Origin of the sequence: Bacillus aerolatus (genome assembly GCF_009183655.1) — a bacterium.
Lineage (GTDB): Bacteria > Bacillota > Bacilli > Bacillales > Domibacillaceae > Pseudobacillus > Pseudobacillus aerolatus.
Window position 1 is genome coordinate 230,685 of record NZ_WEIO01000005.1, and the last position, 81,127, is coordinate 311,811.

Here is an 81,127-nt window from a genome sequence, read left to right on the forward strand (position 1 = left end):
TAAACTGTGATAAAAATGGAATGGATGCCATAATACCTGCCGCTGGAACAAAAATATGACCAACTGTATGAAGACCGCCCATAAATTCTTTTCCAAGCCCCTCTTCCGGATTACGGATCGCCGCAAATGCCCCCAGTACCGCGCAAGCCATAATAATATAGACAACAATATTGCCAATCATGCTCATGAGAATCTCCCCTTTTTAGCAAAATTAGTAAAAACAAAAAAGCACAGACTCCTCCCGGTGGTGTTATACCAACGTTAAGCGCCTGTGCTTAATAACTGATTCACTTGTCTTTGTTATATTTAGCAATCACTTTAGCAGCTGTCTGATCCATTGACAGCTGATGTTTCATGCTGAACTTTCTGATTTTCTGATAGGCTTCTTCTTCTGAAATGGACTGCTTGTCCATTAGCAGCCCTTTCGCTTTTTCAACGAGCTTTCTTTTTTCCACCTTTTCATTCGCTTCTGCTACCGCTTCCTGCATCGCTTTCATTTTAGCGGCCTGGCTCAAGGCCACTTCAACAGCCGGCAGTAAATTCGTCTCTGATACAGGTTTCACTAAGTAACCGACGACATTAGCCTGCTTCGATTTCTCTACAAACTCTTTCTGGCTGTAGGCTGTCACTAAAATAATGGGAGTATCGATTTTACTGGAAATAATTTTGCCTGCCTTCAGCCCGTCCAGCTTCGGCATTTTAATATCCATGATGATTAGGTCCGGCTGCAGTGAAAAAGCAAGTTCAACTGCTTTTTCCCCGTCGCTCGCTTCTCCGACCACATCATATCCGTTATCTTGTAAAATGGAGGAGATATCTAAACGGATCAGCGATTCATCTTCCACCAATAAAATCCGTTTACTCACGTTCTTTCACCCTTCCTTCCCCAATGAAAATGATACGATAACGGTCGTTCCTTCAACAGAAGAGCCGATATAGTACTCTCCTGATAAATCATGTTCGATTAAATTTTTCACAATGTCCAGACCAAGTGACCGCTTCGCTGTTTTTCCCATGCCAGTGCCATCGTCCGCCACCGATAAAGTCACTTCATCGCCCCGACTTTCAAACTGCACGCTAATCGTTCCCGAAGAACGGTGGTGAAATGCATGTTTAATAGCGTTTTGTACAAGTTCATTCACAATGAGCGCAATGGAAACCGCTTTTTTCGAATCGACAAACATGCTTTCTCCTTCGCACTTTAGCTCTAGCGTCGCATGTTCGCTGCCGTGGTTTTGAATGAGCATAGCGGCAATTTTATTGGATAAACTAACAATGTCTACTTGATCATTATCACCGTCATCGCCTGATAATATAATTTCATAAACAGAAGCAATGCTCAATACCCGGTTTAAACTGTCTGTTAAATAGCCTTTGCTTTCTTCCGATACACCTTTGCGGATTTGCAGCCGCAGAAGACTGGCGACTGTCTGCAAGTTATTTTTTACCCGGTGGTGGATTTCCCGGATCATCACTGACTTTACGACCAGCTCCCTTTCTTTCATACGTAAATCCGTTACATCACGAATGAGAATGAGCATGCCGGTCACATGATCGTTTTTGTAAATAACCACTTTTTTTACTTCCAAGAAAAAGCCGGCCACTTGAACTTCTTCGATAACAAGGTCTTTTTTCGACTGAATAACCGGCTCAATAAATGGCAGCACATGAGCCGCTGGCCGCCCTTCACAATCTTCAAAGTTGAATACTTCCGTTATAAAGCTTTTTGCGGACGGATTGGCATATACAATCCGCAGTGAAGAATCAATGAGAATGAAATGCTCTTTCATAATATCCGACAAAGCCGGCCGATCATGATCAGTAAAGAAAAACAATTCCCACAACATCTCTGTAGCTGGAGAAAGCGATTTCATTTTTTGCGATACTTTTGACTCTGAATCTTGTTCTTCCTTAATCAGCATGCCAATTACTTCGCCATGATCATTCTTAATCGGCGCCACGCTTTGCTTCACGAAGATTCCTCGTTGGGTCACCGCTTTATTAAACAGCACGCTTTTCCCTGTTCGCTGGGAGAGAAACACACTCGGTTCAAATTGTTCATAGACAACTGTTCCTACATAAGGCTCGTGATACAATGTTCCTCCTGAAGACGGCGATGCTTCCGCCACCACAATTGCATTCGTGGAACCTTTCATCTGGCAGTCCACAAACACATTCGCTCCCGACAAATCCGCAATCAGCTGAAGCTGCCGCGACACTTCTTCAATCCTAGCGATCTCTCGCTCATCTAATGACGTAAACTCCCGGCACAACCGGCCTGCTTGATCACAATTTAACAATTAAACAACCCTCAATCAAAATCAACTTTATAATAATCCACAGTATAATTTAAAAGCAGAATAAGTGTCAATCACCTCAACAAAAAAGAACCCTAACCTTTGAAGCTCTTTTCTTTAACACTTTAAAGTACCGGGGGTCAGTCCCCCGCTGCGTTAATGCGTTAAACTAAAAAATCTGTCTGCTGAAGCCAGCAAACTGGCTTCAGCAGACAGATTTGTTTTTACCGCTATATTCAATGAATCACGTTTGGCGGTATTCCTCCGCGCAGGCCGGCGATGAGGTTTTCGGCTGCGAGCCGGGCCATTTTTATTCTTGTTTCGGATGTGGCTGAGCCGACATGCGGCAGGGTCACGACATTTTTCATGGAGAGCAGCGGGTTGTCCGGCTCAACAGGCTCTTGGGCAAAAACGTCAAGGCCTGCGGCTAGGATCTCTTTGTTTTCGAGCGCTTCAATTAAAGCCGCTTCGTCAATCACTTTTCCACGCGAAGCATTAATAAAAATACCCGTCTTTTTCATAAGGGCAAATTCACGTTTGCCGATCATTTTTTCCGTCTCAGGATTGAGCGGCGTCATTAAGCATACGTAGTCGGACCCGGCAAGCAGCTCTTCCAGCGTGCAGTATGTAGCTCCGTACAACTTCTCCGCTTCTTCATTCCGCGTGCGGTTATGATAAAGAATAGGCATCCCAAAACCGAGATTTGCCCGTTTGGCCACGGCCGTTCCTACGCCGCCCATGCCGATAATGCCAAGCACTTTATGGTGAACGTCCACTCCAAATTGTTCTTCCGGAAGAACTGTCGCCCATTGTCCCGCTTTTACGAATTGATCCAGCTCCGGAATACGGCGAGCAGTGGCGAGAATCAATCCAAGAATCGTATCTGCTACCGTTTCATTTAACACACCCGGTGTATTAGTAGCTACAATCCCCCGCTCTTTCAATAAAGGTATGTCAAAATTGTCATATCCAACCGAAGCATTGCTTACTACCTCAAGCTGCGGAGCATGGTCGAGCAACTCCCGATCCACCGCCAGCCCCGAACCGAGCAGCCCTCGCGCCTCCTTTAACTCATCTAAAAAATCTCTGTAATTCTCTGCATTCAAACCTTCAAAATACACAACCTCACACGTTTCCCTAAGAAAATCCAGCACACCTGCATTCATCTTTTTATACACAACCACCTTCGGCTTCATTCTCCTCATCCCCTTTTTGCTTTGTCGCTTTAAAGTGATGGGGGACTGACCCCCATCACTTTAAAGCACTAAACTACTTTCATTCTAGTTAATTTTCTGGAGTTCGTCCAGGAAGGCTGGCTGGAGGGCACATAAGTGGGACGAGAGAAACATGAGGCTTGGGTTCTGCTTGCCAATTTTTCAATATTTCAAAAAATATTTACGCAGGGCGTCCCCTGTACTATACTGAAACATAACAATGAGTAGAAAGAGTGTGTATCTTGAGGAATATACAAATGTCTGTAAGAGAAAAGAGCATCGTATTTATTGGCTTTATGGGTGTCGGAAAAACAACAATTGGCTCACTTGTCGCTCAAAAGCTGTATCGGACATTCATCGATATTGATGAAGAAATTGAAAAAGAATATCAAATGTCTATTAGTGAAATTTTTGCAGCACACGGTGAACAAGCGTTTCGAGAAATTGAAAAAGAAATGATTCGTTCGTTTTGTGAGCAGCGGCTGAAAATTATTTCCCTCGGAGGAGGCGCATTTATGCAGCCGGAAGTGCGCGAGATTTGTTTAGCCAACTGCATCGTCTTTTACTTGGATATGTCGTGGGAGCAGTGGAAAGAAAGGCTGAACATTTTGATCGACAGCCGTCCTGTTCTTCAAGGGAAAGACCTGGATGAAATTGAAGAGCTTTTTTATAAAAGGCAAGGCGCTTACGCAGTGAACCACTCAACATTGGCTGTTGATTCAAAAACCGCTAACGAAGCAGCCGATTATATTGTCGATTCGTTAAAACTTGCGTGGGATTTATATGAATAATCCAGCAGGAGAGGGCACTAACCTCTTATGAAAAAAAGCCGCAGGTTTACCCGCGGCTTTTTCCCCTATATATATCAAAGATTTATCATATTCATTACTCAGTAGTTAACCTTATTTACTCATCAATATTACGGAATTTAAAGAACGATCATTTTAGATTCTGTCATGTCCTCAATAGCAAAACGTGGACCTTCACGGCCAATACCGCTGTCCTTCACGCCGCCATAAGGCCAATGATCCAGTCTACCGTCACTCGTTACTCCATATTCAAATGTTTTTTGAAGATAGCGGACAGGCGCTCTTTTTCTTCGTCTTGAACGATGTAGTAGTAAACACCGTTGATTTTTTGGCCGGTGCCTTTAATTTGTTCTTGCCTAATGTTTTTTCGGGCAGCGGCGTAGTTTTTCTGGATATCTTTCATTTCATCGAGGGAGAGGTTTGTCTGTACGTTTTTCTCCATCGCCCCTAAGATGTCATCATATTTCCAAATGGATTGGACACTTGCTCCTTTTTCTAAAATACCTTGAATGACTTGCCGCTGGCGTGTCTGCCTGCCGAAGTCGCCTTGTGGATCTTCATATCTCATGCGCGAATATTTCAACGCTTCCTCGCCATTCAAATGGATCGTTCCTTTTGCAAAGTCCGCTCCTTCGTAGGAAAAGGCAAACGTGCTATTGACAGAAATTCCGCCGACTGCATCTACGATATCTTTGAATCCGTCCATATTCATTTCCACGTAATAATCGACGGGCACATCTAAAAACTCTTCCACCGTTTTCGCAGCCATATCCACGCCGCCAAACGCGTACGCATGGTTAATTTTATCTTTTTTTCCCCTGCCGACAATTTCTACACGCGTATCGCGCGGAATGCTCAACATCTCTGCAGAACCTTCCTGCCCATTCACAGACATCAAGATCATTGTGTCAGACCGCCCTTTATCGCCTTCCCGCTCATCCACACCTAACAGGAGCACAGTGAATGGCTCCTTGTCTTGCAGCGATACCGCTTCCGGGCGCTTTTCAGATTTTTCAAGCGCTGACTCGTTCAGCATACCTTCAAGTGCCTTGTTTAACGAAGAATACACATTAAATGCAAAAACCGCTGCAATTGCCAAAAGCAATAAAATAATGGTTAAAGTAATTTTCTTTTTACTCTTTTTCTTTCTCGTTCTTCTGCTTCGTTCCATTCTTGTATCTCCTTTAAAAACTGCCTTTTCTGTTAAACAACCCACTGAACATTATTTTTTATCTTCATTTCTTTGACCGCTCGCCGTCGGTACAAATCTGAAGAAACTTACCTTCATTGAAGCAATAACCGATTTCCATTTTAATGTGAAAGGTGAGATCGATTACTGACGGGAAATTTTCCTTATACTCCATTTCCCCTCCTCCTAATATACCATTTCATCATCTTATTAGCGATCATGTCGTTTTATTTTAAAGAAATTCGCGTCGACCGTTATTCAAATAACATATGGCGACATCCATTATTTATTACCTTCGAAGAGCTCTTTTGCACAAGTGTACTTTCCCACTATTATTCATAATTAATAAAACATTTACAATTTCTTAAACATATTTTCCTAGTAAAAATTAACCATAGTTGTTATGGTGTAAGAAATAGCATTTAAAGGGGGATCTTATTATGGAAATTATTGAAAACTATAAAATCACAGCGAACACTATGGCACTCACAGAAGAATACCACCAAAACTATAACTCGATTATTTACGATAGAAACGGAGTGTATGGCACGAAACAAACCGTACGTTCTCTGCTGGATAAAGCTTGCATGGATAGAATCTCCACATACGATGGCAGAATCACAGCAGTGCGCAAACTTTTCCCGTACCGCAAGAAAACCCCACTGGTCATTTGCCTTCACGAACGCATCAGTGCTTTCCCAACCACTTCACCGGATGCGTACGGCTGCAGCTGGATTTTTCCGCAGCATATTCACATGGGTGTTATGAAAGACGGAAAGCCCGTTGCCTTTTTTAAAAACGGCACCGAGCTGCCACTCACTTGCTCACTCCACGTCTTTAATAGACAACGGGAACGCACCGCCAACTGCCTGAACTACTTTCAAAGTAATTTAGAGTCAATTGCCCTGCCACTTACCTAACAGTCGCAGTGGGGAACTTCCATTCAGAAAACCTATTAAAAAAGCCGCCCGCTGATTTTCACTAATCAGCGGGCAGCTGCTTTATTGCTTTAAAGAAGCGAGGGTCAGTCCCCATCGCTTTACAGCGATGAAGGACTGGCTCCTGCTTGTTATCATCATCAATTTTATATTTTAAATTGGTTGACAGATTGTTGGAGCTCTTGGCTAAGATTGGTCAGGTGTTCGGCGGATTGTGCGACGGATTGGATGGCGCGCAATTGTTCCGTTGTTGAGGCATTGACTTCTTCACATGCCGCCGCTGTTTCTTCAGAGGTTGCAGCCATCGTTTGGATCGTTTTCGCCACTTCTTCTTTATGACCGGCCACTTTTTGAATTTCGCTGTAAACAGAATCAATGGATTGCTGCATATCTTTCATTAATAATGACAGTTCGCCAAATGTGATATCTGTATCATGCACGACCATTTCTTGATGCTGGAAAGTTTCTCTTGTTTCCAGCATTTGTCTCGATACTTGCCGGGATTGTGTCTGCAATTCTTCCATAGTTACTTTTACTTCCTCTGTTGAACGAGCGGATTGCTCGGCCAGTTTACGGACTTCTTCTGCTACTACTGCAAATCCTTTTCCTTGCTCGCCTGCCCGTGCTGCTTCGATGCTAGCATTCAGAGCCAGCAAGTTCGTTTGAGCGGAAACTTCCGTAATTGTTCCCATCACCTGGCCAATCGCTTTTACTTTCTTATCTAACTGGCCAATAACTTCTGCCATTGATTGCAAATTGTCCTTCCAGCCGTCAAACGAGTTTCTTAACTGCTGCATTTGCTCACGACCGTTTGCATTCATTTGATCAGCCTGGTTTGCGATTTCAGTCATGACGCTGGACTTTTCATTGATGAGGCTAATTTGGCTGCCAAGACGCTCTGAATTTTCATTGACTTGTTCTGCATCTTCAGCAGACTTCGCTGCACCCATAGCGATTTCGTTAACAGCTGTAGCCATTTGTTCGCTCACCGCATCTGTTTCTTCAGCCGCTGCACTTAAGCTTTCTGCCGATTGGCGCACGTTTGATACGGAGGAATTAACGACGGAAATAATACCGCCCATGTTCTCCACCATGGCGTTAAAGTTATTAGACAGCTGGCCAATTTCATCTTTAGATGTCACCTTTGAGCGGACAGTCAAGTCTCCTTTAGCAACTTTATCCATTGCTTTTCTCAGCTTCTGAATAGGGCCGATGATTTGATTCAGCATAAAGAATAAAATAATGAAAGCAATGATTACTGTCGCAAGCGCAAGCCATCTCAACAAATTTTGTAATTGTTTGGCGATACTGCTCAGTTCTTTTTCAGGATAGACTGCTCCTATCTTCCATTCTAAACTAGGCAGCGTGTTATAAATATTTACTCGCTTCTCTCCGTCCAATTCATAGCGGACAACGCCCTCTTCTTTACCTTCTTTATACATCTCTTCAACAAAAGGATACTTCATTAAATCTTTCCCCTGTTCACTTGGGTGAACAACTGCGACCCCTTCAGGATCAATGATAAAAGGGTAACCTTTATAGCCTAATTTACTTTGAGAGATTTGTTCAGAAATAGACGCAAGGCTGATATCCACTCCAATGACACCTGCGATTTTCCCGTCTTTTACAATTGCTTTCGAAGCGGAAACTATATAAGCACCAGTGAATGCATCTACATATGGAGTTGTCCAATGAACCTTAGTTGTATCTTTTAACGCCATTTTGTAAAAGCTTCTCGACGTTGGATCATATCCAGCTTCTAATTCAACAAACGGTACTACTTTCATTTGCTTTGTCGGAAAACCAAAGTAAACAGAAGAAGCTTCTTTATACTGTTTAGTAAAAGAAGTAAATTCACCTTCTAGATTTTTCAAAATAAGCTGGGTTCTTTTCGTATCTTTTTCAGAATAATAATCGGCATAATCCATCACAACTTTAGAATTAGCCATTTGATATAAACTTCTTTCATACTGTCCAAGAAAATATTGAATGCTATTGCTCATTTCATCAATGAGCGCTTCGCTTTGACCTACGACACTTTCTTCTGTTTTTTTCGTAATTTGCATACCAACGATGACGAGCATAATCGCAATCGCCACAATAAAAATAATCATTACCGTACTAATAATTTTCATTTTGATCGACTTAAACAACTCAAGCACCCACTCTTTCTAAAATAGTCATCCCTTATACTTCGACACATTTTTTCATTTATTTAGTATATTCATATAAAAACAATAAAAAGTTCGCCCTTTCAAATCTTTCAACTTTCATATTTAGCAAATTACTTCGATAGCATGCTTTATCACTTTAAAGGAATGGGGGTCAGTCCCCCATCGCTTTACAGCGGTAAACTGCAAGTGGGTTCTAACGACAGACTGCCCTTGTTTTGTTACGATTTATTTATTAGCATAAGAAGGAAGATTAAAAAAGGAAGTGTTCTAAATGATCAATGTATTATTTGTTTGTCTCGGAAATATTTGCCGTTCCCCGATGGCAGAAGCACTTTTTAGGGACCTCGTCAAAAAAGAAGGCTTGGACGGTCAAATTACTGTCGATTCCGCAGGCACCGGTGACTGGCACATCGGCTCTCCACCTCATGAAGGAACGTTGAAAGTTTTAAAAGAGTATAAAATAAATGCAGAAGGTCTTGTCGGCAGGCAGCTGGCCAAAAAAGATTTTGAAGCATTCGACTATATCGTCGGCATGGATGAAAGCAATATCCAAAACATTTACAATATCCTCGGCCAGCCAGCACACCCGAAAATCATCCGTCTACTCGATTTGACAGACAAGCAAAAAGACGTACCTGATCCTTACTACACCGGCGACTTTCAAGAAACATACGACCTGCTTAGCGAAGGCTGCCAAGTATTACTGGAGAAAATTAAAGAAGAACAATTATAAACAAAGCAAAAAGCCAGAAACCCGCTATCAAGGTTTCTGGCTTTTCTTTATTACTTTAACGTGATGGGGGTCAGTCCCCCACCGCTTTACAGTGGCAAAGACCCTGACCCCTTTAGCTGCTAATCCTTTTATCTGCCTGGTTTTAAGTTTATTAATACGTTAGTGACGAAGGTAAGTATGCCGAGAACAGTCAATGTGGCTCCCGTTGCAATAGCAGGCGTATAGGAGTCATTTTCGGTAGTGATTAGAAGGTATAAGGAAATCATCATAATAGGGAGTCCGATGTTGTGGAGCCAAAAGTGTGCTTTTGCCATTCCATTGGAAGCGAGAATAGGAAACAAATGATATAACATTCCTGCGAGCATTAGTGCAGTCCAGCCTAGAAGATTGATGTGCACATGCACTCCGGTCAATTCGTAAGAATGAACGATGGACATATAATAGCCAAGCAATACACCAACAGCAAAGTAAACGGCAGAAATCTTAATCAATTTAATAGCCATTTTTACCCCTTCTTTCTGCTGAAAAGTGATAAATAATAACTGACTTCTTTTCCTCCTTCCTCACTTAAATTTATGTTCAAAATCATCATAAATACCTAATGATTATTAATAATTTATTGATTAAAAAGGACTAGCTGCCTCACTTAACTAGAGGCATTTTGTCTTTTCACAAAAACAGCCTTTCTTTCATTTCATTCGAAAAGTGACAGGCCGCAAACATATGCTAAACTATGTAAGTGAATGGATAGAATGGATGAAAGGAAGCTGGGTAGTGAAAAAATTAACATTTGTCATTCCGATTATGATCCTTGTAGGCGCCCTGTCTTTATGGATGCTTAACAAAGATTACTCAGAAATTGACCTTCAAATAAGATGGCTTATTACTGCTGGTGCCGTCGTTTTATCAGGCGTGATCTCCTTCTTCTTACTAGGCAGCGACGGAGAAAACATGGATTCTCCGCCATCCCCGTATAACAATAGAAAGAAGAAGTAATTGGCTGTAGAACTCTTAGTCTCCCGGCAAAATGGACAAATTTATTCCGCAAAAAAGAGAGCCGAACATATCACATTTGGCTCTCTTTTTTTGTTTGCCTTTCACATCGAAACAATAATAGCAATATAATTCTTCTCCATCATTCCCCGCCAAGTCTATTTTGACGGTACGACCTACACCAAAAACCATTATTTTACGTAAACATTATTTATGTTCAACAAAAAAGAGAGCCAGTAAGACTCTCTGTACGATCACACTTTAACCCATCACCGCGCCGGAGGTCTGACCCCGTTATCAAACTTTACAATGCCACCATCATCTTTATTCACGTCCAGCGTCAGCGCTGCTTTGCCGTCTGGAGTAGTTATCTTATTTTTAGCTTCTTCACATTCCTGTTCTTCTTTTTTGATGCCTTGGTCCAGTCGGACAATCATGCGGTCAATTGAAGCGAGCCCGTCCCAGTTTCCGTTTTTAAGAAGCCGTTCGGCAAGTGCTTTTTTTCTTCCGATACTTAGTTCAGAAAATGAAGCTAGCGGCAGCTGTTCAAGGCGGCTTATCAGCTCCGCACTCCCTTTTACTTCTAACAGGCTTTTCACACTCTCCTCTAAAGTGGCGGATTGTTCTTTTACTCGCTCCACATTCGCTTGATTACCGAAGCGTTCAAGGACGCCTGTAATGACGTGTTCACGACCTGTTTTACCTAAATTGATGAAGACATCCCCGGCTTCCCTAATCGCTTTCTCCATTAATTTCTGATGACGAGACAGTTCTACTGGGGCTTGCATGCCTGATGGCAATGACTGCTCTAATGAGTCAATTTTTTCCACAAGCTCATTTTTCATCGGACAAGTCTGGACGGATGCAATCAGCCTTCGCAGATAATCCGCTTCTTCTTTCGTATCCACCGATGAAATAGCTTCTTTCGCTTCGTACAAACGGCGAAGCCAGTCAATTCGGATTATGACTTCTTCCTTTTCTTCAAGAGCCATTTTAAAGCTGCCGGCAGCCTGATGGATAAAAGCTAATTCTTGATTGTTCGTCTTCACAGAAGACTCGAGCGCGCTGAGCCTCTCATTTAATTTTCGATACAATATCTGCTCGTCGATGTTTTCCTCAAACGTGAAATAAATGTTTTCAGTAGAAACAGGAGATTCTTTGAATGCTTCTGCTTCACTAGACGGCAAAGATGAAAAATCAATCATGTCATATCCTCCCGGTGTCACGTCTTTTCCTTATTATATGGCAAAGAAATAGAGAAAAAAAGAAGAACCAACCCAATGGTTAGTTCTTCCTCTGCTGAACACACTTAGTATGTTCGGTGAATGCTGCAGCTCTTAGCGAGTGGCAGCGATTGCTTTATCAACGTCTGCTTTGATGGCAGAAAGTGAATCGTAATCAACGGAATTACCTTTTTCGTCGACAGGGAAAGCATTTAAAAATGCCTCAGCTGTCTGAATTTGCTCAGCAGCAGATAAGCTGTCATACGCTTTATACTTCAACCCTTCAAGGGCAGCATCTGCAGTAGTGATGTTAGCAGCATCATTAACAGCAGTGATCAGAGCTTGTCTTTTTGCAATAGCCCCTTCATTGCCTACTAAAGCTGTCTTTAAATCTGCAATAGTATCATATTCCTGATCTGCAGCTAGAATAAGCTCAGCTACTTCCAACCGGCCCAATGATCCAAGATTAATGAATTCATCGTTAGCAGTCGCAAGTGCAAAGTCAAGCAAAGCAGCACGTGCGTCGGATGCAGTAGTAGCAGCTTCAACTGCTTCTTTCGCATTAACGGCAGATACTAATTTTCTTACCTCAGCAACAGTTGTTGAATCTTGAGGATTAGCAGCATCTTTGAAAGCGGCTAGATCAGCATTGTATGCATTGCTATTTGCATCAACTACGTTAGAGAAGTTTAATTGCTTCTCTTTTAATGCTTTAAGAAGAGAGGCCGCATCACTTGCATTGTCAATAGCTGTGAGCGCTGTTGTTGGTTTGTTTACACCATCAAGGATTGCTGCAACCTCAGCAGCAGTAGTAGGCTTACTAGTCGCTTCAGAAATTTTAGTAACATACTCTTCTAAAAGTGCTGAATTGATAGAATCTGCGTTAAAACCTTTAGAAGCAAATGAAGAACGATTAGCCAGCGTATTTAACAATGTTTGAAGTTGTGCAGTAGTTGTATCTTTAGTAACTTTTGCAAATGCAGCTACAGCATCAGCTTCAGCAGCCTTATTAGCTGTATCGATAATAGCTTGAATATCGCTGCGTTGGTTTTTATCATCAGCAGCTGCCGCTTTAATCGCTTCTCTGTAGCGGTTTAATTCAGCATCGTTTACTGTTTTTAGATCAAATACATCAAGTTCAGGTTTTGTAATTCCTTCCAAAGAAGCCTTTTCGTACTTTTCAGCCAACTTTGTTTCAAGGTTATCAAGAGCTGTTAATGCTGTCTTAAGTGTACCGTTTGTAGTCGCTTTGTTCACAGCAATAAGTGCATCTTGAAGTGCTAAGCCGTCAAGTGCATATTCTTTAACAGATAACTTACCTTCTTCTCCATCAGCAATATAAGATTGAACCAACGCTCTAGCGTCAGCAATCACTTGGCTGTCTAGGGATTTGTTTGCTGCTGAAACTTTTTCAGTAACTTTAGTTGTGTTGATTGTATCAATAGCTTTTTGGAGCTCGTCAACTTTCACACCATTTGAGTTACTAGCAGTTAATCCTAGAAGTGTAACACCATCTGTTCCACCGATTACTGCTCCAGTATAATCAACAATCCATTCAGGGTTTACACGCTTAAAATTATCTTGAAGAGCTTTCAGAAGCTGCACTTGGTTCCCCGCATCCGCAACTGCTTTCACAACAGCAGCTTCATCAACCGCTTCACTAGCTTCTTTGTTTACCTTATCAATAGCTTGTTGAATATCAGCCAGATTTTTCACTGCAGGATCTGCACTTTTAATTGCAGCAGCGTAGTCTTTAAGTGAGTTTTCATCTACATTTTTGATGCCTGCATCTTTTAAAACTTTAAGTAAATTGACTTCATTTAATGGAGAAGCCTTAACAGCTTTGTCAATTGCAGCAAATTGCTCAAGTGCTGTAAAGTTGTATTCTACGCCGTCAACCGTCCACACACCTGTTAAATCCTTAGCGTCAACTGCAGTAACAAATTTAAATGTTGAAGAGGTTTCACCTTCTGAAAGATCCATCTCTTTAACTTTCACAATATTACCCTTGCTATCTTTAACTTCAACAGTCGCTCCTAATACATCTTCTTTAAGAGCATCAAACGTTACTTCAACACCTGTTTCGTTAATCGTACTTACCTTTGAAACTTTAAGGGCAGAAACTTCGTCTTTCAATGTTTCCGATCTATGAAGGAAGATCGCCAGTTCACCACGTGTGATCGAGTCAGCTGTACCGAAGCGGTTGTTTAGTTTACCTGTTGTGATTTTATTGTCAACAAGTGCCGCCACTGCTTCTTTATAACGATCAGATACATCTGAGAATTTCACGTTAGCTGTATCGCCTTCGATTTTATAAGCTTTCGCAAGCATAAGTGCTGCTTCACCACGTGTGATAGAAGCTTCCGCACCGAATGATGTAGCTGTTTTCCCGTTTACGATGCCTTGCTCTTTAAGAGCGTCCACATAAAGTTTCGCACGAGCTGGAACATCTGTGAAACCGGAACTTTTTGCATCAGCAATTTGCTTTTCAGTTAAAACAGCTTTCGCAAGCATCACTGCTACGTCTACACGCTTGATCTCTTTCGCTGTGCCGAATTGTGTTGGGGTTAAACCATTTGTTATTTTATGGTCTACTAAGTAGTCCACTGCTTCTTTATAACGATCAGATACATCTGTAAAAGATGATGCCGTATTTGTTGGTGCAGCCATTGCTGGAGTTACAGCTGTTGCTACTAACGTAGCTGTTGCAGCTGTCGCAACGAATTTACGATAAGATTTCGCTTGAAAAGCCATGTATACATTCCTCCAATTTCATATAATACTTTTACATCTTCCCATAATTGCTAGATTCTACACAAATATCTAAAGTCTTGTATCCTTTATATTAAACAAGTAAAATATTCCATTTTGCAGTACTATATTCCCTTTTTTATCTACATCTCTAGCATTATTTACTAGTAATACTAATATATAACTTCCCTGATAAAGTAATTTTTCAGTGATTAACATAGTATTTCCTCATTTATCTAATCCTTCAAAAACCTCCAAAAAAAAAAAAAAAAAAAAAAAAAATAAACTTTTTTAACAATAAAAAACAGAGAATCCACAAAAACGACTCTCTGTCGCTTTAACGTACCGGGGGTCAGTCCCTCGTCGCTTTAAAGCGATGAGGGACTGACCCCAAATTTCTTTAAATTAGTGAACTTATGAGCATCCCGGAAGCAGCTTCGTAGATTTCGTCAAATTGAGTGATGGGGAGCGGGTTTTGACCTTGGCCGAGTTCGATTGTAAAGCCGGGTCTGCGGAACTCTTGAATAAACCAATCTTTGTAGCCCGAATGGCTGTCCACATATCGGACAGCTTCATATCCACTCACTCGGGCAAACTGGTTGGCAAGCGTTTCTGATTCCGGCGGCTCAAGCCCTTCATATCCCCAGTAAAATTCTTCTCCTTGTGTATGCAGCGCAAGAAGCCGCGCAAATGATTCTTGCCTCACTAAGTTAGCCATCGCTTTTGACTCCGGTTCGGACAGCGGGGCATCACCTGGAAAGTCGCGCGAAGCCGGCGCTTTCGGCTTTCGTTTTGCTTCAAACTCCCAGTTGGCTGGAAACTGTTTGTTTAAATCGACTCCACGAATGTTCGCTTTCCAGCCAGAAAAATCAGTGCTGCCTTTATTAATCGCAATAACTTCTTCTTTTACACTAGCCGGCGGGCCATTTAAAACTAAATTGACTCCATCAGGGTCGACCATCGGGACGGCCGATAACTGTGTGCGCCCATATAAGGGAAGTGTCGTCACTCCTTTTATCGCAAAATAATTCGTCAAAGAAAGCAAATATTCATTTAAAAAGCGCATCAAAATAGGTGTCGTGATCCATTCATTAGCATGAAACGAAGCGTTCACTTGCACCTTGCGATTGCTTTTCCCGATCCGCAAATCATACAGCGGCAAACCGAGTACACTTTTTCCCGCTTCCCTTCTTCTCATAAACGGATAAACAGCCAGCAGCCTGTTCATGTCGTTAGTCATTCGCTGAAAATCATACGGCTGTTTACCGTTGACAATAAGCCATGTCACTCTTGTGGGAATTCGTACCTTTTGCCCAATTTGGAGCTGATTAGGGTTCACATTCGGATTGAGTAAAAGCAGTGCATCCACACTTAAACGCCGGGCTGATGCCAGCTTCCAAAACGAATCTCCTTTCTGAATCATCCGCGTTGTCACTGTAAAACCAGGAATTTGAATGGCCTGCCCCTGATCCAGCACGTTCGGATTGATCTCCGGATTCGAATCAACAATCAGCACAAGCGGAATATCAAACAACTGGCTATAATACCAGAGCGTATCCCCTCTTCGCACATGAATCTCCATAATTACCTCACACCCTCCCAAAAAAGCCTTTTTCCTCATCATATGTACACCACTTGGGAGCTATGACTTGCTTTATCGCTTTAAAGTGCTGGGGGTCAGGCCCCCGCTGCTTTAAAGCAGCAGAGGACTGACCCTTACTATTTCGCTTATCAAAGCAAATGCCAGCGGGATGAGGGCATAGGCAAATGTGATCGCGGTAGAGTGAAACATGGCGTTTGTGATTTTTCCCATCAAAAAAAGAGAGCCTCAATCATAGACTCTCTGTACTATATTGCCCTCAAAAAAGCTCTGCAACGGGTTCACCTGCAGAGCGTTAAAAATACTCATTCTGAAGAAGGACAGTCGTTTAAACAAAAGTTGCGCGGATGAATATGAGTAGATTTGCGGCAAAAATGGTTAGTCAGCGTCCAGTTGGAATAGGGATTGTCCAGGAAAATAAGCGAATGTTTTCGACTACGGCGAGAGAGATCAAATGGTCTTTGGGATCGTAAAAAAGCATTTGGTTTCGGTTTTCGCAACACTTATTCACACCTCATTTTTTTCAATCATTCCATCCCTATACATTCGATATAAAAAGTCAATTTCCTCCCACAGCTTTACTTTAGTGCATTAACGTAACGGGGGTCAGTCCCCCGTCGCTTTAAAGCGATAAAGAAAGACCTTCGATTATGAAGGTCTTTTAGGTGCATCGTATGTTAAGCAGATAATTTACGTTTATATCTACATACTATTTAATTAACAATCATCTCAATTAGTCAACTGCCACAACAGCAGGCTGTAACACGAACTTTTCAATGACGTGCCCTACACCATCCTCATTGTTAGAGAGCGAGATATAGTCAGCTCTTTCTTTTAATTCATCCACTCCGTTGCCCATTGCAACGCCTAAGCCGGCTGTCGTGATGAGGTCCAAGTCATTGTAGTTGTCGCCAATACCGATGATTTCCGATCGGTCGATGCCGAGCTTTTGCGCTAAATGCAGCAAGGCGATCCCTTTGTCGGCCTCCGGATGCGTCACTTCAAGGTAAGTCGGTTTCGATTTCGCAATATTCGCCCGCTCACCGAATAATTCACGCAGTTCGTTCTGCAAATCATCAATATAATTAGGCGCATCAATAAAGAGCGCTTTCGTAAACCCCCGCTCAGCAAGCTTGGCAAGATCGGGCTCCACCGTATAAGGAACTTTAACCGCATCAGCGTACCGACGGATAATGTCATTGTCCGAAGCTGCATAGAGAATGTCGTCTTGATACACTTGCAAGTGCATATTTTTCTCGTTAGCAATTTCAATTAACTTGTGGGCAATCTTCGGCGGAACAGGGCGCTCATACATCACTTCTTTTTCTTCCACATCCTGAATAAGCGCACCTTGATAAGTAATGAGCGGTACATTTAAACCGAGCTGCTGGGCAAACTGCTTTGCGGAACGAAACATACGGCCAGTCGCAACCGTTACGACCGTGCCGCGCTCTACCGCTTTTTGAATGGCCTCGACCGTTCGTGGTGAAACGATTAATTCATCATTAAGCAATGTACCATCAAGGTCGATCGCTATCATTTTGTACATAGGGTATCTCCCCTTATTGATATGTAATAAGATATTTAAAAAACAGGGCAGCAATCATCAAATACTCCCCTTGCTCTATCTCTTTTAAACGCAAACCTTCAATAACAATTACATCATTAGCAAACAATGTTTTGTGCGTCGGATACCGTTATTGGTGAATATTCGGAAAGGCCGCATGTTTGCGGCCTTTTCTGTTTTTGTCTATATAACTATTAATTTAACACCTTTTGCGTCCACTCTGTATGGAAACTGCCTTCCTTATCTATACGCTGATAAGTGTGGGCACCAAAGTAATCACGTTGCGCTTGTAAAAGATTAGCCGGCAGCGTTTCTGTCCGATAGCTGTCATAGTAAGCTAAAGCACTTGAGAATGCCGGTACCGGAATCCCCTGCCCAATAGCTATACTTAAGACTTCACGCAAAGCCGATTGATAGCTTTCTACAATTTCTTTAAAATACTCATCTAACAACAAGTTTGCCAATTTAGGATCACGGTCATAAGCATCCTTAATCTTTTGCAGGAATTGCGCACGGATAATACAGCCGCCGCGGAAAATCATCGCGATATCACCATAATTAAGATCCCAGTTATATTCTTCAGATGCCGCACGCATTTGGGCAAAGCCTTGTGCGTACGAACAAATCTTACTCATATATAAAGCTTTGCGTACAGCCTCAATGACAGCCTCTTTATTACTGCCAAGATCTTTTCTTTCCGGCCCTTTTAACAATTTGCTTGCTTTTACACGTTCTTCTTTCATAGCAGAGATAAAACGGGCAAAGACAGATTCAGTAATAATCGGAAGTGGGACACCTAAATCTAAAGCACTTTGGCTCGTCCATTTACCTGTACCTTTTTGACCTGCTGTATCTAAAATGACATCTACAAGAGGCTTCCCTGTATCCTCGTCTACTTTTGTAAAAATATCTGCAGTAATTTCAATTAAATAACTGTCTAATTCACCTTTGTTCCACTCCGAGAATACTTCATGAAGTTCTTGCGCCTGTAAGCCGAGTACATGCTTCATGATAAAATAAGCTTCCGAAATGAGCTGCATATCGCCGTATTCAATGCCATTATGAACCATTTTTACGTAATGACCGGCACCGTTAGGCCCAATATACGTACAACAAGCATCCCCTTCTACTTTTGCTGAAATCGCCTCTAAAATCGGTTCGATCAGCTCAAACGCTTCTTTTTGACCACCCGGCATAATGGAAGGACCTTTTAATGCTCCTTCTTCTCCTCCAGAAACACCCGTCCCGATAAAGTGAATACCTGTTGATTCTAATTCTTTGTTGCGTCTGATCGTGTCTTGGAAAAAAGTGTTGCCGCCATCGATAAGAATATCTCCCTTTTCAAGATAGGGTTTCAACGAATCAATCGTTGCGTCTGTTGGTGCACCGGCTTTCACCATTAATAAAATTTTGCGCGGCTTTTCTAATGACTGCACAAACTCCTCAATGGTGTTCGTACCAATAAACTTTTTCCCTGCAGCTTCTGTCTTTAAGAATTCTGTTGTTTTTTCAGGTGAACGATTGTACACAGCCACCGAGTAGCCCCGGCTTTCAATATTCAAAGCAAGGTTTTTTCCCATTACTGCTAAACCGATAACACCGACTTGTTGTTTTGTCATAAATGATCGCCCCTAAATAGATTGTAATTAGCTAACTGGATAAGCACTGCTCAAGTTTATTTTTTTCTTTTTCGAAGCCCGGCTTGCCTAATAGTGCAAACATGTTCTTCTTGTATGCCTCAACACCTGGCTGATCAAATGGATTGACGCCGAGCAAGTAGCCGCTCACGGCACAAGCCTTTTCGAAAAAGTAAACTAGCTCTCCAAAGTTATATTCGTTCATTTCATCTAATTCGACAAGCAAGTTAGGTACTCCTCCATCTACATGAGCCAATAATGCACCTTGAAAAGCTTTTTTGTTGACTTCATCCATCGTCTTGCCGGCTAGAAAATTCAGTCCATCAATATTGTCCGGATCTGCTTGAATCGTCAGATCAATCGCAGGTTTCTTCACTTGCAACACAGTTTCGAGCAAATGACGGCGGCCTTCCTGCACATACTGGCCCATGGAATGCAAGTCAGTCGGAAAATTAACCGATGCCGGAAAAAGACCTTTATGATCTTTCCCTTCACTTTCTCCAAATAACTGCTTCCACCATTCAGCTACATACTGTAAAGACGGTTCATAAGTAACGAGCAGCTCAATGTCTTTCCCTTTTTGATGAAGAGTATTGCGGACAGCAGCGTATTGATAACATTCATTCGTTGAAAGGTCCGAATTATTATAAGTATAGTACGCCGCCGCTGCTCCTTCCATTAATTCATCAATATTTATTCCAGCAGTTGCAATAGGCAAGAGACCAACTGCGGTGAGTACAGAATATCTTCCGCCAACGTCATCCGGAATCACAAAAGTTTCATACCCTTCTTCATCAGCAAGCTGTTTCAAAGCGCCTTTTGCTTGGTCAGTCGTTGCGTAAATACGTTTTCTTGCTTCCTCTTTTCCATACTTTTTCTCCAAATAGTCACGGAAAATACGGAATGCTATAGCTGGCTCCGTTGTTGTTCCAGATTTAGAGATCACATTCACAGAGATATCTTTATCCTCTAAAAGCTCGAATAAATGAGTAATATACGCAGCACTCAGATTCTGGCCGACAAAATAAACTTTCGTCGTATCGCTCATTTCGTTATGGAAACTATGAGACAATGCTTCAATCGTTGCTCTTGCCCCTAAATAAGATCCGCCGGTGCCTATCACTATAAGAGCATCTGATTGATCTTGGATTCTCTTGGCCGCTTGCTTAATTCGCAAAAATTCATCTCGATCATAGTTGATTGGCAAATCAACCCAACCGAGAAAGTCAGATCCAGGACCTTTTTTTTCATGAAGCCTATTATGAGCTACATTGACAAAGTCACTTACATGATCCAAGTCACTTTTTTTCATAAATGATAACGCGTTAGAGTAATCAAAAGAAATTGCCATACAGTACTTCCCCTCTCTATTCAAAATTAATATTATTTTTCTCCGTATCGGAGGACTAGTTCTTGCCTACCACCACTTAAACCCGTCTTCCTGCAATAATTGATCAGAAGCTTCCGGCCCCATGGAACCTGAAATATATGAATGCAGGGGAAGAGTATTCGCTTCGAATGCCTCTAAAACTGCTTGCACCCATTTCCAGGATAATTCAACTTCTTTCCAATGGGCAAAAAACGTAGGGTCCCCGCGCAAAGCATCGAAAATTAATCGTTCGTATGCTTCCGGCACTTCTTTGTCACTAGCTGAAAAGCTTAATATGACGGGTTCGGTTTCGCCATGGTTTAATGGATTTTTAAGATTTAATTGTAATGAAACAGATTCATTCGGACTGATCTCGATGGTTAAAAGGTTGGGCGCCTGCCCCTCGTTATCAGCTGCGTATAAATCGTGTAATGTATTTTTAAATTCAATAACAATCCTTGTTGATTTCTTTTCCATTCTTTTTCCTGTACGAATATAGAATGGTACCCCGCTCCACAGAGAATTATCAACCCACATACGTGCAGCTACAAATGTATCATTTGTTGAAGAGGCATCTACTCCAGGCTCTTCTTTATAGCTAACAACACGTTCACCATTGATTTCTCCTGAATCATATTGTCCGCGAACTACGTGAGAAGCGACATTTCCTTTCCCAACTGAACGAAGACTTTCCATGATTTTTCTTTTTTCGAGCCGAATATTTTCAGGACTTATTCGTTCCGGCAGCTGCATCGCTGTCATCATCAACATTTGCAGCATATGATTTTGGAACATATCGCGGATCGCTCCCGCCTGGTCATAATAACCTGCCCTTTCTTCGACGCCGACCGTTTCACTCGCGGTGATTTGAACGTTGGCGATATGATGGTTATTCCATATAGCCTGAAGCATAGGGTTAGCCACCTTTAAGGACTCAAGGTTTTGCACCATCGGCTTTCCAAGATAGTGATCAATACGATAAATTTCATCTTCTTCAAAAGCTTCGCTTAGTTTCTCATTTAATTCTTGGGCAGATTTCAAGTCATGACCAAATGGCTTTTCAATAATGAGACGTTTCCATCCTTTGGAAGAACCTATTCCACTTTCCTGAATGTTCGATGTGATGACATCAAAGAATTCAGGACCTACCGATAAATAAAACAGCCGGTTTCCATGTATGCTTAGTTCTTCTTCTCGGCTTTGAACTAATTCAAGCACTTGTTTATATCCTTCACTATTCGTTACATCCAGCGCACAGTAGCGAAATGCCTGAAGGAACTCATCTATTTGGGCTTCATTATTAACAAAACGTCTGGAGAATTTACTCAAAGATTCTTTCACATGCGATTGAAATTCCTTATTAGACCATTCGCGCCGGCCTAACCCAATAATTGAAAATGGTTTGGAAAGTTTTTCATCGAGAAATAAATTGTATAAAGCAGGGAAGATTTTTCTTTTAGCTAAGTCCCCTGTTGCGCCAAACAAGACAAAGCTGACCGAATCCAGTTTGAGCGTGTTTAAGACCTCGCACGTATTCTCCGTGGAAAGAATTTCACGCGGAACAGTTACCTCTTTCATTCCATCCCCTCCTAATGTTCTTTATCACCTGTACTAATGTAAGTATATCGTGTATAATATTGAATTGTAAGTATGCACTTTTTAATCATATAGTCACAAAAAGTATACCACTAAATATGCGAAGGAGTTGAATAGTATGGGACATCTTTGCAACAAAGTGTTTAACTGTGAAAAAGAATTGACCCTTTCCGTTATCGGGGGAAAATGGAAAATGCTTATTTTGTGGCATCTTGGTAAAGAAGGAACAAAACGGTTTAACGAACTAAAATCGCTGATGCCTGGTATCACCCAAAGAATGCTTGTTAATCAATTGCGGGAACTGGAAGAAGATCTGATTGTTCACCGTGAAGTTTACCCTGTCGTTCCTCCGAAAGTAGAATACTCATTAACGGAACAGGGAGAAAGTCTAATTCCTATTCTCGAGATTATGTATGAGTGGGGCAAAAATTATAAGAAAACCACCGCCGTAAAAGCCGGAATACAAATCAACGATTCCGTAAAGTAAGTATGCTTTATTCTTTAAAACATAAACAGCAAGATATACTATCATGTCATATAAAAACCATGTGCAAAGACTTTATAAAGGCTCGGTACATGATTTTAGTATGTACACATATAGAATTTCCTATTAAAAACGGCTGATCCTATAGAGTTTTTGATGGGGTTTTTTTAAAAATACCTTAACCCTATTTAACATTTAAAAGACGAATGTGTAAATGTCAAAAGGTAAAAAGGCTGTCCCAAAAGCAAAGAGCCAAACGCCTCCCCCACTAAATGTAGAGGGGGAGCTTGGCACTTGCGGGGCAGCCTCTTTTACTATTCACATGAAATTTTCTGTCAATCAGTGATCGTCACTTTTGCGAAAAACTCCTTCTCCAAAAAAGAAACAATATTATCTGTAGAGTTTTCAATAATTAAACGCCCTTTTTCAGCGGAACTGGATCGTGCTGTATGAAGACAGCCTGATGGCGGGATCAATGAAGGTGATGGCGGAAAACTTTGGTACGTAGGTGGATTGTCAATCCCTTCATCTACAATTAATTCTTCACGTACAAGCTCTGGCGCAAAATGCATCATCATCGATGTTTCCGCAATTGCAGCGTGTTCTAAAGCCCACCCCGGGAATTTCACTTCATCAAATACTTGAGGTATGACTTCCTCTGATAAATTATCCCACCAGTTAGAAAGTAAAATTTTAGGATACTCCTCTTTTTGGTTTCTCATAATGAGATCTGCAGCTTCAGCGAGAAAAGCCTCATTTTCATAATGACAGCTTACCATCAATATTTTTTGCCATCCGTCGTGTAAAAACTCTTCGAGCAAGTCATACACTAAAGAAATGACAGTCGAGCCTTTTAAATCAATCGTACCTGGAAACAGCGGGCCGCCGCCGCTCGCAGGAAGTGATTTATACCCGTAAGATACGGTCGGTGCGACTACGGCATTTACTTTCTCCGCTATCGATAAACTGATCTTTTCAGCCAGCATCGCATCAACACCAAGCGGTAAGTGGGGGCCATGTTGCTCTATTGAACCGATAGGTAAAATTAAAATGTTATCTTTTACTTTTGATTGATATTCTTGCCAAGTCATATTCGCCACTAAATGTTTATTCATAAACACTCGCCTCGCCTCTATATTATGTTATTCAATCTTAACATCAATTTTAGATAAATCATTTTCAACAACATCGGCATTCGTTAATTTTTTTCGTTCAATGTTCGTTTTAATTACATAAAGGAGGACCACAACGACTGCACTTAATAAACTTAATATTAACTGTGAGCGGGTTGCGGAGTTAAAAGCCATCGATCCAATGATCGCGGTCATTGCCATGATAGACCCAATAGTCAGATAAGGATAGGCCCACATACGCAGCTTAAGACGTTCCGGCGTTTCGCGCTCGATCTTTTTGCGAAGCCGCAGCTGGGAAATAGCAATCAGCAAGTAGACAAAAAGAGCAATAGCCCCTGATGAATTTAACAAAAATTGGAACACTTTATCCGGTGATATGAAAGCCATAATAACGGATATAAACCCAAATATTGTACAAGTAAGAATAGCCTTTAACGGCACTCCTCTCTTCGTCACATCCAGCATCCATTTAGGGGCATCTCCCTTATCGCCTAAAGCGAACAACATCCGGGATGCAGTGTATATGCCTGAATTTAAGCAAGAGAGCACCGCTGTGACGACGACTAAATTCATAATCATGTCAGCACCGGGGATGCCAATTACTTTAAGAGCCCCAACATATGGGTTTGTAAGCGCTTTAGAGTCATTCCAAGGAACGATAGCTACAATTAAAAAAACGGAGCCTACATAGAACATCATGATACGAACAATAACAGAGTTTACGGCTTTCACTACTGCTTTTTCAGATTCGGCTGACTCTGCTGCCGCAATCGTTACGATCTCAGAACCAACGAAGGAGAAAATAATAGTAGCTACAGCAATAAATACTGCGGCGGAACCAAGAGGCGTGAATCCACCATGTGCCGTCAAGTTAGAGAAGTCCATCGTTGTTCCGGGCAGCAGACCTAAAACGTAAGCTCCACCGATGCCAAGAAACAAAACGATTGCGACAATTTTAATTAAGGAAAACCAATATTCAAATTCACCAAAAGCTTTAACCGAGAAGAGATTGGTTATTGTCAACACTATTAGTAATATTAGATTTAACGCCCAAAGAGAAGCATCAGGAAATAACCAAGCTCTTAATATAGCAGCACCAGCGATCGCTTCTACAGCGATCACGATCACCCAGAAGTACCAGTACAGCCATCCCACAGTAAAACCTGCCCAATTTCCAAGTGCCTCCCGCGCATAATCTGAAAACGAACCTAGTGAAGGCTTTGCGACGACCATTTCTCCTAGCATTCTCATAACGAGAATAACTAAGATTCCAGCCATTAATGCGGTGAAGACCGCTGCTGGTCCGGTAATCTGTATGATGGCACCACTGCCGACGAACAAGCCTGCCCCAATCGAGCCGCCAAATGCGATCATCGTCAAGTGGCGCGTCTTTAGGCCCTTCTGCAGCTTATCTCCTTGATTCATATATAGATAGCCCCTTTATTATATAGATTATTTATCATATGGATGCTACACAATTCAATTGGATGGCAAGCACTTCCAATAAGCATATCTAAATAGAATTCTTTTAAAACAGGATAATCCCCCCAAATATTAGCCGCGAAGAAAAAACGAACAAAGGAATGTCTTCATTTAAAGAGTTTATAACCACCCCCAACCTTGGCATTCCCTAGTTGGGAGCAATTATAAATAAGAAGGATTAATTGAATTAAATGGCTTTACCGCCACTGTTGCCGTCCATTGCTTTACTTTTTCGAAATAAGAAATTGCTTTAAAGTCTAAATCTTTGTTTTGAAAGAAAAGAACAATGATCGGATTACTTTGTAATAATGTTATGCTCCGGACCAAATGGGAATTTAGTGATGTTCTCCGCCCCATTCTCGCTAATGACGAGGATGTCGTGCTCGCGGTAACCGCCAGCTCCCGGCTCTCCTTCTGGAATCATGATCATTGGTTCCATAGACACAACCATGCCTGGCTCCAGCACCGTTTCGATATCTTCCCGCAGTTCCAGTCCAGCCTCACGTCCATAGTAGTGGCTCAGTACGCCGAATGAGTGTCCGTAACCGAATGTCCGGTTCGCTAACAAGTTGTGCTCGCGGTAAATCTCATTTAATTCAGCGGCGATATCCATACATCTAGCCCCCGGCTTGATCAGTTCAAGGCCGCGTCTGTGCACTTTGCAGTTAATTTCCCACAGCTCCAGATGGCGGTCAGACACTTCTTCCAAGAACAATGTACGTTCAAGTGCCGTGTAGTAACCAGCGATCATCGGGAAGCAGTTCAGGCTCAAAATATCTCCTCGCTGCAGCTTGCGGGAAGTCGCCCAGTTGTGAGCGCCGTCCGTATTAATGCCGGATTGGAACCAAATCCACGTATCTCTCAGTTCAGCGTGCGGGTACGTGCGGGCAATTTCGCGCACCATTGCTTCTGTGCCATGCAGCGCCACTTCGTATTCCGGTACACCTTCGCGAATCGCTTCGACAACGGCCGCTCCGCCGATATCCGCAATGCGGGCACCGTTTTTAATCAAATCAATTTCCTCGTCAGACTTAAACATCCGATGCCCCATCACCGCCTGAGAAACGTCCACAAGCTCTGTTTTTGGCAGGGCATCCTGCACTTGGCGACGTAAATCGAGCGTCATATGGTCATTTTCTACACCGAGACGCCCGCTGGAGAAGCCTCCCTCATTTAATACCTTTTTCACCGCATAAAGAAAGTTGTCTCTTTTCCAGTCTGTGTAGACAATATTCTCGTCAAAGCTGCGTCTCCACGGCATGCCGGCATCAATGTTTGCGCTTACAGTAACATGCTTGTCTTGAGTGACGATCAGCGCATACGATCTGTTGAAAGACGTGTACAGGAAGTCACTGTAATAATTGATGTTATGGTAAGAAGTAAACATAACGGCATCGATTCCAGCTTTCGCCATATACTCGCGCAAACGGGTATTGCGGCGTGTCATTTCCTCTTTGGAAAAAGTAGGTTTTACTTTCTCTCCGCCATTCTGTAAAATTTTTGTTCTTTCAAGATCTGTGATTTGTTGTACCATGTTATTCACCTTTCCTTTTCCACAATTTTTTTAATAAAATATTTCTAGTTACTATTAATCTTTCACTTTCCTATCGTGCCAACATTTCATATAGCAATCGGAAAGGTTGCTATTGCGCGCGCCCTGATAACGGAGGATCACGAGTGCTGCGGAGATTAACGGGGCAAATTATAGAACACCTGACACCCGAAGTGACATGACAGTCATGCATTATGCACCAACTCTCTTATAAAATTCCTTTTAAGCGTTACTTACTACTCCTGATGCATGGATGTGTTCGCTGTTTCCTTTGTTCTTAACAAGGCTATAAATGCGATGAAAGCGGCTGCCATCAAGTAGAAGGCAGGAGCGAACGTGTTATCCGTCTGAAGAATCAGGAATGTTGCTATAAATGGGGCTGTCCCTCCGAAGATAGCGTTACCCATATTGAAAGATAATCCGAAACAAGTGTACCGCACAGAAGTTGGAAACATCTCAGATAGGAAGGTAGCAAGTACTCCATCATTTCCGGCTAATATGGCACCGAGTAAGATCTGTGCCAGCACGGCGTACATACCACCTTGGGAAAGAAGTGCAAAAGCTGGATAAGTAAACAGTATAAACAGTACACTAGCACCGATAAGCACCGGCTTCCTGCCGACCCGATCGGCGAGCGAGCCCACAAATGGGAGCAGGATGACATAAGTGGTTAGTGAGATAATTGTCGTAAAAATGGCCTTCATACTATCGAAACCTAACTCCTTAACAAGGTAAGTTGGCATGTAGCTGAGAATAGTGTAGAAGCCGACAGCATTAAGACAAATAACTCCGAAAGCAACTAAAATCTGCTTCCGGTTCTGGCGGACGCTCTTGAAAACGGGGGCTTGAGTCTCCTCATGCTCTTTCTCAGTAAAAACAGGCGTGTCCTCCAGTTTCATGCGTATATAGAGAGCAATTAAACCTAGTGGGCCTGATATAAGAAAAGGAATGCGCCATCCCCAGCTGTGCAAGGCATCTTGCGTTAGGTTGTACTCAAGAAGAACCGCAGTCAAAGCCCCAAGCAACAGGCCGGCAGCTGTACTTGCCGGCACCATGCTGACAAGAAGCCCTCTTTGTGAATTTGGTGCGTATTCAGCAATAAACAAGGAGGCTCCAGCATACTCGCCAGACGCCGAAAAACCTTGGACGATACGGCATAAAAGAAGTAACAGCGGTGCTGCGATACCTATCGTAGCGTAACTTGGTATGAGTCCAATTGAAAACGTCGCTAGTGACATCATGATGAGTGTAAGAACCAAAATACGCTTTCGCCCAAGCTTGTCTCCATAATGACCCCAAACGAGGCCTCCAATAGGTCTTGCTATAAAGGAGACGGCAAATACTCCAAACGTTCCGAGCAACGCTACCTTTTCGTTACCCGGAGCGAAGAAGACGACAGCAATGATCGTGGCCAGATATCCGTATGAAGCATAATCAAACCATTCGATTAAATTTCCAATAGCCGCCCCAAAAACGGCTTGTTTCACTCCAGTAGATCGATTTTCTTCACTTACTATCGTTTTTTCTACCTGTTGTTGTATTGACATTAATTTTTTACCCCCATGTCTTTAGGAATTGGCCAAAAATATCTAATATTAACATTATTCAGATAATTTCGATCAAAAAAAATTTCGAGTTTGGCTTCCAAAGGCTGGATAACAAACAATAGGTCAGAAAAAAGAAGATGATGGGACAGCTTTCTATGATTGTTTGATCTCGTACTTTCTCAGACAAATTGTAAATAACTACTCTAATAATGACTATTCAACTGCTATGCGCGGAAAGAATCTATCATTTTATCATCCTCCATTTCTGTATAAACAGTCCTTGTGACTAATTTGTTTTTTGCCGCCATTACTTAATGATTCAAGCTTTACACCCGTTAGCTGCATGCGATTAGTCAGCTAAATCTGTTGGATGAGCCTTCCATCATAAAGTCATAGGCTGAAGTAATCGTTCGCAAAAAATGACGAAAATTCTTAATATTCTGCATGGATTTCATGTAAGCGCTAACTTATAATAGGAATAATACCATTCTATTACATCTTATTACAATTGGACATTACGCTTAAAATCAAATTATTTTTTTGGAAATTTTGTATCGCTTGCACAAAGGAGGAAAAGTAATGATTACAGTTAGAGAAGCATTGCTTTTATCGGACTTGAATGGTGTAACAGTTCGCGCTGGAAAAAGAGGTTTGTTTCGTAAGATCCGCTGGGCACACGTTATTGATCATGATGACATGAGGCACTTCCTTGAAGGGGGAGAGCTGCTTATGACATGCGGACAAGTATGGCCTCAAGATAAAGCATCAGAATCCAGGCTTCTTAAAGGGTTTTTACGGCATCAAATTTCCGGTATTTTGTTTGCAACCGGCCGTTATTTAGAAGAATGTCCTCCAGCCGTTTTGGAATTTGGTGATAAATATTCTATTCCGATTTTAGAAGTACCATTTCACTTGCAATTTATTAAAATCACCCACTCTATTCACCAAGAAATTATGAAGCGTGAGTTTAGAAAAAAAGAATTGACCGCACAGCTTCCTTCAGAATTGGCCGGAGAATTACGATCTGCAAACAGCGGTGCGGATATTTGTCGTATCCTTGCCAAATTTTTCAAGTGCCCCGCTGTGATTACCGATTCTACGAACAAAGTGTTAGATAAGATCATTCCAACCGAAGGGAAGCGCATGAACCTTTCGCAAATAATGGACAATCTTACTGGGATATTAAACGATGAACTTTTGGATAATAGTCAACATGAAAATGAGTCGATCGCAACGGAGGGACAAGCTATCTATGTACCAACTAAAACTCCTCCTTATGCCATTGCTTCCCCGCTTCGAATCGGAGAGAAACATTGGGGAACCCTTTGGCTTATGAACTTTTATCAGCAGTTTGAAGAAGCACATACCTTTGCTCTTGAATATGCAGCTACTGTTCTTTTAGATATCCGTCTCAATCAACAAGAAGTAGGAGTGACCCGTAAAAAATTAAGAGCAGAGTTAATGGAGCTGCTATTTGAAAATCCAAAAACAGCCTCCATATTAATGGAAGATAGAATGCGTAAGCTTGGATTGGCTCCGAACGAGAATTGGATAGCCGGGTTTGTACTTCCTGGAAAAAAAGAGATACCACTCAGCCTATCCATTGAAATGGATTTTTTAAGTAATGAATGTACAAAATGGGTGGATGAAACGGAAGGGATAGACGGTTTCTGTGAAGTATATGAAGGCCGGCTGACTTTATTAATCTCCTCTAATCTTGAATATGAAGAAATAAAAAACTATTTAAAAGATTTATACAATCACGTGCAAAACATTTATAAGCAAGTAGTGCCCGTTTTTGTGTTTGGTGACATCAAGTCAGACTTGCTTTCTTTAGTGGAAAGCTATCAGAAGGCAAAGTCTCTGGCCCCGCTTGTTCAGTTCTCAAGCCCTGAAGGAGGGGTCTATTTTGCAGATGAATTACGGGGCGAATTGCTTCTTTATGGGGGAATGAATGCAAGTAAAGCCAAGGAGTTTCGAAACCTCGTATTACCAGAAGAGCTTCTTTCCGAACGGGGTTCAGTGCTCTATGAAACGCTAAAGTGTCTCGCGTCTCATAATTATAATCGCGAAATTGTTGCCAAAAATTTGCATATTCACCGAAACACCTTAAGGTATCGAATTGACCGGATTGAACAATATTTACAGGACAGCCTCTCTTCCTCAAGGTGCCAGTTTTGGATTCAAGTAGCTTTAGACCTTGAGTCGCTTGCGAATCAAAATCACGTATCTTCTTTAGAAACAGAAGGTGATGAATATAAAGAGAAAGTTGTTCTCCCGACTATTTTATAATTTTATGTTTATTGAACTTTTCCACAATCCGTGTGCAACTTTTATTTTATCAGTGAGCAGTGTGCATATTACGGCTGTTCTCGCGCATAAATCGAACTTGGCCGTGCAGAAAATCGGGACAACCCGTGCACAAAGCCCGGCGGCCGGCGCATAAGTTTGTTTGCTGTGCACAATTCAATGATTCCTGTGCAGAAAACCGTTATAGCCGCACATAAATGCCAATGACCGGTGCACAATGCAGCACTGCTTCACTTTGTTTATTCAACAGGGGGCTGTTCCAAAGTCTGTTAAGCGCCGACTTTGGAACAGCCTCCATATTCATTTAAAAAGATGAGCATCCGATTTCAACTACCTTAGTCAACAATGAGTATGCGAATCTTCATTCATACCTTTTTAATACAATAGCTGAATTGTGCCCCCCAAAGCCAAATGAGTTGGAGAGACCAATGTTTAGTGGAACACTCCGCGCACCCTCTGAGACATAATCCAAGTCACACTCCAGATCAGCAGTCTCTAAATTAATCGTTGGAGGTACTATACCTTGTTGAAGGCTTTTCACTAGAGCAATTGCCTCAACTCCACCAGCGGCGCCGAGCATATGCCCGAGCATCGATTTGTTAGCTGTCGTTGGAATTTGATAGGCATGGTCTCCAAATAACCTCTTTATAGCTAATGTTTCGGACATGTCACCTACTTGTGTACTCGTCGCATGAGCACTAATAACGTCTACCTCACTCGCTGCTATATTCGCCTTGTTCAAAGCATTTTTCATTGCCGCATAAGCCCCTCTTCCTTCCGGGTGCGATGCGACCATGTGATACGCATCTGAACCTGCTCCATATCCGATCACTTCACTATAAATAGGAGCTTCCCGGCGCAGCGCGTGTTCCAGTGATTCCAACACTAATATACCCGCTCCTTCACTCATGACAAACCCATCCCGATTGGCATCAAACGGCCGGCTCGCTAAAGCTGGTTCCTCGTTTCTCATAGATAAAGCTGTTGCATTTCCGAAACTCGCCAACGATAATTTCGTAATGGCCGCTTCCGCTCCACCGGCAAATATAACATCTGCTTCACCGTTGCGAATGACATTGAACGCTTCACCGATAGACGTGTTACCAATAGAACACGCGGTTACTGGCGACAAGGATGGACCATATGCCCCTAATCTAATGCTTATTTGGGCAGCGGCCGCATTCGATATCATCATAGGCACCAAACTAGGGCTTACTCTTCCTGGTCCTCGTTCGTTTAATAAATTGACATTATCAATAAAGGTATTGATTCCTCCAATCCCGGAACCGACATAGACGCCAAACCGTTCCCGGTCAATCTTGTCCAGTTTTAATTGAGAGCTTTCCAAAGCTTGCTCAGCTGCCGCTAAAGCAAACTGGCAGAAACGATCCATACGCCTTGCTTCTTTGCGTCCCCATCGGCCTTCTGCATCGAAGTCACGGACAATACCAGCTATTTTTGTTTTGGAATCAGATATATCAAACGTATCAATTAATGTAATTCCAGACTTGCCTTTCGTTAAATGGTGCCAGAAAGTATCTATATCATTCCCTAGTGGTGAAATAACCCCCATTCCAGTAATGACCACTCTCTTCATTTAAACTCCTCCCAACATCCATGCCGTTATCACACTATGTTTACAAATAGGAAAAACAGCCAAGACTTTCTTAAAAAGCACTTGGCTGCTTTTTGATCCCTTGATTTACTTTGATAAAAATGAAAACGCTCGCCTGTTGCTTATTAAACAAGGCTGTTTTCGCAAACTTTATTGCTATTTACCAAGTCGTGCGGTGTGGTTGATTGCAGCGAGAGATGCTCTATTGGATCGGGGCGGGCGGTGAGCCTCCTCGACGTAAACGCCTGTGGGGTCTCACCTGTCCCGCTATTCCCGCAGAAGTCTCGCACTTCTGCTCCAATCAACCTTCAACAGTTTTCGTTTTAAAAACAACAATCTCTTAGAAAAGAGCCTTAAGCAAAGAGCATTATTCCGAATAAACGGGCAACCTCCCCCTTGTTCTTCTTATTTCTTCTCTTCTTTGCTCCGTAGCTAATGCATCCAGCTTATTATTCTCGATGACTACTCCATAATCACGATAAGCCGTTTCAACCGAGACAATCTCATCTAATACATCTTCAAATACTTGCTCGGCCGATCGCTGGAGTGGATCCCCGTATCCCCCGGATGATGGGACTAAGATTTGCACAGACTCCCCCGCCTGGAAACGATGGCCATTGATCTTAGACGGAAGTTCTTCAGGAACGCTATCCGGATTTTTAATCAGATTAGCACTTGTTCCAGGGAGCCCGCCTTTGTATCCCCATGGACGGACCGTATGTTTATCTCCTTCCATCGTCATAAATCCATCTGTTAAGAAGCGGTTCCATCGCACGATCCCCAATCCTCCCCGCCATTGACCGGCTCCTCCTGTATCTTCGCGGAGCTCATATTGCTCACAAACGAGAGGGATGTGCATATCAAGGTCTTCGATTGGATTGTTCATTGTATTCCATGAACTGAAGTCTACAGCATCCATTCCATCTTTGCCTGGGCGTCCTCCATAAGACCCCTCATTGACTTCAATATAAACCCAGTACTCATTCTTTTCGTCTAACCCGGCATAAGAAGCAAATTGCAGGTTGGCTGCACTGCCTGCGCATGTCTGATTAGGCAGGACAGGAGTTAATGCTTTAATGATCAAATCTGCCACAGTGTTCACCTGGTTACCACGGCTAAACAAAGCGGCTGGTTTAATTGGATTAAAGATACATCCCTTACGTGCTTTGATCTTAATTGGACGGAACGCCCCTTCGTTCGCCGGAACATCTTCTTCGGTAGTAAATGTATCCAAAAATATGGAACGCAGTACACTATGAACACTTACACAAAGAGCGCCAGAGTAGGCCACATTAAATGCAGTGGATACTTGATCAGCTGAACCGGAAACATCTACTTCCAGCTCCTCTCCTTGTTTCGTCATTTTCACATGGACTTTCAGCGGCGTATCCAAATGACGGCCATCATTATCAAGCCATGACTCAGCCTCGTACACACCATCAGGAATTTTAGCAATTTCTTTTCTCATCATTCGCTCAGAGTAATTCATCAACTCTTCGCAAGCCAAAATAACAGTGTCCTTTCCATACTTATCCATCAATTCAATGAACCGCTTGACTCCTAACCGGCAAGCTGCAACTTGTGCTTCCAAGTCTCCGATTACTTGGACAGGCGTGCGCACTTTTTGACGAATCACTTCAAATAAAGTTTCGTTCCGTACTCCTCTGTCATAAAGCTTTACCCCGTTTAAAATTAAACCTTCTGCGTATACATCGGGCACATCGATCATGAGTCCAGGCTGAGCGCCTCCCATATCTAAGTGGTGGGCGGTCGCTCCTGCGTATCCAACGAGCTCTCCTTTATAAAATATCGGTTGACACAAAGCAACATCCGGAGAGTGAGAAGCACCCGCATAAGGATCGTTATTCCAAATAATATCGTCGGGATGTTGGTTATCTCCCAATTTTTCCTGGAACCCCCGAATGTATCCCGGTAAACAGCCAAGTTGCATAGGGGTAGAGTCTGCTTCAGCTAATGTGTTACCAAATACATCAAAAATTCCTGCCCCGAGATCTTCCGATTCACGAATAAGTGAGGAGTAAGCCATCCGGTACATGACGTGCGCCATCTCTTTCGCTATAGTCTTTAATGCCCCGCCGATCACTTGCAAAGTCACTGGATCAATTTTATTTTGAACGATAGCTTGGTTCGTTTGATTGGTCGTCATATTCAATTACCTCACCTTCGTGAAAAGTTTTTCAACTGATTCTGCTGCGCCGCCTTGTGCCACTTTTGATGCGACAAATAAAGTTCCATTTTCTGAAACAGTCGCTTGCCAATGTGGTGGCACCGAGGTTGTCGAGTCACGCTGTACGATAATGGCAGGTCCCATGATCAAGTCGTGTGCCAGCAATTTGCTTCGATCGTAACGAGGAGTAGGGAAACGTTTAATCTCACCGTCCACCTCAAATACCGTTTCACGCTCATACATGAGTGCTTCGTTCGGATTGATCCGATCGCCAACCTCTAACTTTGGCATATTTAATGAAGGTGTTTTTCCTGTAGCGACGATGCGCAGAGTAATTAATTCCACCACATTGTCAGGGAAATGATGACCATACTCTTCTTCATGCGCCTCGTGGAATCTTTGACTAATCATCGCCATGGATCGCTCAGTAAGCGTTCCGTCTGGAATGGATGCACGCAATTCAAACCCTTGCCCTGCATACCGGCACTCGGCTATTCGCTCGATCAAGATGTCCTCTGGATTGACTCCATCCTTGATCAATTGAGCGTAGGCAGTGCTAGATAGATCCTCAAGTTCAGCGTTAATTGACTGGATTGTTTCATCAGTGATTTTGTCGATACGGTTAATATGAGATTTAATAAAGTCGTATTTAAGGTCTCCAACTAATAAACCTGTCGCTGCGCTAATTCCCGGATAATTCGGGACGATGACTAAGTTACAGCCTATCGTTTCAGCCAAGTCAACGGAGTGAAGCGGCCCGGCACCACCCGCTGCAAACAAGGCAAATTCACGCGGGTCTATCCCTTTACTTACCGACTTGGCACGGATACAAAGAGCCATATGGTTGTTAATAATTTTAAGAATGCCGAGAGCCGCCTCTTCTACAGACATATCTAGTTGACGGCAAAGTGTTTCTTCCACTGCTTTATAGCTTAATTCAGGGTGCAATTGGAGATCTCCTCCAAGAAACTGTTCGGGATCGAGACGTCCAAGTATGACGTTGGCATCAGTTACACACGGAGACTCTCCTCCTTGCCCATAACAAGCCGGACCTGGATTGGCGCCTGCACTTCTAGGTCCTACCCGGAACGCCCCGCCGGTATCAATGTAGGCAATCGATCCGCCGCCTGCGCCAATAACTTCTACATCAATCATCGGAACAAGCACTGGATAGCCGTTCGCTTCCGCATCACGAGGATTAATAATTTTCGGTGTGTTATTTGGAATGACGGAAATGTCCGCTGAAGTGCCGCCAATATCTACACTAATGAGATTAGGAACTCCCTCCAGCTCACCGCACCAAGCAGTAGCCAATACGGCTCCTGATGGCCCCGACTTCAGCAAGGTTACTGGTTTTTCCGTTGCCATGTCACTAGTAGCCATGCCGCCTGAGGACTGCATAATGTGAAGCTCTCCTTGTAACCCGGCGTTATCGAGAGCACTCACTAAATGATCTAAGTATCGGCTGACGCGCGGGGCAACATAGGCATTCATCGCTGCCGTACTAAATCTTTCATACTCCCGCATTTGAGGAGCAATTTCACTAGAAGTAAAGCATTGTACTTCCGGCCACATTTCCTTTACGATTTCCTTCGCCCGTTGTTCGTGTGCATCATTTAAGAATGAAAAGAGGAAAGAAACGACTACAACATCTACTTTTGACTCTTTCAGCCGCTGCACCGCTTCGCGAACTTCTTCTTCATTCATCGGTACTTTTACGCGGCCATCCGGAGCGGCCAGTTTCTCTGTGATAGGAATACGGTTTCTGCGCAATACTAAAGGATCCGCTTGCCAAGGAAGATCTTGCTGAATGGAGAAATTCTCTGCCTTTTTATGACGGGCAATGTGCAAAATATCCCGGTAATTTTTAGTAGTCAACATCCCGACTGCAGCACCGTCACGCTCAATGATAATGTTAGTGGCGACCGTTGTTCCGTGAAGAACATAGTCTACATCTGTTACAGGAACCTCGGCATTTTTACATAGTTCTTGAATGCCATTGATCACCCCGATAGACTGATCCTCAATCGTACTTGGAACTTTGTGGACGTGAATTTTATTCGTTAATTCATCAACTAGTATTAGATCAGTAAACGTTCCACCAACATCAACACCTACTCGAATCATATGAACAGCTCCTTTTTTCTAGTTTCTCTATTAAAATAATCAAGCGCTTTCATTCTTTTCCGAAAGTATTGAATCGAAGAAAAACCTCAGCTGCTGTATGTAAGAAACAGGGCCGATCCTGTTACCTCCTTACATTTCCCATAGGTGTAATTAAACGGCTATCCTTACGAAAAAAACCGCGTTGATCCTAACTGTGCTGCAATCACCCCTTTCAAAGAACCTGTTCCCTTCTTCTATTAATGAAGAAGAAGGGGCTCTAAATAAATAACCGGTAAGAATGCTTTTTCATTCACTTTCTTTATTTTTGGCTGCTTTCGTAAACTTTGTTGCTATTAGAAAAGGGTTGGTTGATTTCCGCTCCAGGATGCTCGCTTTCCGCGCCAATCAACCCTTTTGCTACACTTTTTGTCATAAGAATATACTACAAAAACAACCATCTTTTAGAAAATAGCCTTATTTTTTAATTGACCTTCCATTCAGACGAGCTTTCAATTGAATCAACTTCTTCTTTCGTATCCACATCTATTTTCTCATCTGCAATTTCATCTAATGGCTTGGATTTCGTCTCATCACCTAAAAGTAAGGTAGAGATCATTCCGATAAATAAAACACCCGTCGTCATAAGAAACACACCGATAAATCCTAAAATAGGATACATAAAACCAATGTAAATGGGAGCTAATAACCCTCCGATCCTTCCAAAAGCAGAAGCGGAACCCGTGCCTGTAGATCGAATAATTGTAGGGTATTGTTCAGGCGTATACGTATACATCCCGGCCATTGCCCCTACCATAAACAGCGATGTGAAAAAACCAGCTATAAGGATTGCTGTTGAAGCGTCCGCCTGGCTCAAAAAGAAAGCTGAAACCGAAGCGAGTCCTAAATAACTAACAATCACTTTTTTCCGGCCGATCATATCATTTAAAAAGGCTGCGGAGAAATATCCAGGAATTTGTGCAAGATAGATAAGAATCGAAAAACCGAATGATTTTGAAATTTCAAAGCCTTCGTTGTAGAGCAATGTTGGCAGCCATGTAAAAAAGCCGTAATAAGAAAAGATAACAGAGAACCAAAGAACCCATAACATAATTGTTTTCTTTACGAAGGCTCTTTTCCATAAAGCAAAGAAGCTTCCTTTTTGCTGAGCCGCCGGACTCGCCGTTGTTGCAGCAGGGGCCGGCAGTTTTTCACCTAAAGCTTTTTCAACGCTCTTCTCCATTTTTTTCATTTCCTGGTCAGCCTCTTGTAACCTGCCTGCTGATTCCAGCCATCTAGGAGATTCAGGCAACACTCTTCTCCAGTAAATAACTAAAAAGATAGGCAAGGCCGTTATAAAGATAGCAAGACGCCAGCCATTATCCGACATCGGAATGATAAAATAAGCGAGAACAGCAGCAGCTACATAACCAAAAGAGTGGAAACCTGTCAATGCACCAATATATTTTCCCCGATATTTACTCGCAATTAACTCTGCTAAATAAGGAGCAAGGATCGCACTTTCACCACCTGTACCAAATCCAGCAATGATACGCAGCCAAAAAAAGTGTTCCCATTGACCTGCAAACGCACTAACTAAGGTAGCTAGACAATAAATAACTAGTGTATACATGATGACTTTTTTTCGGCCGATTTTATCACCCAAATAGCCGGAAAGAAGTGCCCCGAAAAAATACCCAATAAGAACGGAACTGCCTAATAACCCGGCTTGTCCAGATGATAAGTTCCATAGACCGATAATAGATGGCAAGACGAAAGCTACCATTGCAATATCCATGGAATCAAACGTATTTCCAAACCCACTTATTACTAATAACTTCCTGTTATACTTATTATCAGGGATTCTTTCAATTCTAGAGCCAATATTGGCCATCCTTTGCCCTCCTCTTCGGTAGCAGCATTACTTGTTTTAATTGTCGTAATGTCGTATAATGTAATTGAAATGTCGAAATTTCAGTATTTTGCAAAAAATTACCCATTTAGTTTGCTCGGATACTCCTATCTTCCCTATTACTCTTATTGAAATGATAGAGCCCCACGGATAATATACTGAATATTTAAAAAACTATAGGCATAAAAAACGGCTTCTTCCTTTCATCAATCATTTAAACAACACAACAAATTATGTCAATATTGGTTAATAAACAAACTATTATAACTCATTTTTAATTTATTATAAAGATACAAATCAATTTACTGTTTCAATCTCATTATTCGTTACCTCTTCCAATTGATCTTCTTGCTCTTTAACAGATATAGGAGAGTGTAGACGCATCAAACCGATATAAGCCAAAAAGGAAAGAACGACTCCTAAAAACCAAGAGATGTCATATAGCCCTTTCAAAGAAGGCACAAACGCCCCAATCAAAGCAACCGCAGCACCAAATCCGGTGGCAGCAAACGCTCTATAGTTATAGCCTTTAAAATAAGTGTACTCTCCTTCTAAAGAATAGATATCGTTCATATTAAGTTGGCGCTTGCGGATAATGTAATAATCAGCAATCATCACACCAGCGATTGGACCAAGCGCACCTCCAATCAAGTTGAGGAGAGTAAAGATTGTATCAGCATTCTCCATTAACTTCCAAGGGAATGTAAAGAGAGCTGCAAACATTGTAATGTAAAAGCCTCGTTGGAAAGTGATCCACTTTGGAAACAAATTGGCTAAATCATAAGCCGGTGAAACTAGGTTGGCAATAACATTTACCGTGATCGTTGCTGCTGCCAGCATAAGAGCTGCAATGGCAATGATAACCGGTCTGTCAAACTGTTGGAGAAGTACGATGATATCCCCTACCGGCTTCCCAAAGACGACTGTTGTAGCAGCTGTTGCTGTAACTGTGACAAACGTAAATATAGTAAATGTTACTGGGAGTCCATATAATTGGCCTTTTATTTGATCTTTCTGTGATCTCGCAAATCTGGTAAAGTCGGGTATATTTAGAATTAAGGTCGACCAAATCCCAATAATACCTGCTACTGCACTAATGAAAGGGAAAAATGCTGTTCCGAACGTCTCATACTTCCCAGTTTGAGAGAATATCGTATTCAGCCCGCCCCCTGCATCAATCGCCCACCAGAGTAAGCCGATTAATACAATATATACTAAAGGACCTGTAAATGCCTGGAATTTCTTCAGTGACTCCATCCCCCGCTTTAACACTAAGAAGTGCAGCGACCAAAAGATTAAAAAAGAAAGCAATCCTGGCAGGCCGATTCCTAAAAACGTCCAGTCTCCCCCTAGATTAGCCCAACCTGGCCAAAAGAGTGTGAACGCTATATTAAACGCTGCGCTCCCTGCATACGCCTGTATGCCTAACCACATAATCGCAACTAGCCCGCGTAATACGGCTGGAATATTTGCCCCTAATGTTCCATAAGAGGTTCGAATCAATACCGGGAATGGTATTCCATATTTAGATCCAGCATGACCATTAAGTGCTAAAGCTCCATAAAGGATAAGCGACGCAGTAAAAATAATCGCAATAACTTGCCATGGTGAAAACCCTAAAACAACTAATCCCCCAATTGTTGCATATGTCGGAATATTATTGATAACACCCATCCACATAGAAGCAAAGTTTTGTGTTTTCCAAGTCTGATCCTCCGGCAGTACTGGTAACAAGTCGGGGTTACTAAGAGAACTTGCCTTCTCTTCACGAAGATTAGATAGATTCATAGACAACTCCTTTGATTTTTATATAATTAATGAAACGCTCATATAAGAGTGCTTCATCAATATTAAGCGCTTACAAATAATGCAAAAATCTTAATATATGCGGGAATAACTTGTTGTCTTCTGTTCTTCTAAAGAGGAGTTAATTACTATCTGAAGGAGACTGAACTGAGTGTCTATTACAATACTATGGGCGGCAGTTTCATTGAGTTTAGGGGTTATAATGTTTTTGTTTTACTTAATTGAGAGTTTTAAAAATGACTTCACTCCTCCATTCAATATTGCTTACTTTTCGGAGTGAAGTCTTGTTCTAGTGTGAAGTTTTTTGAAACAAACTTGTGTAATCCTTACTTCTCATAGTTCATTACTAGTACTCTTTTTATTTCGTAATCTCTTCGTATCCACTCCATTCTAATATGTTTAAAACATTCGTTTCGACACAGTCTAACCAATCCTGCACATTCACCCACTCATCAGATCCGTGGAGATTGCCGCCTTTCGGACCGTAGATGATGGCAGGCATATTCATGTAAAGAAGCGGGAAACGAATATCACTAAATGTAGGCATTCCGAAGATTTCTGTTGTTCTGCCTACGACTTCATCAATGTTTGACTTGACCATTTGAACAAAAGGATGACCAGGGCTTATTTCGGCTGGGCTTGTGTGCCATTCGTAAGTAATTTCCGGTGGGTTTTCCGATAGCCACTCATCTTGGGCAGCCACTCTCTTAACCGCTTCCTCAATTTGTGCCTTCACTTCTTCAAGAGTTTCATTCGGCGGATAACCAATTGTCCCAGTTAGTTCACATTCAGCTGGCACTTTATATGCCCATTGACCAGCATTGATCATCGCTGGAGTTAAGTTACTTGAACGAACTTGCATATCGGAAGCAGCGAAATAACGTTCAAATGGTGCATAGCTGACAGTTTCTACCCGCTTATTGTCTAACTCGATTAAAGCGTCATATATTTTCATGGCTTTGCCGATGGCATTAATTCCGACTTGACCGTTTAAGTTGTGAGCAGCTACTCCTGTCACTCTTATTTTGAAAATTAATCCGCCTGCACAAGCAATTTGAGGTCCCGCTCCTGTTGTTAGTGGATGTGGGTAAATACATGCATCTGCCTTAAAGTTCTGTTCTTCAAGATATTGGGTCATCGCAACAGCTCCACCGGCTCCTCCTACTTCCTCATCAACAACAGATATGGCGGTAATGTTTCCTTTTGGTTTTAATCCCAATCCTTTAATGACTTCTAATGCCGCAAGGATCGAACCAAAGCCGCCTTTATTGTCAGCCGTTCCCCGGCCATACATCAATCCATTTTCGATCACTCCATCGTGTGCTGGATATTTCCAGTGCACTAAGTCTCCCACCGGAACGGTGTCCACGTGAGTAAACAACAGCAGTGACTTTTCTTGATCTGTTCCAGCCCACTTACCGACTACATTTGGACGTCCCTCGAATCCTACGAGCCGTTCTACTTCTGACTCTGTGTATTCAGGATGACGGCGAACTTTTGCTGCATCGGCAACGAATGTATCCACTTCAAGACCAAGTCCTAACATAATTTGTTTAATATGTTCTTGAACAGGTCCTTCATATCCTGTTTCACTAGGAATTTGGATTAATTTTTGTAATCCTTCAATCAAGCCATCTCGATTCTTTTGCATATAAGTACTCACTCTTTGACGTACTCCATTGGACAATAATGTCTCCATTTTCAACACTCCTCAATTATTTTTTTAGATGATGCGTGGAAAGCTTGGGCAATTAGACATCGATGATCATTAAGACTTAAAATATGTGTATAAAATTGAAAAAGCTAGTTGCTTTTTCGGTTAAAAATATAAAACTTTATTTTAAATGTATCCCCTTACAATTCATTGTTTTAAGCTCAAACCATGATTAGGGAATCACTATCAAACTTTTATATCTTAATATTCACATCCTTTCGAATATTTGTTAAACTAATCATACAGCCACTAGCCAATTTTTTCTAATACATCTTTGTTTACTAGTTGATACTTTAAAAATATTAAGGGGTGCATGTATGGAATTAAGGCATTTAAAATACTTTGTTGCTGTGGCGGAAGAGCTTCATTTTGGCAGAGCAGCCCAACGCTTACAGATGGCGCAGCCGCCTTTAAGCCAACAAATTAAACAACTGGAGGCTGAATTGAGTGTGCTTTTGTTTTCCCGGACGAAACAACGCGTGGAATTAACGAAAGCTGGAGAGGCTTTTCTAAAGAGGACGTATGAAATTTTAAATCGTGTACATTTGGCGTGTGAAGAGGCAAAAAGTATCGATCGCGGAGAATCCGGCCAATTAATATTAGCCTTTACGGGATCAATCGCTTTCGAACTTCTTCCCTTATTACTTCGAAGTTATCAAGAAAAATACCCGAATATAAATATTGTCTTGCGGCAAATGACAACAACAGAACAAATGGAAGCTCTTCATGAAAGCACCATTCACGTTGGTTTATTGAATATACCTGTTGAAAGTGCATCGGTACACGTAGAAATGCTGCGTGAGGAACCATTTATTGCTGCCTTGCCAAAAACACATCCATTAGCCTCAGAAACAGAGCCTATCGATGTATCCCGCCTTGCGAACGAACATTTCATCATGACCCCAAGAAAAGCAGGCCAGAGTTATTATGATGCCGTCATTAGTCTTTGCCAGCATGCTGGCTTCAGTCCTAAAAAGACTCAAGAAGCGCAAGAGCTGCATACGGCTTTATCATTTGTTGCTTCCGGAATAGGCATCTCCTTACTGCCATCTTCCATTCAATTTGTCAAAAACGACGAAATTGTCTACTTACAACTCAAAAAAAGCTTTACTACATGTAAAGTGGGAGCAGCATGGAACAAGAAAGAAAGCTCTCCGGTTGTCCATTCATTTATTTCATTTTTAAAAGAATCGATTATTCCTAGTTTGACAGAGAGAGGTATTTAGCGGGTGTGCAGATTCCGGCTGTTCTTGCGTATAAATCGAACTTAGTCGTGCAGAAAATCGGACAACTCGTGCACAAAGCCTGGCGGCCGGTGCATAAGTTTGTTTGCTGTGCACAACTCAATGATTCCTGTGCAGAAAGCTGTCATAGCCGTGCATAAACACCAATAACCGGTGCACAATCAATGCAGCACCGCTTTCCTTTGCTTATTAAAAAAACAGGGCAGCTCCAAAAGTCCGTTAAACACCGGCTTTTGGGACTGCCCCTTCCTTTTCAACTCTATATGCAGTTTACGATTTTACGACTTCTCTCTCTGCCGCTTTCTCTTTTGTATAACGCAAGATTGGCTGTCTTGCTGCTTGTACTTCATCCAATCGGCCAATGACCGTTGTATGCGGTGCCTCTAGTACAACACCTGGATTGTTTTCTACTTCTTTGGCGATTTGAATCATCACCTCAGCAAAGGCATCCAGCGTTTCTTTTGATTCTGTTTCTGTCGGCTCAATCATTAAGCATTCCTCTACATTTAACGGGAAGTAGATCGTCGGCGGATGGTAACCGAAATCGAGCAGACGTTTGGCCATATCAAGTGTTCTTACACCGAGCTTTTTCTGCTTTGATCCTGATAACACAAATTCATGCTTACAAACTTGCGAATACGGTGCTTCAAAATATGGCTCGAGCTTTTTGCGAAGATAATTCGCATGAAGCACGGCGCTTTCAGATACTTGACGCAATCCTTCCGGCCCCATTGTGCGAATATACGTGTACGCACGCACAAGAATACCGAAGTTTCCGTAGTACCCTTTGACACGGCCGATGGATCGTGGATGATCAGAGTTCAATACATACTTCTCACCGTCTTTTTCAACGCGCGGCACTGGCAAGTACGGAATGAGCTTCTTTTTCACGCCGACTGGACCCGCGCCGGGACCGCCGCCGCCATGAGGTGTCGTAAATGTTTTATGAAGATTTAAGTGCACAATGTCAAAGCCCATTTTGCCCGGTGTTGTTTTTCCTAAAATAGCATTGGCATTTGCGCCATCATAGTATAATAAGCCCCCTGCTTCATGAACGACTTTGGCGATTTCCACAATGTCTTTTTCAAACAGACCAAGTGTATTGGGATTTGTCAGCATGAGTGCCGCTGTATCATGATCCACATGCTTCTTTAATTCTTCCAAGTCCACTAACCCATTTTCATTTGATGGGATGGTGACTGTTTTAAAGCCCGCAACCGTCGCACTTGCAGGGTTTGTGCCATGCGCTGAGTCTGGAACAAGTACCTTCGTTCTCGTTTCTCCTTTTTGTTCAAGGTACGCCTTGACCATCATTAACCCTGTCCATTCTCCTTGAGCTCCTGCAGAAGGCTGCAGTGTCACAGCATCCATGCCTGTGATTTCCGCTAACTCTTCCTGCAATTCATGTAAAAGCTGCAGTGCTCCCTGTACCGTCTCTTCCGGCTGATATGGATGAATGCGGCTAAAGCCTTCGAAACGCGCTACATCTTCGTTAATTTTCGGGTTGTACTTCATCGTACAAGAGCCGAGTGGATAGAAGCCATTATCGATTCCGTGATTTTTATTAGAGAGCGCTGTGTAATGGCGCACGAGCTGAAGCTCGGATACTTCCGGGAGCTCCGCTTGTACATCACGAATCAAATGTTTAGGTAATTTATCATACAAATCGATTTTGTCAACGTCACTTTCCGGAAGGCTGGAACCAATACGCCCTGGACGACTGATTTCAAAAATTAGCTCATTATATTCAACCATTCACGCTCGCCTCCAATACTTCTACAAATTGGTCAATTTCTTCTTTCGTTCTTTGCTCTGTCACAGCAATGAGCATTTGATTGTCAAAGCCGTAATCACTTCCTAAATCAAATCCGCCGATCATTCCCGCCTCCAGCAGTTTTGCATTTACTTCCTTCACCGGGCGAGGAAGCTCCACAACAAATTCATTAAAGAAAGGGGATTGATTCATAATCATAAAGCCTTTTTCTTGTAGACGTTTTGCCATGTAATCAGCTTTTTCTATGTTTAGCTGGGCCATATGACGAACTCCCTGCTTTCCAAGTGCGGTCATGCAGACCGAAGAAGCAAGGGCATTCAATGCCTGATTAGAACAAATATTGGATGTCGCTTTATCACGGCGAATATGTTGTTCACGAGCTTGCAATGTTAACACAAAGCCACGTTTTCCTTGCTCATCTTTTGTTTGTCCTACAATGCGTCCTGGTATTTTACGCATGAATTTCTTATGAACGGCAAAATAACCGCAGTGCGGACCGCCAAAGGACATTGGTATTCCTAGTGGCTGCATATCACCGATCACAATATCTGCTCCAAGTTTACCTGGCGCTTGTAACAGTGCTAGTGCAAGTGGATTTGCGCTTACAATGAACAGTGCTCCGTTTGCTTCTGTCGTCTTCTTCATTTCTGCTAAATCTTCAATGGAACCGAAGAAGTTCGGGTATTGAACGATAACAGCTGCTGTGTCCTGATCAATTTGTTCCTGCAATTTCACTAAATCTGTAACATCAGCAGCAAGATCTACCTCTTCAACAGTGTACCCTTGACCTGCTGAAACCGGATTTATAATCGCACGGGATTCAGGATGAACCGCCTTAGATATAAGCACTTTTGAACGTTTTGTTGATGCAACAGCAAGCGATGCCGCTTCGGCAAGCGATGTAAAGCCGTCGTACATGGAAGAATTGGCGACATCCATGCCTGTCAGCTCACAAACCATCGTTTGAAATTCAAAAATGGCTTGTAACTCCCCTTGACTGATTTCCGGCTGATACGGCGTATAGGCAGTATAAAATTCTGAGCGGGAAATCATATGATTCACCACACTTGGAATGTAATGATCGTATGTGCCTGCCCCAAGAAATGTCGGGTATTGATTGGCGTTTTTGTTTTGCGAAGCAAGCTCATGCATCTTTTTCAACAATTGCGGTTCAGGAATAGCAGCCGGGATATTTAATTCTCCCTTCAGACGAATCTCAGGCGGGATATCTTCAAACAGCTCATCTGTTGAAGAAATACCTAGAAAGGATAACATTTCCTCTTGATCTTGTTTTGTATCTGGAAGATATCTGTAAGTTGCTGTCATCTTTATACATCTCCTTCGCTAACAAATTCCTTGTACTCGTCTTCACTTAAAAGCGCCTCTAATTCTTCCGGGTTAGACATTTCCACTTCTATTAACCAGCCTGCTTCATATGGCTGTTCGTTAATCGTCTCAGGTGCATCTCCCAGCGAATCATTTACGCCGACAACCGTACCTGACACAGGTGAATAAAGTTCAGAAGCGGTCTTAACCGACTCGATCGTGCCCATCGTTTCATTCGCTGTTACTTTATCGTCCATTTCTGCATTTTCCACAAAGACGATGTCACCTAATTGATCTTGGGCATAATCAGAAATACCGATACGCACCCGATTTCCACCTAATTGCAGAACCCACTCATGATCCTCGCTATATAGCAAACTTGCAGTCGCTTTTGTCATTATTTTTCTTCCTTTCCCGCGATAATATTTCTACGATTTTAAAAGTTTATGAACCTTTTTTATAGAACGGTGCTTTCACCACAACAGCATCAATTTTTTTATTGCGAATTTCAACTTGCAGCGGTGTTCCCACTTCTGTATGTTCTGCCGATACGAGTGCAAGACCTAAATTTTTCTGTAATGACGGTGAGCGTGTTCCAGATGTAATCAATCCAATTTCCTCTTCTCCGGAAAACACCTTGTATCCGTGACGGGGAATGCCCCGTCCTGTTACTTCGATCCCTACTAACTTTCGTTTTAACCCTTCTGTTTTTTGGACTATAAGAGCCGTTTTGCCGATAAATTTACTTTCTTTATTCGTTTTGACGGCAAAACCTATTCCCGCTTCAAGCGGGCTGATTTCACTTGTAAGCTCCTGCCCATATAATACGAGGCGTGCTTCAAAACGAAGCGTATCACGCGCACCAAGCCCACACGGTTTTAAGCCATCTGCCTTGCCAGCTTCTAAAAGTTTCTCCCAAAGTGCTTCGGCCTTGTCCGCTGCCAAATAAAGCTCAAAACCATCCTCCCCTGTATAGCCAGTACGAGAAACGAGCACATCTGTAATACCATCTACATTGACATGTTGAGCAAAGTGGAAAACACTAATTTCCGATAAGTTAACCTCTGTTAATTTTTGCAAAATACCTTCTGCTTTTGGACCTTGGATAGCGAGCAAGGCAATGTCACTTGATAAATTTTCGATCTTCACGTCTCCTTGTGCATGCTGCTTCATCCACTCAACATCTTTTTCAATGTTTGCTGCATTAATGACGAGTAAATATTTTTCATTCCCGAGCTTGTAAACGAGCAAATCATCGATCGTTCCGCCGTCCGGATTGCACATTGCTGTATACTGTGCTTGGTTAATACCGATCTTTGTTACATCATTCGTGACAAGATAGTTGATATAACTTTCTGCGTCTTTTCCTTCAACGAGCACTTCTCCCATATGAGAAACATCAAAAAGTCCGGCTTCCGTTCGAACGGCTTCATGTTCTTCTAAAATGCTTGAAAATTGCACTGGAAGTTCCCAGCCGCCAAAATCAATCACCTTTGCGCCGTATTTTTTATATACATCAAAAAGCGGTGTCCGCTTTAATACTGTTTCTGTACTCATTGATACACCTCCGACTAAATTTTTCTGCAAAACAACTCTTCTTTTACCTTTTTACCTGTTTCGGTCATAGCAAGGCCGCCAAGTGCTGTTTCTCTAAGTGTTCTCGGCATTTCCTTTCCAATCTTGTACATAGCCTCAATCACTTCATCGCACGGAATGCGGCTTTCAACACCGGCAAGAGCTAAATCGGCAGCTGCAAAGGCAATCGATGTACCAATGACATTTCGCTTAATGCAAGGTACTTCAACAAGTCCCGCAACGGGATCACAAACTAAACCTAAAAGTGATTTCATCGCAATGGCGGTGGCATGCACGACTTGTTTCGGTGTTCCGCCTTTTAATTCAACGATCGTTCCCGCCGCCATGGCGGTGGCAGAACCAACCTCTGCCTGACATCCTCCTGCAGCCCCTGAAATAAATGAACGGTTAGCAATCACGTAACCGAGCATACTTGCTGTAAACAATCCCATAACTAACTCTTTATAAGGAGTACCATCATTTTTATGAAGCGAAAACAAGACGCCCGGCAAAATTCCTGCGGCACCAGCAGTCGGAGTGGCGACAATGACACCCATGCGTGCATTGCTTTCAGACGTTGCCAGCGAGAAAGTCATCGCCTGACTAATATAATTACCTGTAAGCGGTTTCCCCGAACGTTCATAATCACTCATTTTCACGGCATCACCGCCGGAAATACCGCTCGGTGCAGCCGAGGCGTCTTCTTTACCGCTGTCAATAGCTTCCTTCATTTTGATTAACCGTTCTTCCATCATGCTGATGATCGTTTCTTTGTCTCTCCCTGACTTTTCTGCTTCCATCATCAGCATCATTTCACCAATTGTTGTTTGCTCCTGCTCACAGGCTTCAATGAGTTCTTGCATTGACTGAATGTCCATCACAATTCCCCCACAAGTACTTTGCTCATCTTTTGTTCATGATAATTTTTAGCAATTACAGAAAAGTCATCGCTTGTACTTAAACGTATATCCGCCATCTCGCCATCAATCATGAATACTTTTGATAAGCCTCCCCCGAGAGAGGCGCCGCCAACCTTGACAACTTGATCCCCATGTCTAGCTGTCACAATCGTCGTATTTGGATGCTCAAAATAGCTGCAATGGTCTTCAAGTTCAAAAGTATAGTGGAGCCCCTGCTCGGAAGCTAATTCAATGGAGTGTTTAATTCGTGAATCATCTGTATCCATTCCGAGCAGCCCGCCGAGCAGGGCTTTATCCGTTCCATGCCCTTGATATGTTTCCGCGAAAGAATCATAGAAAATAATATTCGCCTCTTCCGGACAGCCATCTAACAGTTCATAAATAAATCTTCCAATGGACACAACACCAGCTGTATGAGAACTAGATGGTCCTACCATGATCGGTCCGATAATGTCAAAGCAACTTTGAAATTCCATGAAGATGCTCCTTCCTTACACGTTAATTGGCTGTTGAAATAATGGAAACACTTCACAAATGGACGTTGTTGTTTCTTTTGCCTTTTTCAGAACTGCTGCATCGCCTTTGCTCTTCAAAACAGCTGCGATAACTTGCGCGATCTGCACCATCTCTTCTTGTTTCATTCCGCGTGTTGTTAACGCTGCTGTTCCCATGCGGATACCGCTTGTGACAAACGGGCTTTGCGGATCATATGGAATCGTATTTTTATTAACGGTAATTCCTGCCTCTTCAAGCAGCTTCTCCGCCTCTTTTCCTGTTAAGTCCCACGGGCGCACATCGAGCAGTACAATATGATTATCTGTTCCACCGGAAACAAGGGTCGCTCCTTCTTGCTTTAATGCTTCACCAAGCGCTTCGGCATTGTCGATCACTTGACTGGCGTATTGTTTAAAGCTTGGCTGCAATGCTTCTTTGAACGCGACTGCCTTCGCTGCAATAATGTGCATTAACGGTCCGCCTTGAATTCCTGGGAACACAGCTTTGTTGATTGCTTTGCTGGTTTCTTCATCGTTTGTTAAAATGATGCCGCCGCGCGGGCCTCTTAATGTTTTATGCGTAGTGCTCGTCACAACATCTGCATATGGTACTGGTGATGGATGAAGTCCCGCTGCAACGAGCCCGGCAATATGTGCCATATCTACCATCAATTTGGCGCCCACTTTATCGGCAATTTCTTTAAATCGGGCAAAGTCAATCGTTCTCGGATAAGCGCTTGTACCTGCAATAATCAGTTTTGGTTTTTCAGCTTTAGCGATGACTTCAAGCTCATCATAGTCAATTAACTGATTATCTTCCCGGACTCCATAAGAAACAATGTCAAACCATTTTCCCGAAACGTTGACAGGGCTTCCATGAGTTAAGTGTCCGCCATGCGAAAGGTTCATTCCCATTATTTTGTCACCAGGCTGAAGCAGCGCGTAAAAAACAGCGAGATTTGCTTGGGCACCTGAGTGGGGCTGAACATTTGCATACTTGGCATTAAACAGCTCAGTTAGGCGCTCAATAGCTGCTCGTTCTGCCACGTCAACAAATTCACATCCGCCATAGTAACGCTTCCCTGGAAGACCTTCTGCATATTTATTCGTCAGCACGCTCCCCATTGCTTCTAACACATCTTCACTTACAAAGTTTTCTGAGGCGATTAGCTCCAGTGTTTGATGCTGGCGGTTTTTTTCCTGCTCAATCGCTTTAAAAATCGTTGTATCATTTTTTTGTAAACTCATTCTTCTTCCCCCTAAAATGTTGTTTTCTTCAAGTAGCCTTCTTTTTTAGAAAACCGTAGTGAAAATCCATACCGTGCTGCCTTTTTCTGCACACAAAAAAGGACAGAAAAGGGGCAGCATAGCGTTCTCTCCCCTTCTCTGTCCTTTTACCTGAGAGTTTAACTCCATTATTTATAGAGTCTTCCCCTTTGGTGGCGTTTTACAAACGCGCTCTCCAGAGGTGCGTCCCGTTGCAGTTCATCTACCTGAGAGATTAGTTCCAAGGGTCTTTTTGGAACTTGCTCCTTCGGTGGCATATTCTTTCACACTCTCCTACAACAATCATCCGCGCTTATTTAATTTTCATTATTTTCAGAATAATGGTTAGACGCATAGATGTCAACTTTTTTTGCAAATGCCGCCGTAAGGTTTTTATAAAATTGTGTGAAGATCATCCAGATAACTGTTTTGCACCAAGCTTGTCCTTTATTATAAATAAGAAGGATTCGCCTCGATGTTTTTAAAATAAACCGCTTCCCCATCACTTTCACCATCAAAAATAACAGTTGTCTTAGGAGAGAAGACTAAAACATCTCCAACTTCCCCTACATATTTATTCCCTTCGACATCACGTACAACTATTTTTCCTTTTGTGACGATTTTCACTTCGATAAAATCAAAGTCTACTGAATAATCTACTGAAGGCTGCAAAGCAAAGTAACCTAATGTTACTACTTCTTTTTTGTCTGTAAGAGGCACATCAAGAATTTGTCCTTTGAGTTCAGGTGTTCCTCGCAATTCACCCACTTCATTTAAATTATAAGTACCTGCCTTAATTAACTGAATACCTGGCTTTTCACATAAAAGTTTTACTTCGTTTTGTTTAATCGTTTTTTGGCTCATTTTTGCACCTCTAAATTTTTTTATTTTTTAAAATGTTCAACCGTTTCAAGTGTATTTAACAACCTGCAGATAATGCGGGCAATGTTTCAAAAGTTCTCTATTGTCCGGCATTCTGACAAAACTGGGGGCCGAGGTCTAAGTTGTTCCCGGCCTTTTACCCCAGCTTGTCCTTTTCTTCCTTATTTTGAAAGGATAGCGATCAAATTACTTTTTAATAATGTTATGCTCCGGACCAAATGGGAATTTAGTGATGTTCTCCGCTCCATTCTCGCTAATGACGAGGATGTCGTGCTCGCGGTAACCGCCAGCTCCCGGCTCTCCCTCTGGAATCATAATCATTGGTTCCATAGACACAACCATGCCTGGCTCCAGTACTGTTTCGATATCTTCCCGCAGTTCCAGCCCAGCCTCGCGTCCGTAATAGTGGCTCAGTACGCCGAATGAATGTCCGTAACCGAACGTCCGGTTCGCTAACAAGTTGTGCTCACGGTAAATCTCATTTAATTCAGCGGCGATATCCATACATCTAGCACCCGGCTTGATCAGTTCAAGGCCGCGTCTGTGCACTTTACAGTTAATTTCCCACAGCTCCAGATGGCGGTCAGACACTTCTTCCAAGAACAATGTACGCTCAAGTGCCGTGTAGTAACCAGCAATCATCGGGAAGCAGTTCAGGCTCAAAATATCTCCTCGCTGCAGCTTGCGGGAAGTCGCCCAGTTGTGAGCGCCGTCCGTATTAATGCCGGATTGGAACCAAATCCACGTATCCCGAAGTTCAGCGTGCGGGTACGTGCGGGCGATTTCGCGCACCATTGCTTCTGTGCCATGCAGCGCCACTTCGTATTCCGGTACACCTTCGCGAATCGCTTCGACAACGGCCGCTCCGCCGATATCCGCAATGCGGGCACCGTTTTTAATCAAATCAATTTCCTCGTCAGACTTAAACATCCGATGCCCCATCACCGCCTGAGAAACGTCCACAAGCTCTGTTTTTGGCAGGGCATCCTGCACTTGGCGACGTAAATCGAGCGTCATATGGTCATTTTCTACACCGAGACGCCCGCTGGAGAAGCCTCCCTCATTTAATACCTTTTTCACCGCATAAAGAAAGTTGTCTCTTTTCCAGTCTGTGTAGACAATATTCTCGTCAAAGCTGCGTCTCCACGGCATGCCGGCATCAATGTTTGCGCTTACAGTAACATGCTTGTCTTGAGTAACGATCAGCGCATACGATCTGTTGAAAGACGTGTACAGGAAGTCACTGTAATAATTGATGTTATGGTAAGAAGTAAACATAACAGCATCGATTCCGGCTTTCGCCATATACTCGCGCAAACGGGTATTGCGGCGTGTCATTTCCTCTTTGGAAAAAGTAGGTTTTACTTTCTCTCCGCCGTTTTGTAAGATTTTTGTTCTTTCAAGATCTGTGATTTGTTGTACCATGTTATTCACCTTTCCTTTCTCACATTTCAAATTAGATTTTATTTTTTGCTTTATATATTATTCTCTTATACTAGTAAAAGCAGATAACTCATTGATTCCACTAATTAATTAGTTAGTTGTTTTTTGTAACGTTCCTTTTAAAGCAGGACGGTTAATAGAGAAGATCGAAATATCGTGCTCTGTTTTACCAGTTAAAGCTAATTGGCTTAACACTTCACCAACTCCACTGGAAAATTTAAATCCATGACCCGAGAAGCCGGCAGCGATGACTACGTTGGAATGTTCAGGATGTAAGTCTATAACGAAATGTTCATCTAATGTTTTCGTGTACATGCAGACGGCCCCTCTTTTTATCTCTCCATTTGCTTCTGGCATATATTCTTCCAAGAAAGCGCGAAGATTACTTTCATCTTCTGGATAAACGCCAAATTCGCGATTAATTGTATCAGGGTCAATTTTCTGCCCGAACGTATGATATCCTAATTTCAATCCGCAGCCGCCGAAGCTTGGGAATCCGTAATAAATACCATTTGGCACTTCAACCATAAATCCTGGGAAATCAATATTATTGCTATACTTTGATTCATCGGATTCAAAGAAAGCTACAACTTGACGATATGGCTGTAATGGGATGTCAAGATTTAGTTTGGAAAGTAGTTTGCTATTCCAAGCTCCCATGCTGACAATTAATTTATCAGCTGTGTATGATCCATTTGGTGTTTCGATTTTGACTAAGTCCGGTGAAATGTCAAAGTCCTCAACGCGTGTATGTGTTAAAACTTTAGCACCTCGCGCTTCAGCTAACTCGCGGTAGGCACGAATACAATTTTCACTGAATAATACACCTGAGTTCGGTTCGAAAATAGCATTATAGTTTTCCGGAACCGTTATACCCGGCCAACGCTTATTTATTTCATCACCTTCAAGTAAATCAACAGTCAATGAATGTTCCTTTGCCGCTTCCATCGTTTCTGCAACGAAAGCCGATTCACCTTTAGGACCAAATACGAGTACGCCCGTTTTCGTGAATATTTTATGGTGTGTTTCTTTTTCTAGTTCATACCATAACTCTTGTGATCTTAATGCAAGAGGAACATATTCTCTTCCCTCACCGTAAGCATGGCGGATAATACGAGTATCACCGTGATGGCTTCCGTTTGTATGCGGCGGATCAAATGCATCCACTAATAATGTTTTGACTCCTTGCTTTGCTAATTGATAACCTGCCGCCATTCCCATTGACCCAGCTCCGACAACGATGACATCAAAATGTGTGCTCATAACATTCCTCCTAGAAAAACATTTAAATATTTTTTTAATTTGAAATATTGGGAAAACTTATTTCTTATCTGTATCATACAGCGGTTTATTATAAGTAACAATTGGATGATGATGCTTAATATTTTTGCAAGTAAAAATATTTGTTGTGCATAACGAACAAAAGCGCAAGCGCCTTGATCAGCCCTCAACAACAAAGAAAAGCATGGCATGCGTTGAACCTCCCCCAGTCGCCTGGGAAATCCAACGCATGCCATGCTCACTTTCGCTGTCATACACCTTAAAAGCAGCCAGCTGGGCGCGAAAGAATAAACGCCCGTCTTAATAAAAGGCTTGAGGTTGTGTCCGTCTGCCTATCATGAAAGTGACTCAGCTAATTGCGCGTTTAAGTTTTCCACATAATGCTGGACTTCTATAGCCGCAACACACCCATCTCCCGTGGCCGTTACAACTTGCCGGACTGCTTCTTTTCTAATATCTCCAATCGCATAAATTCCCGGAATATCCGTTTTCATTCGATCATCTGTCACAATCCAGCCTTCTTCATCAGTAATCGCTAGATTTTTTACAAAGTCGGAAACAGGATTCATGCCAATGTATTCAAAAACACCGTCAGTTGAAAACGTCTTTGTTTCACCCGTTTTTACATTTTCAAGAAGAACACCACTTACTTTGTTTTCTCCAATAATCTCATTCACTAACGTATCGTAAACAATCTCAATCTTATCGTTTTTAAGCATCCGCTCTACTAAAATAGGCTGCGCTCTAAATCGATCCCGGCGATGTAACACCGTCACTTTTTTAGCAAACTTCGTTAAAAAAATGGATTCTTCTACTGCGGAATCTCCGCCGCCTACAACGACAAGCTCTTTTTCTTTAAAAAAGGCTCCGTCACAAACAGCACACCACGATACACCGCGGCCTGAAAATTCCTCTTCTCCAGGTATACCTAGTTTTTTATATTTAGTGCCTGTAGCTATAATGATAGATTTTGCTTTATACGTTTGATTATCCGTATACACAACTTTGATATTGCCTTCATCAGCAATGTCTTGCACATTTGCTTGTTCATATTCTGCTCCAAACTTCAAAGCATGTTCAAACATGTTTTGCGCCAAGTCTGGCCCGGATATATGCGAATAGCTAGGAAAATTCTCGATTTCTTCCGTATTTTGAAGTTGCCCGCCCGGAACCCCCCGCTCTATAAGTAAGGTTTTCAGATTGGCCCTTGATGTATAAACAGCAGCGGTCATACCGCCAGGACCCGCACCGATAATAATTACGTCATAAATGTTATCGCTCATATACAATACCTCTCTTATCAAAGGAAATAGATTACTTTAGTGCACTTTAGAGATATTTAGAAATTAAGTTCTTTAATTTTTCCTCCGGAGAGAACCCCATACTTTGCTTTGCTACTGAACCATTTTTAAAAATGAGAATAGTAGGGACACTCATAATGTTGAATTGCTGGGCTAAATCACTGCTTTCATCGATATCGACATCCCCAAATACAACGTTATCCATGCTCTCTGATAAATTGTCCAACACTGGAGCAATCATCTTGCAAGGGCCGCACCAGGGGGCACCAAATTTAATAACGGCTACTTCATTAGCAGCTGTCACTTCACCAAAATTAGCTTCATTAACAGTTACTACGTTTGACATTGAATCGTCCTCCTTTATAAATGAATCTCCATTTTATAATTAGTTAACGCTTGCCATTAGCTAAGGGATAAAGTCTTTTCCCCTGGCTTCCAGTTTGCCGGACATAAGCCGCCCGTTTGTAATGCCTGCAGAACGCGCAATGTTTCATTTACGTCACGGCCAATATTGTTATCGAATACAACTTGATACATTAGTTCTCCCTCTGGATTAATAATAAATAATCCGCGAAGAGCAATTCCTTCTTCTTCAATGAGCACGCCGTATTCCTGGGAGACAACATGATTTGTATCAGCAGCTAAAGGATAATTTAAATCTCCTAACCCGTTGTTTTTACGATCCGTATTAATCCAGGCAAGGTGAGTGTGTACCGTATCTGTAGATACCCCAATCACTTCTGCGTCTAAATCTTCAAATTCCTCGTAACGGTCGGACATAGCTGTAATTTCTGTTGGGCATACGAAAGTAAAATCCATTGGATAGAAAAATAGTACCGTCCACTTATCGTTTTTAATATTTTCATCTAAACTTACTTTCTTAAATTCCTTATTCGCCATGACTGCATCCATTTCGAAACGAGGAGCTTGGTTACCTACTTTAAGTTCTGCCATTTCATTCACCCTTTACTTTTTATTTAGTTGATCTTGTGTTTTATATTATCATAAGTATCAAATGATAATCAATACTTATTTATAATAATTTTAATTTAAAACAAAAAACAGTAACAAAAGGAATGCGATCCTTTATTTTTAGTTGCTTACCTTCTCGCTTTTTTCTACAGCATGCCCTCCAAATTCATTGCGCAGTGCTGCTACAACTTTACCTGTGAAAGTGTCGTCTTCCAAGGATCGATAACGCATCAATAAGGACATGGCGATAACAGGAGTGGCCGTTTGTAAATCCAAAGCCGTTTCAAGCGTCCATTTCCCTTCACCGGAAGAATGCATAGTCCCTTTAATTTCATCTAGTCCGGCATCCTTGGAAAAGGCGCGTTCCGTTAATTCCATGAGCCATGAACGAATAACGGAACCGTGATTCCACACTTTGGCTACTTTTTCGTAGTCATAATCAAATTCACTTTTCTCTAATATTTCAAATCCTTCCCCAATGGCGGCCATCATCCCGTACTCAATGCCGTTGTGAACCATTTTTAAGAAGTGGCCGCTGCCCGCTTTTCCTGCATATAAATATCCTTTTTCTACAGCTGTATCCCGAAAAATAGGCTCCACTATACTCCACGCTTCAGGATCGCCGCCAACCATATAGCAAGCTCCGTTGCGAGCACCTTCCATTCCCCCAGAGGTTCCGGCATCCATAAAGCTCACTCCGTATTCCTTCAGTTTATTGTACCGGCGAATAGATTCCTTATAGTGGGAATTTCCTGCTTCAATCACGATATCACCACTGCTCAAAAATGGTGTAATCTCATCAATCACCGAATCAACGACTGCATGCGGCACCATAATCCAGAGAACTCTTGGTTGCGCTAATGATTGAATGAGCTCTTGTAAATTTGACGCGCCCTCAGCCCCGTATTTTCTCATTTCCTCAACTGCATCAGGATTCAGATCAAACGCCACTACTTCGTGATTGTGGTCAATTAAATTTTGACCTAAGTTTAATCCCATTTTCCCTAAACCAATTAACCCGATTTCCATATTGATTGCCTCCTAAAAAGTATTTTCCGCTTCAAAATTGGAAATATTTCGATAATTTGTTACAATTGAATGTGTAGATGGAATGAATTTCACGTAGGGCAGTCTACTCATTCATTGTAGCCTTATGTTCTTGATCACCTATGATAATGCAAGTATAGCTCGGAAAATACCCAAATGTAAGTATGCACTTTTTTAACATATAGTTATAAAAAGTATACCACCATGATAAGGAGCTGAAGGAAATGGGACATCTTCGCAACAAAGTATTTAATTGTGAAAAGGAACTGACTCTTTCCATTATTGGAGGCAAGTGGAAAATGCTTATTTTGTGGCACCTTGGTAAAGAGGGTACAAAACGGTTTAGCGAACTAAAATCTCTCATGCCTGGTGTCACTCAAAAAATGCTTGTTAATCAATTGCGGGAACTTGAAAGGGATTTAATTGTTCATCGTGAAATTTACCCTGTCGTTCCTCCGAAAGTAGAATATTCATTAACAAAACAAGGAGAAAGTCTCCTCCCTATTCTCGAGATTATGTATGAGTGGGGCAAAAATTATAAAAAAACCCTCTCAGAAAAAAGAGAAGCGGAAATCAACAGGGCTGTAAAATAAACAGATTTCATCCAAAAGTAAGATACACTGTCGGATCGTAACAAAACCCATGCACAAAGCCTTTATACGGTCGCTGCACACGTTTTTTGTGTACATAGACTTTCCGGTGATTGTTGTCTTTTTCTCCTCCCACAGTATACTTTTGGTTACTATATGATATTAAAGTGCGTACTTCTTTTTTAAAAAGATACGTACTACAATAGGATTTAGATTCACATCAAACAAAAAATTATTTAAGGAGTGAAGTAATAATGGAACTTCAATTAGCGTTGGATCTTGTAAACATCCCGGAAGCAAAGGCAGTAGTAAAAGAGGTCGCGGAACATATCGATATCGTTGAAATCGGTACACCAGTTGTTATTAACGAAGGATTGAAAGCGGTAAAAGAAATCAAAGAAGCATTTCCTAATTTAAAAGTATTGGCTGACTTGAAAATCATGGACGCAGGTGCATATGAAGTAATGAAAGCATCTGAAGCTGGTGCTGATATTATCACTGTACTTGGCGCAACAGACGATGCAACGATTAAAGGTGCCGTAGAAGAAGCTAAAAAACAAGGAACACAAATTCTTGTTGATATGATTAACGTAAAGGACCTTGAGCAACGTGCGAAAGAAATTGATGCACTAGGCGTTGACTACATTTGCGTACACACTGGCTACGATCTTCAAGCAGCCGGCGAAAACTCTTTCCAACAACTTCAAACAATTAAGAGCGTTGTAAAAAATGCAAAAACAGCTATCGCAGGCGGTATTAAATTAGATACACTTCCGGAAGTTGTTCAAACACAACCTGATCTTGTCATTGTAGGCGGCGGAATTACTGGACAAGAAGATAAAAAGGCTGTAGCAGCTAAGATGGAATCATTGATTAAACAAGAGTCACTTGCATAAGAAGGTTAAGTAATGGTTATGCAAACAACTCAATACTTAAATGAGATCATTAAAGAGTTAAGTAATACTACCGCCTTAATATCCGATGAAGAATCCGAAAAACTAGTAGATTATATTTTAGAATCTAAGAAAATTTTCGTAGCTGGGGCGGGTCGATCCGGGTTTATGGGCAAATCCTTTGCCATGCGGATGATGCATATGGGATTGGATTCCTACGTAGTAGGAGAAACCGTCACTGCTAACCTGGAAGAAGACGATATATTAATTATTGGTTCCGGCTCAGGTGAAACGAAAAGTTTAGTTTCAATGGCTGAAAAAGCCAAAAGCATAGGCGGAAAAGTCGTGGCTGTTACCATTTATCCTGATTCTACAATTGGAAAATTAGCAGATATGACCGTTAAATTGCCTGGCGCGCCTAAAGACCAATCGGAAAGCGAATACAAGACCATTCAGCCGATGGGATCTTTGTTTGAACAAACTCTTTTATTATTCTATGATTCTATCATTTTGAGATTTATGGAGAAAAAAGGGTTGAATTCAACGACAATGTATGGCAAACATGCCAACCTTGAATAGAATACCCTTTTGATCGGTGCAGTACAAAAATATCATTTTTCAGATATGCCCCCTTTCATATATCTGAATCATTCACGAATTGTATAGCTAGTAATCCCTTAAATTTGTGGTGTGACTCCTCCCAAGGAAATGATTAGAAGTGCATACTTAAACAGCCTGAGTCCTAAATAGGACTCAGGCTTTTAAATTTTTAAGAATAAAAGCGCAAGCGCCTTGACCAGCCCCGACAAGCAAATGTTCTTTCCTCAATGTCTAGCTGCAGGCGCAAGCGCCTTCCGCTTTTCTATAAAGAAGTCCGCTTTTTGACTTCATTGAGGAAAGGTTATTTGACACCGAGGGGCTAGGCGCTGGAGCTAGACGTAGACCTGTTCCAGCCTTTTATCTTTGTTTCTTTCACTTTTGTACATATCTCTTCCTGTTGCAATAGCTTCAACGTGGAGATAGCTAAAACTTTCACACCGTTCTGTAAAGAATCCAAGTTAAAGCTCATATTTGGATGATGCAAGCCGGGTTGTAAATCTGTACCAAGCCCCACCATCGTCGCTTGAATGTGCGGAAAGGAACTTTTATAAAAATGAAAGTCCTCCCCTCCTGGTGTAACCGGCGGTGCAGCGAGAGCATCTTCACCGAGCGCTTCAACAATAGCCGCTTTCACCAACTCCTCCATCTCCGGACTAGGTTCAGCAGCAACCATCGCTGCGAGGGTCTCTACCTCAACCTTTGCACGGTTGGCAGACCCAGCATAAAGAATAGCATGTTCAATCTGTTCAATGAGCTGGTGCAACACATGATTATCTTGAGCACGAATGTCTATTCCAAACTCCGCATAGTCCGGAATGATATTTATATTATTTCCCCCTGCCTGAACCATGGTCACTTTTGCGGACGCCGACACGGTTGGATCAATCTTTACAGAGTTAACAGCCTGAATAATGGCACCAAGTGAGTCAACAACATTAATGCCTTGATTCGGCCTTGAACCATGGGCCTGTATTCCCTCAATTCGTCCCTTTAATAATGTAGTCGCTCCATGATAGATAGCCGGGGACGCCTGACCAAATGTTAATTCTTGAATGGGACGTACATGAATCCCCAGTAAATAATCAACATCATTCATGACACCTTTTTCAATAAGTGCCTGGGCTCCTTTTCCGGACTCTTCTGCGGGTTGAAAAATAATCTTTAACAGCCCTTTCGGATAAAACCCTATTTCCTTTAAACAAGTAATCGTATAAAGTACCATTGTCATGTGCGCATCGTGTCCACAAGAATGGTTCGCTTTCCATTCACCGTCGACTATTTGCCATAAAGCATCGATATCCGCTCTTAATCCAATCACAGGGCCTTCTTCTTCGTTCCCCCAGTAGCCTATCACCCCGGTATGGTCGTCAAATGTTTTAAATGGAATGTCCAACATCTTTAATTGACTACATAAGTATTCGGTTGTCTTTTCTTCTTTCCAGCTAATTTCAGCGTTTGAATGTAAGTAGTTGTAAGTTGATTTTATTGACTCTTTATTTTCGTCCACCCAATGTTTTATTTTTTCAATCATGATCATGCTCCAAGTTCTTATTTTCAATAACATAATAATGAACGGGTTCCGTGTTATTTTTTAACATTCCTGTTACTCTATAACCTTTTGATAATACTTCTGTTAACACCTTTCTTAATTCATATCTCCATGCTTTCGCCGTCTCTATATCAACTTTTTTCAAGTGATGAATATTGGCAGGGACAGGAAGCAAATAACCGTCTTCATTATTTATTATTTTTTCCTCACATGAAAAAGGAAGCTGATTGTTTTCTCTGTAGTTTAAAAGCGGCTCATAGTTTTTCACAGTGAATTCATTTTGGAGCGAACCAGCCAGCGCGCTTTTGACCCTCGTTGAACAAATATCCCATTCCGCTAAAAAACGGTCAGAAGGCAGACCCTTATTCAGCTTATCTTTCATTTCCCCGTAATAAGAAGGAATATAGGTTTTTACGTAGGCTCCGAGCTTGTTAAGGTTAAAATAGGCATTTCTCGCTTCTAACGGATCAAAGGTCCATACGATTTTTTTATAACCGTACTGTATGGCCCATTCTCGCTGTTTTAACTTTAACTGTAAACCAATGCCGAGATTGCGATAATCTTGATGGACAGCTGCCATATGCGAATATAAATAGTGTTCTTGATGTTTATAACCTGGAAAACTGTATGACATGCCAATTAACTTTCCGTCATGAAAAGCACCCGATATGAAACCGCCATGGTGAGAAGCAGCAATAAGCTGAGCAAGCGGGATAACAGCCTCCCTGCTCCAAATTTCCTCTTGAAACGAAACCATTTCTTGAATGTCCTTCAAATCATCGATCTGCTTATAAATGATTGATTGTGTCGTTATCATTTCTATCCCTCCTGTACAGCTCTGAATAAGTTTCCCTAGTTATATGAACGTTGACTTTTCTTTTCAAACACTTTTTCATTCACTGTAAGATGATTGATTAGACCATTGTTCACTTCAAAACCGATACCCGGCTTTTCCGGTACTTCGATTATGCCCGGTTTTGCTAAGGTAACCTCCGGAAGAATGATATCTTCGTCAAAATAGCGGCTAGAGGCGGAAGTATCCCCGGGAATAGTAAAGTTGCTTAATGAAGCGATCGCTATGTTGTGAGCCCTGCCGATCCCTGCTTCGAGCATCCCGCCGCACCATACTGGAATTTGTTTTTCCTCACAAAGGTCATGAATTTTTTTTGCTTCCGTTAAACCGCCAACTCTTCCGGTCTTAATATTGATAATTTTGCACGCATTAATTTCGATAGCTTTTCTGGCATCTTCTGCAGAATGTATGCTTTCATCTAAACAAATAGGTGTGTTCATCTCTGCTTGAAGTTTTGCATGATCAATAATGTCGTCATAGGCTAATGGCTGTTCAATCATGATTAAATGAAACATATCCAATTCTTTTAAAAGCTCTTTGTCATCGAGAGTATAAGCAGAGTTGGCATCAGCCATCAGCGGGATCCGGTCCCCGAAACTTTTCCGAATGGCCGTTAAAGGTTTAATATCCCACCCTGGCTTAATTTTTACTTTTATCTTTTTATAACCTTCTTCTAAAAAACCCTCCACTTTCTTCAGCAAACTCTCTATGCTGTCTTCTATTCCAATACTAACACCTACTTCAATTTCCTTGCGGCTGCCGCCTAATGCCGCAGCAAGCGTTTTTCCATTTTGTTTGCTATATAAATCCCATACAGCCATTTCAAGTGCTGCTTTTGCCATTGGATTCCTGCGTATGTAAGAAAACATTTTCGAAACGTCCTTTGGGTCGTGTATCTCGCTGTTAAGAAGCTGAGGAATTAAAAACGTTTCAAGCATGTACCAGACTGTATCCGTTGTTTCTTCATTAGCAATCGGGAACGGCAGTGCCACACTTTCTGCAATACCAACTTGGTCCTCACTAAAAACCCTAACAATGATAATGTCTTTTTCTTTTATTTCTCCAAAACTAGTGATAAACGGTGCCTTTAACGGCATTTTTATTCGTTGCATTTGAATTTTATTGATATCCATATAAACACATCCTTTTATTATTTGCAGCCCCAAACAACATTCTTCCTACTATTCTATACAATAGCGAAAGCTTTTCCACCCTTACATTTCTGTGAGGATAGAAAAGCTCTCTACTATCTAAGTCTGTTTAACAACTATTCTTGTTTATAAACGAGCTCATCATTAAAGAACAATCGCAGCAATCATACCAAATATAAACAGTGGAATATTGTAGTGCATAAAGGTAGGCACACATGTATCCCAAATGTGGTTATGTTTGCCGTCAGCATTTAATCCCATCGTTGGACCGATCGTGCTATCTGAAGCAGGCGATCCAGCGTCTCCTAACGCGCTGGCTGTTCCAATCAGTGCTGCTGTTGCTAATGGAGAGAAGCCGATTGAAAGGCATAAAGGAACATATACTGCTGCTAAAATAGGCACAGTTCCAAAGGAAGAACCAATCCCCATTGTTATCACTAGGCCAATCATAAGAATGACGAAAGCTGCAAATAGTTTACTATCACCGATAAAACCATTTGTAAGCGCAACCATTTCATTGATGGATCCAGTTTCTTTTAAAATAGTTGCATACCCAGCGGCAATCAGCATAACAAAGGCAATGGCCCCCATCATTTTCATCCCATCGTCGATGATTTCATCGCCTTTAAGGAAAGGAACAACCCGCCCTAAAAACATAACTATAATACCTGCAAGCGCTCCCAAAGCAAGAGAATGAGTGACAACTTGAATCACAAGTGCTAAAAGAATAGCAATCAATGTGATTACATGTTGTTTGTTAAAAGGAATATTTTCTGACGCAGCTGAAATTTCCGCTGATGCAAGAGATTGTTCTAATCCTTCTGTTGTTGTTACATCTTTTTCTTTACGATAAGTGACAAAGACAGCTATTAATAACCCTACAACCATTCCTAGTCCTGGAAGGAGCATACCCAAGGGAATGGTGCTTACCGCAATGTTCATTCCATTTGTTTTCATCTCAGTCGCTATAATTTGGTGATACATAAGTCCATAGCCTGCGGGAATAACGAGGTACGGAGCTTTCAAGCCGAATGTCAGCGCTGTTGCTACTCCACGACGGTCTATTTTCATACTGTCGAACAAGTGGAGTAATGGAGGAATGAGAATCGGGATAAAGGCAATGTGTACAGGGACTAAGTTTTGGGAAAAACAAGATATCCCTGCAATCGTTAACAGAATAGCTCCCCGTTTGCCTTTCATGAATTTTAATAGCTTATTTACTAATATTGCGGTAATACCGGAATATTTAATCGTGACCGCAAAGATCCCCAACAAAACAATACTTAAAGCAGTTTCAGCTTGTCCGCCCATTCCTGATATGAGCATGCTCGTTGACTCTAAAACAGACTGCCCAGTAATTACACCCGCGGTTATCGCCGCTATCAAAATACTTAATACTACGTTCACCCGCAGCATACTTAATACCATCATGAGTAACACAGAAACAACAACAGCAGTCATTAATTATCTTTCCCCCTCTTTAATGATGTTAATAAAAATTCGCAACATCCCCGTTGACTAAAACCTTTAGTCGATCTTTCTTTGTAGTGAATTCAGATAAAATGGTTTTTAGTCGTCATACCGATCCCCCTTCACAATAATTAAAATATTTTAAATCTTTATAATATTAACTTATAGTCGAGCCTTCAGTAAGTACTCATTTTTATGAAATACAATACTTTTTTAACTGGTTATATATGGGTCTTTTTTAACCTGAACACATGGCTTGTTTTTGCATGAAAACGGACAAAAAAACCCCGATAAAAGACTTTTTGTAACGTCCATGATCCGGGGTTCGGTGTCAAATAAAAATCTGCGGCCTCTATCATTTCAAAACCATCTTATGAATTAATTAGACATTTACCGTTGGCTGTTTCAAACTATAAGGCAGAGGTTGTCCCCCAATCCCATCAATGACAGCCTGGCACGTCCTTTCCCGTAGTTCAATTAGTGATTCTTCCGATACGTATGAAGCATGCGGTGTAACAATTACTTCATCCATCATCAACAATGGATGATCCCGTTCAGGAGGTTCCTTTTCTAATACATCAAGCCCCGCTCCGGCTATATGTCCTTCTTCTATCAGCTTTTGTAAATCATCCTCATTTATTACACCACCGCGGCATGTGTTAATAATAAATGATCCTTTAGGCATTAATTTGAGTCGTTCATAATCGAGGAGATTATTCGTTTCCGGTGTAAGCGGCACATGCAGACTCAGAACATTAGATAGCTGTACGAGTTCAATTAGTGATACAGGTGTCACTCCGTATAAATCGAGCACTTCGTCAAACACACGATCGTCATAAGCTAAGAGACGGACGCCGAATGGCTTCAGCTTTGTAGCAACCATTCGCGCGATACGCCCAAAGCCAAGCAATCCTACTGTTCTTTCACTAAAACGGTGGATCGGTCTCGTATCAAGAGGATCCCACTTTCCTTCTCTAACTTTGTGTCTATAGGAAGATAAGCGGCGGGTGACGGCAAGCATGAGAGCAATCGTATGGTCAGAAACTTCTTCCAAACAATAATCCGGTACATTCGAAACGGTAATCCCTTTTTGAACAGCTGCTTCCACATCTACATGGTTATAGCCAGCTCCAGGCACAGATATAACCTTGCATGAGTGCAGCTGCTCAATGATATCCTTCCCGCACGGAAACCCCACTTGCGCTACTACGCCATCCGCATAAGGGGCATATAGAGGAATATCTCTTTCTAGCGTATTGGACCTTGTTATCTTGACCTCAAAGCCCTGTTGTCGATACATTTTTTTTTCTAACTGATGATCATTCCATTCATCGTCCAAAATCCAGACCAGAGGCCTTCCCTTTCTCACTCCATCTCCTCCTAATAGTTCATCACTAAAATCGTTGTATGCGTTTTCAAATAAAGCAGCTAAATTTAATTCAAAGCTCTTTCTCCAGACACTTCAGTGGGACCCAATATAGTGTTACGGTAATCACTAGGAGTTTTGCCTACTATTGTTTTGAATACACGACTAAAATAATGAGAATTACTGTAACCGACTTCGAGTGCTATTTGGTAAACGGTATAATTCAAGTCCATAAGCAATGCTTTCGCTTTTTCTATTCGCAAGTACGTAATATATTCAACAAAATTAGTTCCTGTCGCGCTTTTGAAAAGACGGCTGAAGTAAGTCGGACTGAGATGGACATAATTAGCGACCTTTTCCAGTGTAATTTGCTCTAAATAATTTTTTTCAATATAATCCATTGCCTTTTGGATGGATTTAAGGCTATACTCATTTTTATTATTAAAGACGAGATCAGTAAAGCGGTTGATCATATTCTCCAGCCACTGCTGCATTTCCGCTAGGTTTTCAATCGTATTTAAATCGGTTGTGTATTCCAGAAGTATCGAGTGAACTTCTTTCAGATTTGCTCCTCCCTTGATAGCCGCCCGGGCAAGCGTAGTCGATATTTCTGAAATTTGTAATTTTAACACTTCCGGATCAACCTTTTGCTTTGAAAACAACTGATCAAATAAATTTGTCATATTTTCCTTCACAGCCGCCATGTCAGCAACCATCAATTTACTTGCCAGTGTCGCAACGTCCTGGTTTCGTAATAGGGAAACTTCATTGGTGAACGGCTCTACGTCATCGATATGAATAACAATATCCTTTCCTCCAAAAAACTTATACTTTTGCGCGTATAATGCCTCTTGGTAAGAAACGTATAAATCCCTTACATCTTCATAATGATTCCCGATGCCGATCGTCACGCTATAACCCGTATTTTCTTTAATATAAGCTTTTGCTTCATCGGCTAAGCTTTTTGAGAGTTGTTTATACTCTTCTTTACTGCTTTGAGAAGGGAGCGAGAACAAAATAGCAAACTTATCTGCACCTGTTCCCATCGCTAAGATCTCATCCAGCCTTTTCTTAAGGAATATACGGGCAATCGTAATAATTTCATTGCGAATAGTGTCCTGCAATTGTTTGCTTTTATTTTTGTTTAAAGAAAAAAATTCATCGATCTGAACAGTCATGGCTGTGTTAGGGACAGAAGATAATCCAATTAATTGACATTGGTCCCAAATATCTTTTGAATTCTGGATATTTCCATATAATAAATTGTAAATAAGACTTAACCGTAAAGACGACATGATCTGCAGCGGATCGTCCTTCTTTTGTTGGCGTATTTGTATGGAGTGCTGCGCTTCCTTTTTCAGTTCTTGCAACAACTGATAAACAGCTTCCTGATCTAACGGCTTACCTAAACAATCAAACACACCATTTTTGAAAAGCGTTCTCATTTCATGGTCATTGTAAAGGCTTTTCATCACAACTAAAGGCAAAGTAAACTTTTTCTTCGTTAGTTGATCACAAATCACATCTTGAGCCACTTTTGTCATCTCATCGAGATCCAGCAGGACGGCTGCAATATTTTCTTTTACCGCCAAGTCTTCTTTCAGAAGAGACTTGTTGTCCCATACTTCTACCGTAAAGCCAAATTTGAAATCATTATTTATTTGATGAACGAGATTAATGACATTTATATCATGTGTTGCCAGGAGTAAGAGATTGCCCACAGTAATCACACACTTTCATAAAGATAATTTCAACCTCGGTTACATTTGAATATTTCGAATACTCTAATTATACAATTAACATATTTCTTAAATAAGTACCTTTTCTTGTGATAAGGTGTACTTTTTTGTTCTGTTTAATCTAGCTAATTAGATATAATTATAAACAATTTCTTTGCGTTGTGCGGCAGTCATTCTATTTTTTTTATCCAAACTTAATATTTTCTTCTACCGTAAGCCGTGGGAACATTTTTCATATGGCTGCTTTTAAAATCAGGTCGGAGAGCAACTCTAACACTCCGATTGTCAATATGCCAAAGACGAGTTTCTTCTATTATATAAGTCGTCATTTAACGTTGTTTTATTTTTTACATATTAATCACGAAAAGCTACCAATCTCAAAGTGGAATGGTAGCTTTTTTATTCGGTCTTGCTTTTACCTTGCTAGTCTATAGATATTGATTAAACTGATTGCTCTGGAATTGAATAGATTGTGTCATTCATGATGTCGTATACTTTTTTGTCTTGAAGTTACTTTCACTCTTTAGCAAAGACAAATATTTACACGTGTTATTTTTTTACACGCGGACTCTTAACTAGTAACTACCCGCGCTTTTTTGGAAACTGCTTTCTTACACGCTCAGCTGCTCTTGTAATTCTTTGACAACCTCAACATCTTTCATTTCGTCCACAAGCAGTTTAAAGTACTTGTACATGACATGATCCTCTTCCTTGTGTGGAACGTGTTGACGGCAGAAAGAGTAAGCCCATTTTGTGCCTATGCCTAAGTTTGCAGGCCCCTTATACTCGGCCGCACGCGCGCCGCTAAACAACTCGATCGCAACAACTTGATAAGCATTCTGAATAATTTTTGCTGCCTTCCGTGCAGCAATCGTTCCCATGCTCACATGATCTTCCTGGTTAGCCGAACTCGGAATGGAATCTACACTTGCTGGATGTGCAAGCGATTTATTTTCTGAAACAAGGGATGCTGCAGAATACTGGGCAATCATCAGTCCAGAATTCATGCCTCCCTCTTTCGTTAAAAAGTCAGGGAGCTGGTCATTCAACTGCGGATTAACGAGTCTTTCAATTCTGCGCTCAGAAATATTCGCCAGTTCCGCAACGGCAATGGAAAGATAATCCATAGCGATGGCCATCGGCTGCCCGTGGAAATTCCCTCCTGAAATCACTTTATCTTCGTCAACAAAGATCAGCGGATTATCCGTTACCGAATTCATTTCAACAATCAATTTATCATGAATATGCTGAAGTGCGTCTCTTGAAGCCCCATGAACTTGAGGCACGCAGCGTAAGGAATACGCATCTTGTACTCTCACTTCACCTTGATTAGTCATGAGCTGGCTTCCTCTTGTAAGCTTCGTAATATTTTCAGCAACTAACTGCTGGCCGGCATGAGGACGAATGCGATGTGTTTCCGGTTCAAATGCCTGCCTTACGCCTCGAAGCACGTCAGTCGTTAAAGCAGCCGTGTAATCCACCCAGTTGGCAAGGTTTAACGCATCCCAGCAAGCTAAGGCCCCTACAGCTGTCATGACTTGTGTACCGTTAATAAGTGCCAAGCCTTCTTTCGCTTCTAAAGACACAGGAGCGACTCCTGCCAGACTCATTGCTTTTCCGCCGTCCATTCTTTCGCCATCAAAATACGCTTCCCCTTCGCCCATGAGTACTAAAGCGAGGTGAGAAAGTGGAGCGAGATCACCGCTTGCCCCGAGAGACCCTTGTTCAGGAATGACCGGCGTCACACCTTTATTGAGCATCTCAACCATCGTTTCTACGACTTTGAGGCGAATGCCAGAATGTCCATAAAGAAGGGCATTGACCCTTAGTAAAATAATCGCTCTGGCCACATCTTCAGGTAATGGCTCACCAACTCCACAAGCATGGCTGCGAATAAGATTGATTTGAAGGTCTTTCGCTTGTTCATTAGGAATATACGTATCACTAAATTTCCCAAATCCAGTCGTCAATCCATAGACTACTTTCTTTTCTGCCAACAGCTTCTCTACATACTCTCTGCTGCGGTTCACTTTCTCTTTTTGTTCTTCAGCAATGTCAACTTTATGTTTATTACGAGCAACAAGCACGACATCCTCTAAAGTTAGCGGCAAATGGCCAACAAGGATTTTCTCTTTATTCAGCAACATAATGTGTCACTCCTTTTTCTTATTGTGTATCGGGTCTTAGGTGGTGATAAAGAGGGAGTCTGACCCTCTTTAAACGAACAACCTTGTTTTATAATTTTATTTCGTTTAACACTTGCGGGTTCAACGTGTTAGCTACTGGCTTGCCGGCAACACCATCGATCGCATTTTGGCTCGTCTTCGTTTTCAGCTCGACAATCGCTTCTTCCGAAATATAGGCAGAATGAGGAGTAACAAACACTTTATCTGTGTTAAGCAAAGGATCGTCCGAATGCGGCGGTTCGTTCAATAAAACATCGAGACCGGCGCCCGCAATATGCCCTTCATTAATCGCTTTATATAAATCCTCCTCATTAATGACGCCCCCTCTGCTCGTATTGACGATAAAAGCGCCTTGAGGCATCATTTTAAGCTGATCGTAACTAATGATATTTTTCGTATCTGGCTTGAGCGGCACATGCAGGCTCAAAATAGTCGATTGGCTCAACAATTCGTTAAATGACACCGCTTCCACTGAATACTCATCAAAAACTTCTTCGGAAACACTAGGGTCATGGGCGATGAGACGAACCCCAAATCCTTTAAGCTTTTGGGCCGCTTTACGGGCGATTCGTCCAAATCCGAGCAGCCCAACTGTATGGTTGCAAAAACGCTTAATAGGAAGCGTATCCATCGGATCCCACTCGCCTCGTTTTACTTGTTCGTTGTAGGCAGGGAAACGACGAGCCAGCGTAAGTATATGTGTGATCGCATGATCAGAAACCTCTTCGGAGCAGTATTCTGGTACATGGGATACGAGTATGCCTTTGCGCGTTGCTGCTTCTACATCGATATGGTTAAATCCCACTGCCGAAGCGGAAATGATCCGGCACGAATCCAGCTTATCGATTAGCTCCGCTGTACATTGAAATCCTACTTGGGCTACGACAGCGTCTGCATAAGGAGCATAATGAGGAAGATCTTCTTCGAATGCCTCGGAGCGTGTAACTTTCACTTCAAAACCGTTTTGTTCATAGATTGCTTTTTCTATACTATGATCTACCCATTCATCATCAAGAATCCAAACTAAATGCTTGCCATTTTTCAATGTATTTTCCCCCTTTTTAGATGTGATGCGGCGTTTTAGCGCTTATTTCCTGCAGTGCTTTAACGAGCTTGTCATTTTGCTCCGCTGTTCCGATGCTGATACGTGCATACGTAGGATAACCCCATGCCGCGCATGGACGAGTGATTAAGCCTTTAGCTGCTAACTCTCCCGCTATTTTTGAAGTATCTTGTTTCATGTCAACAAACAGGAAGTTCGTATGTGATTCTTCTACTTCATAACCGAGAGCACGGAATTCCTTGATTAACTTTTTCATTTCACGTTTATTTTCAGTAAGCGTTTTATTTTTGTGTTCCGTATCTTCGAGAGCACCTAACGCGCCTGCATGAGCTACTCGGTTACACGCGAATGGTTCACGCACTCTTTGCAGAGGCTGTATAAGCTCTTCAGTCGCCATGGCATATCCCACCCGCATTCCAGCTAAACCATACAGCTTTGAGAACGTCCGAATCGTAATGACAGGCAAGCCTTCTTTTATATACTCTACGCCTGTAGCGTAATTTTCGACGCTGATAAACTCTCCATAAGCTTCATCCAGTACAGCCACAACGTGTTTCGGCAAACGTTTGAAAAACGCTCGAAGTTCTTCTTCGCCTACGATGGTACCTGTTGGGTTATTCGGGTTGCATACGATGACGATCTTTGTCTTCTCAGTGATCGCCCCAAGAATAGCTTCCAGGTCAAATTTGTGATCTTTTGTAGTCGGAAGCTCGACAGGCACTCCTCCCATTAGCAAAGTGTTTTTATGGTATTCCGAAAATGTTGGCGTACAATAAACGACTTCATCTCCTGGATTGATGTAGGAAGCGATGACCAAGTTAATAATATTGTCTGCCCCATTCGCGACGACATAGTTTTCAGGATCGATTCCGTGCAGCTCTCCCAGCTTAGTGCGAAGTTCCAAGGACGTCAGATCAGGGTAAAAGTGCACCTCTTGAAGTGCTTTAGTCATCGCCTCTATCGCTTTCGGCGAAGGACCTAACTGGTTTTCATTAGTGGCAAGCCGAACGACTTCCGTTAACTTTTCTTGTTGTTTAGCTTCCTCAGCCGCTTGACCGGGAATATAAGGATCTAACTTTCTAACATTGTTGCGCCATAAATTTTCTGACATTGTAAATCCTCCTTCTGTCCATTTTGATGCACCGACGGTTTATACCGTTTACAAGGGCGTTAAAACTATTTTTTATTTGTTATTAAAATGTTTTTGTGAACCTCTAAATCATTTATACACGATCTTTTGCAAAAAACTAAGGTGTTTCATCATCAAGGTAAAAAATATTCACAATATAACAAAAAATTAGACTAAGAGATAGAGATATAACATAAAAAAATCGGCTGAATCGCCGATTTTTTCTAATCTAACCTCTAACCTTGACCTCTAAAAAACTTGCAGCCTTTTTCTTAAAATGGTCCTAAATCAATGGCTTGAGCAATAAGCAGGAGAATGGCAGAAACCAATACCCAAGCGATGCCTAGCGGGAAGAAAAACCTAACCCATTTCGTCCACGATACACCGGCAATAGCCAATGTTGCCATAAAATATCCTACTGTAGGGTAGAAAATATTACTCAAGCCATCACCAAGGTGGAACGCTACTACTGCTGTTTGGCGAGTAATACCAAGAATGTCAGCTAGTGGTGCCATAATAGGCAATGTAACTAATGCTTGTCCACTTCCAGAGGGAATCAGGAAGTTTAACAGCGTGTTTCCTACATACATACCGAGAATCGTTATAGAATCAGGCATAGAGCCCAACACTTGCGCTAAACCATAAACGACGGTATCCATAATTTGTCCTTCTTCCATGATGATCACGATCGCTCTGGACACACCGATGATAAAAGCACCCAGGAATACCGCTTTACACCCTTCATTAAATTCCTCACACACCTCTGTAATCTTCAATCCCGCAATTAACCCGACTACAACAGCCAGTGAAATAAATATTCCAGCTATTTCAATCATATACCACCCATGTTTAAGCACTCCATACACTAAAAGTCCAAGAAATGCAGCTGCAGCGATAGAGGCGATCGTTTGTCTTCTCGTGGCTTTTAATGGTTCACCTAGGTTCTTTTTTGCACTTTTTCTCTTTTCCGTATCTTCTTTATACATCAAGCTTAATTCCGGATTCTTTTTTACTTTGTTTGCGTATCTCATTACGAAGAAAGTCCCAATAGCAAGGGTCACAACAAAAATGATCGTACGATATCCAGCACCAGAGAATAATGGCAGTTCAGCTATAGATTGTGAGATTCCTACCATCGGGTTCGTGATAGAGGAGGTAAATCCAGCACAAGTTGCAATTAATGCAATAGCGACCGCTGTTAAGGAATCATATCCTACAGCTAACATGAGGGGCAGGATAATAGGCACATATACTAAACTTAATTCCGGTAAACCGGCAAAAGTAGATAGAAGCCCAAAAACGATCATTAAAATGGGAACGAGCAAGATACTGTTTTTGGCAAACCGTCTCGCAAGTTTATCTACTCCAATTTCAATAATCCCTGTTTTCATTAAGACCGTGAATGCTCCACCGGCAGCAAAAACAAAGAAGATAATATCTGCAGACTGAACGAGACCTTTAGGAATTGCCGTCATAAACGACTTAAGACCTACAGGATTAGCTTCAATTTTAGTAAATGTGTCGGGTTCGATAACTGTTCTGCCTTCGATAGGCGCGTCCACTCTGTCAAATTGACCCGCGGGAATAAGATAGGTCAAAGCGGCCATTATCACCATCATGATAAACAAAATCACATAAATATGAGGCATTTCAAATTTCTTTTTAGGTTTGCGTGCCTCTTCTGCTTCGATATGTAATTGTGGTTCTGGCTTCATACATTCCCCTCCGATTTTTCAAAAGTTTTAGCTTTCTACTTTCACACTTTTTGGAGACTTACTATCAAGGGTGCTTTGATTCGATAGTTTAAAAAGTGTTTCCTTTAATACGGCGATCCCATCTAAACAATCGTTAAGATTTGTGAACTCTTCTGGACTATGACTTTTTCCATTCACACTAGGTACGAAAATCATCCCGGCTGGAACGTATTTACCAAGAACCATCGCATCATGCCCAGCGCCACTTGGGATTGGGCGGTGTGACAACTGTAATGAATCCGCTGATTCCCTTACTGCTTGTTGAATCGGTTCTGGTACCTTAACAGGGGGAATACGGAATTCTGATTCATGCTTTATCTTTAACTCTCTATTTTTAGCAATTGTTTTTGCCGTTTCTGTGATGAGTTCAATCATTCTGTCCCGTTGGTCCTCATCAATATCTCTAGCATCGACTGTTACAGTTGCTTCACCAGCAATCACATTAGCTCCGTTTGGCAGAACATCTATTTTTCCGACAGTAGCTACAGCTGTTTCGCTAATGGTTGGAGGAATTTTCTCTACCTCAACGATAAATTCCGCTGCAGCCGCAACACTGTCTTTACGGAGATTCATTGGGGTATTTCCAGCATGATCCGTTTCACCATAAAAGGTGTACGTGTGCCATGAGGTTCCAGCGATACCATTGACAACCCCAATATTGTCATTGCTTATTTCAAGTTGTTTGCCTTGCTCAATATGGAGTTCAAGAAAGGCACAAATATCCTCTTTCGGATAATAGGCATCCTCAATGTTTTCAGGTTGCAGCCCGATTTCTCTCGCTGCTTGTACGAACTTCACTCCATCTTTGTCTTGGAGGGAAAGCAGGTCATCGTATAAGACTTCTCCCATCATGACACGACTGCCAAAGATTCCATTTTGGAAGCGAGTACCCTCTTCATCGATAAATACGACAAGTTCAATGGAACGTTTCGGTTTTCTGCCTTCTTTCACAAGAGCTTCTATAGCCATGAACGAACTAACACATCCTAATACGCCATCAAACGCCCCTCCGTTTGGTACAGTATCTAAATGAGATCCTGTCATCACAACTGGGAGAGATGGCTCAGTTCCTTCATAACGCGCAAAAATATTTCCAAGTGGATCTTCCCGTACAACCAGTCCGATTTCTTGCAGCCAACTTTTAAAAAGTTCTTTTGCTTCTTTCTCTTCTTTTGTGTATACAAAACGGCTGATGCCGCCAGCTTCTGTTCGGCCGATCGCTGCTAATGCATCTAAACGATCTGCCAACTTAGCAGGATCTAAGCCAGCATAAGAATGGCAATTTGGCAGCGTGTTTAGCAAGCGTTCCTTTAAAGAGATATCCACGTTTAGTCAACCCTTTCATTATTTTCGATAATATATTATTAAAGAAGAGCTTTAGATACGCCTATATCGTTTTACGATAAGTTGCTGCCCTCTCTAAATAGACATACCAACAACTACCCCAAGAGATGTAAAACACATCCATTTGCATAAAGGCCTATTTAAGCATCTTATAGGCAAATTCAGTCAGCAGTCTCACCCCGATAGGTAATGCGCTTTCATCAATTGTAAAACGCGGATGATGATGAGGGTGAACAATACCTTTTTCCTCATTTCGGGCTCCGATAAAGATAAAACTGCCGGGAACTTTCTGTTGGTAAGCGGAAAAGTCTTCCCCGCCCATGACAGGCCGCATACGATTCACTGCTTCTTCTCCAAAAATGTCTTGTACGGTTTCCTCTACATACCGTGTCACTTCTTGATCATTATTGACAGCTCGATATACCTTTTTAAATTCAAAATTATACGTTGCACCATAAGCCCCTGTAATTCCTTTGATGATATTCTCTATCATTACAGGAACTTGGTCCTGCAATTGGGGGTCAAAACATCGAACAGTTCCACTAAGTTCTACAGAATCAGGAATGATATTGTTAGCAGACCCCCCCACAAATCTTGTAACGGATAAAACGAGCGTATCTAATGGGTCTGTATGGCGAGAAACAATATTCTGAAGACTAGTAACCACTTGAGAAGCAATGGCAATACTATCAATCGCTTCATGCGGTGCCGCAGCATGTCCTCCTTTTCCGTGTATTTCAATCCAAAACTCAGCGCTGGATGCCATGGCAGGACCGGAGATAATACCAATCTTTCCTACTTCAAGCGGAGACCATAAGTGTGTCCCAATCACTTGATCCACCCCGTCCAGCACACCAGCTTGGACCATTTCTTCCGCACCGCCTGGATATAGTTCTTCCGCATGCTGAAATAAAAACCGAACTTCACCTTGGATTTGGTCTTTTAATTGTGTCAAAACTTTGGCTGTGCCAAGGAGCATAGCGGTATGTCCGTCGTGCCCACAAGCATGCATGACTCCAGGATTTTGCGACACAAATTCAAAGTCGTTTTCTTCCTGAATAGGCAGCGCATCCATGTCAGCCCGAATGGCTAATACGCGGCCTGGACCCCTGCCAATTAAACGAGCCATCACACTTGTTTTTGTCGGGCGGGTAAGTTCTAAATGACCAAATGACTGCAACGTGTCATATACAAATTGCGCTGTTTTTTCTTCTTGAAAAGAAAGTTCCGGGTGACGATGCAAATATCGCCTCCACTCAACAACCTCATCTTGAATAACCTCCGTCAATTTGCTTAAATCGATTGCTTCTTTATTCATAATCAGCTCTCCAGTCAGTGTAATGATGAATTGGTAAGCGCTTGCAATTAAGTTAAGAACTAGTTACACAATCTACATAAAAGGTGTTCAATATAGCAGCCCCGCTGCTTCATTCATGAGATGTCTTTATTACCTTTACTTTGTGAAGCCATTAACATTTGCTGAAACGTAATGATTTGTTCATCCAGCTGCTTACTTGCTTTTAATACTTCTGGATGATTTGGGCCTTTGCTTTTCGCTAAACGATACATGTCTTCTCGGTGTTCACTTATACTTTTTTTGATGAACATGAATTCTGATAAAAGCATCCACCTTTGCCTCCCTTCTTGTTAAAAATAAAAGCTTCAGAGAAGGATAAAATAGACGTTTTTTCTAGTGGTCTATATTTCAACCTCATTGCTTCGTGCTATCTTAAGTTATTTATACACGATCTTTCGTCAAAAATTGGTGTTTTTTTCAATAGCGTAAAAAATGCTTACAATATAACAAAAATTTAGACCATCAAGAAAGTAGTGAGTCTGAAGGCGGCGTGCACATTTCGGTTGTTCTTGTGCACAAACCGGGCGCGGGCGTGCAGAAATGCCCTAATCTCGTGCACAACGCCCGGTGATCGGTGCATAAGTTTGTTTGCCGTGCATATTTCAGGGTTTTCCGCGCAGAAATCCTGAATTGCCGTGCATAAATTCAATTACTAGTGCACAAAAAAAGAGCAGTCCCACAAATCAGTGAATAACTGATTTGTGGGCAGCCCCGGTTATTAAACCATGACAGGTTCCATGACTGGTTCAAAGTAAACTATTTCGGTAAGAATTTTATATCCTTGAATTTTTTCAAATGCCCTTTTTGCTTCTCCTTCAGTATCAAACTCAAACATTTTCACGTTGTTCTTGGAATGAACGGTGATTACCCACACAAAAAGTTTCCTCCAATTAATAGGTTCTTTTCTAACCTTTGTTTTATCAATCGTTTTACGAATTAGGCCCAGCCCCGGTATCGCGAAGCTTCAGCTGTTTTTCTTATGCCGATCATATAAGCTGCTAAACGCATGTCCACTTGACGAGTCTGTGCTGTTTCATAAATTTTTTCAAAAGAATCGACCATTGCTTGTTGCAGTTTTTCCGCAACCTCTTCTTCTGACCAATAATACCCTTGGTTATTTTGTACCCATTCAAAGTAAGAAACGGTGACTCCCCCCGCACTTGCCAATATATCCGGCACAAGGAGGACGCCTTTTTCATCCAAAATTTTTGTTGCTTCAAGAGTAGTAGGCCCATTCGCTGCTTCTACTACAATCGCTGCTTGAATACGGTCAGCGTTTTCTACCGTAATTTGGTTTGCAATCGCCGCCGGTACAAGAATATCGCATTCTTTCTCGAGCAATTCTTTGTTCGTAATGACATCTGTAAATAAAGTCGTTACCGTACCAAAGCTGTCGCGGCGCTCAAGCAAATCATTAATATCAAGCCCTTTGGGATCATAAAGAGCACCATAAGCATCCGAAATACCAATCACTTTCGCTCCTGCATCGTGTACGAATTTAGCTAGGAAGCTCCCTGCATTTCCAAAGCCTTGAATGATGATGCGCGCCCCTTGCAGGTCCATTCCTTTTTTCTTCAGTGCTTCTTCAATACAAATCGTTACGCCGCGCGCTGTTGCCGTTTCACGTCCTTGTGATCCGCCCAACACAAGCGGTTTGCCCGTGATAAATCCAGGAGAATCGAATTCCCGAATGATGCTGTATTCATCCATCATCCAGGCCATAATTTGAGCATCCGTATATACATCCGGTGCCGGAATATCTTTCGTAGGGCCGACAATTTGGCTGATGGCACGGACGTATCCGCGGCTCAGCCTTTCTAGTTCGCCCACAGACATGTTCCTTGGATCGCAAATCACGCCGCCTTTCCCCCCGCCGTAAGGAAGATCGGCAATGCCGCACTTTAAGCTCATCCAAATAGCAAGCGCCTGCACTTCTTCTTCATATACCTCGGGGTGGAAACGGACGCCGCCTTTCGTAGGACCGACTGCGTCGTTGTGCTGCGAACGGAAGCCGGTAAACACTTTAATAGAAGCATCATCCATTCGAACCGGGATACGTACGGTCATGTTTCTAAGCGGTTCTTTTAATAACTCGTACATATCGTCGTTATATCCTAACTTATCAAGCGCCTCTTTGATGATTGACTGGGTGGAACTTAATAAATTCGACTTTTCGCTTTGCTTTTTATCTGGCGTTTGAACTTGATCCTTTTTTATCGGAACAGCTGTTGTCACTTTTTACACCTCTTATGTTATAGTTGTTTACTTTAATTAATAAGCTAAAATAAAAATAATCCCAATATTCCGAAAACAGAACCGATAAACACTTTCTTATTTTCTTTCATAAGAAAGTGTTTTTCATTTACAAAAACTTCAGATTCAAATAAATCGAGCTTTATCTAGACTGCAAGACGCGGCCAGTGATAAATTGCAGCCAAGCATATACCCCGGTCTTCACTGTTTCAGCGACCGCTGAGTCTTTGCTCGGGTCCAAGCAAACAAAATCAATATGCCGGACAAGCGGGTGCTTGCCGATTTCCAGTAATGTATCAAACAGTTCAATCGCTGTCATGCCTCCAGGTGTAGATGCTGGTACGCCCGGCGCAACGGAAATGTCAAGGACATCCATATCGACTGTGACATACACGCGATCCACTTTTGCTGACAGCTGCTCCAGCGCTTCCTGGACAGTGTGAATAAGGCCCTGCTTGCGCGCTTGCTTTAACGTCACCATTTGTATGTTATGTTCGTGCGCGTAATCAACAAGCGTCTTCGTATTAAAATAACCGTGCAGTCCGATATTGACGACATGTTCCCCTTTGACGGTATCGCCATCAATTAACTGCCGGATCGGTGTTCCGTTTGCCGGTCCTAACTCTGCTGGATCCCGCACATCCAGATGCGTATCGAGTTGTAAAATACCAATTGTTTCTTGTGGACAAACCTCTTTAATCCCTCGAACGGCACACGCAGTCGTAGAATGGTCACCGCCAATCATACATGTGATCGTCTCTGGATAGCTTTCTGCAAGATGCGCGGTTGCTTCTTGAATGCGCTGGTGGGATAAAAGAATATCCGTCGTGTGCATCGCTACATCCCCTGCATCCGCCACCCGCAGTGCCGTCAAGTCGATCCCTTCATCTAAATTGTAAGTAGAAAAGCCTTTCCAGATCCGCCGGAATTCCGACGGATACAAGGAGGCTCCTGATACACTGATTGAAGACCGCGAAATGGGTGCTCCGTAAAGGATGAGATCAGGCGTATTTTTTAGTTGATGCAGCGGCTGGACCCAATGATGGACATAATCTTGTCCTTCTTTAGGCGCGTTCCAAGACCACTCCGGCGTTTGCAGCCACTTTTGACTCATCTACGTTCACCACCTGAACACCTTTTTTCCATACTGATTTAACATGGTTAACCCCAAATAAATATTGCAATTCTTGATAGTTTTTCACGTCCCACAAGACAATATCTGCTTGCTTGCCGACTTCCAACGATCCTACTTTATCCTGCCGGTTGACTGCACAAGCCGCATTATATGTCGCGGCGGTTAACGCTTCTGCCGGAGTTAGTCTCATAGAGATACAAGCTAGGTTCATAACGAGCGGCATCGATGTCGTTGGCGATGATCCTGGGTTGCAGTCAGTAGAAATGGCTACAGGCACGCCTGCATCAATCATCTTTCTTCCTTGTGCTGCTGCTTCACGTAAATACAGGGCTGTTGCCGGAAGCAGGCAGGCAATCGTTCCCGCTTTCGCCATCGCTTGAATGCCTTCGTCGGAAGCTTTCAATAAATGCTCGGCTGAAATAGCTCCTACTTTGGCAGCTAATTCGGCTCCGCCGTAAGGTTCAATTTCGTCTGCGTGAATTTTAGGGGTCAATCCGTAACGTTTCCCTGCTTCTAGTACCCGTTCTGATTGTTCAGGTGTAAACACACCTTTTTCACAAAATACATCATTAAACTCCGCCAACTTTTCTTCAGCGACGATTGGCAGCATGTCATTAATGACATGATCGACAAATTCGTCCTCGCGGCCTTTGAAATCTTGTGGAACGGCATGTGCACCCATAAACGTAGGAACGAGATCAATGGCGTGTTTTTCTTGCAGTGTTTTCATCACTCGTAACTGTTTCAGCTCGGTTTCCAAGTTCATTCCGTACCCACTTTTACCTTCTACTGTCGTCACCCCATGAGCAAGAAGCGAATCAAGGCGGTTCATTGTTTGTTCGATCAATTCTTCTTCGGTTGCTGTCCGTGTCATACGGGTAGTCGCATGAATGCCGCCGCCTGCGTTCATAATTTCCATGTACGTTGCACCTTCAAGACGCATTTCGAACTCACGTGCACGGCTTCCGCCAAAGACAACATGCGTATGAGGATCTACTAATCCTGGAGTAACTAGATGGCCGGATGCATTGACAACTTCTGCCTCTTTCACCTTATCAGCATAACGCTTTTCAATTTCTTTCGTCGTACCAACGGCTTGAATCACGCCATCTTCAATCCACAAGCTGCCGTCTTCAATCAAGCCAAGCTCAGACGCCGCTTCTTTAGAACGGGGCCCTTTTGTCTCCGCAGCTAATGTCGCCAGCTGGGCTGCATGTTTGATCCAAATTGGTTT

66 protein-coding genes, 2 pseudogenes and 2 riboswitches (1 of these 70 running past the window's edge) are annotated in these 81,127 nt (G+C 42.1%); of the genes and pseudogenes, 10 read left to right on the forward strand and 58 right to left on the reverse strand.

The features are described 5' to 3' along the window. The 4 genes from eutH to F9802_RS10745 form a co-directional block, all read right to left on the reverse strand. On the reverse strand, nucleotides 1-187 hold the start of the coding sequence (gene eutH / locus F9802_RS10730) for an ethanolamine utilization protein EutH (protein WP_152151759.1). The gene continues 1,097 nt to the left of window position 1, outside the view; the window shows 187 of its 1,284 coding nt (coding positions 1-187); its start codon is at nucleotides 185-187; its stop codon lies beyond the left edge, outside the window. Between the two features lie 100 nt (nucleotides 188-287). After that, nucleotides 288-866: an ANTAR domain-containing response regulator gene (locus F9802_RS10735; RefSeq protein ID WP_152151761.1), complete on the reverse strand. Its 579-nt coding sequence runs from the start codon at nucleotides 864-866 to the stop codon at nucleotides 288-290. 6 nt (nucleotides 867-872) lie between these two features. Beyond that, complete coding sequence (locus tag F9802_RS10740) at nucleotides 873-2,300, reverse strand: sensor histidine kinase (protein WP_152151763.1); 1,428 nt, start codon at nucleotides 2,298-2,300, stop codon at nucleotides 873-875. A gap of 233 nt (nucleotides 2,301-2,533) precedes the next feature. Further along, nucleotides 2,534-3,493 (reverse strand): 2-hydroxyacid dehydrogenase, encoded by a 960-nt coding sequence (locus tag F9802_RS10745; RefSeq protein WP_152151765.1) that lies wholly within the window; start codon nucleotides 3,491-3,493, stop codon nucleotides 2,534-2,536. A 275-nt stretch (nucleotides 3,494-3,768) separates the two neighbouring features. Between F9802_RS10745 and F9802_RS10750 the strand changes: the two genes are divergently transcribed. Beyond that, complete coding sequence (locus F9802_RS10750; RefSeq protein WP_225435302.1) at nucleotides 3,769-4,302, forward strand: shikimate kinase; 534 nt, start codon at nucleotides 3,769-3,771, stop codon at nucleotides 4,300-4,302. Between the two features lie 137 nt (nucleotides 4,303-4,439). Here the strand turns inward: F9802_RS10750 and F9802_RS10755 are convergent. The 3 genes and pseudogenes from F9802_RS10755 to F9802_RS20090 form a co-directional block, all read right to left on the reverse strand. Next, a pseudogene (locus F9802_RS10755) lies at nucleotides 4,440-4,559 on the reverse strand (aldehyde dehydrogenase family protein); the annotation flags it as partial. Beyond that, a complete protein-coding gene (locus F9802_RS10760; RefSeq protein ID WP_152151769.1) occupies nucleotides 4,559-5,491 on the reverse strand; it encodes an LCP family glycopolymer transferase in 933 nt (310 codons plus the stop codon). The gene F9802_RS10760 and the pseudogene F9802_RS10755, both read right to left, overlap by 1 nt. Nucleotides 5,492-5,555: 64 nt before the next feature. Beyond that, nucleotides 5,556-5,684, reverse strand: coding sequence for a hypothetical protein (locus F9802_RS20090; RefSeq protein ID WP_263862302.1), 129 nt, complete (start codon nucleotides 5,682-5,684; stop codon nucleotides 5,556-5,558). A 265-nt stretch (nucleotides 5,685-5,949) separates the two neighbouring features. Here F9802_RS20090 and F9802_RS10765 point away from each other — a divergent pair, with 265 nt between their 5' ends. Beyond that, entirely contained in the window at nucleotides 5,950-6,429 is a 480-nt protein-coding gene (locus F9802_RS10765; protein WP_152151771.1) for a competence protein ComK, read from the forward strand. A 164-nt stretch (nucleotides 6,430-6,593) separates the two neighbouring features. On the opposite strand, the gene F9802_RS20260 is transcribed toward F9802_RS10765, so the two are convergent. Both F9802_RS20260 and F9802_RS20265 read right to left on the reverse strand, forming a co-directional pair. Then, the gene (locus F9802_RS20260) at nucleotides 6,594-7,541 is read right to left on the reverse strand and encodes a methyl-accepting chemotaxis protein (protein ID WP_404799164.1); all 948 of its coding nucleotides are present in this window, start codon (nucleotides 7,539-7,541) and stop codon (nucleotides 6,594-6,596) included. Continuing rightward, a pseudogene (locus F9802_RS20265) lies at nucleotides 7,539-8,582 on the reverse strand (cache domain-containing protein); the annotation flags it as partial. The gene F9802_RS20260 and the pseudogene F9802_RS20265, both read right to left, overlap by 3 nt. 310 nt (nucleotides 8,583-8,892) lie before the next feature. On the opposite strand from F9802_RS20265, the gene F9802_RS10775 reads away from it, so the two are divergent. Then, nucleotides 8,893-9,354: a low molecular weight protein-tyrosine-phosphatase gene (locus tag F9802_RS10775; RefSeq protein ID WP_152151775.1), complete on the forward strand. Its 462-nt coding sequence runs from the start codon at nucleotides 8,893-8,895 to the stop codon at nucleotides 9,352-9,354. 128 nt (nucleotides 9,355-9,482) lie between these two features. On the opposite strand, the gene F9802_RS10780 is transcribed toward F9802_RS10775, so the two are convergent. Continuing rightward, a complete protein-coding gene (locus F9802_RS10780) occupies nucleotides 9,483-9,857 on the reverse strand; it encodes a cytochrome-c oxidase (protein WP_152151777.1) in 375 nt (124 codons plus the stop codon). A gap of 271 nt (nucleotides 9,858-10,128) precedes the next feature. On the opposite strand from F9802_RS10780, the gene F9802_RS10785 reads away from it, so the two are divergent. Further along, a complete protein-coding gene (locus F9802_RS10785) occupies nucleotides 10,129-10,350 on the forward strand; it encodes a hypothetical protein (RefSeq protein WP_225435304.1) in 222 nt (73 codons plus the stop codon). Nucleotides 10,351-10,616: 266 nt separating this feature from the next. On the opposite strand, the gene F9802_RS10790 is transcribed toward F9802_RS10785, so the two are convergent. The 7 genes from F9802_RS10790 to zwf form a co-directional block, all read right to left on the reverse strand. Beyond that, nucleotides 10,617-11,552 carry a hypothetical protein gene (locus tag F9802_RS10790; protein WP_152151779.1) on the reverse strand — a complete coding sequence of 312 codons (936 nt, stop codon included), beginning with the start codon at nucleotides 11,550-11,552 and terminating at the stop codon, nucleotides 10,617-10,619. 132 nt (nucleotides 11,553-11,684) lie between these two features. Continuing rightward, the gene (locus F9802_RS10795; RefSeq protein WP_152151781.1) at nucleotides 11,685-14,324 is read right to left on the reverse strand and encodes an S-layer homology domain-containing protein; all 2,640 of its coding nucleotides are present in this window, start codon (nucleotides 14,322-14,324) and stop codon (nucleotides 11,685-11,687) included. Between the two features lie 397 nt (nucleotides 14,325-14,721). Then, on the reverse strand, nucleotides 14,722-15,903 hold the full coding sequence (locus F9802_RS10800; RefSeq protein ID WP_152151783.1) for a M14 family metallopeptidase: 1,182 nt from the start codon (nucleotides 15,901-15,903) through the stop codon (nucleotides 14,722-14,724). 751 nt (nucleotides 15,904-16,654) lie between these two features. After that, nucleotides 16,655-17,470 (reverse strand): Cof-type HAD-IIB family hydrolase, encoded by an 816-nt coding sequence (locus F9802_RS10805; protein WP_152151785.1) that lies wholly within the window; start codon nucleotides 17,468-17,470, stop codon nucleotides 16,655-16,657. Nucleotides 17,471-17,682: 212 nt separating this feature from the next. Beyond that, a complete protein-coding gene (gene gndA, locus F9802_RS10810; protein WP_152151787.1) occupies nucleotides 17,683-19,107 on the reverse strand; it encodes an NADP-dependent phosphogluconate dehydrogenase in 1,425 nt (474 codons plus the stop codon). Between the two features lie 31 nt (nucleotides 19,108-19,138). Beyond that, nucleotides 19,139-20,476, reverse strand: coding sequence for a glucose-6-phosphate isomerase (locus tag F9802_RS10815; protein WP_152151789.1), 1,338 nt, complete (start codon nucleotides 20,474-20,476; stop codon nucleotides 19,139-19,141). Between the two features lie 66 nt (nucleotides 20,477-20,542). Then, nucleotides 20,543-22,000: a glucose-6-phosphate dehydrogenase gene (gene zwf / locus F9802_RS10820; RefSeq protein ID WP_152151903.1), complete on the reverse strand. Its 1,458-nt coding sequence runs from the start codon at nucleotides 21,998-22,000 to the stop codon at nucleotides 20,543-20,545. A 208-nt stretch (nucleotides 22,001-22,208) separates the two neighbouring features. Here zwf and F9802_RS10825 point away from each other — a divergent pair, with 208 nt between their 5' ends. Next, nucleotides 22,209-22,577, forward strand: a complete 369-nt coding sequence (locus F9802_RS10825; RefSeq protein WP_152151791.1) for a winged helix-turn-helix transcriptional regulator — start codon at nucleotides 22,209-22,211, stop codon at nucleotides 22,575-22,577. Nucleotides 22,578-22,909: 332 nt separating this feature from the next. Here the strand turns inward: F9802_RS10825 and F9802_RS10830 are convergent, their stop codons facing one another. The 4 genes from F9802_RS10830 to F9802_RS10845 all read right to left on the reverse strand — a co-directional run bounded on the left by F9802_RS10830 (nucleotide 22,910) and on the right by F9802_RS10845 (nucleotide 28,288). Beyond that, nucleotides 22,910-23,689: a creatininase gene (locus tag F9802_RS10830; RefSeq protein ID WP_152151793.1), complete on the reverse strand. Its 780-nt coding sequence runs from the start codon at nucleotides 23,687-23,689 to the stop codon at nucleotides 22,910-22,912. Nucleotides 23,690-23,716: 27 nt separating this feature from the next. Continuing rightward, complete coding sequence (locus tag F9802_RS10835; protein WP_152151795.1) at nucleotides 23,717-25,132, reverse strand: amino acid permease; 1,416 nt, start codon at nucleotides 25,130-25,132, stop codon at nucleotides 23,717-23,719. A gap of 352 nt (nucleotides 25,133-25,484) precedes the next feature. Continuing rightward, nucleotides 25,485-26,723 (reverse strand): M24 family metallopeptidase, encoded by a 1,239-nt coding sequence (locus F9802_RS10840; protein ID WP_152151797.1) that lies wholly within the window; start codon nucleotides 26,721-26,723, stop codon nucleotides 25,485-25,487. Between the two features lie 254 nt (nucleotides 26,724-26,977). Beyond that, on the reverse strand, nucleotides 26,978-28,288 hold the full coding sequence (locus F9802_RS10845; RefSeq protein WP_152151799.1) for an MFS transporter: 1,311 nt from the start codon (nucleotides 28,286-28,288) through the stop codon (nucleotides 26,978-26,980). 579 nt (nucleotides 28,289-28,867) lie between these two features. Here F9802_RS10845 and F9802_RS10850 point away from each other — a divergent pair. After that, nucleotides 28,868-30,580, forward strand: a complete 1,713-nt coding sequence (locus F9802_RS10850) for a PucR family transcriptional regulator (RefSeq protein WP_152151801.1) — start codon at nucleotides 28,868-28,870, stop codon at nucleotides 30,578-30,580. Between the two features lie 379 nt (nucleotides 30,581-30,959). Here the strand turns inward: F9802_RS10850 and fabF are convergent, their stop codons facing one another. The 6 genes from fabF to F9802_RS10880 all read right to left on the reverse strand — a co-directional run bounded on the left by fabF (nucleotide 30,960) and on the right by F9802_RS10880 (nucleotide 41,921). After that, the gene (gene fabF / locus F9802_RS10855) at nucleotides 30,960-32,195 is read right to left on the reverse strand and encodes a beta-ketoacyl-ACP synthase II (protein ID WP_152151803.1); all 1,236 of its coding nucleotides are present in this window, start codon (nucleotides 32,193-32,195) and stop codon (nucleotides 30,960-30,962) included. A 385-nt stretch (nucleotides 32,196-32,580) separates the two neighbouring features. Continuing rightward, the gene (locus F9802_RS10860) at nucleotides 32,581-34,380 is read right to left on the reverse strand and encodes a hydantoinase B/oxoprolinase family protein (protein WP_191991875.1); all 1,800 of its coding nucleotides are present in this window, start codon (nucleotides 34,378-34,380) and stop codon (nucleotides 32,581-32,583) included. A gap of 6 nt (nucleotides 34,381-34,386) precedes the next feature. Continuing rightward, nucleotides 34,387-36,528, reverse strand: a complete 2,142-nt coding sequence (locus tag F9802_RS10865) for a hydantoinase/oxoprolinase family protein (protein ID WP_152151807.1) — start codon at nucleotides 36,526-36,528, stop codon at nucleotides 34,387-34,389. A gap of 460 nt (nucleotides 36,529-36,988) precedes the next feature. Further along, on the reverse strand, nucleotides 36,989-38,398 hold the full coding sequence (locus F9802_RS10870; RefSeq protein WP_152151809.1) for an MFS transporter: 1,410 nt from the start codon (nucleotides 38,396-38,398) through the stop codon (nucleotides 36,989-36,991). Between the two features lie 315 nt (nucleotides 38,399-38,713). Further along, complete coding sequence (locus tag F9802_RS10875; protein ID WP_191991877.1) at nucleotides 38,714-40,204, reverse strand: NCS1 family nucleobase:cation symporter-1; 1,491 nt, start codon at nucleotides 40,202-40,204, stop codon at nucleotides 38,714-38,716. A gap of 376 nt (nucleotides 40,205-40,580) precedes the next feature. Next, nucleotides 40,581-41,921 (reverse strand): ArgE/DapE family deacylase, encoded by a 1,341-nt coding sequence (locus tag F9802_RS10880; RefSeq protein ID WP_152151813.1) that lies wholly within the window; start codon nucleotides 41,919-41,921, stop codon nucleotides 40,581-40,583. A gap of 332 nt (nucleotides 41,922-42,253) precedes the next feature. Here F9802_RS10880 and F9802_RS10885 point away from each other — a divergent pair, with 332 nt between their 5' ends. Further along, nucleotides 42,254-43,162: a LysR family transcriptional regulator gene (locus F9802_RS10885; RefSeq protein WP_152151815.1), complete on the forward strand. Its 909-nt coding sequence runs from the start codon at nucleotides 42,254-42,256 to the stop codon at nucleotides 43,160-43,162. A gap of 288 nt (nucleotides 43,163-43,450) precedes the next feature. Here F9802_RS10885 and gcvPB read toward each other — a convergent pair whose 3' ends face one another. From gcvPB to gnd, 14 genes are all read right to left on the reverse strand, one after another. Next, nucleotides 43,451-44,935 carry an aminomethyl-transferring glycine dehydrogenase subunit GcvPB gene (gene gcvPB / locus F9802_RS10890; RefSeq protein ID WP_152151817.1) on the reverse strand — a complete coding sequence of 495 codons (1,485 nt, stop codon included), beginning with the start codon at nucleotides 44,933-44,935 and terminating at the stop codon, nucleotides 43,451-43,453. Beyond that, nucleotides 44,928-46,280, reverse strand: coding sequence for an aminomethyl-transferring glycine dehydrogenase subunit GcvPA (gene gcvPA / locus F9802_RS10895; protein WP_152151819.1), 1,353 nt, complete (start codon nucleotides 46,278-46,280; stop codon nucleotides 44,928-44,930). The genes gcvPB and gcvPA overlap by 8 nt, the downstream gene beginning before the upstream one ends. 2 nt (nucleotides 46,281-46,282) lie before the next feature. Then, nucleotides 46,283-46,678, reverse strand: a complete 396-nt coding sequence (gene gcvH, locus F9802_RS10900; RefSeq protein ID WP_152151821.1) for a glycine cleavage system protein GcvH — start codon at nucleotides 46,676-46,678, stop codon at nucleotides 46,283-46,285. A 46-nt stretch (nucleotides 46,679-46,724) separates the two neighbouring features. Further along, nucleotides 46,725-47,837: a glycine cleavage system aminomethyltransferase GcvT gene (gene gcvT / locus F9802_RS10905; protein ID WP_152151823.1), complete on the reverse strand. Its 1,113-nt coding sequence runs from the start codon at nucleotides 47,835-47,837 to the stop codon at nucleotides 46,725-46,727. Nucleotides 47,838-47,851: 14 nt separating this feature from the next. Then, complete coding sequence (gene sdaAA, locus F9802_RS10910; protein ID WP_152151824.1) at nucleotides 47,852-48,733, reverse strand: L-serine ammonia-lyase, iron-sulfur-dependent, subunit alpha; 882 nt, start codon at nucleotides 48,731-48,733, stop codon at nucleotides 47,852-47,854. Then, nucleotides 48,733-49,251 carry a serine dehydratase beta chain gene (locus F9802_RS10915; RefSeq protein WP_152151826.1) on the reverse strand — a complete coding sequence of 173 codons (519 nt, stop codon included), beginning with the start codon at nucleotides 49,249-49,251 and terminating at the stop codon, nucleotides 48,733-48,735. The genes sdaAA and F9802_RS10915 overlap by 1 nt, the downstream gene beginning before the upstream one ends. A gap of 15 nt (nucleotides 49,252-49,266) precedes the next feature. After that, nucleotides 49,267-50,517 (reverse strand): serine hydroxymethyltransferase, encoded by a 1,251-nt coding sequence (gene glyA, locus F9802_RS10920; protein WP_152151828.1) that lies wholly within the window; start codon nucleotides 50,515-50,517, stop codon nucleotides 49,267-49,269. 136 nt (nucleotides 50,518-50,653) lie between these two features. Then, a riboswitch (glycine riboswitch) is annotated at nucleotides 50,654-50,737 on the reverse strand. 3 nt (nucleotides 50,738-50,740) lie between these two features. Then, nucleotides 50,741-50,842, reverse strand: a riboswitch (glycine riboswitch). Nucleotides 50,843-50,985: 143 nt separating this feature from the next. Continuing rightward, on the reverse strand, nucleotides 50,986-51,399 hold the full coding sequence (locus F9802_RS10925) for a cupin domain-containing protein (RefSeq protein WP_152151830.1): 414 nt from the start codon (nucleotides 51,397-51,399) through the stop codon (nucleotides 50,986-50,988). A 204-nt stretch (nucleotides 51,400-51,603) separates the two neighbouring features. Next, nucleotides 51,604-52,842: a M24 family metallopeptidase gene (locus F9802_RS10930; protein ID WP_152151832.1), complete on the reverse strand. Its 1,239-nt coding sequence runs from the start codon at nucleotides 52,840-52,842 to the stop codon at nucleotides 51,604-51,606. A gap of 108 nt (nucleotides 52,843-52,950) precedes the next feature. After that, entirely contained in the window at nucleotides 52,951-54,123 is a 1,173-nt protein-coding gene (solA, locus tag F9802_RS10935) for an N-methyl-L-tryptophan oxidase (RefSeq protein WP_152151834.1), read from the reverse strand. 353 nt (nucleotides 54,124-54,476) lie between these two features. Then, nucleotides 54,477-55,424, reverse strand: a complete 948-nt coding sequence (trxB, locus tag F9802_RS10940; RefSeq protein ID WP_152151836.1) for a thioredoxin-disulfide reductase — start codon at nucleotides 55,422-55,424, stop codon at nucleotides 54,477-54,479. A 46-nt stretch (nucleotides 55,425-55,470) separates the two neighbouring features. Continuing rightward, a complete protein-coding gene (trxA, locus tag F9802_RS10945; protein WP_152151838.1) occupies nucleotides 55,471-55,788 on the reverse strand; it encodes a thioredoxin in 318 nt (105 codons plus the stop codon). 56 nt (nucleotides 55,789-55,844) lie between these two features. Next, nucleotides 55,845-56,396 (reverse strand): peroxiredoxin, encoded by a 552-nt coding sequence (locus F9802_RS10950; RefSeq protein WP_152151840.1) that lies wholly within the window; start codon nucleotides 56,394-56,396, stop codon nucleotides 55,845-55,847. 138 nt (nucleotides 56,397-56,534) lie between these two features. Continuing rightward, nucleotides 56,535-57,443, reverse strand: a complete 909-nt coding sequence (gnd, locus tag F9802_RS10955) for a phosphogluconate dehydrogenase (NAD(+)-dependent, decarboxylating) (protein ID WP_152151842.1) — start codon at nucleotides 57,441-57,443, stop codon at nucleotides 56,535-56,537. Between the two features lie 242 nt (nucleotides 57,444-57,685). Between gnd and F9802_RS10960 the strand changes: the two genes are divergently transcribed. The 3 genes from F9802_RS10960 to hxlB all read left to right on the forward strand — a co-directional run bounded on the left by F9802_RS10960 (nucleotide 57,686) and on the right by hxlB (nucleotide 59,523). After that, nucleotides 57,686-58,054 (forward strand): winged helix-turn-helix transcriptional regulator, encoded by a 369-nt coding sequence (locus tag F9802_RS10960; protein WP_152151844.1) that lies wholly within the window; start codon nucleotides 57,686-57,688, stop codon nucleotides 58,052-58,054. A 251-nt stretch (nucleotides 58,055-58,305) separates the two neighbouring features. Beyond that, nucleotides 58,306-58,947 (forward strand): 3-hexulose-6-phosphate synthase, encoded by a 642-nt coding sequence (gene hxlA, locus F9802_RS10965; RefSeq protein ID WP_152151846.1) that lies wholly within the window; start codon nucleotides 58,306-58,308, stop codon nucleotides 58,945-58,947. An 18-nt stretch (nucleotides 58,948-58,965) separates the two neighbouring features. Further along, on the forward strand, nucleotides 58,966-59,523 hold the full coding sequence (hxlB, locus tag F9802_RS10970) for a 6-phospho-3-hexuloisomerase (RefSeq protein WP_152151905.1): 558 nt from the start codon (nucleotides 58,966-58,968) through the stop codon (nucleotides 59,521-59,523). A gap of 340 nt (nucleotides 59,524-59,863) precedes the next feature. Here the strand turns inward: hxlB and F9802_RS10975 are convergent, their stop codons facing one another. From F9802_RS10975 to hutI, 17 genes are all read right to left on the reverse strand, one after another. Beyond that, the gene (locus F9802_RS10975; RefSeq protein WP_152151848.1) at nucleotides 59,864-61,075 is read right to left on the reverse strand and encodes a M20 peptidase aminoacylase family protein; all 1,212 of its coding nucleotides are present in this window, start codon (nucleotides 61,073-61,075) and stop codon (nucleotides 59,864-59,866) included. Next, the gene (locus F9802_RS10980) at nucleotides 61,068-61,910 is read right to left on the reverse strand and encodes a GNAT family N-acetyltransferase (RefSeq protein ID WP_152151850.1); all 843 of its coding nucleotides are present in this window, start codon (nucleotides 61,908-61,910) and stop codon (nucleotides 61,068-61,070) included. The genes F9802_RS10975 and F9802_RS10980 overlap by 8 nt, the downstream gene beginning before the upstream one ends. Nucleotides 61,911-61,945: 35 nt before the next feature. Continuing rightward, nucleotides 61,946-63,079, reverse strand: coding sequence for an o-succinylbenzoate synthase (menC, locus tag F9802_RS10985; RefSeq protein ID WP_152151852.1), 1,134 nt, complete (start codon nucleotides 63,077-63,079; stop codon nucleotides 61,946-61,948). Nucleotides 63,080-63,241: 162 nt separating this feature from the next. Beyond that, nucleotides 63,242-64,558: a Na+/H+ antiporter family protein gene (locus F9802_RS10990; RefSeq protein WP_152151854.1), complete on the reverse strand. Its 1,317-nt coding sequence runs from the start codon at nucleotides 64,556-64,558 to the stop codon at nucleotides 63,242-63,244. A 391-nt stretch (nucleotides 64,559-64,949) separates the two neighbouring features. Further along, on the reverse strand, nucleotides 64,950-65,936 hold the full coding sequence (locus F9802_RS10995; protein ID WP_152151856.1) for a C-terminal binding protein: 987 nt from the start codon (nucleotides 65,934-65,936) through the stop codon (nucleotides 64,950-64,952). A 65-nt stretch (nucleotides 65,937-66,001) separates the two neighbouring features. Continuing rightward, nucleotides 66,002-67,654, reverse strand: a complete 1,653-nt coding sequence (locus F9802_RS11000) for a helix-turn-helix domain-containing protein (protein WP_152151858.1) — start codon at nucleotides 67,652-67,654, stop codon at nucleotides 66,002-66,004. Between the two features lie 629 nt (nucleotides 67,655-68,283). Next, nucleotides 68,284-69,819: a histidine ammonia-lyase gene (hutH, locus tag F9802_RS11005; protein ID WP_152151860.1), complete on the reverse strand. Its 1,536-nt coding sequence runs from the start codon at nucleotides 69,817-69,819 to the stop codon at nucleotides 68,284-68,286. Between the two features lie 88 nt (nucleotides 69,820-69,907). Further along, nucleotides 69,908-70,903 (reverse strand): C-terminal binding protein, encoded by a 996-nt coding sequence (locus F9802_RS11010; protein ID WP_191991879.1) that lies wholly within the window; start codon nucleotides 70,901-70,903, stop codon nucleotides 69,908-69,910. 16 nt (nucleotides 70,904-70,919) lie between these two features. Next, nucleotides 70,920-72,032, reverse strand: coding sequence for a histidinol-phosphate transaminase (gene hisC / locus F9802_RS11015; RefSeq protein WP_152151864.1), 1,113 nt, complete (start codon nucleotides 72,030-72,032; stop codon nucleotides 70,920-70,922). Nucleotides 72,033-72,322: 290 nt separating this feature from the next. After that, nucleotides 72,323-73,765 (reverse strand): YfcC family protein, encoded by a 1,443-nt coding sequence (locus F9802_RS11020; RefSeq protein ID WP_152151866.1) that lies wholly within the window; start codon nucleotides 73,763-73,765, stop codon nucleotides 72,323-72,325. Between the two features lie 27 nt (nucleotides 73,766-73,792). Further along, nucleotides 73,793-75,130, reverse strand: a complete 1,338-nt coding sequence (locus F9802_RS11025) for a Zn-dependent hydrolase (protein ID WP_152151869.1) — start codon at nucleotides 75,128-75,130, stop codon at nucleotides 73,793-73,795. A 154-nt stretch (nucleotides 75,131-75,284) separates the two neighbouring features. Next, nucleotides 75,285-76,466 (reverse strand): M20 family metallopeptidase, encoded by a 1,182-nt coding sequence (locus F9802_RS11030; protein ID WP_152151871.1) that lies wholly within the window; start codon nucleotides 76,464-76,466, stop codon nucleotides 75,285-75,287. Nucleotides 76,467-76,579: 113 nt separating this feature from the next. Then, a complete protein-coding gene (locus tag F9802_RS11035; RefSeq protein WP_152151873.1) occupies nucleotides 76,580-76,774 on the reverse strand; it encodes an aspartyl-phosphate phosphatase Spo0E family protein in 195 nt (64 codons plus the stop codon). A gap of 449 nt (nucleotides 76,775-77,223) precedes the next feature. After that, on the reverse strand, nucleotides 77,224-77,379 hold the full coding sequence (locus tag F9802_RS19660) for a hypothetical protein (protein ID WP_191991881.1): 156 nt from the start codon (nucleotides 77,377-77,379) through the stop codon (nucleotides 77,224-77,226). 62 nt (nucleotides 77,380-77,441) lie between these two features. Next, nucleotides 77,442-78,722, reverse strand: coding sequence for a Glu/Leu/Phe/Val family dehydrogenase (locus F9802_RS11040; protein WP_152151907.1), 1,281 nt, complete (start codon nucleotides 78,720-78,722; stop codon nucleotides 77,442-77,444). Nucleotides 78,723-78,900: 178 nt separating this feature from the next. Beyond that, nucleotides 78,901-79,872: an agmatinase family protein gene (locus F9802_RS11045; RefSeq protein ID WP_152151876.1), complete on the reverse strand. Its 972-nt coding sequence runs from the start codon at nucleotides 79,870-79,872 to the stop codon at nucleotides 78,901-78,903. After that, a partial coding sequence (gene hutI / locus F9802_RS11050) for an imidazolonepropionase (RefSeq protein ID WP_152151878.1) occupies nucleotides 79,823-81,127 on the reverse strand: 1,305 nt, incomplete at its 5' end. The genes F9802_RS11045 and hutI, both read right to left, overlap by 50 nt.

Bases quoted from the DNA above. Each gene is read 5' to 3' on its own strand.
- F9802_RS10745 (WP_152151765.1), bottom strand. From the start codon at position 3,493: ATGAAGCCGAAGGTGGTTGTGTATAAAAAGATGAATGCAGGTGTGCTG.
- F9802_RS10750 (WP_225435302.1), top strand. From the start codon at position 3,769: ATGTCTGTAAGAGAAAAGAGCATCGTATTTATTGGCTTTATGGGTGTC.
- F9802_RS10760 (WP_152151769.1), bottom strand. From the start codon at position 5,491: ATGGAACGAAGCAGAAGAACGAGAAAGAAAAAGAGTAAAAAGAAAATT.
- F9802_RS20090 (WP_263862302.1), bottom strand. From the start codon at position 5,684: ATGGAGTATAAGGAAAATTTCCCGTCAGTAATCGATCTCACCTTTCAC.
- F9802_RS10765 (WP_152151771.1), top strand. From the start codon at position 5,950: ATGGAAATTATTGAAAACTATAAAATCACAGCGAACACTATGGCACTC.
- F9802_RS20260 (WP_404799164.1), bottom strand. From the start codon at position 7,541: ATGGTGGAGAACATGGGCGGTATTATTTCCGTCGTTAATTCCTCCGTA.
- F9802_RS10775 (WP_152151775.1), top strand. From the start codon at position 8,893: ATGATCAATGTATTATTTGTTTGTCTCGGAAATATTTGCCGTTCCCCG.
- F9802_RS10780 (WP_152151777.1), bottom strand. From the start codon at position 9,857: ATGGCTATTAAATTGATTAAGATTTCTGCCGTTTACTTTGCTGTTGGT.
- F9802_RS10790 (WP_152151779.1), bottom strand. From the start codon at position 11,552: ATGATTGATTTTTCATCTTTGCCGTCTAGTGAAGCAGAAGCATTCAAA.
- F9802_RS10795 (WP_152151781.1), bottom strand. From the start codon at position 14,324: ATGGCTTTTCAAGCGAAATCTTATCGTAAATTCGTTGCGACAGCTGCA.
- F9802_RS10800 (WP_152151783.1), bottom strand. From the start codon at position 15,903: ATGGAGATTCATGTGCGAAGAGGGGATACGCTCTGGTATTATAGCCAG.
- F9802_RS10805 (WP_152151785.1), bottom strand. From the start codon at position 17,470: ATGTACAAAATGATAGCGATCGACCTTGATGGTACATTGCTTAATGAT.
- gndA (WP_152151787.1), bottom strand. From the start codon at position 19,107: ATGACAAAACAACAAGTCGGTGTTATCGGTTTAGCAGTAATGGGAAAA.
- F9802_RS10815 (WP_152151789.1), bottom strand. From the start codon at position 20,476: ATGGCAATTTCTTTTGATTACTCTAACGCGTTATCATTTATGAAAAAA.
- F9802_RS10825 (WP_152151791.1), top strand. From the start codon at position 22,209: ATGGGACATCTTTGCAACAAAGTGTTTAACTGTGAAAAAGAATTGACC.
- F9802_RS10830 (WP_152151793.1), bottom strand. From the start codon at position 23,689: ATGAATAAACATTTAGTGGCGAATATGACTTGGCAAGAATATCAATCA.
- F9802_RS10835 (WP_152151795.1), bottom strand. From the start codon at position 25,132: ATGAATCAAGGAGATAAGCTGCAGAAGGGCCTAAAGACGCGCCACTTG.
- F9802_RS10840 (WP_152151797.1), bottom strand. From the start codon at position 26,723: ATGGTACAACAAATCACAGATCTTGAAAGAACAAAAATTTTACAGAAT.
- F9802_RS10845 (WP_152151799.1), bottom strand. From the start codon at position 28,288: ATGTCAATACAACAACAGGTAGAAAAAACGATAGTAAGTGAAGAAAAT.
- F9802_RS10850 (WP_152151801.1), top strand. From the start codon at position 28,868: ATGATTACAGTTAGAGAAGCATTGCTTTTATCGGACTTGAATGGTGTA.
- fabF (WP_152151803.1), bottom strand. From the start codon at position 32,195: ATGAAGAGAGTGGTCATTACTGGAATGGGGGTTATTTCACCACTAGGG.
- F9802_RS10860 (WP_191991875.1), bottom strand. From the start codon at position 34,380: ATGACGACCAATCAAACGAACCAAGCTATCGTTCAAAATAAAATTGAT.
- F9802_RS10865 (WP_152151807.1), bottom strand. From the start codon at position 36,528: ATGATTCGAGTAGGTGTTGATGTTGGTGGAACGTTTACTGATCTAATA.
- F9802_RS10870 (WP_152151809.1), bottom strand. From the start codon at position 38,398: ATGGCCAATATTGGCTCTAGAATTGAAAGAATCCCTGATAATAAGTAT.
- F9802_RS10875 (WP_191991877.1), bottom strand. From the start codon at position 40,204: ATGAATCTATCTAATCTTCGTGAAGAGAAGGCAAGTTCTCTTAGTAAC.
- F9802_RS10880 (WP_152151813.1), bottom strand. From the start codon at position 41,921: ATGGAGACATTATTGTCCAATGGAGTACGTCAAAGAGTGAGTACTTAT.
- F9802_RS10885 (WP_152151815.1), top strand. From the start codon at position 42,254: ATGGAATTAAGGCATTTAAAATACTTTGTTGCTGTGGCGGAAGAGCTT.
- gcvPB (WP_152151817.1), bottom strand. From the start codon at position 44,935: ATGGTTGAATATAATGAGCTAATTTTTGAAATCAGTCGTCCAGGGCGT.
- gcvPA (WP_152151819.1), bottom strand. From the start codon at position 46,280: ATGACAGCAACTTACAGATATCTTCCAGATACAAAACAAGATCAAGAG.
- gcvH (WP_152151821.1), bottom strand. From the start codon at position 46,678: ATGACAAAAGCGACTGCAAGTTTGCTATATAGCGAGGATCATGAGTGG.
- gcvT (WP_152151823.1), bottom strand. From the start codon at position 47,837: ATGAGTACAGAAACAGTATTAAAGCGGACACCGCTTTTTGATGTATAT.
- sdaAA (WP_152151824.1), bottom strand. From the start codon at position 48,733: ATGGACATTCAGTCAATGCAAGAACTCATTGAAGCCTGTGAGCAGGAG.
- F9802_RS10915 (WP_152151826.1), bottom strand. From the start codon at position 49,251: ATGGAATTTCAAAGTTGCTTTGACATTATCGGACCGATCATGGTAGGA.
- glyA (WP_152151828.1), bottom strand. From the start codon at position 50,517: ATGAGTTTACAAAAAAATGATACAACGATTTTTAAAGCGATTGAGCAG.
- F9802_RS10925 (WP_152151830.1), bottom strand. From the start codon at position 51,399: ATGAGCCAAAAAACGATTAAACAAAACGAAGTAAAACTTTTATGTGAA.
- F9802_RS10930 (WP_152151832.1), bottom strand. From the start codon at position 52,842: ATGGTACAACAAATCACAGATCTTGAAAGAACAAAAATCTTACAAAAC.
- solA (WP_152151834.1), bottom strand. From the start codon at position 54,123: ATGAGCACACATTTTGATGTCATCGTTGTCGGAGCTGGGTCAATGGGA.
- trxB (WP_152151836.1), bottom strand. From the start codon at position 55,424: ATGAGCGATAACATTTATGACGTAATTATTATCGGTGCGGGTCCTGGC.
- trxA (WP_152151838.1), bottom strand. From the start codon at position 55,788: ATGTCAAACGTAGTAACTGTTAATGAAGCTAATTTTGGTGAAGTGACA.
- F9802_RS10950 (WP_152151840.1), bottom strand. From the start codon at position 56,396: ATGGCAGAACTTAAAGTAGGTAACCAAGCTCCTCGTTTCGAAATGGAT.
- gnd (WP_152151842.1), bottom strand. From the start codon at position 57,443: ATGGAAATCGGGTTAATTGGTTTAGGGAAAATGGGATTAAACTTAGGT.
- F9802_RS10960 (WP_152151844.1), top strand. From the start codon at position 57,686: ATGGGACATCTTCGCAACAAAGTATTTAATTGTGAAAAGGAACTGACT.
- hxlA (WP_152151846.1), top strand. From the start codon at position 58,306: ATGGAACTTCAATTAGCGTTGGATCTTGTAAACATCCCGGAAGCAAAG.
- hxlB (WP_152151905.1), top strand. From the start codon at position 58,966: ATGCAAACAACTCAATACTTAAATGAGATCATTAAAGAGTTAAGTAAT.
- F9802_RS10975 (WP_152151848.1), bottom strand. From the start codon at position 61,075: ATGATTGAAAAAATAAAACATTGGGTGGACGAAAATAAAGAGTCAATA.
- F9802_RS10980 (WP_152151850.1), bottom strand. From the start codon at position 61,910: ATGATAACGACACAATCAATCATTTATAAGCAGATCGATGATTTGAAG.
- menC (WP_152151852.1), bottom strand. From the start codon at position 63,079: ATGGATATCAATAAAATTCAAATGCAACGAATAAAAATGCCGTTAAAG.
- F9802_RS10990 (WP_152151854.1), bottom strand. From the start codon at position 64,558: ATGACTGCTGTTGTTGTTTCTGTGTTACTCATGATGGTATTAAGTATG.
- hutH (WP_152151860.1), bottom strand. From the start codon at position 69,819: ATGTTGCTGAATAAAGAGAAAATCCTTGTTGGCCATTTGCCGCTAACT.
- hisC (WP_152151864.1), bottom strand. From the start codon at position 72,032: ATGTCAGAAAATTTATGGCGCAACAATGTTAGAAAGTTAGATCCTTAT.
- F9802_RS11020 (WP_152151866.1), bottom strand. From the start codon at position 73,765: ATGAAGCCAGAACCACAATTACATATCGAAGCAGAAGAGGCACGCAAA.
- F9802_RS11030 (WP_152151871.1), bottom strand. From the start codon at position 76,466: ATGAATAAAGAAGCAATCGATTTAAGCAAATTGACGGAGGTTATTCAA.
- F9802_RS11035 (WP_152151873.1), bottom strand. From the start codon at position 76,774: ATGCTTTTATCAGAATTCATGTTCATCAAAAAAAGTATAAGTGAACAC.
- F9802_RS11045 (WP_152151876.1), bottom strand. From the start codon at position 79,872: ATGAGTCAAAAGTGGCTGCAAACGCCGGAGTGGTCTTGGAACGCGCCT.